99 protein-coding genes and 1 tRNA gene (1 of these 100 cut by a window edge) are annotated in these 106,442 nt (G+C 64.7%); 54 read left to right on the top strand and 46 right to left on the bottom strand.

Translation table 11 applies throughout. The features are described from left to right. Positions 1-82 precede the first annotated feature (82 nt). The 3 genes from FFS37_RS22340 to FFS37_RS22325 form a co-directional block, all read right to left on the bottom strand. Positions 83-1,135, bottom strand: coding sequence for a SagB/ThcOx family dehydrogenase (locus FFS37_RS22340; RefSeq protein WP_232375737.1), 1,053 nt, complete (start codon positions 1,133-1,135; stop codon positions 83-85). Positions 1,136-1,749: 614 nt separating this feature from the next. Next, positions 1,750-2,499 (bottom strand): helix-turn-helix domain-containing protein, encoded by a 750-nt coding sequence (locus FFS37_RS22330; RefSeq protein WP_137933133.1) that lies wholly within the window; start codon positions 2,497-2,499, stop codon positions 1,750-1,752. A 312-nt stretch (positions 2,500-2,811) separates the two neighbouring features. Next, positions 2,812-2,887 (bottom strand) — tRNA-Ala (locus FFS37_RS22325). Between the two features lie 144 nt (positions 2,888-3,031). Between FFS37_RS22325 and FFS37_RS22320 the strand changes: the two genes are divergently transcribed. Continuing rightward, a complete protein-coding gene (locus FFS37_RS22320) occupies positions 3,032-3,322 on the top strand; it encodes a YggT family protein (RefSeq protein ID WP_137933132.1) in 291 nt (96 codons plus the stop codon). A 104-nt stretch (positions 3,323-3,426) separates the two neighbouring features. Here FFS37_RS22320 and FFS37_RS22315 read toward each other — a convergent pair whose 3' ends face one another. The 3 genes from FFS37_RS22315 to FFS37_RS22305 are packed head-to-tail and all read right to left on the bottom strand — an operon-like array spanning position 3,427 to position 6,179. Next, complete coding sequence (locus tag FFS37_RS22315) at positions 3,427-4,308, bottom strand: MurR/RpiR family transcriptional regulator (RefSeq protein WP_137933131.1); 882 nt, start codon at positions 4,306-4,308, stop codon at positions 3,427-3,429. Between the two features lie 30 nt (positions 4,309-4,338). Beyond that, the gene (locus FFS37_RS22310; protein ID WP_137933130.1) at positions 4,339-5,406 is read right to left on the bottom strand and encodes an ABC transporter ATP-binding protein; all 1,068 of its coding nucleotides are present in this window, start codon (positions 5,404-5,406) and stop codon (positions 4,339-4,341) included. A gap of 2 nt (positions 5,407-5,408) precedes the next feature. After that, positions 5,409-6,179 carry an SDR family oxidoreductase gene (locus tag FFS37_RS22305; protein WP_137933129.1) on the bottom strand — a complete coding sequence of 257 codons (771 nt, stop codon included), beginning with the start codon at positions 6,177-6,179 and terminating at the stop codon, positions 5,409-5,411. 180 nt (positions 6,180-6,359) lie between these two features. Here FFS37_RS22305 and FFS37_RS22300 point away from each other — a divergent pair, with 180 nt between their 5' ends. The 4 genes from FFS37_RS22300 (at position 6,360) to FFS37_RS22285 (ending at position 11,307) form a co-directional block, all read left to right on the top strand. Continuing rightward, positions 6,360-7,592, top strand: a complete 1,233-nt coding sequence (locus tag FFS37_RS22300) for an ABC transporter substrate-binding protein (RefSeq protein WP_137933128.1) — start codon at positions 6,360-6,362, stop codon at positions 7,590-7,592. A 423-nt stretch (positions 7,593-8,015) separates the two neighbouring features. Beyond that, the gene (locus FFS37_RS22295) at positions 8,016-8,885 is read left to right on the top strand and encodes a carbohydrate ABC transporter permease (RefSeq protein WP_137933127.1); all 870 of its coding nucleotides are present in this window, start codon (positions 8,016-8,018) and stop codon (positions 8,883-8,885) included. Beyond that, on the top strand, positions 8,882-9,706 hold the full coding sequence (locus tag FFS37_RS22290) for a carbohydrate ABC transporter permease (protein WP_137933126.1): 825 nt from the start codon (positions 8,882-8,884) through the stop codon (positions 9,704-9,706). Before FFS37_RS22295 ends, FFS37_RS22290 begins: the two co-directional genes overlap by 4 nt. Before the next feature lie 23 nt (positions 9,707-9,729). Next, complete coding sequence (locus tag FFS37_RS22285) at positions 9,730-11,307, top strand: M81 family metallopeptidase (protein ID WP_137933125.1); 1,578 nt, start codon at positions 9,730-9,732, stop codon at positions 11,305-11,307. Between the two features lie 82 nt (positions 11,308-11,389). Here FFS37_RS22285 and FFS37_RS22280 read toward each other — a convergent pair whose 3' ends face one another. The 7 genes from FFS37_RS22280 to FFS37_RS22250 all read right to left on the bottom strand — a co-directional run bounded on the left by FFS37_RS22280 (position 11,390) and on the right by FFS37_RS22250 (position 17,160). Continuing rightward, the gene (locus FFS37_RS22280; protein ID WP_137933124.1) at positions 11,390-13,444 is read right to left on the bottom strand and encodes a M3 family metallopeptidase; all 2,055 of its coding nucleotides are present in this window, start codon (positions 13,442-13,444) and stop codon (positions 11,390-11,392) included. 84 nt (positions 13,445-13,528) lie between these two features. Continuing rightward, positions 13,529-13,963: a nuclear transport factor 2 family protein gene (locus tag FFS37_RS22275; RefSeq protein WP_137933123.1), complete on the bottom strand. Its 435-nt coding sequence runs from the start codon at positions 13,961-13,963 to the stop codon at positions 13,529-13,531. Further along, positions 13,960-14,604 carry a carbonic anhydrase gene (locus tag FFS37_RS22270; RefSeq protein WP_137933122.1) on the bottom strand — a complete coding sequence of 215 codons (645 nt, stop codon included), beginning with the start codon at positions 14,602-14,604 and terminating at the stop codon, positions 13,960-13,962. Before FFS37_RS22270 ends, FFS37_RS22275 begins: the two co-directional genes overlap by 4 nt. 162 nt (positions 14,605-14,766) lie before the next feature. Next, on the bottom strand, positions 14,767-15,159 hold the full coding sequence (locus FFS37_RS22265; RefSeq protein WP_137933121.1) for a DUF5071 domain-containing protein: 393 nt from the start codon (positions 15,157-15,159) through the stop codon (positions 14,767-14,769). 73 nt (positions 15,160-15,232) lie between these two features. Further along, positions 15,233-16,015: a DUF429 domain-containing protein gene (locus tag FFS37_RS22260; protein ID WP_232375736.1), complete on the bottom strand. Its 783-nt coding sequence runs from the start codon at positions 16,013-16,015 to the stop codon at positions 15,233-15,235. Then, positions 16,012-16,896, bottom strand: coding sequence for a pyridoxal kinase PdxY (pdxY, locus tag FFS37_RS22255; protein ID WP_137933120.1), 885 nt, complete (start codon positions 16,894-16,896; stop codon positions 16,012-16,014). Before pdxY ends, FFS37_RS22260 begins: the two co-directional genes overlap by 4 nt. Before the next feature lie 12 nt (positions 16,897-16,908). Beyond that, the gene (locus FFS37_RS22250; protein ID WP_137933119.1) at positions 16,909-17,160 is read right to left on the bottom strand and encodes a hypothetical protein; all 252 of its coding nucleotides are present in this window, start codon (positions 17,158-17,160) and stop codon (positions 16,909-16,911) included. Between the two features lie 164 nt (positions 17,161-17,324). Between FFS37_RS22250 and FFS37_RS22245 the strand changes: the two genes are divergently transcribed. The 6 genes from FFS37_RS22245 to ppa all read left to right on the top strand — a co-directional run bounded on the left by FFS37_RS22245 (position 17,325) and on the right by ppa (position 21,940). Further along, a complete protein-coding gene (locus tag FFS37_RS22245; protein ID WP_137933118.1) occupies positions 17,325-17,969 on the top strand; it encodes a LemA family protein in 645 nt (214 codons plus the stop codon). A 169-nt stretch (positions 17,970-18,138) separates the two neighbouring features. Continuing rightward, the gene (locus tag FFS37_RS22235) at positions 18,139-18,993 is read left to right on the top strand and encodes a TPM domain-containing protein (protein ID WP_137933117.1); all 855 of its coding nucleotides are present in this window, start codon (positions 18,139-18,141) and stop codon (positions 18,991-18,993) included. Positions 18,994-19,038: 45 nt separating this feature from the next. Next, complete coding sequence (locus FFS37_RS22230) at positions 19,039-19,893, top strand: TPM domain-containing protein (protein WP_232375735.1); 855 nt, start codon at positions 19,039-19,041, stop codon at positions 19,891-19,893. Positions 19,894-19,897: 4 nt separating this feature from the next. Beyond that, positions 19,898-20,536: a TPM domain-containing protein gene (locus FFS37_RS22225; RefSeq protein WP_137933115.1), complete on the top strand. Its 639-nt coding sequence runs from the start codon at positions 19,898-19,900 to the stop codon at positions 20,534-20,536. Positions 20,537-20,706: 170 nt separating this feature from the next. Further along, positions 20,707-21,213, top strand: a complete 507-nt coding sequence (locus FFS37_RS22220) for a GNAT family N-acetyltransferase (RefSeq protein ID WP_137933114.1) — start codon at positions 20,707-20,709, stop codon at positions 21,211-21,213. Positions 21,214-21,406: 193 nt separating this feature from the next. Then, complete coding sequence (gene ppa / locus FFS37_RS22215) at positions 21,407-21,940, top strand: inorganic diphosphatase (RefSeq protein ID WP_137933113.1); 534 nt, start codon at positions 21,407-21,409, stop codon at positions 21,938-21,940. Positions 21,941-22,180: 240 nt separating this feature from the next. On the opposite strand, the gene FFS37_RS22205 is transcribed toward ppa, so the two are convergent. Both FFS37_RS22205 and FFS37_RS22200 read right to left on the bottom strand, forming a co-directional pair. Continuing rightward, positions 22,181-22,774, bottom strand: coding sequence for a hypothetical protein (locus tag FFS37_RS22205; RefSeq protein WP_137933112.1), 594 nt, complete (start codon positions 22,772-22,774; stop codon positions 22,181-22,183). A 45-nt stretch (positions 22,775-22,819) separates the two neighbouring features. Next, a complete protein-coding gene (locus FFS37_RS22200) occupies positions 22,820-23,437 on the bottom strand; it encodes a TetR/AcrR family transcriptional regulator (RefSeq protein ID WP_137933111.1) in 618 nt (205 codons plus the stop codon). Positions 23,438-23,508: 71 nt separating this feature from the next. Between FFS37_RS22200 and FFS37_RS22195 the strand changes: the two genes are divergently transcribed. After that, complete coding sequence (locus tag FFS37_RS22195; RefSeq protein ID WP_137933110.1) at positions 23,509-24,792, top strand: MFS transporter; 1,284 nt, start codon at positions 23,509-23,511, stop codon at positions 24,790-24,792. A 76-nt stretch (positions 24,793-24,868) separates the two neighbouring features. Here FFS37_RS22195 and FFS37_RS22190 read toward each other — a convergent pair whose 3' ends face one another. Next, positions 24,869-25,150, bottom strand: a complete 282-nt coding sequence (locus FFS37_RS22190; RefSeq protein WP_232375734.1) for a hypothetical protein — start codon at positions 25,148-25,150, stop codon at positions 24,869-24,871. A gap of 197 nt (positions 25,151-25,347) precedes the next feature. On the opposite strand from FFS37_RS22190, the gene typA reads away from it, so the two are divergent. Next, positions 25,348-27,177 (top strand): translational GTPase TypA, encoded by a 1,830-nt coding sequence (gene typA / locus FFS37_RS22185; RefSeq protein WP_137933108.1) that lies wholly within the window; start codon positions 25,348-25,350, stop codon positions 27,175-27,177. Between the two features lie 60 nt (positions 27,178-27,237). Here the strand turns inward: typA and FFS37_RS22180 are convergent, their stop codons facing one another. After that, the gene (locus FFS37_RS22180) at positions 27,238-27,864 is read right to left on the bottom strand and encodes a DUF1062 domain-containing protein (RefSeq protein WP_137933107.1); all 627 of its coding nucleotides are present in this window, start codon (positions 27,862-27,864) and stop codon (positions 27,238-27,240) included. A 390-nt stretch (positions 27,865-28,254) separates the two neighbouring features. Here FFS37_RS22180 and FFS37_RS22175 point away from each other — a divergent pair, with 390 nt between their 5' ends. Further along, positions 28,255-28,866, top strand: a complete 612-nt coding sequence (locus tag FFS37_RS22175) for a LysE family translocator (protein ID WP_137933106.1) — start codon at positions 28,255-28,257, stop codon at positions 28,864-28,866. Positions 28,867-28,901: 35 nt separating this feature from the next. Here FFS37_RS22175 and FFS37_RS22170 read toward each other — a convergent pair whose 3' ends face one another. Next, positions 28,902-29,465, bottom strand: a complete 564-nt coding sequence (locus FFS37_RS22170; protein WP_137933105.1) for a peroxidase-related enzyme — start codon at positions 29,463-29,465, stop codon at positions 28,902-28,904. A 137-nt stretch (positions 29,466-29,602) separates the two neighbouring features. On the opposite strand from FFS37_RS22170, the gene FFS37_RS22165 reads away from it, so the two are divergent. Further along, positions 29,603-34,390: an NAD-glutamate dehydrogenase gene (locus tag FFS37_RS22165; protein ID WP_137933104.1), complete on the top strand. Its 4,788-nt coding sequence runs from the start codon at positions 29,603-29,605 to the stop codon at positions 34,388-34,390. A gap of 448 nt (positions 34,391-34,838) precedes the next feature. Further along, the gene (locus FFS37_RS22160; protein ID WP_137933103.1) at positions 34,839-36,215 is read left to right on the top strand and encodes an MFS transporter; all 1,377 of its coding nucleotides are present in this window, start codon (positions 34,839-34,841) and stop codon (positions 36,213-36,215) included. A gap of 166 nt (positions 36,216-36,381) precedes the next feature. Here FFS37_RS22160 and purH read toward each other — a convergent pair whose 3' ends face one another. Both purH and FFS37_RS22150 read right to left on the bottom strand, forming a co-directional pair. After that, positions 36,382-37,998 (bottom strand): bifunctional phosphoribosylaminoimidazolecarboxamide formyltransferase/IMP cyclohydrolase, encoded by a 1,617-nt coding sequence (purH, locus tag FFS37_RS22155; RefSeq protein WP_137933102.1) that lies wholly within the window; start codon positions 37,996-37,998, stop codon positions 36,382-36,384. A gap of 160 nt (positions 37,999-38,158) precedes the next feature. Next, complete coding sequence (locus tag FFS37_RS22150; RefSeq protein ID WP_137933101.1) at positions 38,159-38,482, bottom strand: GIY-YIG nuclease family protein; 324 nt, start codon at positions 38,480-38,482, stop codon at positions 38,159-38,161. A 119-nt stretch (positions 38,483-38,601) separates the two neighbouring features. Between FFS37_RS22150 and FFS37_RS22145 the strand changes: the two genes are divergently transcribed. Next, positions 38,602-39,219, top strand: a complete 618-nt coding sequence (locus FFS37_RS22145; protein ID WP_137933100.1) for a DUF2239 family protein — start codon at positions 38,602-38,604, stop codon at positions 39,217-39,219. Positions 39,220-39,249: 30 nt separating this feature from the next. Here the strand turns inward: FFS37_RS22145 and FFS37_RS22140 are convergent, their stop codons facing one another. The 3 genes from FFS37_RS22140 to htpX all read right to left on the bottom strand — a co-directional run bounded on the left by FFS37_RS22140 (position 39,250) and on the right by htpX (position 43,529). Continuing rightward, positions 39,250-40,974, bottom strand: a complete 1,725-nt coding sequence (locus tag FFS37_RS22140) for a heparinase II/III family protein (RefSeq protein ID WP_137933099.1) — start codon at positions 40,972-40,974, stop codon at positions 39,250-39,252. Between the two features lie 147 nt (positions 40,975-41,121). Further along, complete coding sequence (locus FFS37_RS22135) at positions 41,122-42,549, bottom strand: RsmB/NOP family class I SAM-dependent RNA methyltransferase (RefSeq protein WP_137933098.1); 1,428 nt, start codon at positions 42,547-42,549, stop codon at positions 41,122-41,124. Continuing rightward, complete coding sequence (htpX, locus tag FFS37_RS22130; protein ID WP_137933097.1) at positions 42,507-43,529, bottom strand: zinc metalloprotease HtpX; 1,023 nt, start codon at positions 43,527-43,529, stop codon at positions 42,507-42,509. Before htpX ends, FFS37_RS22135 begins: the two co-directional genes overlap by 43 nt. Before the next feature lie 102 nt (positions 43,530-43,631). Between htpX and FFS37_RS22125 the strand changes: the two genes are divergently transcribed. After that, positions 43,632-43,853, top strand: coding sequence for a DUF1674 domain-containing protein (locus FFS37_RS22125; RefSeq protein WP_137933096.1), 222 nt, complete (start codon positions 43,632-43,634; stop codon positions 43,851-43,853). Positions 43,854-43,884: 31 nt separating this feature from the next. On the opposite strand, the gene FFS37_RS22120 is transcribed toward FFS37_RS22125, so the two are convergent. Further along, the gene (locus FFS37_RS22120) at positions 43,885-44,550 is read right to left on the bottom strand and encodes an HAD-IA family hydrolase (protein WP_137933095.1); all 666 of its coding nucleotides are present in this window, start codon (positions 44,548-44,550) and stop codon (positions 43,885-43,887) included. A gap of 170 nt (positions 44,551-44,720) precedes the next feature. On the opposite strand from FFS37_RS22120, the gene FFS37_RS22115 reads away from it, so the two are divergent. The 3 genes from FFS37_RS22115 (at position 44,721) to FFS37_RS22105 (ending at position 48,966) form a co-directional block, all read left to right on the top strand. Continuing rightward, a complete protein-coding gene (locus FFS37_RS22115; RefSeq protein WP_137933094.1) occupies positions 44,721-45,590 on the top strand; it encodes a transglutaminase-like domain-containing protein in 870 nt (289 codons plus the stop codon). Positions 45,591-45,923: 333 nt separating this feature from the next. Further along, positions 45,924-47,285 (top strand): pilus assembly protein TadG-related protein, encoded by a 1,362-nt coding sequence (locus FFS37_RS22110; RefSeq protein ID WP_137933093.1) that lies wholly within the window; start codon positions 45,924-45,926, stop codon positions 47,283-47,285. Between the two features lie 418 nt (positions 47,286-47,703). Then, on the top strand, positions 47,704-48,966 hold the full coding sequence (locus FFS37_RS22105) for an SAM-dependent methyltransferase (protein ID WP_137933092.1): 1,263 nt from the start codon (positions 47,704-47,706) through the stop codon (positions 48,964-48,966). 55 nt (positions 48,967-49,021) lie between these two features. Here FFS37_RS22105 and FFS37_RS22100 read toward each other — a convergent pair whose 3' ends face one another. From FFS37_RS22100 to acs, 4 genes are all read right to left on the bottom strand, one after another. Then, on the bottom strand, positions 49,022-49,837 hold the full coding sequence (locus FFS37_RS22100; protein WP_137933091.1) for an endo alpha-1,4 polygalactosaminidase: 816 nt from the start codon (positions 49,835-49,837) through the stop codon (positions 49,022-49,024). Between the two features lie 122 nt (positions 49,838-49,959). Continuing rightward, on the bottom strand, positions 49,960-50,778 hold the full coding sequence (locus tag FFS37_RS22095) for a sugar phosphate isomerase/epimerase family protein (RefSeq protein WP_137933090.1): 819 nt from the start codon (positions 50,776-50,778) through the stop codon (positions 49,960-49,962). 109 nt (positions 50,779-50,887) lie between these two features. Further along, complete coding sequence (locus FFS37_RS22090) at positions 50,888-51,637, bottom strand: MOSC domain-containing protein (protein ID WP_137933089.1); 750 nt, start codon at positions 51,635-51,637, stop codon at positions 50,888-50,890. Next, positions 51,637-53,592, bottom strand: coding sequence for an acetate--CoA ligase (gene acs / locus FFS37_RS22085; protein WP_137933088.1), 1,956 nt, complete (start codon positions 53,590-53,592; stop codon positions 51,637-51,639). The genes FFS37_RS22090 and acs overlap by 1 nt, the downstream gene beginning before the upstream one ends. Before the next feature lie 315 nt (positions 53,593-53,907). On the opposite strand from acs, the gene FFS37_RS22080 reads away from it, so the two are divergent. Then, positions 53,908-54,180, top strand: coding sequence for an usg protein (locus FFS37_RS22080; protein WP_137933087.1), 273 nt, complete (start codon positions 53,908-53,910; stop codon positions 54,178-54,180). 212 nt (positions 54,181-54,392) lie between these two features. Here the strand turns inward: FFS37_RS22080 and FFS37_RS22075 are convergent, their stop codons facing one another. Further along, positions 54,393-55,427 carry an aldo/keto reductase gene (locus FFS37_RS22075; RefSeq protein ID WP_137933086.1) on the bottom strand — a complete coding sequence of 345 codons (1,035 nt, stop codon included), beginning with the start codon at positions 55,425-55,427 and terminating at the stop codon, positions 54,393-54,395. Positions 55,428-55,464: 37 nt separating this feature from the next. Next, the gene (locus FFS37_RS22070) at positions 55,465-56,646 is read right to left on the bottom strand and encodes an MFS transporter (RefSeq protein WP_137933085.1); all 1,182 of its coding nucleotides are present in this window, start codon (positions 56,644-56,646) and stop codon (positions 55,465-55,467) included. Positions 56,647-56,829: 183 nt separating this feature from the next. On the opposite strand from FFS37_RS22070, the gene FFS37_RS22065 reads away from it, so the two are divergent. Both FFS37_RS22065 and FFS37_RS22060 read left to right on the top strand, forming a co-directional pair. Further along, positions 56,830-57,735 carry a LysR family transcriptional regulator gene (locus tag FFS37_RS22065; protein WP_137933084.1) on the top strand — a complete coding sequence of 302 codons (906 nt, stop codon included), beginning with the start codon at positions 56,830-56,832 and terminating at the stop codon, positions 57,733-57,735. Positions 57,736-57,931: 196 nt separating this feature from the next. Beyond that, complete coding sequence (locus FFS37_RS22060; RefSeq protein WP_137933083.1) at positions 57,932-58,657, top strand: neutral zinc metallopeptidase; 726 nt, start codon at positions 57,932-57,934, stop codon at positions 58,655-58,657. A gap of 34 nt (positions 58,658-58,691) precedes the next feature. Here the strand turns inward: FFS37_RS22060 and FFS37_RS22055 are convergent, their stop codons facing one another. From FFS37_RS22055 to FFS37_RS22035, 5 genes are all read right to left on the bottom strand, one after another. Next, complete coding sequence (locus FFS37_RS22055; RefSeq protein ID WP_137933082.1) at positions 58,692-58,952, bottom strand: hypothetical protein; 261 nt, start codon at positions 58,950-58,952, stop codon at positions 58,692-58,694. 195 nt (positions 58,953-59,147) lie between these two features. Continuing rightward, positions 59,148-60,197 carry an aldo/keto reductase gene (locus FFS37_RS22050; protein WP_137933081.1) on the bottom strand — a complete coding sequence of 350 codons (1,050 nt, stop codon included), beginning with the start codon at positions 60,195-60,197 and terminating at the stop codon, positions 59,148-59,150. Between the two features lie 105 nt (positions 60,198-60,302). After that, the gene (locus tag FFS37_RS22045; protein WP_137933080.1) at positions 60,303-60,704 is read right to left on the bottom strand and encodes a type II toxin-antitoxin system VapC family toxin; all 402 of its coding nucleotides are present in this window, start codon (positions 60,702-60,704) and stop codon (positions 60,303-60,305) included. Further along, positions 60,704-60,958: a type II toxin-antitoxin system Phd/YefM family antitoxin gene (locus FFS37_RS22040; RefSeq protein ID WP_137933079.1), complete on the bottom strand. Its 255-nt coding sequence runs from the start codon at positions 60,956-60,958 to the stop codon at positions 60,704-60,706. Before FFS37_RS22040 ends, FFS37_RS22045 begins: the two co-directional genes overlap by 1 nt. Positions 60,959-61,032: 74 nt before the next feature. Continuing rightward, positions 61,033-61,695 (bottom strand): YggS family pyridoxal phosphate-dependent enzyme, encoded by a 663-nt coding sequence (locus tag FFS37_RS22035; protein WP_137933078.1) that lies wholly within the window; start codon positions 61,693-61,695, stop codon positions 61,033-61,035. Between the two features lie 153 nt (positions 61,696-61,848). On the opposite strand from FFS37_RS22035, the gene leuS reads away from it, so the two are divergent. The 3 genes from leuS to FFS37_RS22020 all read left to right on the top strand — a co-directional run bounded on the left by leuS (position 61,849) and on the right by FFS37_RS22020 (position 67,708). Next, positions 61,849-64,473: a leucine--tRNA ligase gene (gene leuS, locus FFS37_RS22030; protein WP_137933077.1), complete on the top strand. Its 2,625-nt coding sequence runs from the start codon at positions 61,849-61,851 to the stop codon at positions 64,471-64,473. Further along, on the top strand, positions 64,460-65,038 hold the full coding sequence (locus FFS37_RS22025; protein ID WP_137933076.1) for an LPS assembly lipoprotein LptE: 579 nt from the start codon (positions 64,460-64,462) through the stop codon (positions 65,036-65,038). Before leuS ends, FFS37_RS22025 begins: the two co-directional genes overlap by 14 nt. Before the next feature lie 225 nt (positions 65,039-65,263). After that, entirely contained in the window at positions 65,264-67,708 is a 2,445-nt protein-coding gene (locus FFS37_RS22020) for a DNA translocase FtsK (RefSeq protein WP_137933075.1), read from the top strand. A 95-nt stretch (positions 67,709-67,803) separates the two neighbouring features. Here FFS37_RS22020 and fsa read toward each other — a convergent pair whose 3' ends face one another. Beyond that, positions 67,804-68,460, bottom strand: a complete 657-nt coding sequence (gene fsa / locus FFS37_RS22015; protein WP_056575113.1) for a fructose-6-phosphate aldolase — start codon at positions 68,458-68,460, stop codon at positions 67,804-67,806. A 91-nt stretch (positions 68,461-68,551) separates the two neighbouring features. Here fsa and FFS37_RS22010 point away from each other — a divergent pair, with 91 nt between their 5' ends. The 8 genes from FFS37_RS22010 to FFS37_RS21970 all read left to right on the top strand — a co-directional run bounded on the left by FFS37_RS22010 (position 68,552) and on the right by FFS37_RS21970 (position 77,408). Then, positions 68,552-70,735, top strand: coding sequence for a primosomal protein N' (locus tag FFS37_RS22010; RefSeq protein ID WP_137933074.1), 2,184 nt, complete (start codon positions 68,552-68,554; stop codon positions 70,733-70,735). Positions 70,736-70,786: 51 nt separating this feature from the next. After that, a complete protein-coding gene (locus tag FFS37_RS22005; protein WP_137933073.1) occupies positions 70,787-71,482 on the top strand; it encodes an aspartate/glutamate racemase family protein in 696 nt (231 codons plus the stop codon). Between the two features lie 94 nt (positions 71,483-71,576). After that, positions 71,577-71,972 (top strand): AGROH133_08824 family phage infection protein, encoded by a 396-nt coding sequence (locus FFS37_RS22000; protein WP_137933072.1) that lies wholly within the window; start codon positions 71,577-71,579, stop codon positions 71,970-71,972. A gap of 246 nt (positions 71,973-72,218) precedes the next feature. After that, complete coding sequence (locus FFS37_RS21995; protein ID WP_137933071.1) at positions 72,219-72,779, top strand: F0F1 ATP synthase subunit delta; 561 nt, start codon at positions 72,219-72,221, stop codon at positions 72,777-72,779. Then, the gene (atpA, locus tag FFS37_RS21990; protein ID WP_137933070.1) at positions 72,779-74,308 is read left to right on the top strand and encodes a F0F1 ATP synthase subunit alpha; all 1,530 of its coding nucleotides are present in this window, start codon (positions 72,779-72,781) and stop codon (positions 74,306-74,308) included. Before FFS37_RS21995 ends, atpA begins: the two co-directional genes overlap by 1 nt. Before the next feature lie 32 nt (positions 74,309-74,340). Beyond that, complete coding sequence (locus tag FFS37_RS21985; protein ID WP_137933069.1) at positions 74,341-75,225, top strand: F0F1 ATP synthase subunit gamma; 885 nt, start codon at positions 74,341-74,343, stop codon at positions 75,223-75,225. A 70-nt stretch (positions 75,226-75,295) separates the two neighbouring features. Further along, positions 75,296-76,891 carry a F0F1 ATP synthase subunit beta gene (atpD, locus tag FFS37_RS21975; protein ID WP_171026364.1) on the top strand — a complete coding sequence of 532 codons (1,596 nt, stop codon included), beginning with the start codon at positions 75,296-75,298 and terminating at the stop codon, positions 76,889-76,891. A gap of 109 nt (positions 76,892-77,000) precedes the next feature. Further along, a complete protein-coding gene (locus tag FFS37_RS21970) occupies positions 77,001-77,408 on the top strand; it encodes a F0F1 ATP synthase subunit epsilon (protein ID WP_137933068.1) in 408 nt (135 codons plus the stop codon). Between the two features lie 141 nt (positions 77,409-77,549). Here FFS37_RS21970 and FFS37_RS21965 read toward each other — a convergent pair whose 3' ends face one another. After that, positions 77,550-79,040, bottom strand: coding sequence for a mannitol dehydrogenase family protein (locus tag FFS37_RS21965; protein WP_137933067.1), 1,491 nt, complete (start codon positions 79,038-79,040; stop codon positions 77,550-77,552). A 144-nt stretch (positions 79,041-79,184) separates the two neighbouring features. Here FFS37_RS21965 and uxaC point away from each other — a divergent pair, with 144 nt between their 5' ends. Further along, positions 79,185-80,594 (top strand): glucuronate isomerase, encoded by a 1,410-nt coding sequence (uxaC, locus tag FFS37_RS21960; RefSeq protein WP_137933066.1) that lies wholly within the window; start codon positions 79,185-79,187, stop codon positions 80,592-80,594. Between the two features lie 52 nt (positions 80,595-80,646). Beyond that, positions 80,647-80,985, top strand: coding sequence for a cupin domain-containing protein (locus tag FFS37_RS21955; protein WP_137933065.1), 339 nt, complete (start codon positions 80,647-80,649; stop codon positions 80,983-80,985). An 11-nt stretch (positions 80,986-80,996) separates the two neighbouring features. On the opposite strand, the gene FFS37_RS21950 is transcribed toward FFS37_RS21955, so the two are convergent. Next, on the bottom strand, positions 80,997-82,058 hold the full coding sequence (locus tag FFS37_RS21950; RefSeq protein WP_171026363.1) for a glycosyltransferase family 9 protein: 1,062 nt from the start codon (positions 82,056-82,058) through the stop codon (positions 80,997-80,999). Between the two features lie 98 nt (positions 82,059-82,156). Then, the gene (locus FFS37_RS21945; RefSeq protein WP_137933063.1) at positions 82,157-83,578 is read right to left on the bottom strand and encodes a coniferyl aldehyde dehydrogenase; all 1,422 of its coding nucleotides are present in this window, start codon (positions 83,576-83,578) and stop codon (positions 82,157-82,159) included. A 196-nt stretch (positions 83,579-83,774) separates the two neighbouring features. On the opposite strand from FFS37_RS21945, the gene FFS37_RS21940 reads away from it, so the two are divergent. The 7 genes from FFS37_RS21940 to FFS37_RS21910 are packed head-to-tail and all read left to right on the top strand — an operon-like array spanning position 83,775 to position 89,389. After that, positions 83,775-84,704: an amino acid ABC transporter permease gene (locus tag FFS37_RS21940; protein ID WP_137933062.1), complete on the top strand. Its 930-nt coding sequence runs from the start codon at positions 83,775-83,777 to the stop codon at positions 84,702-84,704. Continuing rightward, complete coding sequence (locus FFS37_RS21935; protein ID WP_137933061.1) at positions 84,701-85,465, top strand: amino acid ABC transporter ATP-binding protein; 765 nt, start codon at positions 84,701-84,703, stop codon at positions 85,463-85,465. Before FFS37_RS21940 ends, FFS37_RS21935 begins: the two co-directional genes overlap by 4 nt. A gap of 47 nt (positions 85,466-85,512) precedes the next feature. Continuing rightward, complete coding sequence (locus tag FFS37_RS21930) at positions 85,513-86,373, top strand: ABC transporter substrate-binding protein (RefSeq protein WP_137933060.1); 861 nt, start codon at positions 85,513-85,515, stop codon at positions 86,371-86,373. Between the two features lie 7 nt (positions 86,374-86,380). Beyond that, on the top strand, positions 86,381-87,208 hold the full coding sequence (locus FFS37_RS21925; protein WP_137933059.1) for a GntR family transcriptional regulator: 828 nt from the start codon (positions 86,381-86,383) through the stop codon (positions 87,206-87,208). After that, complete coding sequence (locus tag FFS37_RS21920; RefSeq protein WP_137933058.1) at positions 87,205-87,945, top strand: BtpA/SgcQ family protein; 741 nt, start codon at positions 87,205-87,207, stop codon at positions 87,943-87,945. The genes FFS37_RS21925 and FFS37_RS21920 overlap by 4 nt, the downstream gene beginning before the upstream one ends. Next, positions 87,942-88,454 (top strand): ureidoglycolate lyase, encoded by a 513-nt coding sequence (locus FFS37_RS21915; protein ID WP_137933057.1) that lies wholly within the window; start codon positions 87,942-87,944, stop codon positions 88,452-88,454. The genes FFS37_RS21920 and FFS37_RS21915 overlap by 4 nt, the downstream gene beginning before the upstream one ends. Then, positions 88,451-89,389, top strand: a complete 939-nt coding sequence (locus FFS37_RS21910) for a carbohydrate kinase family protein (protein ID WP_137933056.1) — start codon at positions 88,451-88,453, stop codon at positions 89,387-89,389. The genes FFS37_RS21915 and FFS37_RS21910 overlap by 4 nt, the downstream gene beginning before the upstream one ends. Before the next feature lie 18 nt (positions 89,390-89,407). On the opposite strand, the gene FFS37_RS21905 is transcribed toward FFS37_RS21910, so the two are convergent. Next, positions 89,408-90,025 carry a TetR/AcrR family transcriptional regulator gene (locus FFS37_RS21905; protein ID WP_332311487.1) on the bottom strand — a complete coding sequence of 206 codons (618 nt, stop codon included), beginning with the start codon at positions 90,023-90,025 and terminating at the stop codon, positions 89,408-89,410. Positions 90,026-90,111: 86 nt separating this feature from the next. Between FFS37_RS21905 and FFS37_RS21900 the strand changes: the two genes are divergently transcribed. The 3 genes from FFS37_RS21900 to FFS37_RS21890 all read left to right on the top strand — a co-directional run bounded on the left by FFS37_RS21900 (position 90,112) and on the right by FFS37_RS21890 (position 94,359). Then, on the top strand, positions 90,112-90,729 hold the full coding sequence (locus FFS37_RS21900) for an NAD(P)H-dependent oxidoreductase (protein ID WP_137933054.1): 618 nt from the start codon (positions 90,112-90,114) through the stop codon (positions 90,727-90,729). Between the two features lie 170 nt (positions 90,730-90,899). Then, a complete protein-coding gene (recQ, locus tag FFS37_RS21895) occupies positions 90,900-92,732 on the top strand; it encodes a DNA helicase RecQ (RefSeq protein WP_137933053.1) in 1,833 nt (610 codons plus the stop codon). 154 nt (positions 92,733-92,886) lie between these two features. Next, positions 92,887-94,359 carry an MFS transporter gene (locus FFS37_RS21890; RefSeq protein ID WP_137933052.1) on the top strand — a complete coding sequence of 491 codons (1,473 nt, stop codon included), beginning with the start codon at positions 92,887-92,889 and terminating at the stop codon, positions 94,357-94,359. Between the two features lie 51 nt (positions 94,360-94,410). On the opposite strand, the gene FFS37_RS21885 is transcribed toward FFS37_RS21890, so the two are convergent. Continuing rightward, positions 94,411-94,866: a MarR family winged helix-turn-helix transcriptional regulator gene (locus FFS37_RS21885; RefSeq protein WP_137933051.1), complete on the bottom strand. Its 456-nt coding sequence runs from the start codon at positions 94,864-94,866 to the stop codon at positions 94,411-94,413. A 122-nt stretch (positions 94,867-94,988) separates the two neighbouring features. Here FFS37_RS21885 and FFS37_RS21880 point away from each other — a divergent pair, with 122 nt between their 5' ends. The 4 genes from FFS37_RS21880 to FFS37_RS21865 are packed head-to-tail and all read left to right on the top strand — an operon-like array spanning position 94,989 to position 99,530. Then, entirely contained in the window at positions 94,989-96,335 is a 1,347-nt protein-coding gene (locus FFS37_RS21880) for an MFS transporter (RefSeq protein WP_137933050.1), read from the top strand. 53 nt (positions 96,336-96,388) lie between these two features. Beyond that, positions 96,389-98,434 (top strand): FUSC family protein, encoded by a 2,046-nt coding sequence (locus tag FFS37_RS21875; RefSeq protein ID WP_137933049.1) that lies wholly within the window; start codon positions 96,389-96,391, stop codon positions 98,432-98,434. A gap of 8 nt (positions 98,435-98,442) precedes the next feature. After that, on the top strand, positions 98,443-98,652 hold the full coding sequence (locus FFS37_RS21870; RefSeq protein WP_137933048.1) for a DUF1656 domain-containing protein: 210 nt from the start codon (positions 98,443-98,445) through the stop codon (positions 98,650-98,652). Next, positions 98,649-99,530, top strand: a complete 882-nt coding sequence (locus FFS37_RS21865; RefSeq protein WP_137933047.1) for an efflux RND transporter periplasmic adaptor subunit — start codon at positions 98,649-98,651, stop codon at positions 99,528-99,530. The genes FFS37_RS21870 and FFS37_RS21865 overlap by 4 nt, the downstream gene beginning before the upstream one ends. 83 nt (positions 99,531-99,613) lie before the next feature. Here the strand turns inward: FFS37_RS21865 and betI are convergent, their stop codons facing one another. Further along, on the bottom strand, positions 99,614-100,234 hold the full coding sequence (gene betI / locus FFS37_RS21860; RefSeq protein WP_171026362.1) for a transcriptional regulator BetI: 621 nt from the start codon (positions 100,232-100,234) through the stop codon (positions 99,614-99,616). Between the two features lie 117 nt (positions 100,235-100,351). On the opposite strand from betI, the gene choX reads away from it, so the two are divergent. Further along, entirely contained in the window at positions 100,352-101,281 is a 930-nt protein-coding gene (choX, locus tag FFS37_RS21855; RefSeq protein ID WP_137933045.1) for a choline ABC transporter substrate-binding protein, read from the top strand. Continuing rightward, the gene (locus FFS37_RS21850; RefSeq protein ID WP_137933044.1) at positions 101,282-102,337 is read left to right on the top strand and encodes an alcohol dehydrogenase catalytic domain-containing protein; all 1,056 of its coding nucleotides are present in this window, start codon (positions 101,282-101,284) and stop codon (positions 102,335-102,337) included. Between the two features lie 6 nt (positions 102,338-102,343). On the opposite strand, the gene FFS37_RS21845 is transcribed toward FFS37_RS21850, so the two are convergent. The 3 genes from FFS37_RS21845 to FFS37_RS21835 form a co-directional block, all read right to left on the bottom strand. Then, positions 102,344-103,495 carry a YihY/virulence factor BrkB family protein gene (locus FFS37_RS21845; protein ID WP_232375733.1) on the bottom strand — a complete coding sequence of 384 codons (1,152 nt, stop codon included), beginning with the start codon at positions 103,493-103,495 and terminating at the stop codon, positions 102,344-102,346. Positions 103,496-103,719: 224 nt separating this feature from the next. After that, entirely contained in the window at positions 103,720-104,037 is a 318-nt protein-coding gene (locus FFS37_RS21840; RefSeq protein ID WP_137933043.1) for an Atu4866 domain-containing protein, read from the bottom strand. Continuing rightward, on the bottom strand, positions 104,037-104,765 hold the full coding sequence (locus tag FFS37_RS21835) for an SDR family oxidoreductase (protein WP_137933042.1): 729 nt from the start codon (positions 104,763-104,765) through the stop codon (positions 104,037-104,039). Before FFS37_RS21835 ends, FFS37_RS21840 begins: the two co-directional genes overlap by 1 nt. Before the next feature lie 111 nt (positions 104,766-104,876). Between FFS37_RS21835 and FFS37_RS21830 the strand changes: the two genes are divergently transcribed. Then, complete coding sequence (locus FFS37_RS21830; RefSeq protein WP_137933041.1) at positions 104,877-105,776, top strand: LysR family transcriptional regulator; 900 nt, start codon at positions 104,877-104,879, stop codon at positions 105,774-105,776. A gap of 96 nt (positions 105,777-105,872) precedes the next feature. Here the strand turns inward: FFS37_RS21830 and FFS37_RS21825 are convergent, their stop codons facing one another. After that, positions 105,873-106,442, bottom strand: the 3' portion of a protein-coding gene (locus FFS37_RS21825) for a GlxA family transcriptional regulator (protein WP_137933040.1). 408 nt of this gene lie beyond the right edge of the window; 570 of the gene's 978 nt are visible here — the last part of the coding sequence; its start codon lies beyond the right edge, outside the window — the gene reads right to left on this strand; it ends in the stop codon at positions 105,873-105,875.

The following is a 106,442-nucleotide window of genomic DNA, read 5'->3' as shown; positions in this document are numbered from 1 at the left end:
AATGCGCACGGGTGATTTCAGTCCAGGCCATCGTGATCTCCATCGAATCTCGCAAATCCGACGGAATCACAACCTGCTGAAATCACTCAACTCTTTTTGGAACGGACACTAAGTCAGGGGTTGATAGCGTCAACGCATAGATCGGCGCGTCGGTCAGGCGGTCGAGGCCGAGCAAGCGCTTGATGGGGGAATGGCTGAGCGCGGCCGTCGGACAGGCCGACAGGCCATGCCTGGTGGCCGCCAGCATCATATTCTGGCCGATATGGCCAGCCTCGATCAGCACGACGCGATAGGCGTTGGCATCGTCGTATTTCCACATGGTCCGGTCGAGCCTGGCACAAAGCAGGACCAGGCAAGGCATGGCATCCGCCCATTCCTGTCCGCCGACCAGCTCCGAGATCCTGGGCAGGTGGTTGGCGGAAATCCTGCCCAGATCATGGTCGGCGGCGGAATAGTGATAGACGCCAGGCTCCAGGCCTTCGACGCCGAGTGCGACCACATAGGCCTCATAGGGGTTTCGCGCGCCGCCGGAAGGGGTCATGCCCAGCGGCAGGGCGCCCACGCAGTTGCTGGTCTCGCCGGTAATGCCCATGCCCGCGAACAGGCAATCGGAGAGCTGCCGTGCGGTGATGGTGGGGGCGGCCGCGGTGCGGTTGGTGCGGCGCCGGGCCATCAGGGCAAGAAGTTCGTTTTCATCCAGCGCATTCGGCAGCCGGATGGCGCCGTTGGCGTTCTTGAGCATCAGATCAGGCTGGGCGACGTGGCCGGCGCGTTCGATCTGTCTCGCTTCCGCCTGCTCGGTGGTCATGAACGCGCTGTCCTGGACGCAGAAATGCATCAGCGCGGTGGGGATGCCCCAGTTCCATTGTCCGGAAAACTGCGTCTCCTGTTCGGCGAGCGGCGAGCCGGCGGTGACGAGCGCGGAAAAATCAAGCAGTTGCGGCACGACCGCATTCAAGTCGGCCTTCGACCATCCATGGGCGCGGGCTATCTGCGCCGTCGAGGCCCATTCGTCCCAGGAGGCGAGAAGGCCAACTACCTCGGGGCTGCACTCGAAAACACTTCTGGTCAGGAAGTTGCAGGCCGTGACCTTGTTGGTCCCGGGGTAGAAGACAAGCGTTTTTGACGAGCGCATTTTCATGATGCTGAATGCCGTTATGGTAGCGGGGCGCCGATGGGCCGACAGCCCATCGGCGCCGAACAGGTTCAGCGCTTGTTGTAGTGCATGCCCTGCGAGAAGAAGACGGTCTGCGTGCCCGCGGCAACCGTCAGCTTCGGGGCATTGCTCACTTTCTTGGCCATTTTCGTCCCTTTCCCGACCCCCCAATGGGATCCGTTGAAAGATCCCCACTACGGGATCCGCGACTGGGAAGGTAAGGTCGAAAGAGTTAATGGTTTGTTAAAATTGTAGTAAAGCGAATGTGATCTAAAATATCTTTCTTGCCGTCAAAGTGTAAAAAATCGATTTTGCTCAGATATGGAGTAGGCAATCGATAGCATACGCTCTTTCAGGATATACTTATTCTTATTTAGCGTAAGTCGAGGGCCAAGGCGCGTCGTGCCGGGAAGATTTCCAGGCGGCCGGCTCCTGGTGCCTGCGTGCGTGCCGTTCGCCCAGGGCCAAACCGTCTTGGCGACAGGCATCCGGGCGGTCTCGCAGAGTTCCAGCCATTTTTACGCACGTCCAGGGGAAAGGCGCCGCGCGCCTTTCCCCTGGAAACCCTGCGCCACATTTTCCCGGAATTGCTCCTACCCAAGCCCGTCCCGGGAGAGGCTGACGACGAGCTGGTCGATGCCCGGATCGTCGAGCCTGACGACATGCGCCATGCGGATCGCGTGCCTGGGCCGGATGCTGGACATGTCCTGCCGCATGATGACCGATACGAAGGCAGGCCCGGCCTCGGTCAGAAGCATGGCCTTGCCCGTCAACACCGGTTCAGAGATAGGAGCCCATTGCACCGAGATCAGCGACGGCTCGCCGGTCTGGCGACGGTTGACGCCGCTGAAATAGATCCAGTTGAGACGCGAGATCGCCACACCGTAGTGGTTGCCCCGCGCCCGCGCCCATGTCGAGCCGCGGCGTTCCGACCATCCGGTAACCCTGCGGAAGGTGACCAGCTCGGCCTCGCGGCGCACGAAGGTCACCGACCGCATCAGAAGATCCGGGCGGGCCGGAATCGAGAAGTAGGTGAAATAGGTGCCGCCTGCGATCGATGGCGCCGGTGGACGGATCATCTGGTTGAAGAGGCTTTCGGAAATCGACGGCAGGCCGGGAACAATGGCCTCGGGCGTGCCGGGATCCTGGTACAATTCGGCTTCATCGACGCGGAAGTAGTCGCAGATCAGCTTGGCGGTCGCCTTGTTGGGTACTGTCTGTCCCTGCAGATACCGTTCGAACTGCGTGCGGTTGATGCCTAATTCGCGGCAGACCGCGCTAACCGAGGCATGGTCCTTGCAGAGCCGTCTGAGATTTGCAGCAAGGTTCTCGCGAATGGACACGTCTTTGCTTTCGCAGGCGAATTCTTCATTTCGACTCGAAATCCATATAGCGCCTTCGGTCGCCCCCGCCGAAGCGCATTGTCACAACGCACAGAAAAAACTGATTTGATAACGCCAGTCTAATGGGGCAGCTTCCAAAAAAAATAGCGCCAATTCGACGTCAGCCATCGCCATAAGTCCAATTGACAACCGGTTCGCATTGAAAAATGTGCACAATTCCGCGCACTGAGCGGTATCAAGGGCCGCGTCGGCTGTGTTTTGCCCGATTGCGCTTTGCGTCGTGAAAACGCAAGCAGGAGATGGAAATTCCGCTGGTGGAGCTGAGGGGGATCGAACCCCTGACCTCGTCATTGCGAACGACGCGCTCTCCCAGCTGAGCTACAGCCCCGTCCAGCGGATGGCGCATTTATCGGGCGCCGCCGTTTGGTGTCAAGGCGACGTTTCGCCGAAATCCCTTGTTGTGCGCGCATCCCGGCGGCTCTTGCCGGTTTGACGTGCAATGGCTACATGTCGGCAACAATCGGAGACCGGCATGCTCGCCCTCATTCAGACCATCGTCATGGCGCTCGACCTCTACTGGTGGGTCATCATCGCCTCGGCGATCTTTTCCTGGCTCTATGCCTTCAATGTCGTCAACTCGCGCAACCAGTTCGTCGGCAGCATCGGCAACATGCTCTACCGGCTGACCGAACCGGCGCTGAGGCCAATCCGCCGCTTCATGCCGGATCTCGGCGGCATCGACATCTCGCCCATCATCCTGCTTCTCATCCTGTTCTTCCTCAGGCAGTTCATTCTCACCACGGTGGCGCCGCTGGTCCTGTGAGCTCTTCGGCGAAGGCCGTCGAGACCCATAGAGCCTGACCCTCCCAGGTCGCGCGCCCTCATCCAGTGAGGGGCCCTGCCACGCGCGATAACGCCGGCCTGTCTTCAATCTCCCAGCGGCAGACGTGGATCGTCGACCTTCAACGTGTTGACGCTCTGCTTGATGCGGCGCAGGTTCTCCAGCACCTTCGGGCCGCGCGTCTCGGCGACCGACGTCACGATCATGTCGACTATCGCCAGCAGCGCATAACGTGACGACGTCGGCTTGTAGATGTTGCCATCCTCCAGCGGCTGCAGATGGATGACGGTGCCGGCGGCCTTGGCCAGTGCCGAATCCGGCGCCGTGACGGCGACGGTGGCGGCGCCATATTGCTGGGCGACCTGCACCGCCTCGATGACCGAGCGCGCATAGCCGGAAACCGAGAAGGCGACCACCGTGGTTTCCGGTGTGGCAACCGCGGCGTACATGCGCTGCAGCTGGCCGTCGATCTGTGCCAGCACCGGCAGGCCCAGCCGGAACAGCCGGTTCTGCATCTCGGTCGCCATCATTGAGGAGATGCCGCCCGAACCGATGCACAGCACATTGCCCGACGTCGCCAGCCGAGCGGCGACGTCGACCAGCGTCGTCATGTCGAGGTTCTCGCTGGCGCGCTGGATGGCCGAGATCGCCGCTTCCGTGATGGCCGAGGCGATGCGCTGCTCGCGGGCATCGCGGCTCAGCGGTTCGGGTGAAAGATACTGGCCGCCGATGGCGATGGCCTGCGCCAGGTAGAATTTGAAATCGCGCAAGCCCTCGCAGCCGAGATTGCGGCAGAAGCGGGTGACCGTCGGCTCGCTGACGCCGACGCGCGCGGCGATCTCGGAGATCGCCGCCTTGGAGGCGAAATCGAGATCGGAGAGAACGAGGCCGGCCAGCCGGCGATCGGATCTGGTGCCGTCCTGCGACATCAGCTGCAGCCGCGTGATGATGTCGGCCGGCGTCTTCATGCTTGTCGTTCCGTCATCATCTCTGGGTTTTCACAGCGGCAGGCCCGTCGCCTTGTCGAACAGATGAATGTTTCGGGGATGGACGGAGACCGGCAGCAAGTCGCCCGGCCTGACCGGAACCCTGTCGCGGAACACGGCGCGCACCGTGTCGGCGCCGATGACACCATAGACATGGGTCTCGGAGCCGGTCGGCTCTACGACATCGACCTTGAGCGCCATGGCGTCGGCGGCTTCGCCGATGATGAAGTGCTCGGGCCGGATGCCGGCTTCCACCCCTGCGTCCGCCGGCGCCGCCTTGCCGGCAAGCGCCAGCCGTCCGCCGCCAGCCGACTCGAACCAGGTCTTGTCAGGCGTCGTCCTGAGCGCGCCGGACACAAAGCTCATCGACGGCGAACCGAGGAAGCCGGCGACGAATTTGTTCGCCGGCTTGTCATAGAGCTCCAGCGGCGCCCCGACCTGCTGGATTCGGCCACGGTCCATCACCACGATGCGGTCGGCCATGGTCATGGCCTCGATCTGGTCGTGGGTGACGTAGACGATGGTCGATTTCAGTCGCTGGTGCAGCGCCTTGATCTCGGTGCGCATCTGTACCCGCAACTGGGCGTCGAGGTTGGACAGCGGCTCGTCGAACAGAAACACCGAAGGTTCGCGCACGATGGCGCGGCCCATGGCGACACGCTGGCGCTGGCCGCCCGACAATTGCCTGGGGTAACGGTCGAGGTAGGAGAACAGGTTGAGGACGCCGGACGCCTTCTTGACCTTGTCTTCGATCGTCGTGCGGCTCTCGCCGCGGATTTTCGGGCCGAAGCCGATATTGTCGGCTGCTTTCAGATGCGGGAACAGCGCATAGGACTGAAACACCATGGCGATGTTGCGCTTCTGCGGCGGCAGGTCGTTGGCGCGCGTGCCGCCGATCAGCAGATCGCCCGATGTGATCGTTTCCAGCCCGGCCAGCATGCGCAGCAGGGTGGACTTGCCGCAGCCGGAGGGCCCGACCAGCACGACGAACTCGCCGCTGCCGATGTCGAGGCCGATGTCCTCGAGGATCTTGTGCTGGCCGAAGGATTTCGACAGGTTGCGAAACTGGACGTCGGTCATGGTCACGCTCCCAATATGTCGTCGATGAACGGCAGGCAGCCGGCGGTCAGGCCCGCATCCACGGGCATCACCACGCCTGTTACGCCCGATGCGCGGTCCGAGGCAAGGAAAGCCACGGCCTCCGCCACTTCCGAGGCGTTGATGATGCGCCCAAGCGGATAAAGTCGCTTGAGCTTGCCGAGGATGTCCGGGTTCTTGGCCAGGCGATGGTCCCAGGCGGCGGTGCGGATCGATCCCGGGCAGACGACATTGGCGCGCACGCCGCTGCGGCCGAGCTCGACGGCGATCGACTTGGCATAGGCGTTGATGCCGGCCTTGGCCGCGGCATAGGCGGGATTGCCGAAATGCGCGATGGCGTTGACGGATGAGATGAAGACGACGCTGCCGGAGCCGCGCCCGGCCATCGCCTTGGCGATGGGGTCGGCAAACGTCATCACTCCGGTCAGGTTGAGGTCGAGTTCGCGCTCGATCGTGTCAACGTTGAGCGCGGCAAGTGTCTCGGCGCGGGTCCAGCCTGCATTGTTGATCAGGATGTCGGGCACACCATCTCTGTCCAGCACAGCGGCGATGCCCGCCTCGATCGAGGCCCGGTCGAGAAGGTCGAAGACATGGCGCGAGGCAAGGTGCGGGCTCGCCAGCGCCGCCTCGGACTGGTCGCAACCGACGACGCGTGCTCCCCTGCCGGCCAGCAGCGACACGATAGCCGAGCCAAGGCCGCCGCCGGCGCCCGTGACAACTACAGTGCGGCCTTCGAATTCGGCTTTCGCAACCACGGCGCTTGCTCCTCCCGCAGGTCAGGCTGATGCCGGAAGGCTACTGAAAGGAATGTAATTAAGCAACATCATAATCTGCTTGCATGCGCAGATTTCCTCGATAATGTAGGAAAGTCACATAAATCTTGTGCCGCCATCGGCGCAAGGAGCGCAAATGCGCGAAACAAATGGGAGAGATAGATGAGCCTTGGCAAATGGACTGTCGGCCTGATGGCCGGAATGAGCATACTGGCCTTCGCGGCACAGGCAAATGCGGGTGAAGTGCGCGTCACCGTCGCCGAATACAGCGCCAAGACCGGTCCCTATTTCGAGGAAGTGAAGAAGGAGTTCGAGGCGAAGAACCCCGGCATCACCGTCAAGTTCGAAGTGGTGCCGTGGGATGTTCTGTTGCAGAAGCTGACCACCGACATCACCGCCGGCACCAATGCGGATCTCTCCATCATCGGCACGCGCTGGCTGATCGATTTCGTCCAGCAGGACGTCGCCGAGCCGCTCGACAGCTACATCACGCCCGATTTCAAGGGCCGTTTCATCGACACCTTCCTGTCGCCCTCGATCATGAACGGCAAGACCTATGGCCTGCCCATCGCCGCTTCGGCGCGCGCCATGTATTACAACAAGGAGATTTTCGAGAAGGCTGGCATCGCCAAGCCGCCGGCAACCTGGACCGAGCTCCAGGACGATGCGCGCAAGATCAAGGCGCTGGGCTCCGGCACTTTCGGCTTCGGCTTGCAGGGCAAGGAGATCGAAACCGACGTCTATTATTACTATGCGATGTGGTCGCAGGGCACCGAGATCCTCAACAAGGACGGCACGTCGGGCCTTGGCACGCCGGGCGCGCTTGAAGCCGCCAAGCTCTACAAGTCGATGATCGACGAGGGGCTGACGGAGCCGGGCGTCACGTCGAACAACCGCGAGGACGTGCAGAACCTGTTCAAGCAGGGCAAGGTCGGCATGATGATCACCGCGCCCTTCCTGTCCAACCAGATCAAGGACGAGGCGCCGAACCTGAAATACGGCGTGGCCGCCATTCCCGCGGGCCCGACGGGCGCGCGCGGCACCTATGGCGTCACCGATTCCATCATCATGTTCAAGAATTCCAAGAACAAGGACGACGCCTGGAAGCTGCTGGACTTCCTGTTCACCACGGAGCAGCGCGCCAAGTTCACGCAAGGTGAAGGCTTCCTGCCGGTGAACAAGGAAGAGGCCAAGATGGACTACTACGTCAACAATGCCGATCTGGCCGCCTTCACCGCGCTGCTGCCCGACGCCCGCTTCGCGCCGGTCATTCCGGGCTGGGAAGAAATCGCCCAGATCACCTCCGACGCCATGCAGAAGATCTATCTCGGCGGCGACGCCGAGACCGGCCTGAAGGACGCGGCGGCCAAGGCCAATGCGGTGCTGAAGAAATAGGGCGTATCTCCCTGCGCCCGTGGCGCGCCCCAGACTCAGGCGAGGCGCGCCACATCTTACAGGCTCCTTTCCTCTCCCTCCGGAGGGGGGAGAGGTGGCTCGGCGAAGCCGAGACGGAGTGGGGGAACCACCTGGCGACCACCGCGAACGGATATAGGAACAGCACTGTGCGCAAGCGTAACCTCGCTTTGCGCCCAAGGGTCGACCCCCACTCCGTCGAGCTTTGCTCGACACCTCTCCCCCGATCGACGGGGGAGAGGAAGGCCCCCTTCCGCAACTGCCGCGGAGGACGGGCAGGCAGGTGAGGGGCGGCACAGGCGCCTGGAAAGAGTTCAGACTGAGCGCCTACGAAGAACAGATCAGGAATAGTCTGGCCTGCAAGCCAGTGCTACGGATGCCTCGCAACGCGGTACAAACCAGCCGATGCAAAATCGTTTTCTGCCCTATCTCCTGACCCTGCCCAGCCTGTTCCTGGCGGCCGTGGTCATCTTCTGGCCGGTCTGGGACCTGATCCAGATCTCGACGCATGACGTCAGCCGTTTCGGCCAGCTGCGCGATTTCACAGGCCTCACCAATTTCGCCGCGCTCGCCGCCGATCCCGACTTCATGGCGGCGCTCTGGCGCACCGGGCTGTGGACCGTTCTGGTGGTTGGCGGTGCGCTGCTGGTGTCGATCCCGGTGGCGATGATCCTCAACACCGATTTCTACGGCCGTGGTCTCGCCCGCGTCATCATCATGCTGCCTTGGGCGGTGTCGCTGACCATGACCGCCGTGGTCTGGCGCTGGGCGCTCAACGGCGAGAGCGGCATGCTGAATTCGGCGCTGATCGGGCTTGGCCTGATCGACCACAACATTCAGTGGCTGGCGCAGGCCGGCACAGCCTTCCCAATGCAGGTGCTGATCGGCATTCTGGTGACGGTCCCGTTTACCACCACCATCTTCCTGGGCGGCCTGTCGTCGATCCCGGACGATCTCTACGAGGCGGCCGCGCTCGAAGGGGCGACATCACTGCAGCAGTTTCGCGAGATCACCTTTCCGCTCTTGAAGCCGTTCATCAACATCGCCATCGTGCTCAACACAATCTACGTCTTCAACTCCTTCCCGATCATCTGGGTGATGACGCAGGGCGGGCCGGCCAACTCGACCGACATATTGGTCACGCACCTCTACAAGCTCGCCTTCCGCATCGGCAAACTGGGCGAAGCTTCGGCAGTGTCGCTGGTGATGTTCGCCATATTGCTGATTTTCACCATGATCTATGTCCGGTTGGCCATGCGGGAGCAGCGCGCATGACGAGCAAGCTCAAACGGACGATCATCGCCTGGCTGCTGCTGGCGCCGCTGATCGTGGTGACGATCTTTCCCTTCGCGGTGATGTTCCTGACCGCGGTCAAGCCTCGGCCGGAAGTGCTGTCGCCGACATGGTGGCCGAGCGAGTTCCGGTGGTCGAACTTCTCCGACATGTGGGTGGCGACCGGCTTCGGCAGGGCGCTCGCCAACTCGCTCTACGTGTCCGTCATCGCCACGGTCGGCGCCATCCTCATCTCCGTGCCCGCCGCCTACGCCATGTCGCGCTTCCGCTTCGCCGGTTACGGCGCCTTTCGCCAGTTCCTGCTGATCTCGCAGATGATCTCGCCGATCGTGCTGGTGCTAGGCCTGTTTCGCCTGATGGCCGCCTGGGGGCTGGTCGAATCGACGACGGCGCTGGGCTTCATCTACATGGCCTTCAACGTCGCCTTCACCGTCTGGATGCTGCAGAGCTATTTCGACACCATTCCGCGCGATCTCGAGGAGGCGGCCTGGATGGAAGGCGCCGGCCGCTGGCTGACGCTGCGCAAGGTGTTCCTGCCGCTCTGCCTGCCGGCCATCGCGGTGACCGCGATCTTCACCTTCATCAACGCCTGGAACGAGTTCGTCGTGGCGCTCACCATGCTGCGCAGCCAGGAAAGCTATACGCTGCCTATCCAGGTGTTCTCGCTGGTCGCCGGCCGTTATACGATCGAGTGGCACCACGTCATGGCCGCCACGCTGCTGGCGACGCTGCCGGTGGCGATCCTGTTCATCTGGCTGCAGCGCTACCTCGTGCGCGGCCTGGCGCTCGGGGCGGTCAAGTAGCGGCTATTCTCGACGGAGCTTTCATGCGCATCTTCACCGCCTCGCTGGCGACGGAAACCAACACCTTCTCGCCGGTGCCGACAGACCGGGCCTCGTTCGAGATGGCGTTCTATGCCGGGCCGGGCAAGCACCCGGAGACGCCGACATTGTGTTCTTCGCCGATCGTGGCGTTGCGGCGGCGCGCAGCGGCGGAAGGCCTCACGGTGATCGAGGGCACCGCCACCTGGGCGGAGCCGGGCGGGCTCGTGCAAAGGCAGACCTACGAGGCGCTGCGCGACGAGATTCTCGGCCAGCTCGAAGCGGCATTGCCGGTCGATGCCGTCATCCTCGGCCTGCATGGCGCGATGGTGGCGCAAGGCTATGACGACTGCGAGGGCGACCTGCTGGAACGCGTGCGGGCAATGGTCGGGCCTGACGTGGTGATCGCGTCCGAGTTCGATCCGCACAGCCATCTGACGCCGAAGCGGGTGGCGGCCTGCGATATCATGGCCTATTTCCTCGAATTCCCGCACACCGATTTCTACGAGCGCGGCGAGCATGTCGTCGAGCTTGGGCTGGCTGCCGCGCGCGGCGAGATCAGGCCTGTCATTTCGACCTTCGACTGCCGCATGATCCAGGTGCTGCCGACCAGCCGCGAGCCGATGCGTTCCTTCGTCGACAAGATCAAGGCGCTGCACGGCAAGGACGGCGTGCTGTCGGTTTCGGTTATCCACGGCTTCATGGCCGCCGATGTGCCGGAAATGGGCACGCGCATCCTCGTCGTCACCGACAGTGACAAGGCCAAGGGCGATGCCTTGGCCGAAAGCCTCGGGCGCGAGCTCTATGGGCTGCGCGAGAAGACGGCGATGACGATGCTGTCCGCCGCCGCCGGCATCGACCGGGCGCTGGCGGTGCGCGCCAGGCGCCGGGACAAGCCGGCCGTCATCGCCGACATCTGGGACAATCCGGGCGGCGGCGTGCCGGGCGACGGCACCATCGTGCTGCGCGAACTCCTGGCGCACGGCATCAACAGCGTCGGCGTCGCCACCATCTGGGATCCGATCGCCGTGACGTTCTGCCATGCGGCCGGCGAGGGCGCCGTCATCGACCTGCGCTTCGGCGGCAAGGCCGGCCCACAGGCCGGCGAACCGATCGACGCGCGGGTTACCGTGCTGAAGGCGGTCGACGAAGGCTGGCAGAGTTTCGGGCCGAGCCGGGTGACGTTGGGACCGTCGGCGGTGGTACGCATCGAAGGCACGGAAGTCGACGTCATCCTCAACACCAACCGCACCCAGACCTTCGAGCCGGATATCTTTTCCAACATCGGCATCGACCCGATGTCGAAGGACATTCTCCTGGTCAAGTCGACCAATCATTTCTACGCCGGCTTTGAACCGATCGCCGCCGAAATCATCTATGTCGCGGCGCCGAGTTCCTATCCGAGCAATCCGGCGGTGACGAATTACAGGACGTTGAAGCGGGCTATCTGGCCCAGGGTGGCGGATCCATGGAAACTGCCAATCTCCCCCCTCGTGGGGGAGATGCCCGGCAGGGCAGAGGGGCGCGCGAAGGATCGCGACCTTGCCAGTTCTGCGGGCAGGAAGTCGAACGAAGATCGCTGATCTTCTCCCGGATACGTCTGCGGGACAGCGCCCCCCCTCTGGCCTGCCGGCCATCTCCCCCACTTGGGGGGAGATCGGCTAATTACACCAGCCCTCTTTTCACCATCATCGCCTCAGGCGATGGCATTTTCCCGCGGAATGCCGTGTAAAGTTCCTCCGGGTCCTTCGACCCGCCGGCGGCGTAGATGTTCTTCCTCAGCCGCTCGGCCAGAGCCGGGTTGAAGGGGTCGCCGGTTTCCTCGAAGGCGGCGAAGGCGTCGGCATCGAGCACTTCCGACCACATGTAGGAATAGTAGCCGGCTGAATAACCTTCCCCGGAAAAGACATGGCCGAAATGCGGGGTGCGGTGGCGCATGGCGATGGTGTCGGGCATGTCGAGCTTCTCGAGTGTCTCGGCCTCGAAACGAAGCGGCGCTTGCGGCGCATCCGGGCGGGCGTGATAGGCCATGTCGACCAGCGCCGAGGCGGTGAATTCGACCGTGGCGAAGCCGGCGCCGAACGTGCGCGTCGCCAGCATCTTGTCGAGCAGCGCCTTGGGCATCGGCTTGCCGGTCTTCACATGCAGCGCGTGCTTTTCCAGCACCGCGGGCACCGTCAGCCAGTGTTCGTAAAGCTGCGAGGGCAGTTCGACGAAATCGCGGCTGACCGAGGTGCCGGAAACCGATGGCCAGGTGACGTCGGTCAGCATGCCGTGCAGCGCGTGGCCGAATTCGTGGAACAGGGTCTTTGCCTCGTCGACCGAAAGCAGCGCCGCCTCGCCCGCCGGCGGCTTGGCGAAGTTCATGATGTTGTAGATGACCGGCTTCGAGCCATGCCCCAGCCCATAGCCGGACTTCAGCGCGCTCATCCAGGCGCCGGACCGTTTCGAGGGCCGCGCGAAATAGTCGGCCAGGAACAGGCCGCGCTCGCTGCCGTCGGCATTCCTGACCACGAAGACACGCGCGTCCGGATGCCAGGCGGCGATGCCCTTCTTTTCCTCGAAGGTGATGCCGAACAGGCGTGTGGCGACGTCGAAACAGGCCTCGATGACGCGGTCGAGCTGCAGATAAGGCTTCAGTTCCGCCTCGTCGAAAGCGAATTTTTCGGCACGCAGCTTCTCCTGGTAGAAACGCCAGTCCCAGGCGGCGAATTTCTCGTTGCTGCCGGCCTCGGCCGCCAACCGCTCCAGCTCCTTCTGGTCGCCGGCCGCCTTCTCCAGCGCCTTTTCCCAGACCGGGTCGAGCAGCGCATGCACCGCCTTCGGCGTCTTGGCCATGGTGTCGTCGAGCTTGAGGGCCGCGAAGGAGGCGTAGCCGAGCAGCCCAGCCTTTTCGGCCCGCAGCCTCAGCGTATCGCGCACGACGCTCGTATTGTCCGTGGCGCCGCCATTCTGACCGCGCATGGTGAAGGCCCGGAAGGCGATCTCGCGCAGGTCGCGGCGTTCCGAAAACGTCGTGAACGGCTCATAGATCGAGCGCGACAGGGTTACGGCGTAACGGCCCTTCTGGCCGCGCATTTCGGCGGCCTCTGCCATCGCGCTCTTCAGGAAATCCGGCAGGCCGGCAAGATCCGCCTCGTCGAGGAACAAGGCCCAGTCGCGCTCGTCGGCCAGCACGTTTTGGCCGAACGTCGTTCCAAGCGAGGAGAGTTCCTCGCTGATCGCGGCTAGACGCTTCTTGCCGTCCGCGTCGAGCCTGGCGCCGGAACGGACAAAGCCTTTCCAGGTCTTTTCCAGGACACGCAGCGTCTCGGCGTCGAGGTTCAGGCTTTCACGGCGCTGGTAGAGATCGTCGATCCGGGCAAACAGCCGCTCATTCATCGAGATCGCCGAGAAATGCCGCGACATTTTCGGCGCGATGTCGCGTTCCAGCGCCTGGATCGTATCGTTCGTGTGGGCGCCGGCGCGGCACCAGAAGATCGACGAGACATGATCGAGCGCCTCGCCGCCAAGCTCCAGCGCGGCAAGCGTGTTCTCGATGGTCGGCGCGTCCTTGTTGCCCGATATCGCCTCGATCTCCGCCTCATGCGCCTTGAGCGCGGCATCGAAGGCGGGAGCAAAATCTGCGTCGCCGATGCCGGCAAAATCGGGCAGGCCGAGCGGGCCTTGCCACGCGGTCAAAGGATGGGTGGCGAGATCGACGGCTTTCGTGGAGGACATTGAGGGTCTTTCGCTGGCGTCAAAGGAGGGTGTCACCGATGTAGGGCGTGGCCGGTTTGCCCGCAATATGGCAGTTGGCCCGTCTCAGAAGCCGTCGCAGTTTTCGGCGATCGCGGCCTGCGAGCTGGCGGTGATGCGGTTGTCGGTCACCGCGAAGGTCTCCTGCATCAGCATGTCGTTGCTGGGGAAGTCGTAGCAGGCGATGACCGTGGTCACGCCGCCCTCGCTCTTCTCGATGCGATGCCGGATCTCGGCGCCAGGGACCGCGCCTTTCCATTCGTCCAGCGAGGCGATGAACTCCTGCTTGCTCTGCATGACGCCGAGGTCGTCGAGGCTGATGCGGACGTCGTCGGCGAGCAGGTCGGCCAGTTCGGTGCGGTCGGCGACCAGCAAAGCCGAATACCAGCGGCTGATGATGGCGCTATCATCGGCGCGCGCGACGGCGATCGCCACCAGCAACGCTGCCGCCGCAAGGGCGGCCGGCCCGATATTCGTCACATGGCGCGCCGTCGCACTCATTCCAGCACCGGCCGCTCGAAATCGCCGGTATCCTTGTTCATCACCCAGAGTTCGCCGGTCGAAATGTCGAACCAGGCTCCGTGCAGGGACAGCCGTCCCTTGCCTTCCAGGATGGAGACGCAGGGAAAGGTCCTGAGATTGGCGAGGGAGTAACGGATCGAGATGCGCTCCAGCGCCGTCTGCCGCTCCGTCGCCGTCATCAGCGTGCTCGAGGAGACGGTTTCGGCCGCCGGCGCGATCAGGCTCATCCACTTGCCGATGAAGTCGCCGGGCGAGAGCGGTGCGGATGTCGTATCGAGCGCGGCGCGGATGCCGCCGCAGCGGCCATGGCCCATCACCACGATGTTCTTGACCTTGAGGCTCTGCACGGCGAATTCGAGCGCCGCCGAGGTTGAATGGAATTCGCCGTCCGGCTCGTAGGGCGGTACCAGATTGGCGACATTGCGCACCACGAAGAGTTCGCCCGGTCCGGCGTCGAAGATCGCCTCGGGGGCCGAGCGCGAATCGCAGCAGGCGACGATCATCGTCTCCGGTGACTGCCCCTCACGCGCCAGGTCGCGGTAGCGGCCGCTCTCGGCGAGATAGCGACCGTTCATGAAGTTGCGATAGCCGGCAAGGAGGTGTTCGGGAAGGTGTGGCATGGGCGGCTAAGGCCTTTCCGGGTTGGAGGCGGCAGCTCGTTGCGGTCAGAAAGGCTCTAAAGGCAAAACCCCGTCACGAGCAATGCAGAATTGTGAGGGCTGACCACAAATGGCTATCCAAGGTGCATGGCTCGGTCGAGATTCGGCCAATCGGATCCAGTGTCAGGATCGCAGACGCAGCAATGCCGCCTCAGCCTCCTCTTGCACACCTTCCGCCTTGTCCAATCGGTTTGGATTGACCGCAAGCCTCTCCAAATCAGTCTCCAGGGCCTTCAGCACTTCGACGGGTAAGGCGCTGACGATCGTCACAAGGCAGAAATACTTGAACGTGGGATCGTCCCCTCGGAGGACCCGGAGAACCGGATGGATGATTGGCTTTCCGAGCGTCGAGAGAAAACGCGCCAGAGGGCGAGCGACTGGCCAGTTGCCGTCTGCCGTCCATTCCATCAATTCGTCGAGTATGGGCGCAATAGCAGGATAGCCAGCTTCCTGAATGGCGGTGACGGCATCGAGGTCATGCTTGTCGCGGGGAATGAGGTCTTTTACATCGATCAAAGATCACCTCAGAACTCGATTGGTGACCCTCCCGCATCCTGCAATCTGCGTCAACCACCGCTATCCATCCCATTCATGCCCAGATGGCGACCGGTATCCCAAAACCGTCAACCGGCGGCGGGTTGGGAAACGGCCTGGCCTCGGCGCGGGCGATGCGGCCGGCGATGAGCATCATCACTGCCGCATCGAGGAAATCGTCGGCCGCTGCACCGCGCGGCGGCGGCTGGCCGAGGAAGCTCATCTCATAGCCGTGCCCACACAGCAGCGCCTTGCGCTCCGCCATGCCGGCGGGATTGATGCCGCCCTTGATCTTCTTCGGCAACCGCATCGCCTGATCGCCGTTCAGCCGGCAGAAGGCGACTTCCGGATGCGATTCGAAGACGCGGCCGCGCAGCTCGGGCCGTTTGACCAGCAGCGTGTCGATCTCGCGGATTTTCGAGAAGATGCCGAAGGCCTGGATGGAAACGCCCCTGGGCGGATCGGATGTAGCCTTGGCCACTTCGCTCGCCCGGCGATGGGCGTCGTACCAGGCCTCGAGAGTGGTGAAGTCGCTGGTGTCGGCATAGAGCGCCGCGCGGGATGGGATCGAAAACACGCTGGACTGGCGTGCCCCAAGCAGCGGCCGCACAAGCGCTTCCGGACCGCGTCCGCCCTTGCCGGAGAATTCGGGCAGGCCGATCGGCATGTCGACGGCGACCATCGCGTCGCCGGGTATTGCCGCGAGCAAGGCGGCGAAGCTGGCGAAGACATCGACGGAAGGCCGCGCCCCGGGTTCGCGCCGCACGGCGATCCAGCCGGCCTTGCAGCCATCGGCGCCGACAAGGACGACCTTGGGCACGACCTCCGACGAGATCACGCCCGGCGGTCCCGCCCCGGATGCGTGAGGTGGCGCAACTGCACCATGGCCATCGGGTGCGACAGGCTCTGCGCGTCGGTTTCGAGCTGCAGCTCGTCGCCGCCGCGCTTGGCGGTGCGCGCCAGGATTTCATAGACAGCAGCCGTGGTCGACTGCAGCGCCTTGATGGCCGGCTGGCCGGACAGGATACGCGCCAGGTAGACGGCCGCCGTCAGGTCGCCAAGCCCGTTCGGCGGCTTGTCGATCAGGCGGTGCTCGGCGAGCAGCGCCTGGGTGCCGTCGAGCAGAAGGTTGCCGGTGCCGCCTGTCATCATCGATTGGGCCGAGGTGACCAGCATGGTCGGCGGGCCGGCATGAAGGGCGGCCGCGATCACCGATTTGAGGTCGGGGAGCGGCGCGCCGGCCATCCATTCCAGCTCGTAGCGGTTGGGGGTGGCGATGTCGGCGATCGGCATCAGCCGGTCGCGCATGGCGGCGGCGGTCGGCTCGGGCACATAAAGGCCGCCGGAATCGCCCATCACCGGGTCGCAGATGTAGACGGCATCGGGCGTTTTCGCCTTGACGGCGGCGACCAGCGAGGCGACCGCCTCGGCCTGGCCGGCTTCACCGAGATAGCCCGAAAGGACGGCGCCGACCTCGCCCAGCCATGGCGCGCGTTCAAGGTCGGCCATCAGCGCCTTGAACTGATCGAGCGGCGGCACGATACGCGTTGCCCGCCCATGGCCGGGATGCCAGGGCAGGATGACGGTGGGCACCGCCCAGACCGGAAAGCCGAGCGTCTCCAGGGCGAAGACGGCGGCGCGGTTGCCGACCGAACCGCGGGCGACATGGCTGGAAATGACGATGACCGCACGCGGCGCGTCGGGTTTTTCGGCGCTCATTGTTCCTGATTCCTAACTGCCCCGGGTGAGGAAAAGCACGAGCCAGACCATCAAGCCCAGCGCCAGAAGCAGGCCGAGTATCCTGCCAATGCGCGTCCCCCAGACCTCGATCGGATCCGACCGGTCGGCGTCGGTGGCCGCGACATGGTCGCGCATGCCCTTGGTCGTCCGCGCCACGAAGGAAGCGCCGGCCGGATCGGTCTCCTGCGCGACGCGTTCGAGGATACGGCGCGATTCCCGGTCGCTGTCCTGGCGTTGCGCCATGATGATGTCCCGTTTTGCCCGGACCTTACCGCGTTCTCGCGGCCAATCACAGGGCCCTGCGAGGCACGAGGCGCTCCGGACAGGCCGTTGCCGGCGGCAGGCCGTTTTCTTGGGCGTCGATTGTGCTAATGCTTCGCCTGCAACTTTCGCCGAGGGAACCCATCATGCTTGCCCAGCGCCTTGCCCGACCATCGACATTCCGCACGCTGCCCGCCTTCCTGATGATGGCGATCGTGCTGCCGCTGCTTGCCGGCTGCGGCTACAACACCATCCCCACGGCGGAAGAAAACGCCAAGGCGGCCTGGAGCGAGGTGCTGAACCAGTATCAGCGCCGCGCCGATCTGATCCCCAATCTGGTCGAGACGGTGAAGGGCTATGCCTCGCATGAAAAGGACACGCTCGACGCCGTCGTCGAGGCGCGTGCCAAGGCGACGCAGATCACCGTGACGCCGGAAACGCTCAAGGATCCCGACGCGCTCAAGAAATTCCAGGATGCCCAGGCGGGGCTGACCAGCGCGCTGTCGCGGCTGATCGCGGTGTCGGAGGCTTATCCGGACCTCAAGGCCAACCAGAACTTCCTGGCGCTGCAGGCGCAGCTCGAAGGCACGGAGAACCGCATCGCCGTGGCGCGGCGCGACTATATCCAGGCGGTCCGGGACTATAATCTGACGCTGAAGACCTTCCCGTCGGTGCTGTGGGCAACGTTCTGGTTCCGCAGCAACGAGCCTTTCGCCAACTTCACCGTCGACGAAGACAAGATGCAGCCGCCGAAAGTCGATTTCGGCACCGGCACGAAGCAGGGTGGCTGAGCGATCGGTTTAGCGGGTCTGGTCCTTGTCAACCTTGGGTTCCGTCACACCCTCCTCTGGCCTGCTGGCCATCTCCCCCGCAAGGGGGGAGATCAGCTCTCGTTCAGGCTTTCGCCAATTTTCGGCGTTTGAAGGTTTGGACCGACGGCACCGCTGCCAATCTCCCCCCTTGCGGGGGAGATGGCCGGCAGGCCAGAGGGGGGCGCGAAGGAACGCCAACCTTAATTTTCTTGCCCTGTTTTTCCTCCTTGTCCTCTTCCTCCCTCTCGCCGCACTCGCCGCCGATCTCCCCACCCTTACCGGCCGTGTCGTCGACAATGCCGGCGTCATCGATGCCGGGACACGTGCGGCGCTGACGCAGAAGCTCGCGGATTTCGAGGCCAAGGGGTCCGACCAGATCGTCGTGGCCACCATCCCCAGCCTCGATGGCGAGGAGATCGAACCCTACGCCAACCGCCTGTTCCGCTTCTGGAAACTGGGCCAGGCCAAGGAAAACAACGGCGTGCTCCTGCTGGTCGCGCCGAACGACCGCAAGATGCGCATCGAGGTCGGCTACGGGCTCGAAGGCACGCTGACCGACCTGCACACCAAGCTGATCATCGAAAACGACATGGTGCCGGCCTTCCGCGCCGGTGATTTCTCCGGCGGCATCTCCAGGGCCGTCGACGACATGATCATGGTGCTCAACGGCAATCCCGAGGAGCTGGAGGCGCGCGGCAAGCGCAACCAGCAGGCGCCGTTCAATTCCGACGACCTGTTCTTCGCGCTTTTCATCACGGTCTGGGCGGTCATCTTCTTCGGCAGCATCGCCGCCTCGATCCTGCCGCCGATCTTCGGCCAGAAGCTCGGGCCGGGACGCTACCGTTGGCTGGGCATGACCTTCGAGCCCGGCCGGAGCTCCTCATCGGGCAGCGGCTGGTCTTCGGGCAGTTCCGGCGGCGGCTGGTCCTCCGGCGGCGGCGGTGGCGGCTTTTCGGGCGGCGGCGGTTCGTCCGGCGGCGGCGGTTCCTCGGGCAGCTGGTGAGCCATGGCGAGAGCGGCGGCCCCTTCGACTTCAGGCCAATTCGCCATGGGACCGCGGCTCGCCTTGCTCGCGCTGGCGGCTCTGCTGCTTGCTTCGATCGCGGCGCTTGCGGCCGACCTTCCGACGCTTACCGGCCGTGTCGTCGACAGCGCCGGCATCATCGATGCCGGGACACGTGCGGCGCTGACGCAGAAGCTCGCGGATTTCGAGGCCAAGGGGTCCGACCAGATCGTCGTGGCCACCATCCCCAGCCTCGATGGCGAGGAGATCGAACCCTACGCCAACCGCCTGTTCCGCTTCTGGAAACTGGGCCAGGCCAAGGAAAACAACGGCGTGCTCCTGCTGGTCGCGCCGAACGACCGCAAGATGCGCATCGAGGTCGGCTACGGGCTCGAAGGCACGCTGACCGACCTGCACACCAAGCTGATCATCGAGAACGACATGGTGCCGGCCTTCCGCGCCGGTGATTTCTCCGGCGGCATCTCCAAGGCCGTCGACGACATGATCATGGTGCTCAACGGCAATCCCGAGGAGTTGGAGGCGCGCGGCAAGCGCAACCCCGCCGGCAACGGCGCTCCCATAGATCCGATCGTTGCCGTGTTCCTGATCCTGTGGGCGACGATCTTCTTCGGCGGACTGGCGATGGCTTTCCTGCCGCCGATGTTCGGCACAAAGCTGTCGCCGGGCGTGTATAGATGGCTGGGCATGACGTTCCGCTACGGCCGGGGACCGGGCGGATCTTCCTCGGGCAGCAGCGGCTGGACGACGGGCTCGTCGGGTGGCGGTTGGTCGTCGGGGAGTTCAGGCGGTGGTTGGTCGTCCGGGTCGAGCAGCGGTGGCGGCGGTTTCTCGGGCGGCGGCGGTTCGTCCGGGGGCGGTGGATCTTCAGGGAGCTGGTGAGACAATGGCGACACGACCGATCAGTCCCGAAGACCATGAACGCATCGCCGACGCGATCCGCGCCGCCGAGGCGACCACGGACGGTGAAATCTATTGTGTCGTGGCCCATGCCAGCGACGGCTATTTTGCCCCCGCCGCCCTGATGGCGACGCTCGGCATGCTGATCGTCAGTCTCGCCGTCGCCTATGGGCTGGAGGCGTGGTGGCTGAGCATCCGCGTGCCGCATTTCGTCATCGCGCAACTGCTGGCGCTGGCCGGCGTGATGGCCCTGTTGTGGGCGTTGCCGGCCCTGCGCATCCATATGGTGCCAAGACGCCTGCGCTATCAGGCGGCGCACGCCAACGCGATCAAGCAGTTCCTTGCCCGCAACGTCCACCGCACCAGCGCGCGCACCGGCGTGCTGGTCTTCGTCTCGATTGCCGAGCGTTACGCGGAAGTGGTTGCCGATAGCGGCATAGACGGTCGTGTCGGCCAGCATGTCTGGGACGGCGTGGTGCGCGACCTTACCGCGCATGCCGGGGACGACAAGCTCGCCGACGGTTTCGTCAAGGCGATCGGGCAGGTGGGGGCGGTGCTTTCGGAGCATTTCCCGGCCACGCCGGGCGATATCAACGAGCTTGACGATCATCTCGTCGAAATCTGAAGGCTAGACCAGCCTCGGCCGCCGAATCCGTGACCTATCCGCTTCGGCTGAGCGCGTTTCCGGGCTTGTTTCAGCCGGTGTCAGCAGCCTCATGATCGGCTGTGAGAAATCGGCACGCGGGCCGCCCGGACTCTTGCAATCGGGCGATGCGGGTTTATGGTTAACAAATCATGAATACGCTGACGATAGACATCCGCAAAGCCGATCCGCGTGATGCTGCGGCCATTGCCGAAGTGCACCTGGAGGCCTGGCGCGGTGCCTATAGCGGAATCATCCCGCATCGCACGCTGACATCGATGATCAACCGTCGCGGCGCCGACTGGTGGGCGAATGCGATTCGCCGCGCCGCCACTGTGCTGGTGATCGAGATCGGCGGCACCATTGCCGGCTATGCCACGATCGGCAAGAACCGGGCGCGCGAACTCAGGCAGCAGGGCGAGATCTACGAATTGTACCTGCGCCCCGAATATCAGGGCATCGGACTCGGCAGGCGGTTGTTCGCGGCCGCCAGGGCTCGCCTCGCCGACCACGGCCTCAAAGGCATGGTTGTCTGGGCGCTCGAAGACAACCAGAACGCGCTTGCCTTCTATGCTGGCGCCGGCGGCCGTGATATCGCGGAAGGCGTCGAAATCTTCGAACAGAGAGCCCTGAAGAAAGTCGCTTTCGTCTGGGAATGACCGCCACGCCGGCGTCGAAGCCGGTTTGCCAGGCATATCGGGCGCCAAATCACGGCGCTGAAACATCTTGTGGCGATGATTGAACGCACGAATCGTCGTCGCGTCACCCCTGGCACGCGCGAAAACGATTCGCCGCATTGCACCATTGTGCGCCGCCCGCTATTCCCCTCCCGATCGAGAGAGGGACAAAGCCATGCGCATTGAAGCCATAGCAATCGGAAAGAATCCGCCTGAAGACGTCAACGTCATCATCGAGGTGCCGATCGGCGGCGAGCCGATCAAGTACGAGATGGACAAGGAGGCCGGCACCCTGTTCGTCGACCGCTTCCTGCACACCTCGATGCGCTATCCCGGCAATTACGGCTTCGTGCCGCACACGCTGTCGGGGGACGGCGATCCGATCGACGTGCTGGTCTGCAACACGCGCGCTCTGGTGCCGGGCTGCGTCATCAACGTGCGGCCGATCGGTGTGCTGATCATGGAAGACAATGCCGGCCAGGACGAGAAGGTCATCGCCGTGCCGTCGCCGAAGCTGACGCTGCGCTACGAGAACGTCACCGAATACACGCATCTGCCCGAGATCACCCGGCACCAGGTGCAGCATTTCTTCGAGCACTACAAGGATCTGGAGCCCGGCAAGTGGGTCAAGATCGAAGGCTGGCACGATTCCAAATATGCCAAGAAGATGATCATCGACGCGATCGATCGGGCCAAGAAGAGCAAGTAGCGTCGGAAACGGCCTCGCTTCCTTCGGGCCAAGCGGTGATATCTTTCGAAGTGATGGCGCGAGGCACCTCCCTCTGGCCTGCCGGCCATCTCCCCCTCAAGGGGGGAGATCGGATGTCGCGACGGCCTTCGTCAATTTTCAGCGCCGAAAGAAAAAGCGCCGCCAGCGAAGTCGCCAATCTCCCCCCTTGAGGGGGAGATGCCCGGCAGGGCAGAGGGGGGTGCGTCGCACCCACAGTGCCTAGTTATCCACACGCCCGAAGGGCGGCACGTTGCCGATCACCACGCGCTTGTCCTTGCCGCAGGCGAAGCTTTTTGCCTTGTCATCGGCAAGCTTGCGCGCCTGATCGTTCGCTGACGGGTTGCCGGTCGCCAGCACGAGGCCCACGGCGCAGCTCTCCCGGGTCTCCATCTGGCCGACCTTGGCGACGAGCAGCACTTCGGTCTTCTTGCTCTCGTCCTCGGGATTGCTGACCGTGCGGCGATGGATGACCGCGAAGGGCACGGCCTTGTCGCCGGTCGTTTCGATGCGCCATTCGATCCTGGCGCCCGACGAGTTGAAGCCTGAGAAACTCTCCCAGGCTGATGTCATGTCGCCGCCCGGCGGAAAACCGTAGAACAGCGATTCGCGGGCGTCGTCATAGGCGATCAGCACGGGATAGCCGCGATAGCCCGAACAGGCGAGATCGGCCCAGTCGCCATCGCCCTGTTCGGCCTGCGCGTAGGTCACGCAGTCCTTGTTCGAATCGAGGTCGGTGTAGGCGCTGGATATGTCGGCGCCGTGCGCCGCCTGCGACAGGCCGAGAACTGCTAGCGTGATCAGGACGGCGCGCATGACGAAGACCTCCGGTTCGAGCCGGGGGCAGCGTACCGTCTGAGGCTATTTCTTCAAGCTTGCTTCGATCAGCAGGTCGGCATTCGCCGCCACCGATTGTGCCGGACCGCCGAGCCCGAACAACTGGCCGCTGATATAGGCGCCCTCGATCAAAAGCAGCAGGCCATCGCCAAGCGTGTCGGCGTCGGGCGCCCCCATCGCGGCAGCCATGGCGCGCAGCCGGCGGCGCAGTTCGCGCTTGTTGTCCTCGCCCACGACGCGCGCCGGATGGCCGCGCTCGGGATATTCGACCGCGGCATTGGTCATGCCGCAGCCGCGATATTGCGGCATTTGCGTGCGTTTGCCGACGCGGGTCAGGAAGGCGCGGATCTGGGCGCGCGCGTCGCCGGGATGGGCGTCCACGGCCTCGTCGAAGCGCTGCCAGAATTCGAGGTCGTATTGCCTGAGATAGGAGGCGGCCAATTCGTCCTTGGAGGGGAAGCTGCGGTAAAGGCTCGGCTTGGTGACGCCGGCGCGCTTGACGATCTCGTCGACGCCGATCGCCCGGATGCCGCGCCGGTAGAACAGGTCATAGGCGACGTCGAGGATCTTCTTGGCGGCCTTGGGCGGGGCCGATGCATGATCGTCGCTGATGGCAAGTTCAATATTTTTGTCGCTTGGCATTATGAGACTCGATTGACAATGTTACCGATCGGTACGTATGAATGGCCACCTGCAACGTACCGGTCAGTAACATGATAGCTCAATCCCGTCCATTTGGCCAGCGCTACGCTTTCGTCGTGGTCGGCGTCATCTTCCTCTGCCTGCTGGTCGCGGCCGGGCTTCGTTCGGCGCCCTCGGTCATGATGCTGCCGCTGGAGAACAGCTTTGGCTGGCGGCGTGACGTCGTTTCTCTCGCCGCTGGTGTCGGCATCCTGCTCTATGGCTTGACCGGTCCGTTCGCCGCCGCGCTGATGGAAAGGATAGGGCTGCGCCGCACGCTGCTTGCCTCGCTGGTGATCATGTCGGGCTCGACCGCTCTCAGCCTGCTGATGACCAAGCCCTGGCATCTCTTCATCACCTGGGGCGTCTTCTCCGGCATCGGCTCGGGCGCCGTCGCCAGCGTGCTGGGCGCCACAATCGTCAATCGCTGGTTCAAGACCAATCGCGGCCTCGTCATGGGGCTGATGTCGGCCTCCAGCGCGTCGGGCATGCTGGTGTTCCTGCCGCTGATAGCCGCCTTGGCGCAATCGGGCGGCTGGCAGCCGGTTGCCATCGCGGTCGCGGTTGCCACGGCGGCAATGATACCGCTGGTCTGGCTTCTGGTGCCCGAGCGGCCGGCGTCGATCGGCATGGTGCGTTATGGCGCCGAGCCCGATGACGTGCCGCCGACATCGCCGGCCTCACAAGGCAATTTCCTGGCGCATACGCTCAACACGCTGCGCCGCGCCGCCGGCACGCGGGTGTTCTGGTACCTGTTCGCCACCTTCTTCGTCTGCGGCTTCACCACCAACGGCCTGGTCGGCACGCATCTGATCGCGTTCTGCGGCGACATGGGCATCGGCGAAGTGCAGGCCGCCGGCCTGTTGTCGATGATGGGTATTTTCGACCTGATCGGCACGACGCTGTCGGGCTGGCTCACCGACCGCTTCGATCCGCGCAAACTGCTCGGCGTCTACTATGCGGTGCGAGGCCTGTCGCTGATCTACCTGCCCTATTCCGGCTTTTCGGCGACCAGCCTGATCATCTTCGCCGTGCTCTACGGCCTCGACTGGATCGCCACCGTGCCGCCGACGCTCAGGCTCGCCAACGAGGCGTTCGGCGACCGCAGCGGCCCGATCGTGTTCGGCTGGATCGTCGCCGGTCACCAGGTCGGGGCCGCCACCGCCGCGGCCTTCGGCGGCACAATGCGCGAATTGCAGGGCAACTACGAGCTCGCCTTCCTGATCGCCGGCATGACGGCGATCGCGGCGGCCTGTATTTCGCTGCTGATCAACACCAGCCGCCCAGCCTTCGACCCGGAACCGCAGGCGGCGTAAGGCGGGCCTTGTAATCTCCCCCCTCAAGGAGGGAGATAAGCAGCGTCGACCCCGGCGCTAGCTCTGCGCTGCGATTCTAATCCGGATAGCAGATCATCGGAATGTGCGGCCAGACCGCGGTGTCGCAGTTGGCGGCGGCCTGTCTCTGCTTGAAGGCCGTGCTGACGGGGCCGGTGACCACGGGGTCGACGCCATCCGGGGCATCGACGAAAACCTGCTGGGCGGAAGGCGCGTCGGCCGGGAGCACAGGGCGCACCTCGTTCGAGGTCGCAGCCGACTGCGCGGCGTTCACCGCCAGCAGAACGGCGAAGGCGGCGGACGCGATGAGCGGCCAGAATCGGTTAAGTTTGTCGGTCATGGCGTTCGAACTGCTCGGGTCCTGGAAGGTTCCCGCCTTGGTTAACAAAATCATTTCACACCGAGACCGTTAAGATTTGATGAGTATTTGGTGTCGCGCTTCCTCTTTCGCAAATGCGAAAAACCCTGTATGAGCCGCGCAACCGAAAGAGGCGGCGCCTTTGGCCTGCCGCCTGCAACGCTCCCGAGACCAGAATCATGAACCTCCGCAATATCGCGATCATCGCGCACGTCGACCATGGAAAGACAACCCTGGTCGACCAGCTTTTGAAGCAGTCCGGCTCCTTCCGCGACAACCAGCGCGTCGCCGAGCGCGCCATGGATTCCAACGATCTTGAAAAGGAACGCGGCATCACCATCCTGGCCAAGGCGACCTCGGTCGACTGGCACGGCACCCGCATCAACATCGTCGACACGCCCGGACACGCCGATTTCGGCGGCGAGGTGGAGCGCATCCTGTCGATGGTGGATTCGGCCATCGTTCTGGTCGACGCCGCCGAAGGCCCGATGCCGCAGACCAAGTTCGTCGTCGGCAAGGCGCTCAAGGTCGGCCTCAAGCCGATCGTCGTGATCAACAAGATCGACCGGCCGGACGCGCGCCACGTCGAGGTGGTCAACGAGGTGTTTGACCTGTTCGCCGCTCTCGATGCCACCGACGAGCAACTCGATTTCCCGATCCTCTACGGTTCGGGCCGCGACGGCTGGGTATCGGAAAACCCGGAAGGCCCGAAGGACCAGCAGCTTGCGCCGCTGTTCGATCTCGTCGTCAAGCATGTTCCCGCACCGACCGTGCACCCCGGCCCGTTCCGCATGATCGGTACCATCCTGGAAGCCAATCCGTTCCTCGGCCGCATCATCACGGGACGCATCGAGTCCGGCACGCTGAAGGCCAACCAGGCGGTCAAGGTGCTGCACAATGACGGCACCCAGATCGAAACCGGCCGCGTCTCCAAGATCCTGGCCTTTCGCGGCCTCGAGCGGCAGCCGATCGAGGAAGCGCAGGCGGGCGACATCGTCGCCATTGCCGGCCTGTCCAAGGGCACCGTCGCCGACACGTTCTGCGACACGAGCGTGACCGAGCCGCTGCATGCGCAGCCGATCGATCCGCCGACCGTGACCATGTCCTTCCTGGTCAACGATTCACCGCTCGCCGGCACCGAAGGCGACAAGGTGACCAGCCGCGTCATCCGCGACCGCCTTCTGCGCGAGGCCGAAGGCAATGTCGCGCTCAAGATCGAGGAATCGCCGGAGAAGGATTCCTTCTTCGTGTCGGGCCGCGGCGAATTGCAGCTTGCCGTGCTGATCGAGACGATGCGCCGCGAGGGCTTCGAGATCGCCGTGTCGCGGCCGCGCGTGGTCATGCAGAAGGGCGAGAACGGCGAATTGCTGGAGCCGGTCGAGGAAGTCGTCATCGACGTCGACGAGGAGCATGCCGGCGTCGTCGTGCAGAAGATGTCGGAGCGCAAGGCCGAGATGGTCGAGCTGCGCCCCTCCGGCGGCAACCGCCAGCGTCTGGTCTTCCACGCGCCGACGCGCGGCCTGATCGGCTACCAGTCGGAGCTTTTGACCGACACGCGCGGCACCGCCGTGATGAACCGGCTGTTCCACGCCTATGAACCCTACAAGGGCGAGCTGCCGGGCCGCACCAACGGCGTCTTGATCTCCAACGAGCAGGGCGAGTCGGTCGCCTACGCCATGTGGAATCTGGAAGACCGTGGCCCGATGGTCATCGACCCCGGCGTCAAGGTCTATCAGGGCATGATCATCGGCATCCATTCGCGCGACAACGATCTCGAAGTGAACGTGCTGAAGGGCAAGAAGCTGACCAACATCCGCGCCGCCGGCAAGGACGAGGCGGTCAAGCTCACCCCGCCGATCCGCATGACGCTGGAACGCGCGCTGGCCTGGATCCAGGACGACGAACTGGTCGAGGTGACGCCGAAGACCATTCGCCTGCGCAAGCTTTATCTCGACCCGAACGAGCGCAAGCGCTTCGAAAAGTCGGCCAAGGCGGTCGGCGCGGCTTAATTTTTCGTCCGACGATTTTCCGAGAGGGGCGGAGCACCAGGTGCTCCGCCCCTCTCTCGTTTATCCGCCGGCCGCGCGGATGATGGCTTGCCGATCCGGCTCGTTCGCCAGGTCGACGCGGACCGTCGTTCCCGTGCGGGCCGCCTTGCGCAAGGCCTTGGTCCCGTCAGGATCGACCACCAGCAGGCGCCGTTCCTCCAGCGCCTGGAGCCGCGAGCGCGAAATGCCGAGTTCGTTGGCGAGCAGGCGGTCGAGCCGAAGCGATGTCGGCATGTCCAGCCCAAGCCGCAGTTCCAGGGCGGCCGCGCTGTCCCTGGTGCCGGCGAGCACCTGCTTGTCCACCGCGACATCGGGAAACTCCTCCACACGTCCCGCCTGGTTGCGCAGGGCGACGATGTCGAAGGCATGGCGCCGCGCCAGCGCGGGGTCGTTGCTCTCCAGCGCCCGCAGCAGCGCCGGTTCGATGTCACGGCGGTTGCAGCGTTCGAAAATGCCGAAATTCCAGGAATTGTCACAGTCGACGCAGCGGTAGATCAGCCAGACGTCGATGCGCTTGCCGTTGGCGTTGACGCGGAACTTGTCGCTGCTGCGATAGGCTTTCGCCGGGCCGCAGCGGTTGCAGTTGATGAGAGGTCGGGGCGCGGTGCCGGGCACGATCGTCCAGCGGATAACAAGATGTTGGGACAAGCCGAAAAACCTTCCAGTGCGGAAGTTCTTCAGGCCGGCAATGTCGAGATGCCCATGCGGGCACGGCGTGGCGAGAGCTAGCTATGGTCGGAAGTCATGTGTCACGGCGACAAGCGCGCGACAACGGTTCAGCAGTGCCAAACCGGTCTCGAACCGCCGCCTGAGGAACACGTGAAAATACGCAGGCACCGCTGATGCGGGGCCCTGCAGGTGTGGTCAGGGGAGTTGGCGAGACCGGCGGTTACTGAGGCAAAATGAAGCTCGAAAATTGTTTCGCGGCGGGTCTTCTAGCGATGCGGCGACGGATGGGCAAGGGGCGGCACGTGCCGACTTTGCCGAAGTTTCCCTTCTTGGGTTAAGATCGGCCAGTCCAAAACCGGGATCTTCGCCATGCACCTCACCTCGCTCCTCATTTTCGCAGCTGCGCTGTTCGTCGCAGCCGGGTCGCCCGGACCCTCGATCGCGGCTCTCGTGGCGCGCGTCATCTCGAAGGGTTTTCGCGACGTGTTCCCGTTCCTGCTCGCCATGTGGATCGGCGAAGCCATCTGGCTTTCACTGGCGGTGTTCGGCCTTGCCGTGGTGGCGCAGACGTTCCATCTGGCCTTTGTCGCGGTGAAATGGGCCGGTGTTCTCTATCTCGCCTATCTCGCCTGGAAGATGTGGACAGCGCCCGTCGACGCCAAGGAGGGCGAGATGCCGCGCGAGGATTCCCCGGCAAAGCTGTTCTTCGCCGGCATGGCCGTCACGCTCGGCAATCCCAAGATCATGATGTTCTACCTGGCGCTGCTGCCGACCATCATCGACCTCGCTTCGGTCAGCATCGTCGGCTGGGTCGAATTGACGGCGACGATGGCGGTGGTTCTGATCGCCATCGATCTCGCCTGGGTGCTTGCCGCCTCGCAGGCGCGCAAGCTGTTGAAGAGCAAGCGCGCCATGAAGATCGCCAACCGCGTCAGTGCCACGACGATGGCCGGCGCGGCGGCCGCCATCGCGGCGCGCTGATTTTCCTCGTCCCGATCACGGGGCGAGGAAAGCCATCATCTTGCCATGGCGTGATATTCGTCGTTCGGCCGCATGTCGATCGCCGCGGCCACGCGGTTCGACATGTTGAAGAAGGCTGCCGTCGAGGCGATGTCCCAGATGTCGCGGTCGCTGAAGCCTGCCTGGCGCAGGGCCGCACGGTCGGCCTCGACGATTTTCGCCGGCGCTTCGGTCAGCTTGACGGCGAATTCCAGCATCGCGGTCTGCCTGGCTGAAAGATCGGCGGCGCGGAAATTCATCACCATCATCTCGCCGAGCGCCGGGTCGCCTGAGAGCTGGCGCACCGCCGCGCCATGCGCGGTCAGGCAGTAATAGCAGTGGTTGATCGAGGAGACGGCGACCGCGATCATCTCGCGCTCCAGCTTCGACAGGCCGGATTCACCCAGCATCAGGTCGTTGTACATGTCGGTGAAGGCGCGCAGCTTCCTGTCGTCGAACGCATAGGTCCTGAGCACATTGGGGACCAGACCGAGCTTTTCCTCGCATTTTGCAAAATAGGCCTTTGTCGGCTCGCTCAGCTCTCCCGGGGCCAGATCGAGCGCCGAAATCCTGCCGGTCATGGGTCATTTCTCCTCTTTGGGGGTCGTTTGCCGCCGAAATCCGATAATTCTCGGCAAGCCGTCAAACCTTTGTCGCCAAACAGCGGTCATCTGCTACCATAGTCACAAAAGCATGCGACGGGAGGCAAAGAAGCGTCATGGCCAGCGTGAAATCCGCAGCTAAGTCGAAGAAGAAGGCAACGGCGGCGAAGACCGAGGAAAGGCCGGCCAGGCTTGCCGATTACCTGCTTGCCCGCGCGCCGGCGGAAGACATCGCGACCTACGACGCGGCGGACCTCGAACGCGCCGCCGATCTCGCCGGCCAGGCGGTGGCCGGGCACAAGAAGGGCGAATGCGTCGTCGCCGTCGAGGCCGATTCGGGCGTCGTTCGCGAAGGCCGGCCGGTGACGGTCATCACCGTCGTCAACGACAACATGCCGTTCCTGTTCGATTCCATCCTGGGCGAGGTCACGGAGACCGCCGGCGAGCCGACGCTCGTCACCCATCCGGTCATCACCGTCCGGCACGGCAAGCGTGGTGTCGAGGAAATCCTCGGCGACGGCAATTTCGCCAAGGACGACGGCAGCCATGACCGGCTGAGCGTCATCCATGTGCATATTCCCAGGCTGACGACGGAGCAGGCGAATGCCTTGACCGAGCGGCTGCGCAAGATGCTTGGCCAGGTGCACGCCGCGGTCAACGACTGGCGGCCGATGCTGGCCCGTCTCGACCAGGCGATCTCGGAATTCCGCTATTCGGCGGTGCCGCTGGACAAGAAGAGCGTCGCCGAGGCGATTGCCTTCCTCGAATGGCTGCGCGACGACAATTTCACTTTCCTCGGCATGCGCGAGTTCAAGTACACCGGCGGCGAGGAAAGCGGCACGCTGGAGCGCGCCGACAAGCCCGGTCTCGGCATCCTGTCCGATCCCGACGTGCTGGTGCTCAGGCGCGGCACCGAGGCGGTGACGACCACGCCCGAAATCCGCGCCTTCCTGCATGGGCCCGAACCGCTGATCGTCACCAAGGCCAATGCCAAGTCTTCCGTGCACCGCCGCATCTATCTCGACTACATCGGCGTCAAGACCTACACCGCCAAGGGCACGCTGGCAGGAGAGCTGCGCATCGTCGGGCTGTTCACCTCCACCGCCTACACGCGCTCGGTGATGAAGATCCCGTATCTCAGGTCCAAAGCCGAAACCATCATCGCCAAGTCCGGCTTCGATCGGCACGACCACTCCGGCAAGGCGTTGATCAACGTGCTGGAAAGCTACCCGCGCGACGAACTGTTCCAGGTTCCGGTGCCGATCCTGCGCAAGCACGCGGCGGCCATACTGGGCCTGGTCGAGCGGCCGCGTGTCCGGGCGCTGGTGCGCGCCGACCAGTTCGACCGCTTCGTCTCGATCCTCGTCTTCGTGCCGCGCGACCGCTACGACAGCGTCGTGCGCGAGAAGATCGGCACCTATCTGAAAACCGTGTTCGAAGGCCGGCTGTCGGCCTACTACCCGGCCTTCCCCGAGGGGGGGTTGGCCCGCGTCCACTTCATCATCGGCCGCTCCGGCGGCAAGACGCCGAAGGTCGAGCAGGCGACAATCGAGGCCGCGATCCGCGACATCGTGCGGACCTGGGAGGATGCCCTGTCCGACGCGGCGGATGCCGATGGCGGGGACCAGACCTTGAAAGCCATCGCCGCCCGGCTGCCTGAAAGCTACCGGGATTCGTTCAGCGCCGCGGTGGCGCTGGTCGATGCCGGGCGCATCGCCAGAATCAATGCCGAAAATCCGATCGCCATCGACTATTATCGCCATGCCGAGCAGAAGCCGCACCAGGCGGCGCTGAAGATTTACCACCATGGCAGCCCGGTCGCGTTGTCGCGGCGCGTGCCGGTGCTGGAGAACATCGGCTTCCGCGTCATCAGCGAGCGCACTTTCGAGGTCGGCGACGACACCTCCGGCCTGGTTTTCATTCACGACATGGAGCTGGAGAACAGCTACGGCAAGCCGATCGACCTTGCCGATGGCGGGGCCCTGTTCGAGGACGCGTTCCTGTCGGTGTGGCGCGGCGATGTCGACAATGACGGTTACAACGGCCTTGCCCAGACCGCCGGCCTGTGGTCGGGCGAGATCACGATCCTGCGCGCCTATGGCCGCTATCTACAGCAGGTCGGCATTCCGCAAAGCCAGGATTTCATCGCCGCCGCGCTCAACCGCTATCCGCAGATCGCGCGCGGCCTGCATGAATTGTTCATAGCCAGGCTTGGGCCGACGGCGCTGGGCGAGGGCGCGGTGGCGGCAAAGCACCTGAAGGCCAAGATCAAGGATGCGCTGGAAGATGTGCCCAACATCGATGACGACACCATCATCCGCCGCTATCTCAACCTGATCGAAGCTTCGGTGCGCACCAATCATTTCGTCGCCGATACGAAGGAGAAAGGCCAGTCGCTGGCCATCAAGCTCGAATCGCAGGCGGTGGAGGGTCTGCCGGCGCCAAGGCCATGGCGCGAGATTTTCGTCTACGGTTCCGAGGTCGAGGGCCTGCATCTGCGGTTTGGCCCGGTGGCGCGCGGCGGCCTGCGCTGGTCGGACCGCGCCCAGGATTACCGCACCGAGGTGCTGGGCCTGGTCAAGGCACAGCAGGTCAAGAATGCCGTCATCGTGCCGGTGGGCGCCAAGGGCGGCTTCTTCCCGAAGCGCCTTCCGGCAGGCGGCAGCCGTGACGCGATCTTCGAGGCGGGCACCTCGGCATACAAGAACTTCGTTTCCAGCCTGCTGTCGATCACCGACAATATCGGACTGGACGGCGTGATCCCGCCGGCCGACGTCGTGCGCCGCGACCAGGACGATCCCTATTTCGTCGTCGCCGCCGACAAGGGTACGGCGACGTTCTCCGATACCGCCAACGCCATCTCGGAGAAGCATCATTTCTGGCTCGACGACGCCTTTGCCAGCGGCGGCTCGGCCGGTTACGACCACAAGAAGATGGGCATCACCGCCAAGGGTGCCTGGGAGGCGGTGAAGCGGCATTTCCGCGAGATGAACCGCGATATCCAGACCTCGCCCTTCACCGTCGTCGGTGTCGGCGACATGTCGGGCGACGTGTTCGGCAACGGCATGCTCTTGTCGCCGCAGACCAAGCTGATCGCGGCGTTCGATCATCGCGACATCTTCATCGATCCCAATCCGGATATGGCGGCGTCGCTGGCCGAACGGCAGCGCATGTTCGCCCTGCCGCGCTCGAGCTGGCAGGACTATGACAAGTCGAAGCTTTCGGATGGCGGCGTCATCGTCTCGCGCAGCCAAAAGTCGATCACCTTGCCGGCGGCCGCCGCGGAGGCGATCGGACTGGCGAAGACGACCGCCACGCCGGTCGAGATCATGACCGCCATCCTCAAGGCGTCGGTCGACCTTTTGTGGTTCGGCGGCATCGGCACATATCTCAGGGCATCCGGCGAAACCAATGCCGAGGTCGGCGACCGCGCCAACGACGCCATCCGCGTCACCGCGCTCGATGTGCGCGCCAAGGTTATCGGCGAGGGCGCCAATCTGGGCGTCACGCAACGGGCGCGCATCGAGTTCGGCATGAATGGCGGCCGCTGCAATTCCGATGCCATCGACAATTCCGGCGGCGTCAACTGTTCCGACGTCGAGGTCAACATCAAGATCGCGCTGGCCTCGGCCATGCGCAAGGGATCGCTGACGCGCCCGGCCCGCAACAAGCTCCTGGCCGAGATGACCGACGAGGTCGGCGCACTGGTGCTGTCCAACAACTACCAGCAGACGCTGGCGCTTTCGGTCGCGCGCAAGCGCGGCCTGGCCGACATCGCGCACCAGGCCCGCTTCATGGCGGCGCTGGAGGCGCGCGGCCTGCTCGACCGGGCCGTCGAGACGCTGCCTTCGCCGGCGGCGCTTGCCGAGCGCGAGGCGCGCGGCGAACCCTTGACCCGGGCCGAGCTCGGCGTGCTGCTCGCCTATGCCAAGATCGTGCTGTTTTCCGACATCGTCGCCAGCGACGTGCCCGACGACGCGCATTTCGACCGCGACCTGATGGGCTATTTCCCGGAGCGGATGGCCAAGAAATACGCCACCGAAATCCACGGCCACCGGCTGCGCCGCGAGATCATCGCCCGGGTCGTGGCCAACGATCTCGTCAATCGCGGCGGACCGTCTTTCGTCAACCGGTTGCAGGAATCGACAGGCCGCAGCGCGGCGGATGTCGTGCGCACCTTCGCGGTTGTGCGCGATGGTTTTGCCCTGCCGGCGCTCTACCGCGAGATCGACGCGCTCGACAACCAGATCGACGGCCAGGTCCAGCTCGATCTCTACCAGGCGGTGAGCCGGCTGATCTACATGAGCAGCGGCTGGTACCTGAAGAACGATGCCGGCACGGCGCCGCTTAGCGAGCGTATCGGCGAGCTTCAGGCCGCGCGCAAGGCGCTGGAGCCCAAGCTGGCGTCGCTGCTGCCGGCCTTTTCGCGCGAGCGCATCGAGGAGAAGCGGCACGGCCTGTTCAAGGCCGGCGCGCCGGAAAAGCTCGCCGAGCAACTGGCGCTGAGCGAGGTGGCGGAACTGATCCCCGACATCGCATTGACCGCGCGCACCGCCGGCGCCGATATCGTCGCCGCCGCCAGGGCGTTCTTCGCCGTCTCCGATGCCTTCCGCATCCCGCGCGTCGAGGACGCCGCGCGCTCGATCACGCCCTCGGACTATTACGATCAGCTTGCGCTGTCGCGCGCCACCGACACGATCGGCGCGGCGCGGCGCGGCATAGCGGTCGCCGCGCTCACCGGCCATGTCGGCGCCGCCGATCCCGTGGCGGCCTGGCTGGAAGCCGGCGGCGAGCGGGTGGCGCGCATCCGCGAGCGGCTGCAGGCGCTGACCGAGGGCGGCGAGATCACGGTATCGCGGCTGTCGGTGGCGTCGGGGCTGATGAGCGATCTGACGGGGATGTGAGGGTTCGATAGCGTGCATGGCGCGGTGGCGGAAGCATTGTCTTGGTGCCACGGAGGTCGGCCCCCACTCGGTCTCGGCTTCGCCGAGGCACTGCCGGGGCGAGCCACGGGTCTCGCCCGCCCTCCGGACCCCCCGATCGACGGGGGAGAGGAAAGGCGCCAGGCCTTTTTGCCGCCAGCGCACGTCCAGCGAGGCTCCCTTCCTTTCCCTCCGGAGGGGGGAAAGGTGGCGCTGCGAAGCAGCGACGGATTGGGGGAACCACGCGGAAATCAGACCTCGCCCTGATAAGTCCCGCCGGTCACACAAGACGTGTGCATAGCCTAGACGGGCGCGGGGCGAGGAACTCAGGAGCAATGAACGGCAGCTGCACGCTTGTCGTTTGCACGGTCATGAAAAACATGCAGACATGGCGCCCGACGCGGGCGGAGCGGATGCCGGGGGAATCAGCATGGCGGTAGAGACAGTGCAGCGGGCGTCCGGACGCGGCATCTGGGGCTGGATGTTCTTCGACTGGGCGGCGCAGCCGTTCTTCACGGTCGTCACCACCTTCATCTTCGGCCCCTATTTCGTCTCGCGCATGGCAAGCGATCCCAACACCGGCCAGGCTGTCTGGGGTTACGGCATCGCCGCGGCCGGGCTGGTCATCGCGGTGCTGTCGCCGATCCTCGGTTCGATCGCCGACCAGACCGGGCCGCGCAAGCCGTGGATCGCCTTCTTCGCCGCGATCAAGATCATCAGCCTTGCCTTCCTCTGGCTCGCCGCGCCCGGCTCGAACCTGTTCTTCATCGTTGCCCTGTTCTCGCTGGCCTCGGTGGCGGCGGAATTCTCCACCGTGTTCAACGATTCCATGATGCCGCGGCTGGTGCCGAAGAGCGAGATCGGCCGCATCTCCAACATGGCCTGGGGCCTCGGCTATCTCGGCGGCATGATCGCGCTGATCTTCGTCGTCACCTGCCTGGCCGGATCTCCGGAGACGGGCAAGACGATCATCGGCATCGATCCGCTGTTCGGGCTGGATCCGAAGCTCGGCGAGGACGCGCGCGCCACGGGGCCGCTGGCCGCTGGCTGGTATTTCCTGTTCATCCTGCCGATGTTCTTCTTCACCCCGGACGCCATCAAGGGCATCCCGATCGGCCCGGCGGTGCGTGAGGGCCTGTCGGAACTGAAATCGACGCTGGCTGAGGTGCGCAAGCGCGGCGGCATTTTCCGCTTCCTCGTTGCCCGCATGATCTACCAGGACGGCGTCAATGCGCTGCTGGCGCTGGGCGGCACCTTCGCGGCGGCAATGTTCCACTGGTCGATCACCGAGATCGGCATGTTCGGTATCATCCTCAATGTCGTGGCGATCTTCGGCTGCTGGATCGCGGCGCGCCTCGACACCGCACTCGGCTCCAAGGCGGTGGTGATGATCGCGCTGGTCATGCTGTCGGTCGCCACCATCGGCATCATCTCGACCGGGCCGGGCTTCACGCTGCTCGGCCTCATCCAGCTCTCGACAACTGATTCGGGCGGCCTGTTCGGCACGGCGGCCGAGAAGGCCTACATTCTCTACGGCCTGCTCATCGGCCTGGCCTTCGGGCCGGTGCAGGCGTCGTCGCGGTCCTATATGGCGCGCAGCGTCACGGCGGCGGAATCGGGCCGTTACTTCGGCATTTACGCGCTGGCCGGACGCGCGACCAGCTTCCTGGCGCCGTTCCTGGTGGCGACCATCACCGCGCTCAGCGGCTCGGCGCGGCTCGGCATGGCGGCCATCATCCTGTTCCTGGGCATCGGCATGGCGATCCTGGCGCGCACGCCCTATCCGGCGGATCGGCCGGCGGAGTGAGCGCGACCTTTTCCCTTCTCCCCTTGTGGGAGAAGGTGTCGCCGCAGGCGACGGATGAGGGGTGCTCCAGGGAACACCTACGCCTCACTCCGCTGGAGCACCCCTCATCCGTCTCGGCGCTCCGCGCCGATCCACCTTCTCCCACAAGGGGAGAAGGAAGAAACCCTCAGTGCCGGAAATGCCTGACGCCCGTGAACACCATGGCGATGCCGTGCGCATCGGCGGCCGCGATCACGTCGTCGTCGCGCATCGAGCCGCCGGGCTGGATGACGGCGGTGGCGCCGGCTTCGATGGCGGACAGCAGGCCGTCGGCGAAGGGGAAGAAAGCGTCCGAGGCGACGACCGATCCTTTGGTGAGCGGTTCGGCCATGCCCGCCGCTTCGGCCGCATCGAGCGCCTTGCGGGCGGCGATTCGAGAGGAATCGACCCGGCTCATCTGGCCGGCGCCGATGCCGACGGTGGCGCCGTCCCTGACATAGACGATGGCGTTCGACTTGACGTGCTTGGCGACACGGAAGGCGAATTTCAGGTCGGCCATCTCAGCCGGTGTCGGCGCGCGCCTGGTCACGACCTTGAGTTCGAGGTCGTCGACCACGGCATTGTCGCGGCCCTGGACCAGTAGCCCGCCGGAAACGGATTTGACGGTGGTGCCGGCCGCGCGCGGGTCCGGCAGGCCGCCAGTGACCAGCAGACGCAGATTCTTCTTCGCCGCAACGATCGCCGCGGCCTCGTCGGTGGCATCGGGCGCGATGATCACCTCGGTGAAGGTTTTCACGATCTCCTCGGCCGCTTCGGCGTCGAGGGTGCGATTGACGGCGACGATGCCGCCAAAGGCCGAGACCGGGTCGCAGGCCAGCGCCTTGGCGTAGGCGGCCTTCAATGAGGCAGCCTCGGCGACGCCGCATGGATTGGCGTGCTTGATGATTGCGACGGCCGCCGAACGCGCTGGATCGAACTCGCCGGCCAGTTCGAAGGCGGCGTCGGTGTCGTTGATGTTGTTGTAGGACAGCTGCTTGCCCTGCAGTTGGCGCGCGGTGGCGACACCCGGCCGCTTGTCGCCGTTGACGTAGAAGCCGGCGCTCTGGTGCGGGTTCTCGCCATATCGCATCACCTCGGCCAGCCTGCCGCCGAAGGCGCCCCAGGTCGGATGCTCGATCTCCAGCGCCTCGGCGAACCACCCGGAGATCGCCGCGTCATAGCTGGCGGTGCGGGCGAAGGCCTTGGCCGCCAGCTTCTTGCGGAAGTCCAGCGACAGTGAGCCGATGTTCATCTCCAGCGCGTTGAGCACGGACGCATAGTCGCCGGGGTCGGTGACAACGGCGACATAGCCGTGGTTCTTGGCAGAGGCACGGATCATGGCCGGGCCGCCAATGTCTATGTTTTCCACGATCGCGGCATAGTCGGCGCCGGAGCGGCGGACCTCCTCGAACGGGTAGAGATTGCAGACGAGCAGGTCGATCGGCTCGATGCCGTATTTGCGCATCGCGGCCGCATGCTCCGGATCGTCGCGCACCCCAAGCAGCGCGCCATGCACGGAAGGGTGCAGCGTCTTGACACGGCCGTCCATGATTTCGGGGAAGTCCGTGAGCTCGGAGACATCGCGCACGGCCATTCCCGCTTCGGCTATGGCTTTCGCAGTGCCGCCGGTCGAGACCAGCTCGACACCTGCCGAAGCCAGTGCCCTGGCGAAATCGATCAGTCCGGTCTTGTCGAAGACCGAAAGCAAGGCGCGGCGCACGGGCACGAGATCCGGTGCGGGAATATTCTTGGCGGCGATGGCCATGGGCGCGGCCTTTCACGACTGGTGTGGGTGGATGCCCGCGCCGTAGCACATGAGGCCTGGAAATCAAACCAGGCCTTGGAGCATGACCCCGAAAGACAGAGCCGATTCTCGGAAAGATCGTCCAACGACGAGCCGAGATTCAGCGAAACGTCATCCTGATCTACGCGGGCAGGGCGTTCAACGCGCCGCGCCATCGCGCCAGGCATGCCTGGAGCGCGGCTCCCGCGGGCGCCTTGTCGGCATCGAACCGCTCGACTGTCTCGAACAGAAGCGCATCCGCGCCGCTGTCATTCCAGGCGGCCTGCAAATCCTTCGAGGGATGGCTCCCCAATCTCAGCGTGAACCACAACCGGTTCTGCACGGTGCTCATGTCCGGTGAGTAGCCGACCCACCTCTGTCCCGTGGCCCTGCAATGGAGCGCGTAGATGCCCGGGATCACTTCACGTTTCCTGTAGGCGGCGATTGCCTCTTTGCGGTCGATCATCCTGCAAGCCTTTCGTCGGGGCCGCCAATAGATCAAGAATTGGGCCCTGTCAATTTTACCCGGGTAATATTGACGCTGTGACGAGGTATAGCTAAGAGAAGTCCCATGCGAGCTTGCCGATGACGATGCTGAGCGCCGGGCGCTATACGGCTTTTGCCGGCGATCGCATCCTGGCACGCGGGACGCTGGTCGATGTCGCGCTCGCGATGAAATCCGCGGCCGCCGGCACGGAACCGATGCTGGTGTTCGATGACGCGACCGGCGCGGTGGTCGATCTGGATTTGCGCGGCTCGGCTGCCGATATCTCGGCTCGGCTTGCCGTATCGGTGGATCGGAAAGAAAGTGATGGCGGACTGCCAGACGGCGATCCCGGCTCGAAAACACGAGGGCGCGGCAGGCCGAGGCTCGGTGTTGTCGCGCGCGAGGTGACACTTCTGCCGAGGCAGTGGGAATGGCTTGCGTCGCAACCAGGCGGTGCTTCGCAGGCGCTGCGGCGGCTGGTGGATGAGGCCCGGCGCTCGGCCACAGATGAGGACCGGATGCGGATGGCGCGTGAGGCCGCATACCGCTTCATGTCGGCGGTCGCCGGCGATTTTCCCGGTTTCGAGGAGGCGGCGCGGGCCTTGTTCGCGGATCGCGAGCAGTGTTTCCGGGGACTTGTCCGATCGTGGCCGCCCGCTGTCGCAACCTATACGCTGGGGCTTGCCGAGCAGGCCTTCTCGGCGCGAACGGGATGATCCCGGCCGGTCGGGATTGCAGTCTGTCTGTCAGTTGTGTTCGGGATAACCAGCGATCGCGGTGCGCGTCAGTTGCCAGTGGACCTCGTTGACATCGGATGCCTTGAAGGCAAGCACGATCTGACGGCTGCGGCGCGGGCCTCCAAGGCCGGCAAAATAGATCGATTCCTCGACCTCGGGCACCACTTCTTCCGACGTGAACACCCAGGTGTCGGCCTGGTCGGCGGCCAGCACGAGCCGGTCATGTTCGTCCTGCAGGAGATTGATGTCGGGGTGGATGTGGAAGCGCACGGTGATGAAGTCGCGGCCATTGTTGCGGATGGCTCCGTTGCCGGGCCGCTGGAACCTGTCCCGGCCCGTCAGCACATTGCCGTTCGAGGAGAGTTTCAGCTCGCGCTCATGCAGGAAGCCGAAGCGCTGGAGGTAGCCGTCATGGCGGGCGATGAAGCCGTGAACGCCTTTCTGGTCGATCCGCTTGCATTGCACGTGCTGCGGGCCGCCGATCAAAGGCGATCCGAGCTGGTCGTTGACCCGCAGCGAATGGGTGAAGCGTGCCGACGAGGTGTCGTTGATGGTGGCGGTCGAGTGGGCGGCCGTGGCGCGGGCCAGCGGCCGGAACTCGGCCGCGCCATAGGTGTCGATGCCGGCATTGACGATATAGTGCTGGCGGCCCGACGACAGTTCGAAGGCAAGGCAGCCGGCATGAGCCGCGTTCGACACGTCGACGGGTGGCGGCAGGCCGGTATCGGCAATGACGGTGGTGCCGCCCATCGAGAGGCGCTCATAACCGGAATGCGGCGCGTGCAGGAGCGGCGCCCCGGCGGTGTCGTCATGGCGCAGGATGGTGGCGATGCGGTCGTGGATGGTGGCGCCCATGCCGTTGAAGCGGGCGAGGCTGCCATCCTGGTGGCGGAAGAAGCGCAGAGCCGGCAGCATGCGGTCGATAGCGCCGATCAGCGCCTGCGGCGGCGTCTCCGCCTGGTTGGCGTAGGTCTGCCGTAGCGGCAGAAGGTCGGCCAGGATTTCCAGAACCGTCATCGGATTGCGTGAGATATGGCCGCCGTCGGCGAGGATCTGCCGGTTGAGTTCCTCGGCGAGGTTGCGTGTGGCGCCGCGCAGGGCCGAGGCGGGCGCCGGCAGGGAAAGGGCCGCGAAGGCGAGCGCCACCCGCGCCCGCAGCCGGTCCTTGCCGTCGGGCATTTCGCGCGCCATCGACCTGAGGTACCGTATCTGGATTGCCAGCGATTTCAGGAAGGCGCGGTAGAAGGGGAACTCGGCGCCCTGCAGCACCACCGATGAATGCTGCAGCCAGGCGATGATGCGCTTGGCCGTCGTGCCGGGCTCCCAGGCGACGCCCGATATATGGCTGCCATGCATGGTGATCCAGTCGGACACCAGAGCGCGCGCATTGGCGGCGGCGAGCTCGGTACCAGCGGCGCGCATGTGGCGCAGCCAGCGGAAGCCATGCAGCGTCTTCAGCCAGCCATGGTTGGGAACACTGATCTGGAAGGGCGATTTGCCGCCAGTTTCGACAAGGTGCCCCGACAGGGGGTAGCGGCCATAGTAGATTTCGAGCGCGATCTGGGGGTCGGCGAGCCTGAGGTCCGGCGGCGCGATCAGGACGCGTTCGGGCGTACGGCCGGAATAGCGCCAGCGATAGACCGGTCCGGCGCGCAAACGCCGGCGTGTCTTGCGCCAGAACTCCCTCGCGACCAACGTCCATAGACGCGTCGTGTTGCTGGCAGCCAGTGCCAAGACCCCTCCTGATCGTCCTCAACCCCGCTGCGAGTCTACATGATTGAACGAGTCGTGCGAAGGCGAATTCCTGAGCACGGCTCCGGCTCACCGGGTTTTGACCCGGACCCTCCCTAAAAAAGTCAGCAAACCCAGATGGTTATACCCTTAGCCGGCGCGACGCATGCGCGCTGCGAAGAAGCCGTCCAGGCCGGAGCGCTCCGGCGCACCCAGGTCGAGGTCGGCGGGCGTGGTGCGAAGTGTGCCTTGCGCCGTCAGGAACGGATCGATGCCGGCGATCTCGCCCCGATGCAGGGGATCGTCGACGACCGTTTCTGTCTGCGCCAGGAAGGCACGATGCAGATCCTCGCCCTCCAGCGGGTCGAGCGAACAGTTGGAAAAGACGATACGGCCGCCGGGCCTGACCAGGGTGACGGCGCGGGCGAGCAATCGGTGCTGCAGGTCGGCGAGCTTCTCGACGTCGGCCATTGTCTTGGTCCATGGCACGTCGGGGTGGCGCCGCACCGTGCCGGTCGAAGAGCAGGGCCCATCGAGCAGCACGGCGTCGAACAGCTGGGCGGGTTCATATTTGAGCAGGTCGGCCTGGACGATGTCGGCCGAAAGGCCGAGACGGCTGAGATTCTGCGTCAGCCGCGCCAGCCGGTTCTTCGACGTGTCGACGGCGGTGACCTTGGCGCCGGCCAGGATGAGTTGAGCCGTCTTGCCGCCAGGCGCCGCACAGAGATCGGCGACACGCAATCCCGCGACATCGCCGAAAAGTCTTGCCGGCAGGCTGGCCGCGGCATCCTGGACCCACCACGCGCCCTCGGCGAAACCGGGCAGCTCCGTGACGGCAGCCGAAAGCTTCTCGACCCGCACCGTCCCCGTCGGCAGGACAATACCGCCGAGCTTTTCCGCCCAGAGTTCCGGATCGGCCTTGACCGAGAAATCGACCGGCGCCTCGACGCGATGAGCGGAAAGGATCTGCGTGGCTTTGTCAGGCCCATAGGCGGCCTTCAGCCGGTCCGAAAACCACTTTGGCGCCTCGTCTGTGGCGGCAAGGGCGGCTGGGAGTTCTGCTTCCTTGCCACGCGCCAGCGTGCGCAGCACGCCGTTGACCAGGCCCGAAAAGCGCTGCGTGCGCGGATCGGACTTGGCGTGCGTCACCGCCAGGTCGACGGCGGCGCTGTCGGGAATGTCGAGGAACAGGATCTGTGCGGCGGCCACATGCAGTATGTGCGACAAAGCGGTGGCATTGGGCGGGAGCGGCTTTTCCAGCCGCCGCGCCAGCAGCCCCGTGATGGTCATGCGGAAGCGCAGCGCGGTGACGAGGATGGCGCGCACCAAGCCACGGTCACGCAGGTCGAGCGCCTTGTATTGCGGATGGCCGTTCTCGTGGTCGGTTAAACCGTCGAGCGGCGTCCTGGCGTCGATGACGGCCGCCAGAAGGCGCGCCGCCGCCTTGCGGGCGGCGAGGCCGGCGACGAACTCGCCGCTGTCACTGTGTTCGTGATCGCTGGCGACTTTTCGCCGGGGTGCTCTACCTGTCACGCTCACTGCCACCGGCCCTTGGGTCCGGTGGGGTTGCGGCCCCATGGGTTGGATTTGGGCTCGGCGGGTTCAACCGGCTGCTGTGGCGCAGCGGGCTTGCCCCAGGGGCCGGCCGATTGCGGCTCTTCTGTCTCGGTCGGTGCCGGCGCCCGGGATTGTGTGCCCTGCGAACCGCCGCCGCCCATCTGGCGCGCCATCGCCTGTAGCGCGGCGATGCGGTTCTCGGTGCTGGGGTGGGTGGAGAACAGACTATCCATGCGCTCGCCATGCAGGGGATTGATGATGAAGAGATGCGCCATCGCCGGATTGCGCTCCGCATCGGGGTTGGGAATGCGTTCTGCCCCGCGAGCGATCTTGTCAAGGGCGGAGGCCAGCCACAGCGGGTGCCCACAGATTTCGGCGCCACGCCGGTCGGCCTCGTATTCGCGGGTGCGGCTGACCGCCATCTGCACGATCATGGCGGCGAAGGGCGCCACGATCATTGCCGCCAACACGCCGACAAAGCCGAAAGGGCTGTTGTTGTTGCGGTTGCCGCCAAGAAAGAAGGCGAAATTGCCGAGCATCGAGATGGCGCCGGCAAAGGTGGCGACGATGGTCATGGTCAGCGTGTCGCGGTGCTGGACGTGCGCGAGCTCATGCGCCATGACGGCCGCGACCTCCTCATGGGTCAGCCGCTCAAGCAGGCCGGTGGAGGCGGCAACCGCCGCATTCTGCGGGTTGCGGCCGGTGGCGAAGGCATTGGGCTGCGGATTGTCGATCAGATAGGTCCTGGGCATGGGCAGGCCGGCCTGCTTGGCCAGCGCCTGGACGATGGCGTGGAATTCAGGCGCGTTTTTCTCGTCGACCTCGACGGCGCGGTTCATCGACAGCACCATCTTGTCGGCATTCCAGTAGCTGAACAGGTTGGTGCCGGCGGCGACCAGCAAGGCGATCATCATGCCGCCCGTGCCGCCGATCAGGAAGCCGACGCCCATGAACAGCGCGGTCATCGCGGCAAGAAGCATGGCGGTGCGGATGGTGTTCATCGTCTGCTCCTGTCCGTTCGTGGTGAAAGGGGTCGATCCCTCAAGCTCATCGCTATATGATGGGAAAGGCTTGCTGCCGTTTCAATCCGCCCGAGATATCGCATGAACGACGAAACCAGTAAAACGCCCACCGGCACTGCGAACGACACGCCGCCAAGGGAATTGAGCCCCGCCGCGCGCCGCGCCCTGGCCGAAGCCGAGGCGAGGCGCGGCGAATATCGCGAGAAAGAAGCGGCCCTGCCGAAGGAAATCGGCGGCCGCGGCGGCAGGGAACCCGGCCGCTACGGCGACTGGGAGGTCAAGGGCCTTACCAGCGACTTTTAGGTGGTCGATATTCAGGTGAAGCCGGTGCTGATCAGGCGGCGTCGCGTTGCGGCTCGATCGCCAGCCAGCCGCGATCGTCGACGGTGATGCCGACCGCGCCGTAGTCCGATATCGCGGCATGATGCGTCGGCACCGGATGCGGGTGCGTGGCATTGATGACCATGACCGAAGCTTCCGCCGCCTCTGCCGCCGCGATGCCGGCCGGAGCATCCTCGAACACCAGGCAGTCGCGCGCTTCGAAGCCGAGACGTTTCGCCCCAAGCTGAAAACAGTCGGGCGCCGGCTTGCCCCGTGATACGTCTTCCGCCGCGACGAGAACCGTGGGCACGGGAATGCCGGCGACCTTCATGCGCGCGAGCGCCAGCGAGCGTGGCGCCGAGGTTACGATCGCCCAGCGCTCAGGCGGCAGCGCATTGAGAAACGCCACGGCGCCGGGGATCGGCACGATGCCGTCCAGATCGGCGGCCTCGGCCTTCAGCAGCAGGTCGGCCTCATGCGCGGGGTCGACGCCGGGAAGGGCAAGGTTGGTGATGGTCTCGATCGCCCGCACGCCGTGGATGGTCGGCAGGAAGGCGGCGACGTCGAGGCCGTGGCCGCGTGCCCAATCGCTCCACACCCGCTCCGCCGAGGCGATCGAATTGATGAGGGTGCCGTCCATGTCGAAGAGGAAGGCGGCGAATTTTCTGCCTGCAAACATAATTTTCCTTGAAATCCGGGGAGCGTGTCGAGGGAGGCCGCAACCGTAACGCGCAGCCGCGGACATGGAAAGGCGCGAAGGGCGTTTTTACGGCCATCGAGGGGAACCGCCGGCATGTTGCGACGTTTGAGCCGGGACATCCCCACCATGCGAACAAAGGGACGACGCCCATGCTGATCCGCCTCGGCTACGAGATCGCCATCGAGTGCACCGAGGCCACCCCGGTCATTTCGCTGCTGGAGATCCACAAGGACAGAAAGGCCGACATCAAGCGGCAGACGCGTGTCCTGACCTCGCCTTCGGTGCCGACCAAACTCTATGAGGACCTGCACGGCAATGCCTGCCGCCGCTTCACCGCGCCAGCCGGCACCTTTCGCATCCTTTATGACGCCGTCGTGGAGGACAGCGGCGAAACAGACGAAGTCAACACCTTGGCGCGCGAGATGCCGGTGGCGGAATTGCCGGACGATGTGCTCGGTTATCTCCTGGGCAGCCGCTATTGCGAGACCGATCATCTCAGCAGCCTCGCCTGGCAGCTGTTCGGACACCTGCCCCCGGGCTGGGCGCGGGTGCAGGCGATCGTCGACTATGTCCACAACCGGCTGTCCTTCGGCTACGGCTATGCGCGCTCGACGCGCACGGCCGCGCAGGCGCATGAGGAAAGGGTCGGGGTCTGCCGCGATTTCGCCCACCTGGCGATCACGCTCTGCCGCTGCATGAACATTCCGGCGCGCTATGTGAACGGCTATCTGGGCGATATCGGCGTGCCGGCCGACCCGGCGCCGATGGACTTCTCTGCGTGGATGGAGGTGTTCCTCGGCGGCAAATGGTACACGTTCGACGCCCGCCACAATACGCCCCGGATCGGTCGTGTCGTCATTGCGCGCGGCCGTGACGCCACCGACGTGCCCCTGCTGCACAGCTTCGGGCCGCACCGGCTCAGCCTGTTCAAGGTCTGGACCTATGAGCAGGAAGGGAGGTTGTTCAATCCGCCGCATCATGGCATCGACCGGACAGCCAGCGCCGGGATGCTGGCCTGAGCCTGCCGTTGTCGGAGGCAAGGCCCTTCCGGTCCGGCACGCGGATCGATGCCTGACACGAGCTGATCCTGCTTCGCTCTGGCACAGGTCGCCATGTGCCGTCCCGGGACGTGTCGCGCATCCTGTGCCGCAGGACGCGGTCTCTTGGTAAGTGCTTCGTAAACGACGGGATCGCATTGTCGTGGCATTTACCGATCATTCACCTTTTGGTGTTCGAAAAATAAAGCAAAAACAATAGCTTGTTTCTTTTCCGCCGATCCAAGGCGGCATCCGGCTGGAATCCTGCATTGCCCTCTTCGCGGCGACGAGGCCGAGGCATGCGGAGGCTGTTGGATGCGGAATTACGGGGGTCTTGTTCACGCGGTCGGCGCTTTCGCCGTACATCGCGGTGGAAATTTCGCAATCCTGTTCGGCCTTGCTGCCTCGGTCTTGGCGCTAGCCGCCGGCTTCTCGGTCAACATCTCGCAGCTCTACAACGCCAGATCGAGCCTGCAAGGTGTGGTCGACGCGGCGGTGACCTCGACGGCGCGCGACATCACGACCGGCGCCATCAAGGAAGCCGATGCCAACAGGTCGGTGAAAGCTTTCCTCGACGCCAATGACAGCGCAGGAATTCTGCAGCCGGGCCAGGTTACCCTTGACCGGCTGATCGTCGACAAGGTCGCCAAGACGGTACAGGTGGACGCCCATGTCGATGTCGCCTTGTTCTTCCCGATTTTCGGCACGAGCGACACCAGGCGGGTCACCGCGTCGACGACATCCCTCTATTCGGACAAGACCATCGAAGTGGCGATGATGCTCGATGTGACCGGATCGATGGCCGGTCAGAAGATCAAGGACCTGAAGACCGCCGCGGCCAATGCCGTGGACAGTTTCCTGGGCAATCAGGATCCCGCCAAGCCAAGGGTGCGCGTGTCCATCGTGCCCTACGCCAATTCGGTCAATGCCGGACAGCTTGCAGCCAGCAGCGTCTATGTCGAAACCAACGCCAACCAGCGCAAGCAGGCGCCGGGCAATGCAAGCGCCCAGCCTGCCTCGGCATCGCCACGCCCGGACAATTGCGCCACCGAACGCAAGGGCGCCGATCAGTATTCGGACGCGGGTCCAGGTTCCAGCATGGTCAACCGCGACTTTCTGTTGTCGGGCTTTGCAACAAACACGCGAACCGCGGCTTGCCCGGTTGCCGAACTGGTGCCTTTGACGGCCAACGCCGCCACGCTCAAGAACGTCATCAAGGACCTTGTCGCTTCGGGTGGCACGGCCGGCCATATCGGCGTCCAGTGGACTTGGTACATGCTTTCGGAGAGTTGGGGCGGCGTTCTCAATGCTTCACAACGGCCAGCCGTGGCCGATCCGAAGAAAGTTGGCAAGTACGCAATCCTTATGACGGATGGTGAATTCAATCTGTCCTATTTCGACGCCAGCGGCGTTGACGGGGTCTACAACGATGCCGGTAAGGAAGCGACCCGTACAGCTGCGACAAAGCTCTGCGCCGCCATGCGCGACAAAGGCATAGAAATCTTCACGATCGGCTTCAAGCTCGACGAGGCGAATGCCGTCACGACGCTGCAAAGCTGTGCCAGCCCTGATAGGGGTTCGGTCAAGCACTTCTACCAGGCAGCCGACGGCATCGAGCTGGATACCGCTTTCCAGACGATCGCCCGCAACATCGAAACCCTGGCATTGACGAAGTAAGGCCCGGCCCAAAAAGGAAAAGGCCGCCGCTTCTTTCGAAGCCGGCGGCCTTCCGTGTTTCCGTCCATGGCGCGGCTCCTGGCGGCAACCCCTTCGGGCTACTCGCCGCGCTTCTCGCGCCTTAACGGGAAGTCTGCTTCCCGAAAGGGCAATCCGCTGAGGCCACGTTCTGGAAAACGAAATCACTCGACATCGGATCACCTCCTTTCAGTTCGTTGAACACGACCCCAAGGTGGGGTGTTTCCCGCGCTTTGGCAAGTGCTCCTTTCAACGACGCCCGCTGAGGCGTGCTGAAGCCGTTCAAGTGTGTCGGGAGTGAAACACTCGTACGTGCGCCGAGCCAGCCGACGCAGGGGTTGCGGCGAGGCGATCAAACCGCCAAGATCATGGCCGGGATCATCGGTCGTGAGGAGTGGGCATGGATGCAGCCGACAAGGCGGCACGCATCGTTCGGACCGTCGTCGAAGCGCTGAAGCCGGGTTTTGCCGTCCGGCTGTGGACCGGCGAGCGTATCGGTCCGTCCGCCGGCCCGGTGCTGGCCATCAACGACCAGGACATCGTCTGGCAACTGGCCCGCCGGCCGAATTTCTCGACCCTGGTGGAAATGTGGATCGCCAAGACCATCGACGTCGAAGGCGGGTCGATATTCGACCTCTACGCACTGCCGTCGAAAGGCAAGCTGCGTCTCAAGTCGCTACCGAAGCTGGCGATCCTGCGCGACCTGCCCGCGGTGCTCTTCTCCCGACGGCAAATGACGAAACGGGCCGATCTCACAGGGCAAAACCCCTTCGTCAGCGGTTCGAACAAGAAGGCGATCGAGCACCACTACGACATTTCGAATGAATTCTACCGGCTCTTCCTCGACGAGCGCATGGTCTACACCTGCGCCTACTTCACCGATTTCGCCAAAGGCATCGACGAAGCGCAGAAGGACAAGCTCGACCACATCTGCCGCAAGCTGAGGCTGAGGCCGGGCGACCGGCTGCTCGACATAGGTTGCGGCTGGGGCGCCATGCTGATCCATGCCGCCAAGCATTACGGCGCCATCGGTCACGGTGTCTCGCTTTCGGAAGAACAGACCCGACTGGCGCGCGAACGCATACGCGCCGAGGGGCTGGAGGACAGGATCACCATCGACATCAAATCCTACACCGAGCTCGACGGCAGCTACGACAAGATCTCGTCGATCGGCATGTTCGAGGCGGTCGGCATCGCCAATCACGCCACCTACTTTTCGACCGTGCACCGCCTGCTGAAGCCCGGCGGCATCTACCTGCATCACGCCATCACGCGGCGCGGCAAGGGCGGCACGAGGAAGACCCTGCGCAAGGGCGCGGAGTACAAGGCGCTGATCAAATACATCTTTCCCGGCGGCGAGGTCGACACGATCGGCATGACATTGGGCAATCTCGAGGCCCATGGCTTTCTCGTCGCCGATGTCGAGAATCTGCGCGAACATTATGCGTGCACCTGCAGGCTATGGGCCGAACGCCTGCATGCCCGCTTCACCGAGGCGATCGCCGAGGTCGGCGAACCGCGTGCGCGGCTCTGGCTGCTTTATCTCACCGGCTGCTCGATCACCTTCGATCGGGGCTCGGCGCAGATATTCCAGACTGTCGCCACCAGGCGGGCACGCGGTCCGAGCGGCCTGCCGCCGACGCGGGCTGATTTGTACCGGTAGCGCCCCGCCCTGTCGATGCATTCAGGCTGGCAAAGATGTGCGCGCTGCCGGAGCATCAACAATGCTCGAAATGATATTGCCGGTGCGTCGCCGGCGAGAGTTTGCGGTCGCGCAATATCGTGTTGCGCGGGATCGTAGGATCCGCACACACATCCGAGAACGAGCCCCGGAGATTGTCGGTGTACTCGATGTCGATGACCTTGTTGCCATAGAAACGGGTGTAGGCCTTGCACTCGTCGTATCGGTGACACTCCTCGGCGATCGCGAAGTCGAAGCCGATCCCCTGCCGATCTTTTTCAGTCAGCTGCGGCGTGTTCTTTTGTCCAGCAGCGAGCCCGCTTTCGTGCGCCGTGCGCACCAGCAACAGGGCGAGGGCCAGCGCGTCCGCTTTCTTCAAGGCACCTTTCGATCTCGTGTACGAATCGAGATTGTCGAACTCGGCGGCGTTGAAGCCGGCCCGCGCACATCTGGAGATGGTTTCAGTGAGACGCCCCAGGATTCGCTGCCGAAGCTTTTGCGAGGATATGTTCAGCAGGTATTCGTCCGGCCAATCGGGGTCGGCGAGAGGCTGTCCCGCTCGATCCGCAACAAGCAGATCCGCAGGCCATTGCGTCGCCGGCTGAGTCTGGAAGCCGTTCACATAGCAGATGCTGTAGAGCCCCGAAGCCGGCGCGGCGCTGCTGTCGCGTACAACGACGTTTACCCCTGCCGGCGGTTCGTAGGCGCCGCCAAGCTGATAGTCCGCGACTGCGTTGGCCGGAAGCCCGTTGGGCGATGCCTGCTTGCCGGGGTCGGCGGCAGTTTCGCCTGCGACAGCCAGGGGCGCGGGCCAGAAGATCGCCAGCGCCAGGGCAAGATTCAATCGACGCATGGCTTCGCCTCCTTCTGATCGACCTCACTCATCCGATTGATGTGGCAATCTGGTGGCCCGATTGACACTGACGAGGGGCGGCGAAGCGAAGGCGCGGCTATGGCGAGCGAGTTGTCCGCCCGCTACTCAGCCAGGCCGAGCGAGGCGATGTAGGCGGCCGAGGCCGGTATTTTCGACTTGTCCTTGATCTCGATGATCAGGCGCGGATTGCTGTCGAGCTTCGCCAGCGCTGCGAAGACCGAGCGCCACTGGATGGTCCCTTCGCCGAGGCTCCAATGCCGGTCGGCATAGCCGTCGGCATCCTGGAGGTGGACGTGGCGCAGCCGGTTGCCGGCGGCATGCACGTAGTAATCGACCGGCGGAGCACCGGTCGAGCCATGCGCATAATAGGCATGGCCAGTGTCGATCGAGACGGCGACGGCAGGGGAGTTGAAGCTGTCGGCCAGCGCCACGCGGATGTGCGGGTCCTTGTCCTCGATGTTTTCCAGAACCATGGTGCAGCCGATGTTCTCGGCCTGCCCGACGGCATCGCGCAATGTCAGATGGCAGTATTCGATGATCTTCTCCCGCTCACCGGGATTGTTGTCGAGGTTGTTGTAGGACCAGGTCGTGTAGGGGCTGTGGACGACCATATGCGTCGCGCCGATGGCGGCGCAGACCTCGATGCCCTGGACCAGACGCTTGCTGACGACAGCGCGGATGTCGGGATCCTGCGAGGCAATGGTGAAGCCCCAGAAAGGCCCGTGAATGCCGAGCCGGCCTTCATGTCCGTCGAGAAGCTTGTTGGCGCGGGCGGCAAGCGGCGCCCAATCACCGTTGAGGACGTCAGCCTCCGCAAAGCTCTGCAGTTCCAGGTCGCGCTGTTTTTCGAAAAGCCAGTCACGATGGATTTCGAGATCGTTGAGGGTCATGGCGGCGCCAAGAACGGGCAGGGAAGTCATCAGCACTCCGATCGATGGGATTTCAAGGTGTCGGGCAGCAGGACGGATCGCGCCGAGGGGCTGTATGACGCGGTTTTCTGTCACGCGTATTACAGGGCGGGGAATGCCGTCAGACGAACCGCATCGCCGCGCCGATCTCGACGCGCGCCGGCTGGTCGACCGTGCAGTAGACGCCGAGATTGTGCGCGTTGTGGCGGACCAGGTTGCGCAGGATGCCGGGGTCGTGGTCGAAACCGTCCTGCGCGATGATGGTGAAGCCGCAGCGCCGGCACGGCTCGGAGATGGTCAGGTGCAGGTCGCCTATGGCGAGCTTGCGGCCGATCCATTCGGTTTCGGGAAACGAGCCTTCGACATCAGCCATGTCGACGACGATGTTGGGGCGGAAGCGGCGCGGATCGGCGGCGCCGTCGGGATGCAATGCCTTCAGCCGCGTCAGCGATGCCGTGGTCAGGAGGTGGATCGGCGCCTTGTTGTAGCGCGCTTGCGTCATCGGACCGGCATAGGCCGCCGGCGCATTTTCCCGGCCGAACGGCCGGAGCGAGGCCGGAAAGCCGAGATAGGCGGACACGGCGCGATCGCATTCGGCGCTGGGTGCGCTCAGCCAGCCGCCGCCGGGGACGGCGATCTCCAGGCCACGGTCATTGGTGAGCCGGGTTCGGATGCGCGGCACCTTGTGCCACTTCGCCTCGCGGTCGGGCCGCGCAATCTCGTTGTCCGAGGCATCGACGAGGCCGAACATGCGGTCGCCCTCGATCCCGGCCTGAGCGACCGACATCGCGTCCTGGCGCTCGCCGGCGAGCGAACTCGCCGGGTAGCGCCAGAGCTGGCTGACGGTGCCAAGTGCGGCCTCGCCGGTCATCAGCCCTTCTTGTTCTGCCGGTTGGCGACGAGGTCGTCGACGACGGCGGGATCGGCCAGCGTCGAGGTGTCGCCGAGCGCACCGAAATCATCCTCGGCGATCTTGCGCAGGATGCGGCGCATGATCTTGCCCGACCGGGTCTTGGGTAGCCCCGGCGCGAACTGGATCTTGTCGGGCGAGGCGATGGCGCCGATCTCCTTGCGGACGTGCGCGATGAGCTCCTTGCGCAGGTCCTCGGTCGGCTCCACGCCCTTCATCAGCGTGACATAGCTGTAGATGCCCTGGCCCTTGATGTCGTGGGGGTAGCCGACGACGGCGGCTTCCGAGACCTTCTCGTGGCTGACCAGCGCCGATTCGACTTCCGCCGTGCCCATGCGGTGGCCGGAGACATTGATGACGTCGTCGACGCGGCCGGTGATCCAGTAGTAGCCGTCGGCGTCGCGGCGGCAGCCGTCACCGGTGAAGTACTTGCCCTTGTAGGTCGAGAAATAGGTCTGCACGAAGCGGTCGTGATCGCCGTAGACCGTGCGCATCTGGCCGGGCCAGGAATCGGTGATGCACAGATTGCCGTCGGCGGCGCCCTCCAGCACCTTGCCCTCGCCGTCGACCAACTGCGGCTTGACGCCGAAGAAGGGCCGCGTCGCCGAGCCCGCCTTGAGGTCGGTGGCGCCCGGCAGCGGCGTGATGAGGATGCCGCCGGTCTCGGTCTGCCACCAGGTGTCGACGATCGGCACCTTGCCGTTGCCGACGACGTTGAAATACCATTCCCAGGCTTCCGGATTGATCGGCTCGCCGACCGAGCCCAGCACGCGCAGCGATTTGCGCGATGTCTTCTTCACCGGGTCGTTGCCGGCGCCCATCAGGGCGCGCAAAGCGGTCGGCGCGGTGTAGAAGATATTGACCTTGTGCTTGTCGATGACCTCCCAGAAACGCGACTGCGAGGGATAGTTCGGCACGCCCTCGAACATCAGCGTGGTGGCGCCGTTGGCGAGCGGGCCATAGACGATGTAGCTGTGGCCGGTGACCCAGCCGACATCGGCGGTGCACCAGTAGATGTCGCCGTCATGATAGTCGAAGACATATTGGTGCGTCATCGAGGCATAGACGAGGTAGCCGGCCGTGGTGTGCAGCACGCCTTTCGGCTTGCCGGTCGAGCCCGACGTGTAGAGGATGAACAGCGGGTCTTCCGCCTTCATCTTCTCCGGCTTGCACTCGGCCTTCACCGTCGCGACCTCGTCGTGATACCAGACGTCGCGGCCGGGAGCCCAGCCGATCTTGCCGCCGGTGCGGCGCACGACAATGACGTTCTTGACCATCACGTGATGCTTGGCGGCGATGTCTATCGCCTTGTCGGTGTTTTCCTTGAGCGGAATCGGCTTGCCGCCGCGCAGCCCCTCGTCGGCGGTGATGACGAAGGTCGATTCGCAGTCCACGATGCGGCCGGCCAGCGCGTCGGGCGAGAAGCCGCCGAAGACGATCGAATGGATGGCGCCGATACGCGTGCAGGCCAGCATTGCGTAGGCCGCCTCGGGGATCATCGGCATGTAGATGGTGACGCGGTCGCCCTTCTTGACGCCGTGCTTCTTCATCACATTGGCGAGCCGGCAGACATGCTCGTAAAGCTCGTTATAGGTGACCTTCTTGTCGTCGTAGGGATTGTCGCCTTCCCAGATGATGGCGGTCTGGTTGCCGCGCTTCTTCAGGTGGCGGTCGATGCAGTTGTAGGAAACGTTGGTCAGGCCGTCCTCGAACCATTTGATCGAGACCTTGCCGTCGAAGGAGGTGTTCTTGACCTTGGTGAACGGCTTGAACCAGTCGATGCGCTTGCCGTGTTTACCCCAGAACTTGTCCGGCGACTTGATGCTGTCGGCATACCATTTCAGATAGGTGTCATTGTCGATCAGCGCGTTTTTCTTCCACGCCGGTTGGACGCGGTGGACATGAACCTCGGACATTCCTGACTTTCCTCCCGAACCAATCAACCGGCTTGAACGCCGGCGGGATCGCGGCGAAGCGGCCGCGAATTCGGGCGCATTATTAACAGTTCCGCGACGACGGCAACATTAGACGTTGGATTCGCGCGGCGGGATGCCGCAGCGTCTTTGCCAGGGGCTGTCAGCACTCCCTCGGCATCGCTGCTAAATGCATGTTTTAGCGAGGGAAAAGCAGTTTTGAATCAACAAAAATCAATAGACAGTTAAGTAACCGCGCGCACAATCCTGCGTTGGGAGGAAAGGAGAATCAACCAGGACGACCCCAAGGGGACTGCCATGCGCGACCACACAGAAATGGACCTGATGCTCAAGGGCTATGGCTTGACCACGGCCAAGATTCTTTATCACTTCCCCGACCACCCGCACCTGCTGCAGAGCTTCATCTGGCAGGACTATGACATCGCTCCGCGATTTCCGGTGCTGATCAAGTTCATCGAGTTCTGGAAGGCCAAGCTCGACGGGCCGCTGCATTCGGTCTGCTACACCCACCAGAAGCTGATCGCGCCGAATGAGTGGCGCAAGGTGGATGGGGAGTTTTTGGTGCATTAGGGGTGGTGGGAGAGCTGATCTCCCCCCTTGCGGGGGAGATGCCCGGCAGGGCAGAGAGGGGTGCTGTTCCGCCAGCGTCTCGGCGATTTTACTGTCCACGAAACCGTTCGTGGCTAGAAGTTCTAGTCGACGTTGCGTTCCTTCACACCCCTCTCTGTCCTGCCGGACATCTCCCCCCCAAGGGGGGAGATTGGCAGCTTCAACGCCCCCCCTCAAACCGCCGGCGGATTGAGCCGAGCGAACCCTTCCTGGCGGCGATAAGGAAAATACGGGTAGGGCGCCGTCACCTCGCTTGCCGCATCCAGCTTTTTCATCTGCTCCGGCGTCAGCGACCAACCGATCGCGCCGAGGTTCTGGCGCAGTTGCTCCTCGTTGCGGGCGCCGATGATGACGGAGGAAACGGTCGGGCGCCGCAACAGCCAGTTGATGGCGATCTGCGGCACGGTCCTGCCGGTTTCCTTTGCCACCGCATCGAGTGCATCCATCACCCGATAGAGATGCTCGTCCTCGACCGGTGGTCCGAAGCTTGCCGTTTCGTGCAGCCGGCTCTTTTCCGGCAGAGGCTGGCCGCGGCGGATCTTGCCGGTCAGGCGGCCCCAGCCGAGCGGGCTCCACACAAGGGCGCCGACGCCCTGGTCGAGGCCGAGCGGCATCAACTCCCATTCATAGTCGCGGCCGAGAAGAGAATAATAGACCTGGTGCGCGGCGTAGCGGGGATAGCCGTGCTTGTCGGCTTCGGCCAGCGACTTCATAACCTGCCAGCCGGAGAAATTGGAGACGCCGACATAGCGCAGCTTGCCGGCGCGCACGAGATCGTCGAGCGTCGACAGCACCTCCTCGACCGGCGTGCCGGCATCGAAGGCGTGCAGCTGCAACAGGTCGATGTAGTCGGTGCCGAGGCGCTTCAAGGCGGCGTCGACGGACTTGATCAGGCGTGAGCGCGACGAGCCGTAGTCAGCCGGCCCGTCGCCCATCGGCAGTGACGTCTTGGTCGAGATCAGCACGGCGTCGCGGCGTCCCTTGATGGCGTCGCCAAGCACTTCTTCCGACGCACCGTTCGAATAGACGTCCGCCGTGTCGAAGAGGTTGACGCCCGCCTCCAGGCAGATGTCGACCAGCCGGCGCGCTTCCCTGGCGTCGCTGTTGCCCCAGGCGCCGAACAGCGGCCCGGAACCGCCGAAGGTTCCGGCGCCGAAGGAGAGTGCGGGCACTTTCAGGCCCGATGCGCCCAAACGTCGATAGTCCATTTCATGCTCCTTGATGTCGAAGGCTGATATGCGGGGTTTATGAACGGACGCAGGCCAGCGCGGCGAGCGCCGGTGTGCGATCAAGACGCAGCCCGAGGGCAGCGATGCCGAGTGCCGCGACCGGCAACAGGGCGGCGATCCAGGTCAGCGAGCCCAGCCCAAGGCCATGGGCAATCACCGCGCCGCCAAGCCAGGCACCGGCGGCATTGCCGAGGTTGAAGGCGGCGATGTTGAAGGAGGAGGCGAGGCTCTGACCCGCCCCTTGCGCCTTCTCCAGCACCCACATCTGCAGCGGCGCCACGGTGGCGAAGGCGGCGGCACCGAGGAGGCCGACATAGATCACCGCCATGACCTGGCTGTGGATGGCGAAGCTCATGGTCGCCAGCACCACGGCCAGCACCACGAGGCTGCCCAGCACCGCCGGTACCAGCCAGCGATCGGCGACCTTGCCGCCGAGCAGATTTCCGGCGATGAGGCCGCCGCCGAAGACGAGCAGGATCGGCGACACGGCGGCTTCCTTGAAGCCGGTGATCTCGGTCAGCAGCGGGGCGATGTAGGTGAAGACGGCGAAAACGCCGGCATAGCCGAGCACGGTGGTGGCAAGGCCAAGCAGCACCGGCGTGCGGCGAAGCACGGCAAGATCGGCACGCAGGTCGCTCTTCTCCGGCGCTTCCCTGCTGCGCGGCACCAGAGCCAGGATCACCGCGAAGGCCGCCAGGCCGACCAGCGTTACGGCCCAGAAGGTGGCACGCCAGCCGAAGGCCTGGCCGAGCCAGGTGCCGAAGGGCACGCCGAGGATGTTGGCGATGGTCAACCCGGTGAACATCAGCGCGATCGCCGAGGCCTTCTTGTTGGGTGCGACCAGGCCGGTGGCGACCACCGAGCCGACACCAAAGAAAGTGCCGTGGGCGAAGGCGGTGATGACGCGGGCGCCCATCAGCGTCCAGTAATCAGGCGCGATCGCACAGGCGAGATTGCCAAGCGTGAAGATGGCCATCAGCGCCAGAAGCACGGTCTTGCGCGGCCAGTTGCCGGTGGCGATGGTCAGCAGCGGCGCGCCGATGACGACGCCCAACGCATAGCCCGAAATGAGCTGGCCGGCAGCCGAGATCGATACGCCGAGATCTTTGCTGACATCGATGAGAAGACCCATGATGACGAATTCGGTGACGCCGATGCCGAATGCGCCGGCGGCAAGAGCATAGAGAGCGAGAGGCATGGCGGTGGTCCGATTGTTGGTGAATGGACGCTCCAGTCCCGCGCCCCGGGCTTTGTTGGAGCATGATCTCTTCCGAAAACCGGTTCCCAGTTTTCGGGATCATGCACAGGCCGGAAGATCGTCATCTCCGGACCTGTGAACCAGACTTGCGTTGGGCACATTTTCTGTGAAATAGATTCACGAATGGCGCGACCCGAGATCAACCGCTCCGGCGAAATCGAAGTGTTCCTGCGCGTTGTCGAGGCGGGCAGTTTCTCGGCCGCGGCGCGGCGGCTCAGGATGACGCCATCGGCGGTCAGCAAGCTGATCGCCCGGCTGGAGATGCGGCTTGGCGCAAGGCTGCTCAACCGCTCGACGCGCAAGCTGCAACTGACGCCGGAGGGCGCGGCTTTCCATGACAGCGGCGTGCGCATCCTTGCCGACCTCGACGCGGCGGAGCGCGAGGCGGCGGCAGGGGCAGCACCCAGAGGCAGGCTGAGGGTCAACAGCTATGTGCCGTTCGGCCAGCACCGGCTGATGCCGCTGCTGCCGCGGTTCCTGGAGCGCTACCCCGAAATCTCCATCGAGGCCGTCCTGACCGACAATGTGATCGACCTCCTGGAGGAGCGCGCCGACGTCGCCATACGCGCCGGGCCGCTGCGCGAATCACGACTGGTGGCGCGCAAGCTTGGCGAAAGCCGGATGGTGGTGATCGGTGCGCCCTCCTATCTCGCGGCGCGGGGCACGCCGCGCACGCTGGCCGAGCTTGCAGGCCACAACATGCTGGCTTTCGGCTTCGCGCGGCATATAGACGGCTGGCCTTTCGTCGACGCGGCCGGCGCGCAGATCATCGTCCCCATTGTCGGCAACCTGACGCTGACCGACGGCGAGGCGATGCGGCGGACAGCGATTGCGGGAGCCGGCCTTGCCAGGCTGGCGCATTGGCATGTCGAGGCTGACATTGCCGCCGGCCGACTGGTGCCGTTGCTGGAAGCGTTCAATCCCGGCGATCTCGAACCGACACATGCCGTCTATGTCGGCCAGGGCAAGCATCTGCCGGCCCGGGTGCGTGCCTTTCTCGATTTCCTGGCCGAGACCGTGCGGCTTTGAGGAAGCCGGATTCTCGAAAAGTCACGTTCCAGAGGCGACAGACCAGACCCACGAGCCCTGACCGGCGGCTAACGCGCCGCCTGGCCGAAGGTCTGTTCGACAAGCCGACAGGGGCAGGATATGGAATTCCGTCCGGTGGTCGCGGGCGCGGCTCGCGCCTGGGCACTGGGAGCGTTGGCAAGTCAGGAGGCGTGAATTGATCCGCTTGTCCCTGGTCATGGCATCCCTGCTGGCCATCGCGACATGGCTAGATGCCCCGGCGATCTCGAAGGCTGCCGAGGTTTCGCCAGCGCCCATGGCTTCCGCAAACGCCGGCACTGACGACGTGAAGCAGTTCCTCTCGGTGGTTCTGGCGGAAACGGAGGACTTCTGGAACGCCACCTTCAAGGCTGGCGGATCGACTTATGAAGAGCCGAAGCTGGTGCTGTTCACCGGCTTGATCGCCACCGCCTGCGGTTCCGTTTCAGGGACGGCATATTGCGCGGCAGACCACAGGATTTATCTCGATCCGGCGTTTCCCGAACTTCGAGAGATCGGCTTGACCGGAGACTTCGCCAAGGCGTTGATTGTCGCCCGGGAGGTCGCGCATCACGTGCAGGCCATCTCTGGCGTTCCGCATCAGCCTGTCGCTGACGGCGACCAGCAGGCCGCCATCATCCGATCGGAACAGATCGAACTCCAGGCCGATTGTCTTGCCGGGCTGTGGAGCGGCTATGTCCGGGACCGGCACCTGCTCGACGAGAGCGATCTGGCGCAAGCGAGGAACCTGCTGCGATCGCTGGGAGACGATCAGGCCGCCAATACTTCCGAAAATCCGGCGGGAAAAAGGTACGGGACCTCGGACCAGAGGATCCGCTGGTACGATCGGGGCCTTGCCGGAAAAGCGATCGCGGATTGCGATACATCAGCCAATCCGCTTTGAGGCTGAGCCGGCTCGTCGCCGGTGAGTGCCACCATCATTGGCTGACAGACTTCAAGGCCTCCCTGATCTTTTCAACGACGGTGCCGATATCCGATCGCCCTGACGTATATTCTCCGTCCGGATCGTAATAGGTGTCTCGCAGCCGCTCCAGGCAGGCAATCACGGCGGTCGCGTATTCGTGCGCCGTACCGGCGACGGCGATCTTTTCAAATTCGCCCTGGGCGGCACTGACGGCGCCAACGCAGACTTTCCAATCGTAAGGGCTGGCTGAAGCCGCGGCCTGGCGGTCAGCCATGATCGTCATGATCCTGCTTCGAAATTCCTCGGCGGATGGCGCCATCGTCGCCCCTGACATCGCGCATGCTGTTGCAGCGTCACGATGGTAGTCGCGAAACCGCGCCCGTTACAAGGCGGCCGTGCGGCTTGAGAGCGCGCGAAAAAGCCGCGCGCCGGAAGGCACGCGGCTGTCAGGAAAATCGCCTGGAGCCGTTCAGCCCTTCGGCACGAACGGCGCCGGCCGCCGGCCGGCCGCCTGGCGCTCGAGCATCCAGCCGGGATATTCGGCGGGCAGCGCGCTGACCTCGTCGAGCTTGGCCAGATCGTCGGCGTCGAGTTTCACGCCGGTCGCAGCCAGGTTCTGTTCGAGCTGGTCCATGCGGCTGGCGCCGATGATGACGCTCATCACGAAAGGCTTGGCCAGGACGTAGCCGAGCGCCACCGTGGCGACGCTGACGTCATGCTTCCCTGCGATCTCGCGCATCACCGCGACGGCCGCCCAGGCGCGATCCTCGTTGACCGGCGGGAAGTTGAAGGAGGCACGGCGGCCTTCGCCATTGCCGGGCGCGCCGGGGCCGTATTTGCCCGACAGCAGGCCGCCCGCCAGCGGCGACCAGACCATGAGCCCCAACTTCTCCTCGTTGAGCAGCGGCACGATCTCGCGTTCGAGATCGCGGCCGGCGATCGAATAGTAGGATTGGACGGTTTCGAAACGGGCAAAGCCCTTGCGGTCGGCGATGCCGAGCGCCTTGGCGATGCGCCATGCGGCCCAGTTGGAGACCCCGACATAGCGCACCTTGCCGCTGGCGACGAGATCGTCCAGCGCCCGCATCGTCTCGTCGATCGGCGTCACCATGTCGGTGCCGTGCAGCTGGTAGAGGTCGATATGGTCGAGCTGCAGGCGCTCCAGGCTCGCATCGACCGAATCCATGATATGGCCGCGCGACGAGCCGCGCTGGTTCGGGCCTTCGCCCATCGCGCCATGGACCTTGGTGGCGATGACGACATTGGACCTGGCAACGCCCAGATCCCTCAGCGACTGGCCGAGCAGTTTTTCGGACTCCCCAAAGGAGTAGACGTCCGCGGTATCGAAGAAATTGACCCCGGCGGCGATCGAGCGGCCGACGATCTCGTTGACGCCTTTCTGGTCGAGGCTGGCGATGAGGCCCCATTGGGCGTTCTGGCCGGCGGCGCCGAAGGTCATGGTGCCGAGGCAGAGTTCGGAGACGAATAGCCCGGTATTTCCAAGCTGGTTGTAACGCATGGTGAAGGCTCCAGGATAAATCTGATGACGCAAAGCAAATAGGAACGGAGCGTTTCGTTTCAAGTGCCGACGGTTGGCAAGTGAGCCCAAATCTCCGGCAAGCTGTCAGCTTCCCCAGGGGTTGAGGACGGTCAGGCCAAAATCTTCGAAGTCCGCAACGTTGCGCGTGACAAGGACAAGATCGTGGACCAACGCTGTAGCGGCAATAAGCGAATCGGCGCTGCTGCGTGTCGGACCGGCAGTAATGCGACCCCAGACGAGCGCAACGTCTTCGGTAACCGCAAGAATGCGATCGGCGTTGTCTCGTCGCAATTCCCTTAGCCAGACATCGAGCCACGCAGCCCGTTCGAGTTCTATCCTACGTTGCTTGGCAATTCCCCGCTCGATCTCGCCGAGCGTGATGACGCTGAGGCTGACGGAGGCTGGATCGACGGAGGCCAGCCAGGCGGTCGGCTTCGGCAACCGCCTCTGAACGTCCGAAACGACGTTCGTGTCGAGCAGGTACATCAGAGTTCGACGTCCCGGGTCATCGTATCCGGGCGACGGGTTACCTCTTCGGCAAATTTGTCGTCCCAGCCAGGGCCGGTCAAAAGATACTCGGCGAGCGATTTTTTCTTTCCAGCCAGACGGTCATAGTCTTCGGCGGAGAGCACGACCGCGGCACGCTCGCCGCGCAACGTCACCGTTTGCGGTCCCTCGGTTCGCGCTCGCTGGACCACTTTGGAAAAGTTGTTCTTTGCGTCCTGCAAATGCCAGTTCATGAGATGATCCTAGCTAGCTTGGCTAGATATAAGCCAAGTGCCTGCAAATCTCAATGAGGATGCCCGAGACGGGATCAGCGGCTGCCGAAGATCGCCGAACCGACACGCACGCTGGTGGCGCCGAAGGCGATCGCGGTCTCGTAGTCGCCCGACATGCCCATCGACAGCTTCTCGACCCCTGCCTCCCGCGCGAGCTTTTCCAGCAGGGCGAAATGCGGTCCGGGGTTTTCGTCGGCCGGCGGGATGCACATCAGCCCTTCGATGGCGAGGCCGTGCACGTCCCGGCAGCGCCCGACGAAGGCAACCGCCTCGCGCGGCTCGATGCCGGCCTTCTGCGGTTCTGAGCCGGTGTTGACCTGGACATAGAGTTTCAGTGTGCGGCCCTGCCGGGCCATCTCCCTGGCGAGCTCCGCGGCGATCTTCTCGCGGTCGACCGTCTCGATGACGTCGAACAGGGCGACCGCCTCTTTCGCCTTGTTCGATTGCAGCGGGCCGATCAGGTGCAGTTCGATATCCGGGAAAGCTTGTTTCAGGGCAGGCCATTTGCCCTGCGCTTCCTGCACGCGGTTCTCGCCGAAGACGCGTTGCCCGGCCTCGATCACGGGCTGGATGTCGGCGGCTTCGAAGGTCTTGGAAACGGCCACCAGCGTCACCACGCCGGCTTCACGGCCCGCCTCCCGGCCGGCGGCGGCGATCTTCGCCCTGACCGCGAAAAACTGCTGAACCGTGTCACTCATATGCAAATCCCGCTGTTTTGACCCGCGTTTTTGGCCGCCGCGATGCCCATATGGTTGACGGGTTTGCCAAACCATGGTGAACACCCGGACCATATCCAATGAACTGCCGGGCCCTTGCCCGCAGTCCGTCTGCTTTTAAGTGAAAAACGTCCCATGGCAACCGAACGATACAATCCGCGCGCGTCAGAACCCAAATGGCAGAAGGCCTGGGCGGACAAGAAGCTTTTCGAAGCGCATAATGACGACCCGAAGCCCAAATACTACGTGCTGGAGATGTTCCCCTATCCGTCGGGGCGCATCCATATCGGCCACACGCGCAACTATACGATGGGCGACGTGGTGGCGCGCTACAAGCGGGCCAAGGGCTTCAACGTGCTGCATCCGATGGGCTGGGACGCTTTCGGCATGCCGGCCGAGAACGCGGCCATGCAGAACAAGGTCCATCCCAAGGAATGGACCTACCAGAACATCGCCACCATGCGCGAGCAGCTCAAGGTCATGGGCCTGTCGCTGGACTGGGCGCGCGAATTCGCCACCTGCGACGTCGATTACTATCACCGCCAGCAGATGCTGTTCCTCGACTTTGTCGAGAAGGGGCTGGTGACGCGCAAATCCTCCAAGGTCAACTGGGACCCGGAGGACATGACCGTGCTCGCCAACGAGCAGGTCATCGACGGGCGCGGCTGGCGCTCGGGCGCGCTGGTCGAGCAGCGCGAGCTGACGCAGTGGTTCTTCAAGATCACCGATTACGCGCAGGACCTGCTGGACTCGCTCGATGGCCTGAGCGAGTGGCCGGAAAAAGTGAAGCTGATGCAGCAGAACTGGATCGGCCGGTCGGAAGGCCTGCTGGTGCGCTGGCCGTTGGCCTCGGACGTTGCCGGCGAGCATGAGCTGGAAGTCTATACGACGCGGCCCGACACCATCTTCGGCGCTTCGTTCATGGCGATCGCCGCTGATCATCCGCTGGCCAGAAAGGCTGCCGAGAACAATCCGGCGCTGGCCAAGTTCATCGAGGAAGTCCGCCACATGGGCACCTCGGTGGCGGCTCTGGAGACGGCCGAGAAGAAGGGTTTCGATACCGGCATCCGCGTCGTCCATCCATTCGACGACAGCTGGACGCTGCCGGTTTACGTCGCCAATTTCGTGCTGATGGAGTACGGGACCGGCGCCATTTTCGGCTGTCCGGCGCACGACCAGCGCGACCTCGACTTCGCCAACAAATACGGCCTGCCGGTGGTGCCGGTGGTGATGCCGGAAGGTGAGAATCAGGCGACCTTCCAGATCATCGACGTGGCCTATGGCGACGACGGTGCGATGATCAATTCGCGCTTCCTCGACGGCATGAAGCCGAGCCAGGCTTTCGACGAGGTGGCGAAGCTGCTGGAGCAGAAGACGATCGGCAACCGGCCGATGGCCGAGCGCAAGGTGAATTTCCGCCTGCGCGACTGGGGCATTTCGCGCCAGCGCTACTGGGGCTGCCCGATCCCGATGATCCATTGCGAGGATTGCGGCGTGGTGCCGGTGCCGAAGGCCGACCTGCCGGTCAAGCTGCCGGACGATGTCGATTTCGACCGTCCGGGCAATCCGCTCGACCGCCATCCGACATGGCGGCACGTGAAATGCCCGCAATGCGGTGGGGATGCGCGCCGCGAGACCGACACGATGGATACGTTCGTCGATTCGTCGTGGTATTTCGCCCGCTTCACCGCCCCCCACGCGCATGAGCCGACCGACCCGAAGGCAGCCAATGAGTGGCTGCCGGTCGACCAGTATATTGGCGGCATCGAGCATGCGATCCTGCACCTGCTCTATTCGCGCTTCTTCACCCGCGCCATGCGCGAGACCGGCCATGTCGACCTGGCCGAGCCGTTCAAGGGCCTGTTCACGCAAGGCATGGTGGTGCACGAGACCTATCGCGCCGGCTCCGCATCGAGCGGCCGCTGGCTGGCGCCGACCGAGGTGCGGCTGGAAGGCGTCGACGGCGAACGCCGTGCCTTCGAGATCGCCACCGGCGAGGCCGTCACGATCGGCCCGCTGGAGAAGATGTCGAAGTCGAAGAAGAACACGGTCAGCCCGGAGGACATCACCGACGGCTACGGCGCCGACACGGCGCGCTGGTTCATGCTGTCGGATTCGCCGCCCGAGCGCGATGTCGAGTGGACCGATGACGGCGCGGCCGGCGCGCACCGTTTCATGCAGCGCATCTGGCGCCTGGTCTCGACCGCCGCCGAAACGCTGGCCGGCGTGAAGCCCGCGGCGGCCAGCGATGGCGAGGCGGGCGCGGTCTCCAAGGCCGCGCACAAGATCCTGAAGGCGGTCGGCGAGGATATCGAGAAGCTCGGCTTCAACCGCGCCATCGCCCGCATCTACGAGTTGGCCAATGCGCTGACCGCGCCGCTCAACGAAGTGGCGGAAGGCAAGGCCGATCCGGCACTGCGGGGCGCCTGCCGCGAGGCGGTGGAAATCCTGGTGCACCTGATCGCGCCTGTCATGCCGCATCTGGCCGAGGAATGCTGGGAGACGCTAGGCGGCACCGAACTGGTCGCCGAACGGCCGTGGCCGGTGTTCGATCCGGCGCTGGTCGTCGACAATGAGGTGACCTATCCGGTGCAGGTCAACGGCAAGAAGCGAGGGGATTTGACAATTGCCCGCGACGCGGACCAAGGTGCGGTCGAAAAAGCGGTATTGGCTCTCGACTTCGTGCAGAAAGCACTCGAAGGTAAGGCTCCGCGCAAGGTGATCATCGTGCCGCAGAGGATCGTCAATGTCGTTGCCTGATCGGGAAAAGACAGAGCGGAGCCGCTTGCTGCGCCGTATCGCGCTTGCCGGGCTCATCGGCTCGCTGGCGCTGGTTTCGGCCTGCACCGTGCGGCCGCTCTATTCCAACGCGCCCTTGGCGAACGGCTCGAGCGCCAATGCCGAACTGGCGTCCATCGCCGTCAAGCCGGTCAAGACGCGTTACGCCCAGCAGGTGCGCAACAATCTGATCTTCGGATTCGGGCGCGGCGCCGGCGAACCGGCATCGCCGCTCTATTCGCTGGACCTGACCGTGACCGAGCTCGTGGAATCCTCGGCGCTCGTGCAGGTCGGAACCGACGAGGACGAGCCGACCGCGGGTTCGGTGACGCTGACCTCCAGCTATACGCTGAGCGACATGAAAACCGGCGTCGTCATCTCCGCGGGCAAGCGGGCGATCACCTCGTCCTTCGACCGGCCCCGTCAGGAATTCGCGGCATACCGGGCGCAGATCGATGCCGAGAATCGCGCCGCGCGCGAACTGGCCGAAGCGCTTCAGCTCTCGATCGCCCAGGACCTCGTCCGCCACGGCAAGGCCGGCAGCTAAGCTCCCCGCCGCGCAAGGGCTCGACCCTGGCTCTCGCCGGGGCCGATCGGTCATGGCCGAGGGCTTGGTCCTGCGTGGCGCTTCGCCAGACGATCCCCGGCAAAAATCCAATTTGTCGATAGGACTTTGAAAAAAAATTCGACAGCCCCTGGACCGGTGGCGGGAAGCAACTGTTAACCACTCGCTCCCTATTGCTCAGCAGACATTTCAGCGTGAGTCTTGAGCATGGAATCCAGGCGTTTTCCTCGGGTCGATTCTTCGAAGATGGCTTCGCCCGATAATTCCGAGGGACAGCGTTTCAGCGGCACGGGCGAAAGGGTAGAGGGGCAGCGCGCCGGCGCATCGAGGCCCGGCTTTTCCCCGCCGCCCGTCGATCTCGGCGGCAATGAAAGCCCGGCGTGGCAGGATTATTTCTTCCTGGCGCCCAATGTGCGGTTCACACGCACGCCGGACTACGAGCCCAGGCCTCGCCCGCATCAGGAGGAGGCCGCCAGCCAAGAGGCGGTCAAGCCGCTTCCGGTAGAGCAGGCCAGGCCCGTCACCGCCGCTTATCAGGGACAGCCTTCGGCCGGCACTGCCCAGCCGCGGCGCGACGGCGAGAGGCCGCGGCCCATCCAGCCGGCCGCACCGGCAGCACCGGTCGTCGCCAATGGCCCATCCGCCAATGCCGCCACGACGGAAAAATCGCGGCGGCCCTACCTTTCGGACCATGCCTTCTTCGAGGGGCTGGCGCCGATCCTGGTCGACGTGATGTCGCCGGCCCGTCCAGTCTCGCGAGCACCCGTGGCGGCTCCGCCCTCCGCCGCCCGGACCGATTTCGCAACGCCCTCGTCGGCCGATGTGACCGCATCGTTCCGTGTCATAGAGTGTCGTCCGGGGCGGGCCTCGCCTGTCCCGCCGGAAGTCTTCCCGGCCAATTCGAACAAGGCAGCTGTTGAAGCGCCTGCCCCTGCGAGCAAGCCCGCTAGACAGGCCCGGACGGTGGCGGCGCCTGCCACTGTCACGGACAAGGCCCCCGCAGCGCCAGCCCTGCCGCGCCCGGAGGAAGCGGTTCCGGCAGTCGCCGCGCGTGCGCCGTCACTGCCCATGGCCGGCAAGATCGCGCAGCCGGTGACCGGCGAAATCTATGAACTGCCATCGGAAGAGCTGCTGCAGCAGCCGCCGGAGGGACAGGGATTCTACATGTCGCAGGAGCGGCTCGAGCAGAACGCCGACCTCCTGGAGAGCGTGCTGGAAGACTTCGGCGTGCGTGGCGAGATCATCCATGTCCGCCCCGGTCCGGTCGTCACGCTTTATGAGTTCGAGCCGGCGCCGGGCGTCAAGTCATCGCGCGTCATCGGTCTGGCCGACGACATCGCCCGCTCCATGTCGGCGGTCTCGGCGCGCGTCGCCGTCGTGCCCGGCCGTAACGTCATCGGCATCGAGCTTCCCAACGAGACGCGCGAGACCGTCTATTTCCGCGAACTGATCGAATCCCAGGGTTTCCGCAAGACCAGCTGCAAGCTGGCGCTTTGCCTCGGCAAGACGATCGGCGGCGAGCCCGTCATCGCCGAGCTTGCCAAGATGCCGCATCTGCTCGTCGCCGGCACCACGGGTTCGGGCAAGTCGGTCGCCATCAACACCATGATCCTGTCGCTGCTCTACCGGCTGAAGCCGGAAGAATGCCGGCTGATCATGGTCGACCCGAAGATGCTCGAACTCTCCATCTATGACGGCATCCCGCATCTGCTGACGCCCGTCGTCACCGATCCGAAGAAGGCTGTCACCGCACTCAAATGGGCGGTCCGCGAGATGGAGGACCGTTACCGCAAGATGGCGCGGCTCGGCGTGCGCAACATCGACGGCTACAATGAGCGTGCCGCCACCGCCCGTGAGAAGGGCGAGACGGTCGTCATGACCGTTCAGGCGGGCTTCGAAAAAGGCACCGGCGAGCCGCTGTTCGAGCAGCAGGAGATCGACCTCGCGCCGATGCCCTATATCGTCGTCATCGTCGACGAAATGGCCGACCTGATGATGGTCGCCGGCAAGGAGATCGAAGGCGCCATCCAGCGCCTGGCGCAGATGGCGCGTGCCGCCGGCATCCACCTGATCATGGCAACGCAGCGCCCGTCGGTCGATGTCATCACCGGCACGATCAAGGCCAACTTCCCGACCCGCATTTCCTTCCAGGTCACCTCCAAGATCGACAGCCGCACCATCCTGGGTGAACAAGGCGCCGAACAACTGCTCGGCCAGGGCGACATGCTGCACATGATGGGCGGTGGCCGCATCGCCCGCGTCCACGGCCCCTTCGTCTCGGACGCCGAGGTCGAGCACGTCGTGGCGCATCTGAAAGCCCAGGGCCGTCCCGAATATCTGGAAACCGTGACCGCGGACGAGGATGAAGAAGAGGAAGAAGTCGACCAGGGCGCGGTCTTCGACAAGGGATCGGTCGCCGCCGAGGATGGCGATGCCAGCTATGACGAGGCGGTCAAGGTGGTGCTGCGCGACAAGAAATGCTCGACGTCCTACATCCAGCGCCGCCTCGGCATCGGCTACAACAGGGCCGCCTCGCTGGTCGAGCGCATGGAAAAGGAAGGGCTGGTCGGCGCCCCCAACCATGTCGGCAAGCGCGAAATCATGGCGGGCAGGCGCCAGCCGGCACCGGCGCCCGACGAGGGCGCGGATTGATCGGCAGTCCTCAGGAATGCGCTCTCGCGGCGGTTCGCGAAGCGCCAATAAAAAAAGGCCGGTTGCCCGGCCTTTTCTGTTGAATGCGGGACGGCTCAGCCGATCTTCTGGCCGGTCTTGGCCCAGTCGGCGAGGAAGGTGGCGAGGCCCTTGTCGGTCAGCGGATGGTTGACCAGCGCCTTCAACGTCGCCGGCGGCGCGGTGACGACATCGGCGCCGATCAGCGCCGCCTGCTTGACGTGGTTCACCGTGCGCACCGAAGCGGTGAGGATCTCGGTCTGGAAATCGTAATTGTCGTAGATCTGCCGGATCTCCTGGATCAGCTCCATGCCGTCCGAGCCGGTGTCGTCGATGCGGCCGACGAAGGGCGAGATGAAGGAAGCGCCCGCCTTGGCGGCCAGCAGCGCCTGGTTGGCCGAGAAGCACAACGTGACATTGACCATGCGGTTCATCTGGGTGCGGATCGTCTTGCAGGCCTTCAGGCCGTCCAGCGTCAGCGGCACCTTGATGCAGACATTGGGAGCGATCTTGGCCAGCACCTCGGCCTCGGCCATCATGTTCTTGTATTCGGTCGCCACGACTTCGGCCGAAACCGGGCCTTCGACAATGTCGCAGATCTGCTTGGTCACATCGGCGATCTTGCCGCCGGATTTCAGGATCAGCGACGGATTGGTGGTGACGCCGTCGAGCAGCCCGAGATCGTTGAGCTCACGGATGTCCTTGATATCGGCGGTGTCGACAAAAAATTTCATGGCGGGTCTCCTGACGATTTCGTCGTGCTTGGGAAGGCACGTTCAGCGTTGCTCTTTGATCTAGACCAAAGTCGGGGCAAGGTCACGCCTCATGATCGAAGATTCGCCCTTTGTCGCGGCCGCGCCGGTGCTGGTGCCGATGCCGGCAGAACGCCCCTACACCTATGCCGTGCCGGCCGGCATGCGCGTCGTGCCGGGCTCGATCGTGCGCGTGCCGCTCGGGCCGCGCCAGGTCGCCGGCATCGTCTGGGATGGCGTGGTCGAGAAGGTCGACGCCAGGAAACTGCGTCCGATCGAACAGGTTTTCGATTGCCCGCCGATCGATCGCGCCATGCGCCGTTTCGTCGACTGGGTGGCGCAATATACGCTGTCGGCGCCGGGCATGGTGGCCCGCATGCTGCTCAGGGCGCCCGAAGCCTTCGACCCCGAACCCTGGATCGAGGGGCTGCAGCGGACGTCCCTGGTTCCCGACCGGATGACGGATGCGCGCTCGCGCGTGCTGGAAACGGCCGAAGGCGGCCTCGCCTGGACCCGCTCGGGGCTCGCGCATGCCGCCGGCGTTTCCTCGACGGTGATCGAGGGGCTGAAGGCGCAAGGCGTGTTCGAGACGGTGATGATCCCGCCACGCCCGGTGGTGGCGGCACCCGATCCCAGCTATGCCATGCCCGAATTGATGCCGGACCAGGGCGATGCCGCCTCCCTGCTGTGCGCCAATGTCGCGGCTGGCGCCTTCAATGTGGCGCTGCTCGACGGCGTCACCGGTTCGGGCAAGACGGAGGTCTATTTCGAGGCGGTGGCCGCGGCCCTCGACCGGGGCAAGCAGGTGCTGATCCTGTTGCCGGAAATCGCGCTGACGCATGCCTTCCTGGAACGTTTCCAGCGGCGCTTCGGCGCCAAGCCGGCCGAATGGCACTCCGATCTGCCGCCGAGAATGCGCGAAAAGGTCTGGCGGCAAGTGGCCGAGGGCGGCGTTCGCGTCGTCGCGGGCGCCCGCTCGGCGCTGTTCCTGCCGTTCAAGGAACTCGGGCTGATCGTCGTCGACGAGGAGCACGACCCCGCCTACAAGCAGGAAGACCGCGTCTTCTACAATGCGCGCGACATGGCCGTTGTGCGTGGCCATCTCGCGGGCTTTCCCGTGGTGCTGGCCTCGGCGACGCCATCGGTGGAAAGCCGGGTCAACGCCCAGCAGGGCCGCTATGCCAGGGCGGTGCTCTCCGCCCGCTTCGCCGAGGCGGCGCTGCCCGACCTCAAGGCGATCGACATGCGCCGGGCGCCGCCGGCGCGGGGCGGCTTTCTGTCGCCGGTCCTGATCGAGCATATGCGCCGCACGCTCGAGAAGCAGGAACAGTCGCTGCTGTTCCTCAACCGGCGCGGCTATGCGCCGCTGACGCTGTGCCGGGTCTGCGGCCACCGCTTCGGCTGCCCGGTGTGCTCGGCCTGGCTGGTCGAGCATCGCTTTCGCGGCCAGCTGGTGTGCCACCATTGCGGACACAATGAGCGCCGCCCCGAAGCCTGCCCGGAATGCGGCACGCTCGATCATCTTGTCGCCTGCGGCCCGGGGGTGGAGCGCATCGCCGAAGAGGTCGTCTCGCATTTTCCCGACGCGCGCACGATCGTGCTGTCGTCGGACCTGATGGGCGGCGTCAAGCGGCTGCGGCTGGAATTGGAGGCGATCGCCGATGGCGAAGCCGATATCGTCATCGGCACGCAGCTCGTCGCCAAGGGTCACAACTTTCCCAACATGACGCTGGTCGGCGTGGTCGATGCCGACCTCGGCCTCGCCAATGGCGATCCGCGCGCGGCCGAGCGGACGTTCCAGCTGCTCAGCCAGGTGACCGGCCGCGCCGGCCGCACCGGCAAGAAGAGCCTCGGCCTGCTGCAGACCTTCCAGCCTGACCATCCGGTGATGCGGGCGATCGTCTCCGGCGACGCCGAGGCGTTTTACGAGCGCGAGATCGGCGAGCGTGAGCGCGCCGCGCTGCCGCCCTTCGGCCGGCTGGCCGGCGTCATCGTCAGCGCGGTTACGCGGGCGGAGGCGGAAGGTCACGCACGTGGCCTGCGACGGGCGGCACCCGAAGCCTCGGATCTGTTCGTGCTCGGGCCGGCCGAGGCGCCCTTGTCCCTGCTCGGCGGCCGCCACCGCTTCCGCCTGCTGATCCAGGGCGAACGGCGCGCCGACATCCAGGGTTTCATCAGGGCCATGCTGGCCAATGGGCCGAAGCAGCGTGGTTCGGTAAGGGTGCAGGTCGACATCGACCCGCAGAGCTTTTTGTGAAGCCATGGCCGGGATAGGCTGGCCCGAAATCGGCGAGGAATGCGTGATCTCATGAGAACCCTTGGCCTCATCGGCGGCATGAGCTGGGAATCGACCGCCATCTACTACCGCCTGCTCAACGAAATCGTTCGCGAACGGCTGGGCGGGCTGCATTCGGCAAAACTGTTGCTGTGGTCGTTCGACTTCGCCGAGATCGCCGAGCGGCAGCACCATGGCGACTGGCACGGCGCCGGCGTGCTTCTCGCCGAAGCGGCTCGCAAGCTGGAGGACGGCGGCGCGGAAGGGCTGCTGCTGTGCACCAACACCATGCACAGACTGGCCGACCAGGTGCAGGCGGCGGTATCGATCCCGCTGATCCATATCGCCGACGCCACCGCGGCCGCCATCCAGCGCGCAGGCCTGCATCGCCCGGCGCTGCTGGCGACGCGCTTCACCATGGAGCAGGATTTCTACAAGGGGCGGCTTGCCGACAAGTATGGATTAGAGCCGGTGGTGCCGGATGAAGCGGGTCGCGAGCTGGTACATCGCGTCATCTATGACGAACTCTGCCAGGGCATTATCAGCACAGACTCGAAAGCGGCCTATGTCGCCGAGGCTGAACGCCTGCGCCGGGAAGAGGCCGCCGACAGCATCATCATGGGCTGCACCGAGATCACGATGCTCATCGGGCAGTCCGATTTCGACATACCGGTGTTCGATACGACGCGTATCCACGCCGAGGTGGCGGCGGATTTCGCGCTTGGTTGATGCGCGCCTGCTAAAGTGCCTGATGGCATCTGGCGCGGCATGTTTCCTCGGCTAGAATGCCTGCACATCAAAACAGGTATTTCGAGGGGACGAGATGGACTTTGCGCTTCCGTGGCCGACGAGCCAGGGCGAATGGCTGGCCTGGTCGAGCGCCGTCTTCACCGTGCTGCTCGGGCTTCTGTTCTTCCTGGCGCCGGCCCTTGCCTTTCGTATCCTGCGCCTGCAGGCAAAGCCCGAAAAGGCGGCGGCGATCGCCGAGGGGCGCGGCCGCATGTCAGGCTTCTATCTCGGTGTCGGCCTGTGCTGCATCCTGCTGGCGCAGCCGCTGGTCTACATGGCGCTCGGCTTCTCCTGGCTGTTCACCGCCTTCGGCCGTCTGCTGTCGATGATGTCGGATGGCGCCAATACGCCTTTCAACTGGGTTTCCATCGTGGTGGAACTGGCGCTCGCCGCGCTGCCGCTTGCCTTTGCCTTCGGCTTTGTGCCTTGAATCCTTAGCTATTCCGGCGCGCGGGCCGCGACTCTTTTGCCGGATGCGACAATAGTGACCGAAAACCATGCGGAACGACGCATTGCGGTCTTAAAATGCCTGTGCTAGACGGCAATCGACTTTCGGCCGGGGATAGCGGAAGCCGCGTCTCCGTGCTTGAAAAAATGCAGTAAGGTCAAAGATTTAGCCAGAGTTATTGCTCGCGCCAACAATCTGCGGCCTGTCAGACAAGAGAAAAGACGGTCCGTGGCTCAATCGTCATCGCCAATCTCAGGTGTCGCAGAACGCTATGCCGGTTCGCTGTTCGAACTGGCATCGCAGGCAAATTCCGTGGCCAAGGTCGAAGCCGACCTCAACAGTTTCGAGGCCCTGCTTTCGGGCAGTGCCGACCTGACCCGGCTGATCAACAGCCCGGTGTTCTCCAGTGAAGACCAGGCCAGGGCCATCGCGGCAGTGGCTGACAAAGCCGGTATCACCGGTCTTGCCGGTAATTTCCTGCGCGTCGTTGCCCAAAACCGGCGGCTGTTCGCCGTTCCCGGCATGATCAGGGCGTTCCGCCAGATCGCGGCCGAAGCCAGGGGCGAGACCGCTGCCGAGGTGACGTCGGCCCACGAGCTGACAGCCGCCCAGCAGACCGAACTCAAGGCGGCGCTGAAGAGCGTTGCCGGCAAGGACGTGGCCATCTCCGTCACCGTCGATCCGTCGCTGCTCGGCGGGCTGGTGGTCAAGATGGGCTCGCGCCAGATCGATACGTCGCTCAAAACCAAACTCAATTCGCTCAAGCTTGCACTGAAAGAGGTCGGCTGATGGACATCCGCGCCGCGGAAATTTCCGCAATTCTGAAAGACCAGATCAAGAATTTCGGCAAGGAGGCTGAAGTCTCCGAAGTCGGACAGGTGCTGTCCGTCGGTGACGGTATCGCCCGCGTCTATGGCCTCGACAATGTCCAGGCCGGTGAAATGGTCGAGTTCCCCGGCGGCATTCGCGGCATGGCGCTCAACCTCGAAGCCGACAATGTCGGCGTCGTCATCTTCGGCGCCGACCGCGACATCAAGGAAGGCGACACCGTCAAGCGCACCGGCGCCATCGTCGACGTTCCCGTCGGCCCCGGCCTGCTCGGCCGCGTGGTCGATGCTCTCGGCAATCCGATCGACGGCAAGGGCCCGATCAAGGCGACCGAACGCAAGCGCGTCGACGTCAAGGCGCCCGGCATCATTCCGCGCAAGTCGGTTCATGAGCCGATGTCGACCGGCCTCAAGGCCATCGATGCGCTGATCCCGGTCGGCCGCGGCCAGCGCGAGCTGGTCATCGGCGACCGCCAGACCGGCAAGACCGCCATCATCCTGGACACGATGCTCAACCAGAAGTCGGTGCACGACAACGGTCCGGAAAAGGAAAAGCTCTACTGCGTCTACGTCGCCGTCGGCCAGAAGCGCTCGACCGTCGCGCAGTTCGTGAAGGTGCTGGAAGAGCGCGGCGCGCTCGAATACTCCATCATCGTCGCCGCCACCGCGTCCGATCCGGCGCCGATGCAGTTCCTGGCGCCGTTCGCCGGCTGCACCATGGGCGAATATTTCCGCGACAACGGCATGCATGCGCTGATCAGCTACGACGATCTGTCGAAGCAGGCCGTCGCCTACCGCCAGATGTCGCTGCTGCTGCGCCGCCCGCCGGGCCGCGAAGCCTATCCTGGCGACGTCTTCTATCTGCACTCGCGCCTGCTCGAGCGCGCCGCCAAGCTCAATGACGAGATGGGCAACGGCTCGCTGACCGCGCTGCCGGTCATCGAAACCCAGGCCAACGACGTGTCGGCCTACATCCCGACCAACGTGATCTCGATCACCGACGGCCAGATCTTCCTCGAGACCAACCTGTTCTTCCAGGGCATCCGCCCGGCCGTGAACGTCGGCCTGTCGGTGTCGCGCGTCGGTTCGTCGGCGCAGATCAAGGCGATGAAGCAGGTTGCCGGCTCGATCAAGGGTGAGCTCGCGCAGTACCGCGAAATGGCGGCCTTCGCGCAGTTCGGCTCGGACCTCGACGCCGCTACCCAGCGCCTGCTCAACCGCGGCTCGCGCCTGACCGAACTCCTGAAGCAGCCGCAGTTCTCGCCGCTGAAGACGGAAGAACAGGTCGCGGTGATCTTCGCGGGCGTCAACGGCTATCTCGACAAGCTGCCGGTCAACCAGGTCGGCAAGTTCGAGCACGGCCTGCTCAGCCACATGCGCGCGGCCGGCAAGGACGTTCTCGACGCCATCCGCAAGGAAAAGGCGCTGTCGGACGATCTTCGCGGCAAGCTGAAGGCCGAGATCGACGCTTTCGCCAAGACCTTCGCCTGAGCGAAGCGACAAGACGGGATCAGGTTTGAAGCATGCCTTCATTAAAAGACCTTCGTAACCGTATCGCCTCGGTCAAGGCGACGCAGAAGATCACCAAGGCGATGCAGATGGTCGCCGCGGCGAAGCTGCGCCGTGCCCAAGAGGCCGCGGAAGCGGCGCGCCCCTATTCGGAGCGCATGGGTTCCGTGCTGGCCAACATCACGCAGGCCATCGGCGGCGGCGGCGACGCCCCGGCACTGATGACGGGCACCGGCAAGGACAACGTGCATCTGCTCGTGGTCTGCACCGCCGAGCGCGGCCTGTGCGGCGGCTTCAACTCGCAAATCGCCCGCCTTGCCCGCGACCATATCCGCCGGCTGCTCGCCGACGGCAAACAGGTCAAGATCATTTGCGTAGGCAAGAAGGGGTTCGACATCCTTCGCCGTGACTACGCTTCGCTGATCCTCGATCGCGTCGATCTTCGCGAGGTCAAGACTCTCGGCTTCGTCAATGCCGATGCGATCGCCCGCAAGGTCATCCATCTGTTCAACGAAGGCGCCTTCGACGTCTGCACTCTGTTCTATTCGCAGTTCAAGTCGGTGATCAGCCAGGTTCCGACCGCGCAGCAGATCATCCCGGCCGCGGCTCCTTCGGCCAAGGCCGAGACCTCGGACGGCGCCAGCGCGGTCTACGAATACGAACCAGAACCGGGCGAGATCCTGTCGGATCTCATCCCGCGCAACATCGCGGTGCAGATCTTCCGCGCGCTGCTCGAGAACGCGGCGGGCGAGATGGGCGCCAAGATGAGCGCCATGGACAATGCGACGCGCAACGCCGGCGAGATGATCAACAAGCTGTCGATCACCTACAACCGCCAGCGGCAGGCGCAGATCACCAAGGAACTGATCGAAATCATTTCGGGCGCCGAAGCGCTCTAGGCGCGGTAGGCGGGTCATAGGCCCGCGAAAACACCGCGTGAGAAACAAAGGACGAAAAAGGGTAAAGACGATGGCGAAAGCAGCGACCCCCAAGACAGCGGCCCCGAAAGCCGCAGCCGCGAAGACCGCAGCCCCGGCAAAGGCGGCCAAGGCTCCGGCGGCAGCAGCGAAGGCGGCTCCGGCCAAGGTAGCGGCAGCGCCGGCCAAGGCCGCCGCCGCCAAGACCTCGGCGGTGGCCAGCAAGGCCACGGGCGTCGTCGGCAAGGTCCGCCAGGTCATCGGCGCCGTCGTCGACGTGCAGTTCGGCGATCACCTGCCGCCGATCCTGAACGCGCTCGAAACGACCAATGTCGGCAACCGCCTCGTGCTCGAAGTTGCCCAGCACCTGGGTGAAAACACCGTGCGCTGCATCGCCATGGACTCGACCGAAGGTCTGGTCCGCGGCCAGGAAGTGCGCGACACCGGCGGCCCGATCTCGGTGCCGGTCGGCCCGGGCATGCTCGGCCGCATCATCAACGTCATCGGCGAGCCGGTCGACGAAGAAGGCCCGGTCGCCGCGACCGAGATGCGCTCGATCCACCAGCCGGCCCCGGCCTATGTCGAACAGTCGACGGAAGCGCAGATCCTGATCACCGGCATCAAGGTGCTCGACCTGCTGGCACCCTACGCCAAGGGCGGCAAGATCGGCCTGTTCGGCGGCGCTGGCGTCGGCAAGACCGTGCTGATCCAGGAACTGATCAACAACATCGCCAAGGCGCACGGCGGTTACTCGGTGTTCGCCGGCGTCGGCGAACGCACCCGCGAGGGCAACGACCTTTATCACGAATTCATCGAATCCGGCGTCAACAAGAAGGGCGGCGGCGAAGGCTCCAAGGCAGCCCTCGTGTACGGCCAGATGAACGAGCCGCCGGGCGCGCGCGCCCGCGTCGGTCTCACCGGCCTGACGGTCGCGGAATATTTCCGCGACCAGGGCCAGGACGTGCTGTTCTTCGTCGACAACATCTTCCGCTTCACGCAGGCGGGTTCGGAAGTGTCGGCTCTGCTCGGCCGTATTCCTTCGGCCGTGGGCTACCAGCCGACGCTCGCCACCGACATGGGCGCGCTGCAGGAACGCATCACCACCACCACCAAGGGCTCGATCACCTCGGTGCAGGCGATCTACGTGCCGGCCGACGACTTGACCGACCCGGCGCCGGCAACCTCGTTCGCACACCTTGACGCGACGACGACGCTCAACCGCTCGATCGCCGAGAAGGGCATCTACCCGGCGGTCGATCCGCTGGACTCGACCTCGCGCATGCTCGACCCGCTGGTCGTCGGCGACGAGCATTATGGCGTCGCGCGCCAGGTGCAGTCGATCCTCCAGCGCTACAAGTCGCTGCAGGACATCATCGCCATCCTGGGCATGGACGAACTCTCGGAAGAGGACAAGCAGACGGTGGCCCGCGCCCGCAAGATCGAGCGCTTCCTGTCGCAGCCGTTCTTCGTCGCCGAAGTGTTCACCGGCGCGCCGGGCAAGCTGGTCGACCTCGCCGATACCATCAAGGGCTTCAAGGGCCTTTGCAACGGCGACTACGATCACCTGCCGGAAGCCGCCTTCTACATGGTCGGCGGCATCGACGAAGCGGTCGAGAAGGCACAGCGCCTGGCGGCTGAAGCGGCTTAATCAAGGGAATAGGGAGTAGTCAGTAGTCAGTAGTGAATAGCAGTTGGGTGATCAGGCAATGTCCTTTCTCCCTACGTCCTACTCACTATTCCCTACTCGCTAAATTGACATGGCTGAAGCTTTCAAGTTCGAACTGGTCTCCCCGGAGCGTCTGCTGGTTTCCGAGCAGGTCGAATCCGTCGTCATTCCGGGCGCCGAAGGCGAGATGACCGTCATGGCCAACCACGCGCCGGTGATGACCACCATCAAGCCCGGTGTCGTGACCGTGAAGAGCGCCTCGGGCGGCGAAGAGCGCTACGTGGTGTTCGGCGGCTTCGCCGACATCGTTCCGGCTGGCTGCACGCTGCTGGCCGAATCGGCCGTCGCGGTGAAGAATGTCGACCGGGCCGATCTCGCCCGCCGCATCCAGGACGCCAAGGAAGATGCCGCCGACGCCAAGGACGACCAGTCCCGCAGCAAGGCGGAACAGTTTCTGGCGCAGCTCACCACGCTGGAAAGCGCGTTGCTGCCGGCTTAAAGCCGATTTTCTACAACTGATCGCAAAAGCGGGGCCTTGCCCCGCTTTTTTGTTTGGAGCATCTCGTCGTTCAAAGGATGAGGCGCCTAAGCCTTTGTTTTAACGCAGTTTCGGGCAGAAACCGCTCACACTTTCCTGGAATTATCCTATGCCGAGCGCGGCAAAGGCCAGGGTCGTGCCGTCCCGTCGCAGGTGCACCAGATGCACGGCCACCAATTCGATCAGCGTCTGGCGCTCGGCATGATCCCCGGCAAAGCCGGCAAGGTCGAACACCGCCGTCACGGTTTCATTCGCAGGCAATTGTTGGCTCAGAAGCGCCGTCAGCGCCGCATCGAGCGGATCGGTGAAATGGTTTTCGGGCAAGGTTTTTCCGCGCGCGGCGCAGGCGGCGATCCACGCCGCCACCACCAGTGTGAGATGCACGAACTCGGTTCCGGCTTCCAGGCACTCGATGGCGGACGCTACGATGCGCTGCGGCAGTTTCTGGCTGCCGTCATTGGCGATCTGCGCCGTGCGGTGGGCAAGTGCCGTGTTGGAAAAACGCTCGGCCAGTTCGGCGGTGTAGGCCGATGTGTCGAGCCCGGCATCCTCGGGTAAAGTGGGGATGGCTTCGGCCCACAAGGCATCGACAAACTGCCGGATCGCCGGGTCGGCGAAGGCGCGGTCGACCGTCGCGTGGCCGCTGAGCAGGCCGAGATAGGCGATCGCCGAATGGGCGCCGTTGAGCAGCCTGAGCTTCATGTCCTCGAACGGACCGACATCGCCGACCATGGTGACGCCGAATTTCTCCCAGCCCGGGCGGCCGGCGGTAAAATTGTCCTCCACGACCCATTGGCGGAACGGTTCGGTCATGACGGGCCAGGCGTCCTCGGCGCCCAGTTCGGCGGCGATCCGCGCGCGGTCGGCATCGGTGGTCGCCGGCACGATGCGGTCGACCATGCTGGACGGAAATGCGACCTCGCGGGCGATATGACGGGCAAGCCCAGCTCCCAGGCCGAGCCTTGCGTCGCGCAGGCCGGCGAATTCGATCATCAGCCTGTGCAAGGTGGCGCCGTTGGCCGGCAGGTTGTCACAACAAAGCACGGTGAAGGGCGGGGTACCGGCAGCGAGCCTTCGGGCAAGCGCCTCGGCGAGAAAGCCATGCGCCGTCTTCGGCATGCCGGGGTTTGCAAGATCGTGGACGATGTCGGGATGGGTGGCATCGAGCCCGCCGCCCGCCGTCCTGAGATAGGCCTTCTCGGTGATGGTCAGCGTGACGATGCGGGTGCGCGGATCGACCAGGGCCGCCAGCACGGCGTGTGGATCTTCGGGCGCGACCAGCATCGAGCCGATCGAGCCGATGACGCGCAGTTCCTCCTGGCCGCTGCTCCTGATGGCGAGCGTGTAGAGGCCGTCCTGCGGCGCCAGCGCGTCGCGCGTTTCGCGGCTGCGCAAGGAGACGCCCGTTATGCCCCAGCCCGTCTCGCCGGCGGACAGGCAATCGTCGACATAGGCGGCCTGATGGGCGCGATGGAAGGCGCCGACGCCCAGATGCACGATGCCAGGCACCATGCCGCCCCGGTCATATCCGGGAACCACGGCCGCCGCAGGCAGTGAACGCAGCGTGGCATTGGACAGACGGCTTCGGGTCATGGCGATATCGGGAGTTTTGAGCGGCGGATGCAAGCGGCGTAACACCTGTCCCCGTTCGCTGCAAGGATGCCTCTTTGCCGGGGCACGTTGACATCGCATCGGCCCGAACATACCGATAGGCATGCTGGAAGGAGCCGTTCTCCCATGGTCGCGCTGACCGATCCGGACCTGCTGTTTCCGCCCGAAGCGCAGTCGCGCTCGCTTGCCCGCGACCTCTACGCCGGCATCAAGAACCTGCCGATCGTCAGCCCGCACGGCCATACCGATCCGCGCTGGTATGCGCTGAACGAGCCTTTTCCCGATCCGGCGCAATTGCTCATCGTGCCCGACCACTACATCTTCCGCATGCTGTTCAGCCAGGGCGTGCGGCTGGAGGATCTCGGCGTGGCGACCCTGGACGGCGCGCCGGTCGAGACCGACGGCAGGGCGATCTGGCGGCGCTTTGCCGAGCACTATCATCTGTTCCGGGGGACGCCGACCCGGCTGTGGTTCGACCATGTGCTGGCGCATCTTTTCGGCATCGAGGAACCGCTGGGCGCGGCGACCGCCGACCGCCACTACGACATGATCGCGACATTGCTGCAGTGGGAGAACTTTCGACCGCGCGCGCTGTTCGAGCGCTTCAACATCGAAGTCATCGCGACGACGGAAGGCGCGCTCGACGACCTCGAATGGCACCGGATGATCCGTGACAGCGGCTGGGAGGGCCGTGTCGTCACCGCCTATCGGCCGGATGCCATTGTCGATCCCGACTTCGAGGGGTTTGCGACCAATCTGGACCGGCTGGGCGAGATCACCGGCTGCGATACGGGGACATGGGCCGGTTATCTCGACGCGCACCGGCAGCGGCGGGCCTTCTTCAAGAGTTTCGGCGCGACCTCGTCCGACCATGGCCATCCGACGGCCGAGACGGCAAACCTTTCCGACGCGGCGGCGCAGGAACTCTTCAACCGCATCCGCCGGGGTTCCGACGACGAGCGTGAGCGAAAACTGTTTCGCGCCCAGATGCTGACCGAAATGGCCAAGATGAGCCGGGATGACGGGCTGGTGCTGCAGATCCATCCCGGTTCCCTGCGCAATCACTCGCCTTCGGTCTTCCAGACATTCGGGCGCGACAAGGGCTTCGATATCCCGACCCGGACCGACTATGTGACGGCGCTGAAGCCGCTGCTCGACTGCGTCGGGCTGGACCGCGATCTGAGCGTCATCGTCTTCACGCTCGACGAGAGCAGCTACGCGCGCGAACTGGCGCCGCTGGCCGGTGTCTATCCGGCGCTGAGGCTCGGACCGGCCTGGTGGTTCCATGACAGCCCGGAAGGCATGCGCCGCTTCCGCGAGATGACAACCGAGACGGCCGGCTTCTACAACACCGTCGGCTTCAACGACGACACGCGCGCCTTTCCTTCGATCCCGGCCCGCCATGATGTTGCGCGCCGGGTCGATTGCGCCTTCCTGGCCCGCCTCGTCGCCGAACACCGTCTGCGCCAGGATGAGGCGCATGAACTGGCCGCAGAATTGGCCTATACGCTCGCCAAGAAGGCCTATCGGCTCTGAGGCGGATGTGCCCAATCGAGGTTGGTCAGCCCTCCATGGCAAGGAGATGACGATGACGAAACACAAGATATTCGCGCATGCCGGTGAGAGCGACTGGACGTCAACGCCCGATGGCAATCGCCGACGCGTCCTGCTCCATACCGATGAGTTGATGCTGGTCGAATTCGGCTTCGACGAGGGCGGCGTCGGCGCGTTGCATTCGCATGCGCATGTCCAGTCAAGCTATGTCGCCGAAGGCCGCTTCGAAGTGACGATCGACGGGCGGATGGAAATCGTCGGGACCGGCGGCAGCTTCATCGTGCCATCCGGCCTGGTGCATGGCGTGAAGGCGCTGGAAGCAGGGCGGCTGGTCGACAGTTTCACACCGGCACGGGCTGATTTCCTGGTTTGAAGGTCTGGACGTCAAGTGATTGGCACCGGGACCGGATGGTCGCGCCCGCCATCGGCGAGCAGGCGATGCGTGGCCTCCAGAATGGAATCGACTGGCGTGTCGGAGATGTTGGCGGGATTTCGTCCCCGTCTCGGAGCCGTGACGATCTCGACCCGGTTCGACAGCGGCCGCCAACGCTCCAGATTGGCGCCGTGGTTGATGATGACCATCGGTGTCATCACCGTTGCAAACAGGTGGCCGAGGCCTCCCTCCATGCCGACATAGGCCGTGGCCATCTCACCAAGCGCCAGTAGCAGATCGCCGAACGCCTCGACATCCAGCCCAAGATCCGGGCCTACGGTCACGAGACGGCTTTCCCTGGTCGCAAGGGTTTCAGGCGTCGGCCCCTTCCCTGGGGTGACGAGATACACCACCCGGTTGCCGGCATCGATCAGCCCGGCGGCGATGGCCGCGATCTGGTCGTCGCTCATCAATTTGTTGGTCCCCCGGGAATTGCCGCCCAGGAGAATGAGCGGCCGATCATCGGCGCCGTGAAGCCGGCGCGCCAGGGCGCGGGCTGCCTGCGTGGTCTCCAGCCTATGGTCGAACGGCAATTGACGGCCGGCGACCCGTTCGACCAGCCTGTGGTAACGCCAGGCATTGTGCTCGGGCCGCAATGTCCATCTCGCCCTCCAATGCGAGGTCAACATGTGGCCCGCGAAATTCGCTTCGTAACGGACACCATGCCTGGCAAGCCGCAGCTTCGTCGCGACAAGGTCGGCGATGCCGGTGCGGAAGTCGACGACCGTCATAGGCCTGGAGCGAGCCCTGTACTCGGCAAGGATGACGGGAAGCGGCACTATCGTCCTGAAGTCGTCAACGAGATCGCTTGCATGCCTGCGCAGCAGGCCAGTGAGGGAAGACTTTCCGATGCTTCCGTAGACGATGCGGCTTTGCGGGAAGGCCGTCCGCGCCGCGCGCAAGGCCGGTATGCGCAGCAATCCGTCGCCGAGCGCGTCATTGCGGGCATAGAAGATCAGCACGGGTGCGCTGGAAGGCTTGGTCACGGCGAAATCCAGGCGTCTTTCGATCAAGGGTCTGATCCACGGTTGGACGGCGTGGGCCCGGGGGAAAGCGCGATACTGGCGGGCCATCAGCGGGTGGGAAAGGTGCGCTGGACGGCCGGCAACGCTCAGGTGATGTATCTGAGCAAGCTGTAGAGCCGCTCGAACGTCTTGCCATAGGGCGGACGCAGCATGGCGCCGGCGCTGAGGCGCGATTGCAGGAACACCGGCTTCTCCTTGCTGAAGGTGCGGAAGCCCCATTCGCCGTGATAGGCGCCCATGCCGCTGGCGCCGACGCCGCCGAAGGGCTGGTTCTCCTGCACAAGGTGCAGCATGCTGTCATTGATGGTGACGCCGCCGGCGACGGTCTCGCGCAGGATGCGCTGGCGGTTGCCGCTGTCGCTGCCGAACCAGTAGAGCGCCAGTGGCCTGTCGGCGCGGTTCACATGGTCGATTGCATCGTCCACATCAGCGTATTCGAGGATCGGCAGCACCGGCCCGAAAATCTCCTCGCGCATCAGCCGCAGGTCCGGACCGGCATTCCTGACCAGGGTGGGCAGAAGCTTGCGGCCCGTGCTGCCCAGGTCTTCGCCGGCCGGGTTGATCTCGGTGATTTCGGCGCCGGCATTGCGGGCCTCCGCGATCATGTCGCGCAGGCGCTGGTAATGGCGGTCGCTGATGATGGCGGTGTAGTCGGGATTGTCGCGCAGGCTGGGGTAGAGCCGCGCAACGGCGGCCGACAGTTTCGCTGCAACCGTTCCAGCCTGTCCCTTGGGAACAAGAAGGTAATCCGGCGCGATGCAGGTCTGGCCGGCATTGAGCAGCTTGCCGTAGGCGATGCTGGATGCGGCGGCGTCGAGGTCGCAGGACGGATCGAAGATCGCGGGCGACTTGCCGCCGAGTTCGAGCGTGACCGGGGTCAGGTTGGCGGCCGCGGCGATCGCCACCTGGCGGCCGACCGCAGTCGAGCCGGTGAACAGCAAATGATCGAACGGCATCGACACGAAGGCCTTGCCCATATCGGCGTCGCCGATGATGACGCTGAGCTCGTCCGGGGCGAAATGTTCGGCGGCCAGCCTCGCCAGCAGGGCGGAGAAAGCAGGCGTCAGTTCGGAAGGCTTGACCAGCACGCGGTTGCCGGCGGCCAGCGCCGCGGTGACCGGCGCGACGGCGAGCTGGAAAGGATAGTTCCAAGGCGAGACGATGCCGACGACACCGAGCGGCTGGGCAAGGAGACGGTTTTTGCCCGGCAGGAACGGCAAGGTGGTGGCCACGCGCCGCTCCCGCATCCAGCCTGCCAGATGGGACATGGTGTGGCGGATGCCGGCGCGCACCACGAACAGTTCGGCCAGGCGCGTCTCATGCGCCGAGCGGCCGCCAAAGTCGGCATCGATGGCGGCGCAGATGTCGGCTTCATGCCGTTCGGTAAGCGCCAGCAGACGCTTCAGCCGGTCCTTGCGGACGCCGATATCGGGAAAGGGCTGCGTCTCGAAGGCTGCCCGCTGTAGCCGGAACCGGTCGCCAAGCGCATCCTGTCTTGTCTGCAGCATCGTACCCTCCCTGATCTATCGGCCGAGCTTACATCCTGGCGCGCGGGAATCCAGCCAGTGCGCGACTGCCGCAGGGGCAGCGAGGCGTTGTCGGCACGGCAGGCGCCGAATGCCCGTCGCAGTGGTTGCCGAGGCTCGCTTGACAGGGGAGCGCTCCTCACATAGTAAGTTGTAGGCCTAACCCTACAAGTGATCGATGAGCACTTTGCAAACCCCCTCTCCGACATCAGTACCGCACGTTCCGGACCTGCCGCGCGCGGACACGCCGAAGCGTCAGCGGGCTCATCCAGGGCGCTGGATCAGTGCCGTCATCGGACTTGCCCTTCTGGCGCTGCTGGTCCGCGCCTTCGCCATGGGTCAGATCCGATGGGATGTGGTGGGCCAGTTCCTGACCGCCCGCGTGATCATCGTGGGGTTCGGTTGGACGCTGCTGATCTCGGCCTGCGCGCTCGCGCTGGGAGTCGCTCTTGGCTTCGCATTCGGCATCATGCGCACCGCCGCCAATCCGACGCTCCGGTTCGCCGCCTGGCTCTATGTCTGGATTTTCCGCGGCACGCCGGTGCTGCTGCAACTGCTGATCTGGTTCAATATCGGGCTGGTGTTCCCGCGCCTCTACATTCCGGGCCTGATCGACGAGCGGATGGTCGATGTGATCACGCCTTTCGTCGCCGCCGTGCTGGGGCTCGGCGTCAATGAAGGGTCCTATCTGACCGAAGTCGTGCGCGGCGGTATCGGATCCGTGGATCGGGGCCAGATCGAGGCCGCGCATACGGTCGGCATGACCCCCGGCCAGACGATGCGGCGGATCGTGCTGCCGCAGACCCTGCGGCTGATCCTGCCGACCCTCGGCAACAGCGCGGTGGGCATGCTCAAGTTTTCGTCGCTCGCCGCGACCATCGCCATGGGCGAGATGCTGAACGCGGCGCAGCGCATCTACTTCATCAACGGCGCGGTGATCGAACTGCTGTTCGTCTGCGCCATCTGGTACCTGGCCGGAACCACGATGCTTTCGATCGGCCAGTTCTACCTCGAGCGGCATTTCGGAAGGGGCGCCGCGGGCAGCGAGCCGGGCAAGCAATGGTTCAGGATGCGGCCGCGCCGGGCGGCTGTTTCGGGGGGAGCATGAGCCTCGCGGTCAAGGCGGTCGGTGTCCGCAAGAGTTTCGGTTCTCATGAGGTGCTGAAGGGGCTGGACCTCGAAGTGGCCTATGGCGAGGTGCTTTGCATCCTCGGCCCTTCGGGCAGCGGCAAGAGCACGTTCCTGCGCTGCATCAATCACCTCGAGGTGCCGGACTCCGGCTATGTCTGGGTCGACGGCTCGATCATGGGCTATGAGCATCGCGGCGACGTTCTGCAGGAACTGCCGGTGGCGCGTCTGCGCGCCCAGCAGCGGCGGCTGGGCATGGTGTTCCAGCATTTCAACCTCTTCGCCCACCGCACCGTGCTCGGCAATGTCATCGAAGGGCCGATGGTGGTGCGCGGCCTGCGCCGCACTGAGGCGGAAGCCCGCGCCATGCAGCTTCTCGACCAGGTCGGCATGGCCGGCCGGGCATCGAGCTACCCGGCGCAGCTTTCGGGCGGACAGAAGCAGCGCGTCGCCATTGCGCGGGCGCTGGCGATGGAGCCCAGCGTCATGTTGTTCGACGAGCCGACCAGCGCGCTCGATCCCGAACTGGTCGGAGAGGTTCTCGAGGTCATGCGCGGTCTCGCCAAGGGCGGCACAACCATGATCGTCGTCACCCATGAAATCGGCTTCGCCCGCGAGGTCGCGGACCGCGTCCTGGTCATGATCGACGGTGAGATCCGCGAGACTGGAAAGCCCGGACAGGTCCTGAGCGAGCCCGGCGATCCGCGCGTCAGGACATTCCTCAGCCGCGTGCTGTCGTGAAAGACAGCCCGGCAAGAATTCAAAATCAAAATGGGAGAAACCAAAAAATGAAGACAACATTCTCGACACTGGGAGCGCTTGCCTGCGCGGCGTTGCTGGGGCTGGCGGCAAACGGTTCCGCGAATGCCGCCGCGGACGCGGCGGCTGCCGCCAAGCTGCCGGACGCCGTGCGCAGTGCCGGCAAGCTCAATGTCACCATCAGCCTGGCCTATCCGCCGATGGAATATAACGACGCCGGCTCGACCGATCTCAAGGGGTTCGACATCGACCTCGCCAAGGCGATCGCCGACCGGCTCGGGCTGCAGGCCGAGTTCCAGAATGTCGACTTTCCACAGCTCATTCCACAGGTCGTCACCGGCCGGTCCGATATCATCATGACCGCCTTTTCCGACAAGGTGGAGCGCCAGACGCAGCTCGACTTCATCGACTATTTCAAGACCGGTAACGTCTTCTATTCCGCGATCGACCTGCAGGGCTCGATCAAGACCGAGGCGGATCTGTGCGGCAAGACCATCGCGGTCGCGACCGGAACCAGCTGGGTCACCTGGGCCGAGGACCTGAGCAAGGCCACTTGCGCCGCCGACAAGCAGATGAACGTCATCCAGATCCCGACCCAGGCCGAGCACATCATGCAGATCAAGCAGGGACGCGCGCAGGCCTCGATCATCGGGCTCGAGGGGCTGCTCGACCTGATGAAGCAGGAGCCCGGCAAGTTCTACCAGATCGGTGACGTCGGCGAGATCAATCATTACGGGATCGCCACCGCCAAGCCGAACACCCAGTTGCGCGATGCCATCGTGGCGGCACTGGATTCGTTGAAGTCCGACGGTACCTATGCCGCGATCCTGGACCGCTATGGCCTGAAACAGGCCGGCGTCGAGGAATTCGTCGTCAACGGGACAAAGTAGACCAGCCATGCCGCGATCCGATCCGAACAATCCGTCCGCCGCCGATGCATCGGTCGAGGCTGGGCGCCCGGAGCTCGGCCTGTCGCGGCTGCGGCTCGATGCCTATTCCGGCGAGCAGCTCTATCGGCAGCTCTATCGGATGCTGCGCGCCGCGATCCTGAGCGGGGATCTTGCCGAGGGGGAAGCGATCCCCTCGGAAAACCAGCTGCGCGACCAGTTCGGCATAGCGCGCACCACGGTGCGCAATGCGATGTCGCTGCTGGTCTCGGAGGGGCTTGTCCAGCAGGTGCGCGGCCGGGGGACGATCGTTTCGCACCGGCCGATCAGCCACAGCATCTGGAATTTCGGCAGCTTCACCGAGCTGGCGCGCCGGCAAGGCCAACGTCCCGTGACCCGGGTGCTGGAGCATCAGGTCAAGGACGGCGAGCTGCTTCTGGTGCGCGCGCGCGGCCTCGCCACTGACGAGGAAGTCACCTGGCTGAATATGGACACGTCGTGGCTCAGCCTCGACATGTATCCCGGCATCGAGAACCACGATTTCGCGACGCAGTCGCTTTATGAGCTGCTGCGCCGCGACTATGGCCGACACCCGATGCGCTCGGAGCTTCTGCTGACGGTGGTGCCGCCTTCGCAGAGGCTGAGGGAGGTTTTCGCCACCGCGCCTGAGGTGCCGGGCTACCTCAGTGCCAGCGGCGACGTGCTGGACGGCAATGACGAGCCGGTCGAGCGCACATCCATTGTCTACTCGCCCGCGGTGCAGATGAAATTCGCGACACGCTGGGGACGCAGCACCGCGCGTCTGGCGTCCGGGCGTGATGCAGGAGAACAAGTATGAGCCGCTTCCGCGAGACCTTCGCGACCCCAAAGCCGATCCTGGCGATGCTGCATCTTGCGGGCGACGACCGTGCGGCCAAGCTCGCGCAGGCCGAGGAAGAGGCGCGCATCATGGCGGGCGAGGGTGTCGACGGGCTGGTGATCGAAAACTATTTCGGCGATGCCGATGACGTCGAGCGGGCGCTGGAGCGCATAAGCGGACTTGGCCTGGCAACCAGAATAGGCGTCAACGTGTTGCGTGACGACGCACAGGCCTTCGTCCTGGCCGCGCGCTACCCCGTGGATTTTATCCAGATCGATTCGGTCGCCGGCCATCTGCGCCCGGAGGCCGATGCGCCCTTCGCCGCTGAGCTGACGGTGCGGCGCGCCGCGTCGAAGGCCCTGCTGCTCGGCGGGGTGCGCTTCAAATACAAGCCCGTCCTTTCGGGCCGGCCGGAAGCGGAAGACGTCGCGATCGGCGCCCGTCGCTGCGACGCGCTGGTGGTGACCTCGACCAAGACCGGCGAGCCGACGGACCTCGACAAGGTTGCGCGGTTCCGGTCAGCGACCGGGGGAACGGTGCCGCTGCTGATCGGCGCCGGCCTGACGGAAGCCAACGCCGCCGAGCAGATGGCGGTCGCCGACGGCGCCATCGTCGGCAGCTGGTTCAAGCGCGGCCACCGCGACACCGGCCCGGTCGAAGCCGATCACGTCGCGCGCCTGATGCGCGCGATCCGTTCGGTCCGGCTCGCGGCATGACCGCGCCGGATCATATCGTCGCCCGTCCCATAACGGCGGTCGCGTTTGCGAAGTACGGCACGGTGCATGAGCTTCTCGATGACAAGGACGAAAAGGTCGTCTGGACCGCCGGCAATGGCTGGCACGACGGCTTTACGGCAAAGCCGCTGATCGACGGCTCGGGTCATCTCGGCATGACGCGCGGCACCGCCGCCCCCTGGCATTGCGGCGAGATGGAGCGCCATGACCGCACCCAGGAAGCCATCTTCTGCGCGGACGAGGCGATCGTCCTGGCCGTCGCGCCGGCCTCGGCCGCGCCAGCCCCGCGCCGCGACGAGATCGAGGCCTTCGTCATCGTGCCGGGCCAGGCAGTGGTGATGAACCGCGGCGTCTGGCACGACGCCTGCCGCGGCCTGCGGCGCCCCACGCCCTATTTCTGGATGGCGGTGTGCGGGCTCGGCGCCAGCCCATGGGTACCGGTCGAGGGTGGCCCGCTGCTCATCCGCGCTGATGAGGGAAATGCAGCATGAGCGCGTTCTTCATCGGTGACCTGGCGCTCGATGAATACTACACGGCCGACCGCTGGCCGGGGCCGGCAGACAAGGGCATGGTCAACGAGTTGCCGCCCGAGATCGGCGGGTCCATCGCCAATGCGGCCGTCGTCCACGCAGCCCTGGGAGGAGATACCGAATTCATCTCGCTCCTCAACGCCAGCGCGTTGTCGCAGCGCCTCATCGACGATCTGAGAGCGAACGGCGTCGGCGTCGCGCATATGCTGACCGATCCGGCCATTGCGGAATCCCGCAACCTGATTTTCCTGGTTGGCGGCGAGCACATCGTGCTGACCGTGGAGATGGGCCAGCAGCCGATGTGGCTGCGGCCCGAGACGTTGAAGGCGCTGCGCAGGCCGGGCTTCCTCTATCTGACGCTCTATCGTGCCCGGCGCCTGCGCTGCCACGCCGGCGAGGGCGTGCTTGCGCAGGCTGCCTTGCTGACCGACCTGCGGGCGCACGGGCGCCGCGCCGTTTTCGATCTGGACGTCGGCGGCTGCACGGATGAGGACCTCCCCTATCTCGCCGGCGCGGACGTGGTGATCTTCAACCAGGTCGGCTTTCGCACCGCCTTCGGGCATGACGAGTTGTCGCGCATAGCGGAATGGATGCGCGCGACCGGCATCAAATGGGTGGTCCGCACGCTCGCCGCCGAAGGCGCCGAGGCTTGCGACGGCAGCGACATCGTCCGCGTCCCCGGCTATCCGGTTGATGTCGTCGACGTGACCGGCGCCGGCGACACGTTCGGCGGGACGCTCACCTGGTGCCTGTCGCAGGATTGGCCGTTCGCCGAAGCGCTCGACTTCGCGGTTGCCGCCGCGTCCCGTTCCGTGACGATCCACGGACCGCGCGGCGGCAAGGCAAGCGTCGAGGAGGTCAGGCGCTGGCGTGACCGAGCGGTCGGCCGGACCTGAGCGGGAGCCATTTTGTCTTCAGCCAGTCCGGCGCTGGCTCCTGGCAATGAGTGCGAGAATGGTCTCGTAGAGTTCGTCCCGGGCCTGGCCGGCACTGATGTCTCCCATTGCCGCGGCCTCCGAGACGGCATCGGCCGCGCCGAGCATCGCCCACAGGCCGGCGGCCGGTATGCCGGCTTTTCCGGAGAACGGCGCCAGCACACGGCGGCATTTTTCGATGAAGCTGGTGCGGTAGTCGCGCTTGATGCCTTCGAGTTCGGGTGAGCCGGCAAGGGCGGCGATCACGCCCGCAATCTCGCGGCCCTGGAGCAGCACGCAGTCGACATAGGAAGACGCGATGACGAGCGCCTTGCTCGCCAAAGTCGGTTCGCTGTCCAGCAATGCGGCATCCATCAGCGCGGTCTGGCGCGCATCGAATTCCCGGTAGAGCACGGCCAGCAGGCCGGCGCGGGTGCCGAAATGGTCGTAGACGACCGGCTTGGCGACGTCGGCCAGTTCGGCCAGCCGGCCAAGCGAAAGCGCCTCGGTTCCTTCCTCCCGCACCAATCGCCAGGCGACGCGGACAAGCTGCTCATGCCGATCCTGCCGCGACAGGCGGCGTCTTGGTTTCGCATCGGATGAAATCGGTCCTGCCACGCTTGACACTCTTATATACCAAAAGTAGGTTACTAAAAGTATATAAGCAAATCACCCGTTCGGCAAATGGCCGGAAAGGATTTTCGATGCACGCGCTCATTGTCGTCGCACACCCGAACTCCAACTCCCTGACGCATGCATTGGGCAGGCGCCTTGCCGAAGGGATTTCCGGGTCGGGCTCTCTCCATACGGTCGAGGTCGCCGACCTCGCGGCCGAGCAATTCGACCCGCGCTTCACGGCGGCGGATGTCGGCGCCCATCTGCGGCGGATGCCTGTACCGGACGACGTCACGGCGGAGCAGGCGCGCATCGACCGGGCGGATGCGCTGGTGCTGGTCTATCCCGTCTACTGGTGGTCGATGCCGGCCTTGCTCAAGGGCTGGATCGAACGGGTCTTCGCCAATGGCTGGGCCTATGATGATGCCGGCGGCAGACTGGTCAAGAAGCTGCAACGGCTCCCGGTCCACCTGGTCGCCAGTGCCGGGGCCGATCAGCGGACTTATGCGCGTCATGGCTATTTCGGCGCCATGAAGACGCAAATCGACCATGGCATCTTCGACTATTGCGGCGCGCGCGTCGTCACCTCGGAATTGCTCATCCAGCCCGATGCCGAGGATATGAACGCGCTGCTCGATGTGGCCCACGGCATAGGGCGCAAGCTGTTTGCAGGACTGGATCCGGAAGCCGCCGCCAAAGCCGCCTAGGTTCTGGCGGCCCATCGCAGACATCAAATCGGTTGCCGCATTCCCGCAAAGGGGCGTTGTGATCGGATGACGGGCGGGCTACTCCAAGGTGTCACGCGGAGAGTCGCCTTGCCCGTTTTTCCCACCCTCTCCAATCCCTACGTCATCGCTTCCCGCCTGGGGCACGCCTGATGCCGGCGCAGGCGGCGGGCATGCGGGCGCAGGACCCCAAGCGGCGCGTCCTGAAGGATGTGTTCGGCTTCGACGATTTTCGCCCCGGCCAGGCCGATGTCATGGACGCGCTGCTCGGCGGGCGCCATGTGCTGGCCGTCATGCCGACGGGTGCCGGCAAATCGCTGTGCTACCAGGTGCCGGCGCTAGTCATGGGCGGGCTTACAATTGTGGTTTCGCCGCTGGTCGCTCTGATGCAGGATCAGGTGGCTGCCCTGCGGCTTGCCGGCGTGGCGGCCGACACGATCAACTCGTCGCTCGACCGCGAGGCCAATGTCGCGGCATGGCGCCGCGTGGCATCGGGTCAGACGCGCCTGCTCTATCTGGCGCCCGAGCGGCTGATGACCGAGCGCATGCTCGAGGCTCTCTCGAGGCTCGATGTCAGCCTGATCGCCATCGACGAGGCGCATTGCATTTCACAATGGGGGCCGGCGTTCAGGCCTGAATATGAGGACCTGTCGCGGCTGCGCGGCATTTTTCCGAACGTGCCGATCATCGCGGTGACGGCGACGGCGGATGAAAGCACGCGCGGCGATATCGCCGCCCGGCTGTTCGCCGAGCGGGTCGAAACGCTGGTGCTGGGTTTCGACCGGCCCAACATCAAACTGGCCATCACGCCCAAGCAGGACAGCAAGCGGCAACTCCTCTCCTTCATCGAACGCCATGCCGGCAAGAGCGGCATCATCTACTGCCTGTCGCGCAAGAAGACCGAGGAGATGGCGGCCTTCCTGGAGAAGAACGGCGTGCGCGCGCTGGCCTATCACGCCGGCATGAGCAAGGAGGCGCGGGAGGCGAACCAGAACGCCTTCATGACCTTGTCCGGCGTCGTCATGGTGGCGACCATCGCCTTCGGCATGGGCATCGACAAGCCCGATGTCGTCTATGTCTTCCACACCGACATGCCGGGCAGCCTGGAAGCCTATTACCAGGAGATCGGCCGCGCCGGCCGTGACGGCCGCGAGGCCGAGGCGCATATGCTGTTCGGCCTTGGTGATATCCGGATGCGGCGGCTGTTCATCGATGACGAGGACGCCGCGCCAGAGCACAAGAGACGGTCGCACCGGCGGCTCGACACGCTGATCGGCTATTGCGAAACGGCGCAGTGCCGGCGCCAGGTGCTGCTCGGCTATTTCGGCGAGGAGGCGGACCCTTGCGGCAATTGCGACAATTGCCTCGACCAGGCGCCGCGCGCCGACGGCAGCGCCGAGGCTCGGACGATCCTGACGGCCGTCGCGCAGAGCGGTGAACGCTTCGGCGCCGCCCATGTCATCGACATCCTGCTCGGCCACGAGACCGAGAAGGTTCTGGCGCGGGGCCATGAGGCGCTGAGCAGTTTCGGGACCGGCGCCGCGCACAAGAGGCCGGTGTGGCTGTCGCTGATCCGGCAACTGGTCGCCGGCGGGTTCCTGATGCCGGACCCAGAGGGCCATGGCGGCCTCGCCATCTCCGACAATGGCTGGGCGCTGTGCCGCGGCGAAGTCACGTTCCAGTACCGTGTCGAGACGCGCGACCCCCTCACGCGCGGCAGGAAGCGCTCCGCGGATGCCGCCGCGACGGGCGAAGGCGTCGATGCCCCGCTGCTCGCGGCGCTTAAAGCCTTGCGCCTGCGGCTCGCCAGGGAACGGCAGGTGCCGGCCTATGTGGTGTTCTCCGACCGCACGCTGATCGACATGGCCGAACGCCGCCCGGGCGATCTCGACGCGTTTGCCGAGGTCAATGGCGTCGGCGCGGCCAAGCTGAAGGAGTTTGGCCAGGCCTTTCTCAAGGCAATCGCCGCGCACCGATCGGCCTGACATTTTCGATTTCCGGATAGCGCGGCGACGGATGGTCCGTTGCCGGAGAAAACCGCTTGACCTCAATGTCACTTGAGGTTTTACGAGACGCGTCAGCTTGCACGAGGCAGGCTCCCGTCCGGTTTGGCGGACGGGTTTTCCAAGCGGAGCTGACATGAATTCCCGAGTGGTGCCGACCGACAAAGACCTGCAACCCGTGCCGATTGCGGCGCTGTCCGTGGAGGTGGAACGGCGGGACGCCGGCTGGGCTGCCCTGCTTTACGGCGCCAATGGCGTGCGCTCGCTGGCGCTCGCGGGCGGCGTGGCGCTGCACGCGGTCAACGTCTATATCGCGACCACGATCCTGCCCTCGGTCATTCATGACATAGGCGGGCTCGATCTCTACGCCTGGAACACGACCGTCTTCGTCGTCGCTTCCATTCTTGGCGCCGCGCTTTCGGCGAAGCTGCTGCGGGGCGCTGGTCCGCGCGGCGCCTATGCGATCGCGGCGGCTGTCTTTGCCGTTGGCGCGCTGGTTTGCGCGATCTCGCCGTCCATGCCGGTCATGCTGCTCGGCCGCTCGATCCAGGGGCTTGGCGGCGGCTTCCTGTTCGCGCTCGCCTACGCGATGATCCGGCTGGTGTTCGATGAAGCTCTCTGGCCACGCGCCATGGCGCTGGTTTCCGGCATGTGGGGCATCGCGACGCTGGTCGGTCCCGCGGTCGGTGGCATTTTCGCCGAGCTCGGCGTCTGGCGCGCCGCCTTCTGGTCGCTGGCGCTGGCCGCAATCGCCTTCGCCGCGCTGGCGGCGACCGTGCTGCCCGGGCGTCAGGCCCGTTCGGATCAGCGATCCGGCGTTCCGGTCAAGCAGCTCATCGTGCTGGTGGCGGCCGTCCTGGCGATCTCGGCCGGCAGCGCCTCTTCCGACCTGGCCTGGAACATCGGCGGCATCGTGCTTGCAGTCGCCCTGACAATGCTGCTGGTCGCCGCCGAGAGACGCGCGAGGTGGAAGCTTCTGTCGACGGGAGCCTTCCAGCCGGCAAGCGCCGTTGCCGCGCTTTACGCGACCATGGCGCTGCTGGCCATCACGGTGACCAGCGGCGAGATTTTCGTGCCGTTGTTCCTGCAGGTGCTGCATGGCCAGTCGCCTCTGTCGGCGGGTTATCTCGCGGCCATCATGGCGGCGGGCTGGACCGCAGGTTCCATCGCCGGATCGGGCGCCGGGGAACGCGGCGCGCGCCGCCTCATCGTGGCCGGCCCGCTGCTCGAGGTCGCCGGCATGGTGGGGCTGTTCGTCCTGGTGCCCAAGGTCAGCGCTGGCGGCCTGATGGAGCTCGCGCCGATGTGCGTTGCCTTCCTCGCTGTCGGGCTTGGCGTCGGCGTGACCTGGCCGCATCTGATGACGCGCGCATTCAAGGCGGCATTGCCGGGCGAGGAGGAACTGGCCGGAGCCTCGTTGACCACCATCCAGCTGTTCGCCACCGCGCTGGGAGCGGCGCTCGCGGGCATGGTGGCGAACGCAGGCGGCCTTGTAGATCCGGGCGGGGTGGCCGGCACGGCGGGCGCCGCGCGGTGGCTGTTCGGCGCCTTCGCCGTCGTGCCATTGCTTTGCGTCGCCTGCTCGAGGCGCGTCATCCGGGTTTCGTGAGGCACCCTCCGGCGAGCCTGTCGCGGCCGGTCCGAAGCGGCCGGCCGGCGCTCAGTTCTCGGTCAGCTTGCCGGCCAGTTCCGACTGAATCTGACGCAACACTGTCGAGGCGATCCGGAGTTCGTCATCGCCAATCAGCGAGACCAATTCGTGCCTCAATTCGGCGAGCACGGTGTTGATGGTCGCCACCCGCGCCTCGCCATCGGCTGTCAGCGACAGGATCCTGGCGCGACGGTCGCTCGGATCCTCGCGCCTGTCGACAAGCCCCTCCGCCACCAGAAGGTCGACGAGCCGGACCAGCGAAGGACCTTCAAGGCCCGCCTGGTCCGCCACCGCGCCCTGGCGCGCCTCGCCTCCCAATTGCCATAGCGCCAGCAATGACATGGCCGTGGCGTGCGACAGCCCACACTTGTCCAACCGCTCATTGGCCATGCGGCGCCAGAGGCGTGCCACGTTGGTGATCACCTGGCCGATCGTTTCGCGGCTTCTGGACTGGTCATTTTCCATTGCTAATTATTCGCATACAATCTATTAGGATGCAATCTATATCGGCGAGATGGGTTTCATGCTCGTCATTTCCTGATCTCAACAGGAGGGACCGGCCCCGCCGTTCCTTCAAGGTGTTTCCGATGTCCGTCGTCTTCGATGCAGTGCCCGCAGCCCCGCCAGCCAATCCCCGGTCGAGGGTAATCCTCGCGAGCCTGATCGGAACGACGATCGAGTTCTATGACTTCTACGTCTACGCCACGGCGGCGGTGCTGGTATTCCCGCATCTTTTCTTCCCAGCCGGCAACGAGACGACGGCGCTGCTCGCTTCCTTCGCCGTGTTCGGCGCGGCGATGATCGCCAGACCGCTCGGCGCGATCTTCTTCGGACATCTCGGCGACCGGCGCGGCCGCAAGATCACGCTGGTGGGCGCCTTGCTGACCATGGGCCTGGCGACGTTCCTGATCGGCCTGCTGCCGACCTATTCCAACGCCGGCTGGCTGGCTCCGGCCCTGCTGGTGATCCTGCGCCTCGCACAGGGGTTCGCGCTGGGCGGCGAATGGAGCGGCGCCGCGCTGGTCGCGACGGAAAATGCACCCAAGGGCAAGCGCGCCGTCTACGGCACGTTCCCGCAACTCGGCGCACCGATCGGCTTCATCATCGCCAATGGGCTGTTCCTGATCATCGCCGCCATCCTGCCATCCGACGATCCCTCACGGCCGTCCCTGGCCTTCCTGTCCTGGGGTTGGCGCATACCGTTCCTGTTTTCCCTGATCATGGTGGCGATCGGCCTCTGGGTCCGGCTGAACTTGGTCGAGAGCGCCGCTTTCGACAACACGGTGCGCGCCGGCAAGGTCAAGAAAGTGCCGCTGGCCTCGGTCGTCGGCACGCACTGGAAGGAACTGGTGCTCGGCACGTTCTACATGCTGGCCACCTATGTCCTGTTCTACCTGATGACGACGTTCTCGCTGAGCTATGGTCGTGCGGCACCCGGCGCCGCTGTCCCCGGACTGGGTTACGACTATACGACCTTCGTGCTGATGATGATCATCGGCGTGGTCTTCTTCGGCATCTTCACCATGGTCTCCGGTCCGTGGGCCGACCGCTGGGGCCGCCGCCGCACTTTGATCTGCGTCACCCTCGCCATCATTGTCTTCGGCCTGACATGGGTGCCGATGCTGCATGCCGGCACTGTCGGCGTCATGGCGTGGCTCATTGTCGGGTTCAGCCTGATGGGAATGACCTTCGGCCCGATGGGCGCGCTGCTGCCCGAATTGTTTCCGGCCAATGTGCGCTATACCGGCTCGGGCATCTCCTACAACGTGTCGTCCATCCTCGGCGCCGCCGTGGCGCCGTTCATCGCGGTGGCGCTGTGGAGTGTGGGCGGCGGACCCTTTTGGGTCGGCGTCTACCTCTCGGCCATGGCGGCGCTGACCTTGATCTCCCTGCTGATCGGGCGGGAGACGAAGGACGTCGACATCAACCGCTAGCCGCAACACAAAGTGGGTCCGCTGGCGAGGAGGCGGGCCCGAAAGCCCCACGCATGACGCTCCCTTCCTGGCAAGACTGGCTGTTTTCCATCAAGGCGTTCCTCGCCTCGATGATGGCGCTTTACATCGCGCTGTCGTTCGACCTGCCGCGACCCTATTGGGCCATGGCGGCGGTTTACGTCGTGGCCAACCCGCTTGCGGGCGCGACATCGTCCAAGGGGCTCTATCGTGCGCTCGGCACGCTGATCGGTGCGGCCGGTTCCGTGCTTTTGCTGCCGGCCTTCGTCAATTCACCGCTGCTGATGAGCGTCGTCGTGGCGTTGTGGACGGGCGTGCTGCTTTACATATCGATGCTGGACCGCACGCCGCGCAGCTACGTCTTCATGCTCGCCGGCTATTCGCTGCCGCTGATGGCGCTGCCGGCGGTCGATGCGCCCCAGACCATCTTCGACATCGCATCGGCCCGCAGCCAGGAAATCATCCTCGGCATCGTCTGCGCCAGCCTCGTCGGCCAGCTGCTGTTTCCGATCGGGCTGTCCTCCCTGATGTCGTCGCGCATCTCCAACTGGCTCGGCGATGCGGCCGGCTGGGCCGCCGAGATCCTTCGTGGCGAGGGGGCGGCCGGATCGGCGCTTCCCGGCCGGCAAAAACTCGCTTCCGACATTTCCGGCTTCGATATCCTGATCAGCCAGCTCGGATACGATCACCAGACGCATGGGCTGACGCGGCAGGCGCGCCAGCTTCGCGGCCGCCTCATGCTGCTCCTGCCGCTGCTTTCGTCGCTCGACGACCGGCTGCACGAATTGAGATCGCGCGACCGGGTCCTGAGCCCCGACCTCAGCCGCCTGCTCGACGATGTCGGGGCCTGGCTGAAGTCGGTCGACAGTCCCGCCCGCGCGGTTGCGCTGCGCTCGCGCATCGCCGACCTGCGCCCGCCGGCCTATGCCGTGGACTGGCGCAGCCTCATGCTCGACAGCGCTCTGGCGCGGCTGCGCGAGATCGTCGATGCCTGGCACGATTGCCTCGTCCTGAAGCATCAGATCGCGAGCGGCGAAGCGCGTGGCGAGAAGCTTGCCTTCCGCCGGCGCCGTACCTTCTCGCGCAGCCGTCATCATGATTACGGAATGCTGTTCTTCTACGCGGCGTCCGTCATCGCCGCCGTGCTGGCCGCCAGTGCCGTCTGGATCTATTCGGGTTGGGCCGAGGGCTCGGGCTTCGTGCTGATGGTTGCGGTGGCATGCTCCTTCTTCGCGGCCACCGATCGCCCCGCGCCCTTGCTGCTGTCGATGTTCATCTGGTGCTCCGTCAGCCTGGTGGTGACCGCCGCCTACCAGTTCGCCATCCTGCCATCGATCCAGAGCTTCCCCTTGCTGGTCCTGGCGCTGGCGCCGCCGTTCCTGCTGCTTGGCACACTGATCCCCAGGCCGCAGCTCAACATGCTGGCGATGCTTTTGACCGTCAACACGGCCTCCTTCATCGCTTTGAGCGACAGGTTCTCGGCCGACTTCACCTCATTCGCCGGCGGCGGGCTGGCAGCGCTTGCAGGCGTCGGCTTCGCGCTTGTCTGGACGCTTGTGGTTCGGCCGTTCGGCGGCGAGATTGCCGCCAGGCGGCTGGTGCATGCCGGCTGGTCCGACCTTGCCCAGCTGGCCGCCGGGGACCGTGCCGAGGACCAGCGCAGGCTCGCGGGGCGCATGCTCGACCGGCTCGGCCAACTGGTGCCCCGGCTGGCGGCGGCGGAGGACAAGCGGCTGTCGATGATCGACGGCTACGCGGAGATCAGGCTGGGGCTGAACATCGTCGAACTGCAGCGGCTGCGCGGTCGCTTGACGTCCGAGGAGCGGGTTTCGATCGGCGATGTGCTGTCGGCCGTCGCGGCGCTGTTCAAGGAACGAGTCCGCCTCGGCGCCTCGGTTCCCGCCTCGCCGGGCCTGCGCGAGCGCATCGACGCCGCGCTCGCCATCGTCGCGGGCCGCCAGGCGACGCCGGCGCGGCGATCCGTCGATGCGCTTGTGGGGCTGCGGCGCGCCCTGTTTCGAGACGCCGCGCCGCCCGTTCACTCAACAGTGCCGGAGCAGGTGCTCCTCGTAGCGGAGTAGATCGAGACATGCAGCACGACATCAGTATTGGCGGCGTCTATCTGCCCGGGCTTCTGGTCATGATGCTGGCGGCTTTCGTCGTGGCGCGGCTTGTCTGGGAGGTGCTGTCGCGGACGGGTCTCTATTCGCTCGTGTGGCACCGGGCGCTGTTCAACCTCGCGCTTTACATCCTCATCCTTGGCGCAATGTCCTCTCTCTCGAATCGGCTGTTTTCATGAAATACCGTCTTTTCAGAACCACCGGCAGGGTGCTTGTCACGGTCGCCGTCGTCGCCATCGCCGTCGTCGCTGCCTGGAAATTGTGGGACGACAACATGAACGCCCCCTGGACGCGCGATGCCCATGTGCGCGCCGATGTCGTCGGTGTCACGCCCGACGTGTCCGGCCTTGTCGCCGATGTGCTGGTCAACGACAACCAGACGGTCAAGAAGGGCGATGTGCTGTTCCAGGTCGATCGTCAGCGCTTCGTCGTCGCGCTCGCGCAATCGCAGGCGGTGGTCGACGGAAAGCAGGCGACGCTCGATCAGGCAAAGCGCAATCTCGACCGCTTGCAGCGGCTGACCGCTTCGGCCGTCAGTATCCAGCAGATCGAGGAGGCGCGGTCCACCGTCGCCGAGGCGGAGTCGGAAAGCCTGCAGGCGAGCGCGGCTCATGATCTTGCACAGCTCAATCTGGATCGTTCCGAGATCCGGGCGCCGGTGAACGGCATCATCACCAATCTGAGTCTTCGCCCAGGCGACTACGTCACCACGGGCGCGGCGACCATGGCGCTGGTCGACACCGATACGGTCCGCATAGACGGCTATTTCGAGGAGACGAAGCTTCCGCGCATCGAGGTCGGCGCCAAGGCATCGATCAAGCCGATGGGATGGAAGTCATCCATCCCCGGCCATGTCTCTAGTATCGCCGCTGGGATCGAAGACCGCGAACGCGCCTCGGGCACGCTGCTCGCCAACATCAACCCGACCTTCACCTGGGTACGCCTGGCGCAGCGTGTTCCCGTGCACATCGTGCTCGACGGCGATGCCGCCACCAAGGCGCGGCTGGTCGTCGGAACCTCGGCAAGCGTCGTCATAGAAACCACGGTCGCCGACTAGAGCGGCTCAGCGTTTTTCACGGAATCGTCGAACCGCTCTGCGCACTTTTCCTGGAATTGCTCTAGACGGCAGCGGCGTGGAGCTCAGACGGCCGGATGGCGCAAGCGCCGCTCTTCCCCATCGCCCAAAAGCGAGCTTATGCCGCTGAACACCAGGGAGATCGCCTCGTCACGGCCCAGATCGTCGGCGGCGGCCTTGCGCAGCCACAGTCCATCAATGAGCGCGGCGATGATGAAGCTCGCTTCCCGCAGACGTGACTCGGCCGCCGCCCCGTCGAACACCGATGCCAGGTTCGACCGCAGCCGGCGATAGAACAGCCGCTGGAGCCGGGCATATTGCGGGTTCACACCAGCCTCGGCGCAGACGGAAAGCCACGCATTGGCGATGGGGCGGGTGAAAGCCGATGCGGGGAAGTTTCCCTCGACGATCGCTTCCAGCCGTTCCCAACCGGTGCGCGCCGCCTTCAGCCGCGCGATGACATCCTCCATCAGCAAGCGGTTGTTGTAGCGCACCATGCCGAACAGCACCTCGTCCTTGCCCTTGAAATAATAGGCAAGGATGCCCGGCGACATGCCGGCTTCGCGGCATATGCGGGCCGAGGTCATGCCGTGCAGGCCATGCTCGAGGAACACGCGATGCGCCGCCGCGATCAGTTCGACGCGCCTTATGTCCTCGATCTTGGTTCGCTTGCTGTGAGTCGCCATCGCCCTTTCTAGCAAGAAAGAATTTTGTATGCTCATACAAGATTCTGTATTGACATAAAGCGAGGAGGCCATAGCGTTAAGGCACAGTCCGCTTCATCAAGAAAATGGGGAACCAAAATGCGCCTGACCTTCGCTTTCGCCCTGCTGGCGGGGCTTGCTGTTTCGCCTGCCTTCGCCGCCGATGCCCCGCAATGCAAGAAGGTCCGCATGGCGGACCTGGGCTGGACCGACATCGCGCTGACCAACACCACGGCCCAGGTCATCCTGGAGGGTCTGGGCTACGATGCTTCCCAGACCCTGCTCGGCCTCGGCGTCGCCTATTCGGCCCTGAAGGAGAACGACATGGATGTCTTCCTGGGCAACTGGCGGCCGGTGCAGGACGAGGAATACAAATCCTATTTCGACAATGGCTGGGTCGAGGTGCTGGGCGTCAATCTGGAGGGCGCCAAATACACGCTTGCCGTGCCGCAATATGTTGCCGACCAGGGGGTGAAAAGCTTCGACGACCTCGCCGCCCATGCTGCCCAGTTCGGCAGCAGGATCTATGGCATCGAGGCCGGGTCCAACAAGCCGCTGCTCGACATGGTGGCCGCCAACCGGCACGGGCTGGGCGACTGGCAGATCATCGAGTCCAGCGAGGCGGCGATGCTGACGCAGGTCTCGAATTCGATCGCCGACAAGAGCTTTGTCGTGTTCCTGGGATGGGAACCGCATCCGATGAACCTCGACTACAAGATCACCTACCTGTCGGGAGGGGATGCCGAGTTCGGCCCCAATTTCGGCGGCGCCACCGTTCGCACCATCGCCCGCAAGGGTTTTTCGGCGGAATGCCCCAACGCCGCCCGGCTGTTCGCCAACCTGGCCTTCGATCTCGACTATGAGAACCACGGCATGCGGATGATCCTGGGCGAGGGGAAATCCGCCGAGGAAGCCGCGCGCGAGATGATCAAGCGCAATCCCGACAAGCTCGCCAAGTGGCTCGACGGCGTGTCGACCCTCGACGGCAAGCCGGGCCTGCCGGCCGTCAAAAGCGCCCTGGGGCAGTAAATGAACGACAGCATGCTGGCAGCTTTGTTCGAACAGGCGGGCGAGCCGCTCGGCATTGTGCGGATGCCACGGCCGGAACCCGGCCCGGGAGAGATCCTGGTCCAGCTGGAGGCGAGCGGCATATGCCATACCGACGTGCATGTGTGGCAGGGTCATCTGCGACCGGCGTCCGGGAAGACGGCCGCCATCCTCGGCCATGAAGGCGTCGGGAGAGTGGTTCGGCTCGGCGCGGGCGTCAGCGACTGGCGCCTGGGCGAGCGCGCCGGCGTCGCCTGGCTTCACGACGCTTGCGGCGGCTGCGACGAATGCCATGCCGAGATGGAGTCGTTCTGCCAGCATCAGCGGGCGCACGGCTTCGATGTCGCCGGCACTTTCGCCGAATATGTGGTGGCCGACGCGCGGTTTGCCGCGCGTGTGCCGGACCAGGGCGACGCCGCGGCGCTGGCGCCTTTGATGTGCGCGGGCCTGACCGCGTTCGGCGCCGTGAGGAGGGCCGGGATCGTCGCCGGGGAGACGTGCGCCATATTCGGCTGCGGCGGCCTCGGCCTCTACGCGATCCAGATCGCCCGGCGGCTCGGCGCGACCGTCGTCGCAATCGACACGGACGAGGCCAAGTTGCGCCTCGCGGCTTCGCTGGGTGCCGACCACGTCCTGCTCGCGTCGCCGGATCTGTCCCGCAACTGGCCGGCGGGCCTGCGCGCGCACGCCTGCATCAATTTCGCGCCGACGCCGGCAAGCTGGGATGCGATGGTGGCCGCCATCCGCCCGCGCGGCAGGATCATTGCCGCGGCGATGGTTCCGCAACCGGTGGCGCTCAATCAGGAGTGGCTCACCACGACCGGTGTCTGGATCACCGGGACCAGTGTCGGCACGCGCGCGCAGATGCGGGAACTGTTGCAGTTGCACGAGGCGCAACCTTTCGAGGCACAGATCGAGCGCGTCACGCTTGCCGAAGCGACCTGTGCGCTGGCGCGATTGAAGGCGGGAACCGCCAAAGGGCGGCAAGCCATCGTCTTTGACGCGCCTGAAGGTCCCTTGATGCCACAAGGTGTCTGAATTCGATCACCCTGCGATCTTGCCCAGCGTATCCGCGACCACCGCGCCGCGTTCGCCCATCGGCCGCGCCGGTCCTGTCGTCGAATCAATGGCGGTCTGGTGTTCCATCTCGGCGTTGATGGCGGCACCGCTGATCAGGATGATCACGGAGATCCAGGTCCACATCATCAGGCCGACGACCGCGCCCAGCGACCCGTAGGTGGCGTTGTAATTGGCAAAATGCTGGAGGTAGAACGAGAACAGCCAGGATGCGGCGATCCATACGGCAGTGGCGATCAAGGCTCCCCAGCTCAGCCAGCGCCATTTGGCATGTTCGCGGCTTGGCCCGAAACGGTAAAGCAGCGATATGCCGGTCAGCATCGCGCCGACAAGGATAGGCCACCGGGATATGGCAAGCAGCGATTCCGTCCAGTCATCGAGGTAAAAATACCGCAGCAGCGCGGGCACGACGCCGATCGTCAACAGCAGGACGATGCCTATCAGCAGCGCCCCGACCGTGAACAGGATGGACATCAGGTTGAGCCGGACGAAGCTACGCTTCTCGCTCTCCTCGTAAGCGATGTTCATGGCATCGAAGAGCGCCTTCATTCCGCTGTTGGAGCTCCATAGTGCGATAGCGAGGCCGACGAAGAACCCGGTCCCGAGCGCGCCGGATTTCTGTCTCGCCAGCGCCTGCAACTGTTCGCGGATAAGGTCCTGGCCTCCGGCTGGCAAAAGGCCGCTGAGATAAGCCACATGGTCGGCGACGGTGGCCGGATCGGCAACGAACCCGTAGATCGAAATGAAGGCGGCAAGTGCGGGGAAAAGCGCCAGGAGGAGATAGAAAGTGGCCCCGGCCGCCACGAGCAGGACCCGGTCCTTGTTGAATTCTTCCCAAAGCCTCCAGAAGATATCCTTCCAGCCGAGCGCGGGTATTTCCGAGGGCCAGGCAGCATCGCGGCCCCGTTCGCCGTCTTCCGCCTTCAGCACCGCCGCGCTCTGTTCGGTCGTGGAAGCAGCCCGGCCTGCCGCCTCCTCGTCGATCAGCGAAGCCTCGCGCTCGGCAGGCCGTGCCGGCCGTTTGGCTGTCGTGGATGACGATCGCGCCGTGACACGCGGTTTTCGTGTTCCTCCGCCGGAGCGAGCGCCGGCGGATCGTTTTCCTGAGTGTTTCGCCATGGAGCGCCTCGCCCGCTTGGACCTGAGTTCCGGGAACGCCTTACAACGCCGGGAAAAGGTCTGCCGTTCCCTCGCCGCTCCGCCGGCGAGGGTTGATCGATCATATGCAGGCTTTGAGCGCTTCGATTGTTTATCCCCGCAATTGGTGTGCTGGCGGCGCCGAGATGAGGATATTCGAGGTCTTGTCTGGCGCCGAGGTCTGAAAGCCGGGGTAGCTGCGCGCCTTACCGGCGCCGGTGCAGGATCATTCCGGCATGGTGCAGCACGTCATCGACGAAATCGCCATCGGCGGTGAAGCCGGTGTCGTCCCAATAGTCGATGTGATTGCCCGTGACGAGATAGCGTCCCTGATAGGCTTTCTCGCGGGTTCCCCTGGCCTCGACATAGCGGCCGTTGGGCAGCAGTTCGTGGCGTATGTGGCCGTCCGCGGTGACCCAAAGGCCGGCATACTGGTGAGCACTGGTATTCATCTTCTTATCTCCCGCAATGGCAAATCCGGCCGATATCGCGATGAGCGACGCGGCGATGGCGAGCCCGCGCATCAGTGCGCGGCCCGTGTCGGGCGCACGACGATCTCGTTGACGTCGACGTCGTCGGGTTGTTCGATGGCGAAGCGCACCGCCCGGCCGATGGCATCGGGCTGCAGCGCGATGGCGCGGTAGGTCTTCATCGCCTCGGCCGCGGCGGGATCGGTGATGGTTCCGGCCAGTTCGCTTTCGACCACGCCGGGGTGAATGCAGGTGACGCGGATATCGTCCCGTTCCTGCCGCAGGCCGTCGGAAATCGCCCGCACCGCATATTTGGTCGCGCAATAGACGGCGGCCGTCGGGGAAACGGTGAGCGCCCCGACCGAGGCGATGTTGATGATGTGGCCGGCTCCCCGCTCCGTCATCTCGGGCAGCACGGCGGCGATGCCGTGCAGCACGCCCTTGATGTTGACGTCGACCATGCGGTCCCACTCGTCGGTCTTCATCGACGCCATCAGCGACAGCGGCATGATGCCGGCATTGTTGACGATCACGTCGACCCGTCCCCAGGCCAGGCGCGCGGCCTGCGCGAAAGCGGCGACATCGGCGCGGTCGGTCACGTCGAGCCGGCGGGTCATCGCTTGCCCGCCTTTCGCCCGGATCTCGTCGGCGAGTTCTTCCAGCCTGTCGGTGCGGCGCGCACCCAGCATCAGCCTGGCGCCGGCGGCCGCCAATTCGCGGGCAATGCCGGCGCCGATGCCGCTGGAGGCTCCGGTGATGAGAACGACCTTGTCGAGTGCCATTGCAAAAATCCTTTCGTCTTCAATGGGATCAAGATTGCCAGGACTGTATCCTCCAGCCATTGTCGCGATAAGGCATTCAATTGTTGCCAAAGTGGAAAGCTGAGCTAACCAATGCTGTCCGATCTCAATATGCTTTCGGTGTTCGCGCTCGTCGCCGAGGAACGCAGTTTCCGCGTGGCGGGCGAACGGCTGGGCGTCAGCCGGTCCGCCGTGAGCCAGACGATCCGGCGGCTGGAGGAAAGCCTCGGCATCGCGCTGGTGCGCCGAACGACGCGCAGCGTCAGCCTGACGGAAGCGGGCGAACAGCTTTACGAGGACGTGGCTCCAGCCATATCAGGAATGCGCCTGGCGCTGCGCCAGACCGAGCAATGGCGTGACCGTCCGCGCGGCCAATTGCGGCTCGCTGTCTCTTCCATTGCCGAGCGGTTCCTTTCGGGTCCGTTTCTTGCCGGTTTCACGGAGGCCAATCCCGAGATCGAGCTCGATATCACGGTGACCGACGACGAGTTCGACATCGTTGCCGAGGGCTATGACGCCGGCGTGCGGCTGGGGGAGGTCATCGAACAGGACATGATCGCCGTCGCCATCGCGGGCGATGAACGACAACTGACGGTCTGTTCCCCCGCCTACCGGGACAGATTCGGCATTCCACGGCATCCCCGGGACCTTGCCGGGCATCGCTGCATCGGCTGGCGGCCTTCGCCCAAGGCGGTACCCTATCGGTGGGAGTTCGCCGAGGCCGGCAAGGATTTCAGCGTCGCGGTTTCGCCCGAAGTCACCACCAACGACATGGCGCTGATGATCAAGCTGGCCGTTGCCGGGGCCGGCATCACCTTCGGAATGGAGGAGAGTTTCCGCCCCTTCATCGAGCGTGGCGAACTGGTTGCGCTGCTGGAGGAATACTGTCCGCGCTTTGCCGGCTTCTACCTCTATTATCCGAGCCGCAGGAACCTCGCGCCGAAGCTGCGAGCGCTGGTTGAGCACCTCAAGCGCGGCGAATGGCGGCCATGATCGGGAGATCGCGCGCGACGAGGCCGAGGGTCTTGCGGCAGGCGGCGGGTTACCCGCGACGAAGGCTGTCCAGCCGTCGATCCAGCGACGAAGAATCTATGCCGCGATGATTGCGAACCGCTTGCGATACTCTGCTGGCGTGACCCCGACATGCCGCGCGAAGGCGCGCCGCAATGTGTCCGCGTCGGCGAATCCGCACCGGGCCGCGACCTGTTTGGGAGCCTCGTTGTGTTGTTCAAGAAGCCGCCGGGCCGCGCTGACGCGCGCCTCCTCGACCCATGCTGCTGGCGTGATACCAACCTCGTTGCGGAACAGCCGCGCGAAATGGCGCGGGCTCAAGTCCATGCGCCTGGCAAGATTGCCAACGCTGTGGTCGCAAGCAGGGTTCGCTGCCACCCACCGCTGGATCTCCTGAAGCGCGGCGCGCCCGGCCGGCACAGCCTCGCCCTTACGACTGAATTGCATCTGCCCGCCTGGACGCTTGAAAAACATCACGAGCTGACTGGCCACCCGCATGGCGATGTCGCGGCCGAGATCCTCCTCGACCAACGCCAGCGCAAGGTCCAGCCCGGCGGTCACGCCAGCGGCCGTCCGCACGGCACCGTCGCTGACCTGGATCGCGTCCTCCTGCACGCTCACTTCCGGAAACTGCCTGGCGAGCTCGTC

The sequence above is a fragment of the Mesorhizobium comanense genome (assembly GCF_005503535.1).
GTDB lineage: Bacteria > Pseudomonadota > Alphaproteobacteria > Rhizobiales > Rhizobiaceae > Mesorhizobium > Mesorhizobium comanense.
The sequence above is the reverse complement of the archived record's forward strand: the minus strand, read 5'-3'. Positions and strand labels throughout refer to the sequence as shown.

Excerpts from the sequence above, each read along its gene's own strand:
- FFS37_RS22340 (WP_232375737.1), bottom strand. The coding sequence starts at position 1,135 with ATGCGCTCGTCAAAAACGCTTGTCTTCTACCCCGGGACCAACAAGGTC.
- FFS37_RS22320 (WP_137933132.1), top strand. The coding sequence starts at position 3,032 with ATGCTCGCCCTCATTCAGACCATCGTCATGGCGCTCGACCTCTACTGG.
- FFS37_RS22315 (WP_137933131.1), bottom strand. The coding sequence starts at position 4,308 with ATGAAGACGCCGGCCGACATCATCACGCGGCTGCAGCTGATGTCGCAG.
- FFS37_RS22310 (WP_137933130.1), bottom strand. The coding sequence starts at position 5,406 with ATGACCGACGTCCAGTTTCGCAACCTGTCGAAATCCTTCGGCCAGCAC.
- FFS37_RS22300 (WP_137933128.1), top strand. The coding sequence starts at position 6,360 with ATGAGCCTTGGCAAATGGACTGTCGGCCTGATGGCCGGAATGAGCATA.
- FFS37_RS22295 (WP_137933127.1), top strand. The coding sequence starts at position 8,016 with ATGCAAAATCGTTTTCTGCCCTATCTCCTGACCCTGCCCAGCCTGTTC.
- FFS37_RS22290 (WP_137933126.1), top strand. The coding sequence starts at position 8,882 with ATGACGAGCAAGCTCAAACGGACGATCATCGCCTGGCTGCTGCTGGCG.
- FFS37_RS22285 (WP_137933125.1), top strand. The coding sequence starts at position 9,730 with ATGCGCATCTTCACCGCCTCGCTGGCGACGGAAACCAACACCTTCTCG.
- FFS37_RS22280 (WP_137933124.1), bottom strand. The coding sequence starts at position 13,444 with ATGTCCTCCACGAAAGCCGTCGATCTCGCCACCCATCCTTTGACCGCG.
- FFS37_RS22275 (WP_137933123.1), bottom strand. The coding sequence starts at position 13,963 with ATGAGTGCGACGGCGCGCCATGTGACGAATATCGGGCCGGCCGCCCTT.
- FFS37_RS22270 (WP_137933122.1), bottom strand. The coding sequence starts at position 14,604 with ATGCCACACCTTCCCGAACACCTCCTTGCCGGCTATCGCAACTTCATG.
- pdxY (WP_137933120.1), bottom strand. The coding sequence starts at position 16,896 with ATGAGCGCCGAAAAACCCGACGCGCCGCGTGCGGTCATCGTCATTTCC.
- FFS37_RS22250 (WP_137933119.1), bottom strand. The coding sequence starts at position 17,160 with ATGGCGCAACGCCAGGACAGCGACCGGGAATCGCGCCGTATCCTCGAA.
- FFS37_RS22245 (WP_137933118.1), top strand. The coding sequence starts at position 17,325 with ATGCTTGCCCAGCGCCTTGCCCGACCATCGACATTCCGCACGCTGCCC.
- FFS37_RS22230 (WP_232375735.1), top strand. The coding sequence starts at position 19,039 with ATGGGACCGCGGCTCGCCTTGCTCGCGCTGGCGGCTCTGCTGCTTGCT.
- FFS37_RS22225 (WP_137933115.1), top strand. The coding sequence starts at position 19,898 with ATGGCGACACGACCGATCAGTCCCGAAGACCATGAACGCATCGCCGAC.
- FFS37_RS22220 (WP_137933114.1), top strand. The coding sequence starts at position 20,707 with ATGAATACGCTGACGATAGACATCCGCAAAGCCGATCCGCGTGATGCT.
- ppa (WP_137933113.1), top strand. The coding sequence starts at position 21,407 with ATGCGCATTGAAGCCATAGCAATCGGAAAGAATCCGCCTGAAGACGTC.
- FFS37_RS22205 (WP_137933112.1), bottom strand. The coding sequence starts at position 22,774 with ATGCGCGCCGTCCTGATCACGCTAGCAGTTCTCGGCCTGTCGCAGGCG.
- FFS37_RS22200 (WP_137933111.1), bottom strand. The coding sequence starts at position 23,437 with ATGCCAAGCGACAAAAATATTGAACTTGCCATCAGCGACGATCATGCA.
- FFS37_RS22195 (WP_137933110.1), top strand. The coding sequence starts at position 23,509 with ATGATAGCTCAATCCCGTCCATTTGGCCAGCGCTACGCTTTCGTCGTG.
- FFS37_RS22190 (WP_232375734.1), bottom strand. The coding sequence starts at position 25,150 with ATGACCGACAAACTTAACCGATTCTGGCCGCTCATCGCGTCCGCCGCC.
- typA (WP_137933108.1), top strand. The coding sequence starts at position 25,348 with ATGAACCTCCGCAATATCGCGATCATCGCGCACGTCGACCATGGAAAG.
- FFS37_RS22175 (WP_137933106.1), top strand. The coding sequence starts at position 28,255 with ATGCACCTCACCTCGCTCCTCATTTTCGCAGCTGCGCTGTTCGTCGCA.
- FFS37_RS22170 (WP_137933105.1), bottom strand. The coding sequence starts at position 29,465 with ATGACCGGCAGGATTTCGGCGCTCGATCTGGCCCCGGGAGAGCTGAGC.
- FFS37_RS22165 (WP_137933104.1), top strand. The coding sequence starts at position 29,603 with ATGGCCAGCGTGAAATCCGCAGCTAAGTCGAAGAAGAAGGCAACGGCG.
- FFS37_RS22160 (WP_137933103.1), top strand. The coding sequence starts at position 34,839 with ATGGCGGTAGAGACAGTGCAGCGGGCGTCCGGACGCGGCATCTGGGGC.
- purH (WP_137933102.1), bottom strand. The coding sequence starts at position 37,998 with ATGGCCATCGCCGCCAAGAATATTCCCGCACCGGATCTCGTGCCCGTG.
- FFS37_RS22150 (WP_137933101.1), bottom strand. The coding sequence starts at position 38,482 with ATGATCGACCGCAAAGAGGCAATCGCCGCCTACAGGAAACGTGAAGTG.
- FFS37_RS22145 (WP_137933100.1), top strand. The coding sequence starts at position 38,602 with ATGACGATGCTGAGCGCCGGGCGCTATACGGCTTTTGCCGGCGATCGC.
- FFS37_RS22135 (WP_137933098.1), bottom strand. The coding sequence starts at position 42,549 with ATGGGGCCGCAACCCCACCGGACCCAAGGGCCGGTGGCAGTGAGCGTG.
- htpX (WP_137933097.1), bottom strand. The coding sequence starts at position 43,529 with ATGAACACCATCCGCACCGCCATGCTTCTTGCCGCGATGACCGCGCTG.
- FFS37_RS22125 (WP_137933096.1), top strand. The coding sequence starts at position 43,632 with ATGAACGACGAAACCAGTAAAACGCCCACCGGCACTGCGAACGACACG.
- FFS37_RS22120 (WP_137933095.1), bottom strand. The coding sequence starts at position 44,550 with ATGTTTGCAGGCAGAAAATTCGCCGCCTTCCTCTTCGACATGGACGGC.
- FFS37_RS22115 (WP_137933094.1), top strand. The coding sequence starts at position 44,721 with ATGCTGATCCGCCTCGGCTACGAGATCGCCATCGAGTGCACCGAGGCC.
- FFS37_RS22110 (WP_137933093.1), top strand. The coding sequence starts at position 45,924 with ATGCGGAATTACGGGGGTCTTGTTCACGCGGTCGGCGCTTTCGCCGTA.
- FFS37_RS22105 (WP_137933092.1), top strand. The coding sequence starts at position 47,704 with ATGGATGCAGCCGACAAGGCGGCACGCATCGTTCGGACCGTCGTCGAA.
- FFS37_RS22100 (WP_137933091.1), bottom strand. The coding sequence starts at position 49,837 with ATGCGTCGATTGAATCTTGCCCTGGCGCTGGCGATCTTCTGGCCCGCG.
- FFS37_RS22095 (WP_137933090.1), bottom strand. The coding sequence starts at position 50,778 with ATGACTTCCCTGCCCGTTCTTGGCGCCGCCATGACCCTCAACGATCTC.
- FFS37_RS22090 (WP_137933089.1), bottom strand. The coding sequence starts at position 51,637 with ATGACCGGCGAGGCCGCACTTGGCACCGTCAGCCAGCTCTGGCGCTAC.
- acs (WP_137933088.1), bottom strand. The coding sequence starts at position 53,592 with ATGTCCGAGGTTCATGTCCACCGCGTCCAACCGGCGTGGAAGAAAAAC.
- FFS37_RS22080 (WP_137933087.1), top strand. The coding sequence starts at position 53,908 with ATGCGCGACCACACAGAAATGGACCTGATGCTCAAGGGCTATGGCTTG.
- FFS37_RS22075 (WP_137933086.1), bottom strand. The coding sequence starts at position 55,427 with ATGGACTATCGACGTTTGGGCGCATCGGGCCTGAAAGTGCCCGCACTC.
- FFS37_RS22070 (WP_137933085.1), bottom strand. The coding sequence starts at position 56,646 with ATGCCTCTCGCTCTCTATGCTCTTGCCGCCGGCGCATTCGGCATCGGC.
- FFS37_RS22065 (WP_137933084.1), top strand. The coding sequence starts at position 56,830 with ATGGCGCGACCCGAGATCAACCGCTCCGGCGAAATCGAAGTGTTCCTG.
- FFS37_RS22055 (WP_137933082.1), bottom strand. The coding sequence starts at position 58,952 with ATGGCTGACCGCCAGGCCGCGGCTTCAGCCAGCCCTTACGATTGGAAA.
- FFS37_RS22050 (WP_137933081.1), bottom strand. The coding sequence starts at position 60,197 with ATGCGTTACAACCAGCTTGGAAATACCGGGCTATTCGTCTCCGAACTC.
- FFS37_RS22045 (WP_137933080.1), bottom strand. The coding sequence starts at position 60,704 with ATGTACCTGCTCGACACGAACGTCGTTTCGGACGTTCAGAGGCGGTTG.
- FFS37_RS22040 (WP_137933079.1), bottom strand. The coding sequence starts at position 60,958 with ATGAACTGGCATTTGCAGGACGCAAAGAACAACTTTTCCAAAGTGGTC.
- FFS37_RS22035 (WP_137933078.1), bottom strand. The coding sequence starts at position 61,695 with ATGAGTGACACGGTTCAGCAGTTTTTCGCGGTCAGGGCGAAGATCGCC.
- leuS (WP_137933077.1), top strand. The coding sequence starts at position 61,849 with ATGGCAACCGAACGATACAATCCGCGCGCGTCAGAACCCAAATGGCAG.
- FFS37_RS22025 (WP_137933076.1), top strand. The coding sequence starts at position 64,460 with ATGTCGTTGCCTGATCGGGAAAAGACAGAGCGGAGCCGCTTGCTGCGC.
- FFS37_RS22020 (WP_137933075.1), top strand. The coding sequence starts at position 65,264 with ATGGAATCCAGGCGTTTTCCTCGGGTCGATTCTTCGAAGATGGCTTCG.
- fsa (WP_056575113.1), bottom strand. The coding sequence starts at position 68,460 with ATGAAATTTTTTGTCGACACCGCCGATATCAAGGACATCCGTGAGCTC.
- FFS37_RS22010 (WP_137933074.1), top strand. The coding sequence starts at position 68,552 with ATGATCGAAGATTCGCCCTTTGTCGCGGCCGCGCCGGTGCTGGTGCCG.
- FFS37_RS22005 (WP_137933073.1), top strand. The coding sequence starts at position 70,787 with ATGAGAACCCTTGGCCTCATCGGCGGCATGAGCTGGGAATCGACCGCC.
- FFS37_RS22000 (WP_137933072.1), top strand. The coding sequence starts at position 71,577 with ATGGACTTTGCGCTTCCGTGGCCGACGAGCCAGGGCGAATGGCTGGCC.
- atpA (WP_137933070.1), top strand. The coding sequence starts at position 72,779 with ATGGACATCCGCGCCGCGGAAATTTCCGCAATTCTGAAAGACCAGATC.
- FFS37_RS21985 (WP_137933069.1), top strand. The coding sequence starts at position 74,341 with ATGCCTTCATTAAAAGACCTTCGTAACCGTATCGCCTCGGTCAAGGCG.
- atpD (WP_171026364.1), top strand. The coding sequence starts at position 75,296 with ATGGCGAAAGCAGCGACCCCCAAGACAGCGGCCCCGAAAGCCGCAGCC.
- FFS37_RS21970 (WP_137933068.1), top strand. The coding sequence starts at position 77,001 with ATGGCTGAAGCTTTCAAGTTCGAACTGGTCTCCCCGGAGCGTCTGCTG.
- FFS37_RS21965 (WP_137933067.1), bottom strand. The coding sequence starts at position 79,040 with ATGACCCGAAGCCGTCTGTCCAATGCCACGCTGCGTTCACTGCCTGCG.
- uxaC (WP_137933066.1), top strand. The coding sequence starts at position 79,185 with ATGGTCGCGCTGACCGATCCGGACCTGCTGTTTCCGCCCGAAGCGCAG.
- FFS37_RS21955 (WP_137933065.1), top strand. The coding sequence starts at position 80,647 with ATGACGAAACACAAGATATTCGCGCATGCCGGTGAGAGCGACTGGACG.
- FFS37_RS21945 (WP_137933063.1), bottom strand. The coding sequence starts at position 83,578 with ATGCTGCAGACAAGACAGGATGCGCTTGGCGACCGGTTCCGGCTACAG.
- FFS37_RS21940 (WP_137933062.1), top strand. The coding sequence starts at position 83,775 with ATGAGCACTTTGCAAACCCCCTCTCCGACATCAGTACCGCACGTTCCG.
- FFS37_RS21935 (WP_137933061.1), top strand. The coding sequence starts at position 84,701 with ATGAGCCTCGCGGTCAAGGCGGTCGGTGTCCGCAAGAGTTTCGGTTCT.
- FFS37_RS21930 (WP_137933060.1), top strand. The coding sequence starts at position 85,513 with ATGAAGACAACATTCTCGACACTGGGAGCGCTTGCCTGCGCGGCGTTG.
- FFS37_RS21925 (WP_137933059.1), top strand. The coding sequence starts at position 86,381 with ATGCCGCGATCCGATCCGAACAATCCGTCCGCCGCCGATGCATCGGTC.
- FFS37_RS21920 (WP_137933058.1), top strand. The coding sequence starts at position 87,205 with ATGAGCCGCTTCCGCGAGACCTTCGCGACCCCAAAGCCGATCCTGGCG.
- FFS37_RS21915 (WP_137933057.1), top strand. The coding sequence starts at position 87,942 with ATGACCGCGCCGGATCATATCGTCGCCCGTCCCATAACGGCGGTCGCG.
- FFS37_RS21910 (WP_137933056.1), top strand. The coding sequence starts at position 88,451 with ATGAGCGCGTTCTTCATCGGTGACCTGGCGCTCGATGAATACTACACG.
- FFS37_RS21900 (WP_137933054.1), top strand. The coding sequence starts at position 90,112 with ATGCACGCGCTCATTGTCGTCGCACACCCGAACTCCAACTCCCTGACG.
- recQ (WP_137933053.1), top strand. The coding sequence starts at position 90,900 with ATGCCGGCGCAGGCGGCGGGCATGCGGGCGCAGGACCCCAAGCGGCGC.
- FFS37_RS21890 (WP_137933052.1), top strand. The coding sequence starts at position 92,887 with ATGAATTCCCGAGTGGTGCCGACCGACAAAGACCTGCAACCCGTGCCG.
- FFS37_RS21885 (WP_137933051.1), bottom strand. The coding sequence starts at position 94,866 with ATGGAAAATGACCAGTCCAGAAGCCGCGAAACGATCGGCCAGGTGATC.
- FFS37_RS21880 (WP_137933050.1), top strand. The coding sequence starts at position 94,989 with ATGTCCGTCGTCTTCGATGCAGTGCCCGCAGCCCCGCCAGCCAATCCC.
- FFS37_RS21875 (WP_137933049.1), top strand. The coding sequence starts at position 96,389 with ATGACGCTCCCTTCCTGGCAAGACTGGCTGTTTTCCATCAAGGCGTTC.
- FFS37_RS21870 (WP_137933048.1), top strand. The coding sequence starts at position 98,443 with ATGCAGCACGACATCAGTATTGGCGGCGTCTATCTGCCCGGGCTTCTG.
- FFS37_RS21865 (WP_137933047.1), top strand. The coding sequence starts at position 98,649 with ATGAAATACCGTCTTTTCAGAACCACCGGCAGGGTGCTTGTCACGGTC.
- betI (WP_171026362.1), bottom strand. The coding sequence starts at position 100,234 with ATGGCGACTCACAGCAAGCGAACCAAGATCGAGGACATAAGGCGCGTC.
- choX (WP_137933045.1), top strand. The coding sequence starts at position 100,352 with ATGCGCCTGACCTTCGCTTTCGCCCTGCTGGCGGGGCTTGCTGTTTCG.
- FFS37_RS21850 (WP_137933044.1), top strand. The coding sequence starts at position 101,282 with ATGAACGACAGCATGCTGGCAGCTTTGTTCGAACAGGCGGGCGAGCCG.
- FFS37_RS21845 (WP_232375733.1), bottom strand. The coding sequence starts at position 103,495 with ATGGCGAAACACTCAGGAAAACGATCCGCCGGCGCTCGCTCCGGCGGA.
- FFS37_RS21840 (WP_137933043.1), bottom strand. The coding sequence starts at position 104,037 with ATGCGCGGGCTCGCCATCGCCGCGTCGCTCATCGCGATATCGGCCGGA.
- FFS37_RS21835 (WP_137933042.1), bottom strand. The coding sequence starts at position 104,765 with ATGGCACTCGACAAGGTCGTTCTCATCACCGGAGCCTCCAGCGGCATC.
- FFS37_RS21830 (WP_137933041.1), top strand. The coding sequence starts at position 104,877 with ATGCTGTCCGATCTCAATATGCTTTCGGTGTTCGCGCTCGTCGCCGAG.